The sequence below is a fragment of the Streptomyces lothianensis genome, from assembly GCF_047779955.1.
Lineage (GTDB): Bacteria > Actinomycetota > Actinomycetes > Streptomycetales > Streptomycetaceae > Streptomyces.
Genome location: NZ_JBLMKT010000053.1, coordinates 1 through 110,295, shown reverse-complemented (window position 1 = coordinate 110,295; position 110,295 = coordinate 1). Strand labels below are relative to the sequence as shown.

Here is a 110,295-nt window from a genome sequence, read left to right as displayed (position 1 = left end):
ACGAACCGACCCTCAAGAACACCACGAACTACTTGACGTCAGTTAGGAACTCAGCCGAACGTCGTATCCCGGCCGGGGACGGCCGAGCGGCCCACCGGACGGGCCGGTGGGCCGCTCGGCCGCCAGAGGCGGCGGCGGACCGTGAACCGCGCAGGGCGGTCACGTACCGTCGGCCGCGCAGGGGCGGCCTCGGGCGTCAGCCGCGCAGTGGTCCTTCGCAGGTGAAGTCCGATGTGCCGCCGCGCCCGTCCGACCAGATGTCCACCGCACCGAACGAGCAGTTCATGTCGGCGAGGTTGTTGTCGCCGCCCGCGGCCCGGTCGAGGATGAAGTAGTCGACGGTCTCGGACATGTCCTCGAAGACCGCGTCGGCGTCACCGGAGTCGCTGAGCCGCGCCGTGATCCGGCCGGTGCAGCTGAACCGCGGCCGGTCCGCCGAACCGGTGGCTTCGCACTCGGGCCTGAGGTATGTGCTGCTCGTGAAGGAGGCACGGATCTGCTCGGGTGTGGTGTCGCGCAGCTCGCCGAGCGGGACGTACCGGGTGTCGGGCACGAACAGCTCGTCGGCGTGCGCGATCTGTTCGTCGAGGAAGGCGTCGTACGCCGTCTGCAGCCCCGCGTCCCCGCCGAGCCGGTCGCGCCAGGCATCGAAGGCGCCGGGGTCATCGGCCCGCAGATGCCGGTACATCTCCTGGAGCAGCGCCGGGTGTTCGGTCCACAGGAACTCGAAGAACGTGCCCGCGTAGTTGTAGAAGCGGAAGCCGTCGCCGGCGTACGTCGCGTGCAGCAGCTCGTCCACGGTCATCCGGGGGCCGCCGTTCGCGGTGTCCGCGATGATGCCCCGTACCAGCGACTTGCGGACCTTGATGCCCTCGTCGCGGGTGGCGCCGTCGAAGAACTCCGCGGTCCCCTCGTCCATCGCCGTGGTGCGGTCGCCCTCGTACCACGGCCCCTCGCCGAAGAAGCCCGGGACCGCCCAGCGGCCGTTGAGGTAGTGCGTGTACTCGTGCCGGAACAGCTCCTCCAGCGTGAGGCTGGAATCCTGCGGGACGCGGCGCTGGTACGTGTAGAAGGTGGCGCCCTTCTCGATGTACATGCCGCCGTTGTTCGTGCCCAGACCGGTCAGGAGCGGCTGGAAGTTCTCGTAGTCGGCCCGGGACTTGTACAGGACGACGTGGAGCGTGCTGTTGGGATCGCCCGCGAGGGGCTCTTCCGTGCCGAGGACCCGGTGGAACTGTGCCTTGACCTGCTGGCTGGCGTAGTAGAGCTGGTCGACGGTGTCGTGGTCGAGGCCGGTGCGCACCGTGATGCCGTCCGTGCCGTCCCGGCCGTAGGTGTAGGTCTGCGGGAAGAGGCCCTTCTCGATGTCGTCGCGGCAGACCTGGTGCGGGGCGCAGGCGTTGAATTCGATCAGCCAGGTGGCGGCCTTCGCCCAGGGGGCGCTGTAGGCGCCGAAGTTGCGCGCGGTCACGTCGAGGAGCGCGCCCAGGGAGGTGACGGTCTCGTGCCGCAGTCCGCCGATCTGGCCGAAGCGGCCGTACTCGTTGACGGCGTCGCGCACCGTCCAGGCGTTGGCGGTGTCCTTGAGGTGGGTGTACCCGGCGAACGCCTCGAAGGCGGCGCGGTACGAGGGGTCGGCCTCGACGGCGGAGCGGAAGGCGCGGTCCTGGTTGCCCGGGTAGACGCCGAGATAGTTCAGCGACAGCGCGGCGAGCGCGGCCCCGCCCCAGGAGGTGTCCGTGGCGGTCGCGGGATGGTCCGCGTCCATGGTCGACAGCACCCGCTTGACGAGGGGGAGCTGGTACTGGCGCAGGCCCTGGGCGCTCGCTGCGAGGAGAGCCTCGCGGAGGGTGTCGGCGTTGCTGTCGGTCGCGTCGAAGGTGCGCGCCGCCGAGGCGAACGCGTCGACGGCCTGCCGCATCGCCGCCAGAGAGTCCGGGTCCTCCAGGTCGACCTCGTCGTGCGAGAAGCCGTGGTAGGAGATCGCGTGGAGGTACGTGAACATCTCCCGCAGCCGGGTGCCGTTGTGCCCGTCGTGGCCGGGGGAGAGCGCGGTGATGCGGCGGGAGACGGCCTGGATGTGCGCGGCCGACATGACCGGTGCGAGGCGCTCGTCCCAGGTCCAGATCAGCGAGCGCAGACAGTCGTCGGCGGTGACCTCCGGGTCGGCGAGGAATGCGGTGAGCCCGTCCGGGGACAGGCCGGTGACGCCGTCGAGGGTGCAGGGGACGGCGGCACCTTCGGCCGTGCCGTACACGGTGGCGGCGGCCTTCGGTGTGGTCTTCCCGGTGGTGCTCGCGTCGGCCTTCCCGCCGGCGTCCGCCTCCGGGGTGCGTGCCCCCGGGACGCGGCCGCCGGTGCTGCTGTCCGGGCCGGGTATCCGCTGGGCGGACGGGGCGGGCGCCTCGGCCAGGCGCTCGGCTCTGTCGTACGGGGAGGGAGCGGCACCTGGCGCACCGGGGGATGCGGCGAGGGGCGCGGCGAGAGGCGTGGTCGTGGCGGGCGCGGAGGTGGTGGCGGCGACGGCTGTATGGCCCGTCCCGGCCGCGGTGATGCAGAGGGCGGCCGCGGTGGCGGTGGTGAGCAGGGATCTGCGCAGAGTTGTCAGGGTTCCTGACGAGAACACAAAGGGCTCCTGTGGGTGGGGGGTTGAGAAGTTGTGCGTCGGGCCGGGGTGGTGCCGGAGGCTCGGCGCACGGGCACGCGGCGCCGTTGAGAGGGCGCGTACATGCCATGTGATGCGTAACGTAGTAATGTGATATTGCACTGACAACCCCTCGGCACGGACTTCGTCCCGGAAATCTCCGGCCCGGCGCGGGACTTCAGGCCGGCGGCCGGGCGGCGCGCACCGGGTGCCGGCGCCAGCGTGCGTACGCGGGGCTGTCGGCGCGGGCGTTCAGATGGCCGTCGCGCACCCGGCGCAGGATCGATTCGCCGTGCGGGGCGAGCGGCCCGTCGCGGTGCCAGGCCAGCATGTGGCGGTAGTGCAACGGGCTCCCCGTGAGGGGGCGTACGGCGACACCGGGCACCTCGACGAAGGTGGCCTGGCAGAGGGTCACGGCCAGGCCCGCGCGCACGATCTCGAGCAGTTGCCGCCCCTCGGCCTCGTAGGGCATGCGGGGCGTGCGGCCGGCCAGCGCGGGAATCGACGACCAGTACTCCCGGGTGCGGTCACCGTCCGGCCGCGGCGCGGCCCAGTCCTCCTCGGCGAGCCGGGGCAGGCTCACCTCCTTCTGGGCGGCCAGCGGATGTCCGGCGGGCAGCAGCGCGAAGACGGGCTCCGTGACGATCGGATGCAGTACGACGCCGTCGCGCGGCGCCGGTTCCTGGCCGGGGTGGTCGCCGAGGACCGCCGCCTCCAGGCGGCCGGCGTGCACGTCGTCGAGGAGGGGCCCGGGGGCGTACTGGCAACGGGTGGTCACGTCCGTATCGGGCAGCGACTCCTTCACTGCCAGCAGGAGATGACCGATCATCGGCGCGCCCGTCGACCCGATGCGCACGCGGCCGGGTGGGGCGCCGCGGCGCGCGGCGCGGGCGGTGTCGGCCAGGAGCTGGTCGACGCCGGGCAGGATGGCGCGGGCGCGGGCGAGCACCAGGTCGCCCAGCGGGGTCGGCGCGGCACCCGCCCGCCGTCGCTCGAACAGGGTGCCGCCCAGGGTCGTTTCGATCCGCCGGAGCTGGGCGCTCAGACCCGGCTGGGTCATGCGCAGTGCGGCGGCGGCGCGGGTGAGACTGCCGGCCTCGGCGACGGCGCACACCACCCGCAGATGTCGTATCTCCAGATCCATGCGCGGATGTTATGGACGGGCGGGAGGTTCCTGGCAGGGCGCGGCACCCTCCAGTCTTATGTGAAATGTCACACATCATTCATGGAGGGTGAACGCCCATGAGAATCCCGAGAATCCCCCGCGTTGCCCGGGGCGGCTGTCTGGCGGTGCTTGTCGCCGCGCTCGCCGGCCTGCTGCCGGTCCCCGGCGCAGCCGTGCCGCCCGCGCAGGCAGCCGCCGTGTCCAAGCAGATGGACCCGCCCGGCGCCTGCGCGCTCGCGGGCACCACCGGATGGACGGACGAGGGGCACGGCACCGACAGCTCCCTCTTCCGGGAATCCACCGGTACCACCAGGGTCGGCATGATCTTCGTGGACTTCCCGGACGCACCGGCCACCGGCACCCCGGCCGAGCACGCGGCGCAGATCACCCCCGGCGCGGACTGGATGTGGCAGGCCTCGTACGGCAAGGCGTGGCTCGCCATTAGCCCGCACGAGCGCTGGGTGCGGATGCCCCGCAGGTCCACGGACTACGGCTTCGAGCGCGGCCTGACACACGAAACCCACGAGGCGTACATCAAGGACGCCGTGGCCGCCGCGGATCCGTACGTGGACTTCTCCGGGTACGACATGGTGTACGTCGTGGCCACGAAGAACGCGCAGGCCATCCCCTTCACGCCCACGTACATCCATGAGCCCGGCACGGACGGGGTCGTCGCCGACGGCAACCGCCTCAGATGGGGCGTCACCTTCGGGCAGGACATGTGGCACTGGGGACCCAAGCTGGTGGGCCACGAGACCGCGCACGCCTTCGGGCTCCCGGACCTGTACGCCTTCGAGCCGGGCGAGGACGCCCACCGCCACGTGGGCGGCTGGGACGTCATGGGCCTGATCTCCGGGGCCGGGCCGCAGTACCTCGCCTGGCACTCGTGGAAGCTCGGCTGGACGGACGACTCCCAGGTCGTCTGCCGGTCCTCGGCGGGCCGCGACATGGTCCGGCTCACCGCCGTCGAGTACGGCAGCGGCACCAAGATGGCCGTGATCCGGACCGGGCCGACCACCGCGTACGTGGTCGAGTCCCGGCGCTCGGCCCTGGCGGACGCGGGCGCCTGCGCGACCGGGGCGCTCGTCTACCGGGTCGACTCGTCCGTCTGGACGGGACAGGGCCCGGTCCGGGTCATGGACGCCAACCCCGGCGTCACCCCGCCGAGCGGGTGCCGCCCGCTGGACGACGCGCCGTACGGAGCCGGGGAGACGTTCACGGACGCGGCCGCGGGCGTGCGCATCGAAGTACTGCGCGCGGACACCTATGGAGACACGGTGCGGGTCACGAAGTGGTGAGGTGAGCGGGAGGAGAGCCGCCCGCTCCGCGGGCCCGGTTCCCCGGCGGACACCGCGGTGCCCCGGGGCCGGTCACCGGCCCCGGGGCACCGCCCTGTCGCCCGCTCAGTCTGCCCCGGGGAAGTGGCAGGCGACGTGGCGCGAGTCGCCGGGCGCCGGAGGTGCCAGCCGCGGGGCCTCGGTGCGGCAGACGGCCTGGGCCCTGGGGCAGCGCGGATGGAAGGTGCAGCCGGACGGGGGTGCGGCCGGGCTCGGCGGGTCGCCGAGCAGGGTGATCCGTTCCCGGGCCCGCTCGGCGGCCGGGTCGGGCAGCGGAACGGCGGACAGCAGCGCCTGGGTGTAGGGGTGGGCGGGATCCGCGTACACCTGCTGCTTCGGGCCGGTCTCGACGATGCGCCCCAGATACATCACGGCGACCCGGTCGCAGACGCGCTTCACCACGGACAGGTCGTGGGCGATGAAGAGATACGCGAGTCCCAGCTCGTGCCGCAGGCGTTCCATCAGGTTGACGACCTGTGCCTGGACGGAGACGTCGAGCGCGGAGACCGGTTCGTCCGCCACGACCAGGCGCGGGTTCGTGGCCAGCGAGCGGGCGATGCCGATGCGCTGGGCCTGGCCGCCGGAGAATTCGTGCGGATAGCGGTCGAGGTGCTCGGGGATGAGACCGACCAGCTCCATCAGCTCGGCGGCCCGGCGCCGGGCGTCGGCGGCCGGGGTGCCCTGCACCAGCAGGGGGTCGGAGATGATGCGGGACACCGTCTGGCGCGGATTCAGCGAGGAATGCGGGTCCTGGAACACCATCTGGAGCTTGCGCCGCACCGGCCGCAGCTCCCGCCGCCCGAGATGGCTGATGTCCTGGCCGTCGAACGTGACCGACCCGCTCGTCGGTTCGAGGAGCCGGACGATCATGCGGCCGGTGGTGGACTTGCCGCAGCCCGACTCCCCGACCAGACCGAGGGTCTCGCCCGCCGCGATGTCGAAACTCACCCCGTCCACCGCCCGCACCGGGGCGTTGCGCCGGCCCCGCCGCCCGGGGAAGGTCCGGGTCAGATCACGGACGGACAGCAGCGGGCTCCCGGCGCCGGCGGCGTCCTCGTGCGGGACGCCGGTGGCCGAGGGCGCGGAGGTGCCGGTCGTCGTCATGGTGTGACCTTTCGGGTTGTGCCGGAGACCTCGGCCTCGGGAGCTCCGGGCCCGCCAGGCCCGCCGGGCCCGCCAGGCCCGGCCGCCCGCCCCAGCGGCAGATGGCAGGCCACCGCGTGCCCGCCGGAGGCGGTCAGCCGGGGCCTGAGCTGTACGCAGCGCTCCCGGACCTCCTCGGCGGCGGCCGCCGCACGCGCGCAGCGGGGCTCGAACGCACAGCCCGGGGCGGGTGCCAGCAGGGAGGGCGGGCTGCCGGGGATCGCGCGCAGCGGGGCGTCGTCGGTGTCGTCGAGCCGGGGGAGCGAGTCCAGCAGTCCGCGGGTGTAGGGATGGGCGGGGGCGGCGAACACCGCCTCCACCGGGGCCTGTTCGGCCGCCCGCCCGCCGTACATGACGAGCACCTCGTGGGCGACCCGGGCGACCACGCCGAGATCGTGGGTGATCAGGACGACGGCGAGGGAACGTTCCTCCTGAAGCCGGGCGATCAGTTCCAGGATCTGCGCCTGGACCGTGACGTCCAGCGCCGTGGTCGGCTCGTCCGCGATGAGCAGATCGGGCTCGCAGGCCAGCGCCATGGCGATCATGACGCGCTGCCGCATGCCGCCGGAGAACTGGTGCGGGTACTCGGAAGCCCGCCGCTCCGGCTCCGGGATGCCCACCTCCGCGAGCATCTCCACGGCGCGCCGCCGGGCCGCGGCGCGGCGCGAGCCGAAGTGCACCCGGTGGTGCTCGGCGATCTGCTCACCGACCGTGTAGTAGGGGTGGAGACTGGACAGCGGATCCTGGAACACCATCGCCATCCGGCGGCCGCGCAGCCGGCTCAGCTCCCGCTCGCCCAGCCCCACCAGCTCCCGCCCGTCCAGGACGGCCGAGCCGGTGACCTCGGCCCCGGTGTGCAGGCCCATCACGGCCATCGAGGTCACGGACTTGCCGGACCCCGATTCGCCGACGATGCCGAGGGTCCGTCCGCGGTGCACGTCGAAGGAGAGGGAGTCGACGGCGCGTACCGGGCCGTCCCGGGTGGCGAAGGTGACCGTCAGGTCCTGTACGGACAGCAGTGGTCCGGCATCGGTCTCGGGGGACATCACAGCCTCACTCGGGGGTCGACGACGGCGTACAGGAGGTCGACGACCAGGTTGGCGACGACGATGAAGGCGGCGGCGAGCAGCGTCACCCCGAGGATCACCGGCTGGTCGCCGGCGGACAGGGCACTGTAGAAGAGCCGTCCGATGCCGGGGAGGCCGAAGATGGACTCGGTGATCACCGCGCCCGCCAGCAGCCCGCCCAGGTCCATCCCGAACAGGGTGAGGACCGGCGTCATGCCGGCGCGCAGCCCGTGCTTGACGACGACCGCGCGGCGCGGCATCCCCTTGGCACGGGCGGTGCGGATGTACGGCTCCGCCATCGTCTCGATCATCGAACTGCGGCTCTGGCGCGCGTACATGGCCGCGTACAGGAAGGCGAGTGCCAGCCAGGGCAGCAGCAGATTGGACGCCCAGCCCAGCGGGTCGGAGGTGAAGGGCTCGTACTCGGGATAGGGCAGCAGCCCCGTCACCCGGACCAGCCCGTGGATGAGCATGACCGCGGTGAAGTAGACGGGCAGCGACGCGGCGCCGACGGCACCGACCATCAGGACCCGGTCGGTGAGGGTGTCCTTGCGCAGGGCCGCGGTGACCCCGGCGCTCAGCCCGAGCGCGAGCCACAGCACCGCGGCGCCGAGCGCGAGCGAGGCGGAGACCGGCAGACGGTCCATCAGCAGGTCCCAGACGGCCTCGCTGTTCTCGTACGAGTAGCCGAGGCACGGGACGTCGCAGTGCAGGGCGTACTGGCCGGTGCCCATGGTGCGGCCGGTGAAGATACCGGCGGCGAAGTCCCAGAACTGCCGGTACAGCGGCTGGTCCAGGCCCATATGGGCGCGGATCGCCTCCAGGCGGTCCGCGCTGCACGCCTTGCCGCAGGCCGCGGCGGCGGGGTCGGAGGGAAAGACGTAGAAGATGGCGAAGGTGACGGCGGCGACGGCGATCAGCACACCGATCACGGCGGCCAGCCGCCGCAGGGTGTAGAGGATCACGTGCGGCTTCCCCTCGGATCGAGGATGTCCCGCAGTGCGTCGCCGAGCAGGGTGAACGCGAGCACGGTCAGGAACAGACAGACACTCGGGATGACGAAGTACATGGGGTCCGTGTCGTAGAAGGCGACGCTCTCGGAGATCATCTGGCCCCACGAGGGGGTGGGCGGGCGTACCCCGACGCCGAGGTAGCTGAGCGCGGCCTCGGTGGCGATCATCCCGGGGACGATCAGGGTGGTGTACGCGATGACGGGCCCCGCGACGCCCGGCAGGATGTCGCGGGTGAGGATCCGCCAGGGTCCTGCGCCGCCCACGCGTGCCGCGTCCACGTACTCGCGGTGCTTGAGCGACAGGGTCTGCCCGCGGACCACCCGGGCGATGCCCGGCCAGCCGAACAGGCCGATGACGGCCGTCATCAGCAGGATCCGGTTGACGTCCCGGGCCACCGACATCATCGCGATCATGAAGATGAGGGCGGGGAAGGACATGGTCAGGTCCATCAGGCGGGAGAGCACGGCGTCGGTGCGGCCGCCGAAGTAGCCGGCCGCGATCCCGGCCGCGACACCCGCGACGACGACGATCGCGGTGGCGGCGAAGGCGATGAGCAGTGAGACCCGCGCGCCGTACAGGACCCGGGCGAACAGGTCCCGTCCGGTGACGGGTTCGACGCCGAGCCAGTGTTCGGCCGAGACGCCGCCGAGCGGTCCGATGGGCTGTCCGCCCAGGTAGGGGTCGACGGCGCTCTTGTCGAACTCCTCGGGGCCCCACCCGCTCAGCGCGGTGAGCAGCGGGGCGGCCACCGCGGTGATCACGAAGAGGGCGACCACGAAGAGGGCGATCTTCACGGCGGTACGGCGCCGGAGTTCCGCGCGGGCGAGCTGCCAGGGGCCGCGGCCGGCCGGGGCCGGGGCGGTGGTCGGGGTGGGGGTTGGTGTGGAGGCCGGTGTGGGGGCTGAGGTGGTGGTCATGGGGTTGACGTACCTTCGGCCCTTCAGCTGTCGCTCTTGGACGGGTCCTTGAGGCCGACCGTGGCGTAGTCGATCTGACCGCCGAAGGAGTTGTGGCCGAAGGCGCCGGCGATGTTGGAGCCCAGCACCAGCGGCCAGCGCTCGATGACGGCGGGCGCGACGGGGGCCTTGGCGAGGATCTCGCCGTCCAGGTCCTGCCATGCCTTGTTGGCCTGGGCGGCGTCCGTCATGGCGGCGATCTCGTCCATCCGCTTCATGGTCGGCTCGTCACGGAACAGGGAGTGGTTGCCGGAGTTGCCCTTCTCCTTGATGTAGCGGCCGTCGAAGACGAAGGGCAGGAAGGTGGAGCCGGAGGGGTAGTCGGGGCACCAGCCGGTGTAGAGCAGATCGGTGCGGTTCTCGGTGTCGCCGATGGTGTCGTAGAAGGCCGACGGGTCCACGGTCTCTATGGTGACCTTGATCCCCGCCCGGCTCAGGGACTGCTGGATCGCCTCGCCGACGCCCTTGTCGCCGTTCGAGACGGTGATGTCGGTGCTGAAGCCGTCGGCCTTTCCGGCCTCCTTGAGGAGCTGCTTGGCCTTCTCCACGTCACCGGTGGCGGGGATCTTCAGAGTGTCGGGCTGCTCGCCGCCGAACAGGGAGCCCGGCATGAGGGCCGTGGACAGGTCGTTGAGCGCCGGACCGCCCGTCGCCGTCAGGATCGCCTCGCGGTCGAGCGCGTACTGCACCGCCTTGCGGACCTTGACGTTGTCGAACGGCGCCCGGCCTGTGTGCATCTGCACCATGTCGTGGCAGTTGCTGGACTCGGCCAGCAGCCGCGCCTTCACCTCGGGCTTGGTGAGCACCTTGGGCGCGCTCTCGGGGCGCAGCTTGCCCCAGGATATGGCGGAGGCGTCGGCGCCCGAACCGGCGATGAGCCGGTCGTCGATCTGGTTCTGCTTGAGCCCCATCTTCACGACGATCCGGTCGGGGTAGGCCTTGCGCACGTCGTCGGTCTCCTGGGCCCAGTGCGTGTTGCGCACCAGGACCATGCTCTTGCCCCGGTCGTACGACTCGATCTTGTACGGGCCCGAGGAGAAGGGGCGGCTGTCGTACTGGGGACCCTTGTCCTGCGCCTTGGGGACCGGGGCGAAGGTCGGCAGCACGGTGGCGTAGGGGAACTCGGCGAAGGGCTTGCGCAGTTCGAAGACGATCGTGTGGTCGTCGGGGGTCTTGATGGAGTCGAGGTGCTTGCCCTGGGCCGGGCCCTGGTAGCCGTCGGCGCCGGCGAGGTAGCGGGCCGCGTAGTCGGGGCCGCCGGTGAGGTCGGGCGAGAAGGACCGCTCCACGTTGTACTTGATGTCCTGGGCGGTGATGGGCGAGCCGTCCTCGTACTTCAGGCCCTTCTTGAGGGTGAACGTCCAGGTCTTGGCGCCGTTGGAGGGGCGGCCGAGGTCTTCGGCGAGGTCGGGGACCAGTTCCCCGCCCTTGGCGCCGGGCTCCGCCTTGTACGTCACCAGGGTGCGGTAGAGCAGGCGGGTGCCGAAGTCCATCTCGTTCATGACCCAGTTGCGGGCGGGGTCGAGGTGCTGGAAGTCCTGGTTGGACAGGACGGTGAGGGTGCCGCCCCGTTGCGGCGTGCCGCCGAGCACCTTGCCGACGGTGTCGATCGCGGGGTTCGCGCCGTCGCGGTCCCGGCCGCCGCCGGCCTGCTTCTCGCCGGAACAGCCGGACAGGCCGAGGGTGATGGCCGCTACCAGGGCTGCGGCGAGGGTGCTGCGGGTGCGCATGTCCATCAGTGGTCACTCCGAGACAGTCGGACAGCCAGGGGCGGCCGCCATGTGACCTGTAAAATAGTAATGTGAAATGTTACTAAGCAAGGGTCTGTCACCCCCGTTATCCAGCTGTGCCTCAGTCAGGAGGATCACCCATGCAGGAGCCCGTGGCCGCCGCACCCCGGACGGTCAGTCACGACCGAGACGCCTCGCCCGAGTTGACCGACTTCATGACGCGCCACTGGGCGCCGACCCCGCCGGCCGGTGACGTCCGGCTGTCCGCCGCGGATGTCACTCCCGCCCGCCGGGCCCGTCTCTCCGCCCGCTTCCCCGGAGAGCGGATCGTGGTTCCCGCGGGGGAGCTGCGGGTCCGCACCGCCGACCTCGACCACCGCTTCCGCCCGCACAGCGACTACGCCTGGCTGACCGGCCTCACCGACGAGGAGCAGGTCGGTCATGTGCTGGTCCTGGAGCCCGACGGGCCGCACGGGCACGAGGCGGTCCTCTATCTGCGGCCCCGCTCGCCGCGCACCGGCGACGGCTTCTACCGGGACCGGCGCCACGGTGAGTTCTGGGTCGGCCGGCGCCCGGACCTCGCGGAGGCCGAGCGGATGACCGGCATCCGCTGTGCTCCGCTGAGCGATCTCGGCGCGCCCCCCGGCGGCCGGTCCGGCGACCTGTCCGACGGCGGGCGCGGTGCCCTGCCGCCGGGCCGGGTGGCCACCTCGGACCCCGAACTCGCCGCCGTCCTCGCTGAATTGCGGCTCGTGAAGGACGCCTGGGAGATCGAGCAGCTACAGCGCGCCGTGGACCACACCGTCACCGGATTCGAGGACGTGGTACGCGAACTCCCGCGCGCTCTCGCCCATCCGCGCGGCGAGCGCTGGATCGAGGGCGTGTTCGCCCTGCGCGCCCGCGCCGAGGGCAACGGGGTCGGCTGGGAGACCATCGCCGCCTGCGGCGCCCACGCCTGTTCACTCCACTGGATCCGCAACAACGGGCCGCTCGATCCACGGCAACTGCTCCTGCTTGACGCGGGTGTGGAGACCGACAGCCTCTACACCTCCGACATCACCCGCACCCTCCCGCTGTCCGGCCGCTTCTCGACCGTGCAGCGGCAGGTGTACGACCTGGTGCTCGCCGCGCAGGAGGCGGGTATCAACGCCCTCCGGCCCGGCGCGCGCTTCCGCGACTTCCACATCGCGGCGATGCAGGTGATCGCCGAAGGGCTCACGGAGTGGGGGGTGCTGAAGGACGCGTCGGGTGACCTCCACCGGCGCTACACGCTGTGCAGCAGCGGCCACATGCTCGGGCTCGATGTGCACGACTGCGGGCAGGCGCGGGCGGAGGCGTATCTCGACGGGGTGCTCGAGGAGGGCCAGGTGCTGACCGTGGAGCCCGGGCTCTATCTGCAGCCCGACGACGAGACGCTGCCGCCCGAACTGCGCGGCATCGGTGTGCGTGTCGAGGACGACCTGGTGATCACCGCCGACGGGGCGCGGCTCATGCCCGGTGCGCTGCCCCGCAGGCCCGAGGAAGTCGAGGCGTGGATGGGTGAGTTGCTGGAGGGGTGATCCGCGGGCGGGCCGTTCGGGGTGGGGACCGTGGGCGGAGGTCGTGGGTGGGGACCGTCGGTGACGGAGTCTTGGCAGCGACAGTGAAATGTGAAATATTACTGTCGTGCTCACGAGGAACTCACCGGATCTCATCATCGTCGGAGCGGGTGTGGTCGGCGCCGCCTGCGCCTACTACGCCGCCCGCGCGGGCCTGACCGTCACCGTGATCGACCGGGGCCCCGTCGCCGGAGGGACCACCGGATCAGGGGAGGGCAACCTCCTGGTCTCCGACAAGGAGCCGGGCCCGGAGCTCGAACTCGCCCTCCTCTCGACGGTGTTGTGGCGCGAGCTGGCCGGTGAACTGCCGTCGCGCATCGAGTACGAGGCGAAGGGAGGGCTGGTCGTCGCGGCCGGCGAGGCGGGCCTGGCCGCTCTGCGGGACTTCGCCGCCCGTCAGGTGCGCGCCGGAGTCACCGCCGAGCCGGTGCCCGGTGACCGGCTCGCCGAGCTGGAGCCGCATCTGGCCCCCGGCCTCGCGGGCGGCGTCCACTACCCGCAGGACGCGCAGGTCCAGCCCGCCCTGGCCGCCGCACACCTGCTGCGCGCGGCCGGGGACCGGGTGCGCCTGCGGCTCGGCGAGGAGGTGACCGCCCTGCTCACCGGGGCGGACGGCGCGGTGCGCGGCGTCCGCACGCCGGCCGGCGAGACGTACGCGCCGTACGTCGTGAACGCGGCCGGGACCTGGGGCGGCGAACTCGCCCGGCTCGCGGGCGTGTCGCTGCCCGTCCGTCCCCGGCGCGGCTTCGTCCTGGTCACCGAGCCGCTGCCGCGCGTGGTGCGGCGCAAGGTGTACGCGGCCGACTACGTCGCCGACGTCGCCAGCGACTCGGCGGCGCTGCAGACCTCCGCCGTGGTGGAGGGCACCCCGGCGGGTCCGGTCCTCATCGGCGCGAGCCGGGAGCGGGTCGGCTTCGACCGCTCGCTGTCCGTGGAGGTGCTGCGCCGCCTCGCCGTGCAGGCGGTGCGGCTCTTCCCGGTGCTCGGCACGGTGCGGGCCATGCGGACGTACGCCGGATTCCGCCCCTATCTTCCCGACCATCTGCCCGCGATCGGGCCCGACCCCCGGGTGCCGGGGCTGCTGCACGCCTGCGGGCACGAGGGGGCGGGCATCGGCCTCGCCCCGGCGACCGGCCTGGCCGTGGCGTCGGCGGTGGCGGGGGGCGAAATCCCGCTGGACATCAAGCCGTTCGCGCCGGGCCGCTTTGACGGCGGTGACGGCGGTGACGGCGGTGACGGCGGTGACGGCGGAGGGTCTCGATGACGGAGCTCCGTGCTGTGCTGTTCCCCTCCTTCCACCGCTCACCCTGCCGCTCCCTCCGTCATCCGTCCCCCGACTCTCCACGAAAGGAGCCGCGCCATGGCGCGTGACCGCAGCCCCGCCGGCCTGGTGGGCGCGGATCTCGGCAGCGCGTTCGAGATCACCTTCGACGGGCGTCCGGTCGCCGCGCTGCCCGGGCAGTCCGTGGCCGCCGCACTGTGGGCCGCGGGCATCCTCTCCTGGCGCACCACCCGCGTCGGCGGGCGTCCGCGCGGCGCGTTCTGCGGCATCGGGCACTGCTTCGACTGCCTCGCCACCGTCAACGGCGAACCCAACCGCCGGGCCTGCCTGGCGCCCGCGCGACCCGGCGACACCGTCACCACCCAGGAAGGGCACGGCCATGGTGAACTCGACACCTGAGGAGCCCAGGGAGCCTGAGGCGCCCGAGGATTTCCGGGAGGCCAACGGGTTGCAGGGGTCCGGGGCGCCCGGAGAGACCCGTGCGTACGACCTCGCGGTGGTCGGAGCGGGCCCCGCGGGGCTCGCGGGCGCCGTGACGGCCGCCGAACTCGGCCTGTCCGTGGCCCTGCTGGACACCGCCGCCCAGCCGGGCGGCCAGTTCTACCGGCATCCCGTGCCCGCCCTCGGCGCCGTACGGCCCGAAGCCCTGCACCACGACTGGTCCCCTTTCGCGGACCTGCGCCGCCGCCTCACGCGGAGCGATGTCACGCACCTGCCCGGACATCACGTGTGGACCATCGTGCCGGCGCGGGACAGTGGTACGGGTCCCTGGGACGTGCACGCGGTCACCGGGGCGGACGGGGGCGGGGAGCGCCCGGTCCGGATCCGGGCCCGCGCCGTCCTCCTCGCCACCGGCGCGCAGGAGCGCCAGCTGCCCTTCCCCGGCTGGACGCTGCCGGGTGTCGTGGGGGCCGGGGGAGCGCAGGCGATGCTCAAGTCCGGTCTCGTCCTGCCGGGGCGGCGGGTGGTGGTGGCGGGCAGCGGTCCGCTGCTGCTTGCCGTCGCCGCGTCACTGGCCGCGGCCGGGGCGCGTGTCCCGGCCGTGATCGAGGCCTCCGGCTACCTCGGCTACGCCCGCCATCCCCGAGTCCTCGCCGCCAACGCGCACAAATCGGTCGAGGCGGCACTGCACGGCGCGGCCCTGCTGCGGCACCGGGTGCGGCTGCGTGCCCGCAGTGCGGTGACCCGGGTGCACGGCACGGAGCGCGTCGAGGCCGTCACGGTCTCCCGGCTCGACCGCGACTGGCGGCCGGTCCCGGGGACCGACCGCCGCATCGCCTGTGACGCGCTCGCGGTGGGCCACGGGCTGCTTCCGCAGCTGGAGCTGGCCACGGGCCTGGGCTGCGCGACCCGGCGCACGGCGGACGGCGCGTACGCCCTCGAACTGGACCCGTACCAGGAGACGTCCGTTCCCGGTATCTGGTCCGCCGGGGAGGCCGGCGGCATCGGCGGCGTCCAACTGGCGCGCACGGAAGGCGAACTGGCGGGCACCGCGATTGCGGCCCGGCTGTCCGCCCGGCCGGTGCCCGTTGGCGGATCCGTCCGCGCACTGCGCCGCCGCCGTGACCGGATGCGCGCCTTCGCCGAGGTGATGGCCGCCGCGCATGCCCCCGGCCCCGGGTGGACCCGGTGGCTCGACGACGCGACGGACGTGTGCCGCTGCGAGGAGGTCACCGCCGGCCGGGTCCGGGAGGCGGTCGACGACTACGGTGCCCGCGACGCCCGTACCGTCAAGCTGCTCACGCGCGCGGGCATGGGCTGGTGCCAGGGCCGTGTCTGCGGCCCGGCCGTGACCTGTCTGGCCGGGCAGGCCGAGGCCGGACGGCTGCCGGCCTCGCCGGAGCGCAGACCGCTGGCGGTCCCGGTCCCGCTGGGGACGCTGGCGGCCCTCGGCGACGCGGGCACGGCTCCGGGGAACGGCACCGAATCCCCCGACCGCGCTTCGGGAGGCATCGCCGGATCCCTGGACGGCGCGGGCCCCGGCAGCTGAACCGGCTGCTGAGCCGAAAGCTGAACCGGCAGCCGCCCCTGGCGGCTGACCGGGCTCGTGTGTCGGCGCCCTTGCGGGCTCCGTACATCCCATAGTGAAATGTCACATCTCATTGAAGGGTTATCCACCATGACCACGCCGACCACCGCATCCTCCTCCGCCTCCTCTCCCTCCTCCTGGAACCCCGCCCGCCCCTGGCGCGGCATCATGGTCGCCACCGCCCTGCCCCTGCGGGACGACCTCTCCGTCGACTACGACGCCTACGCCGAGCAGGTCCGCCGGCTCATCGACAACGGCTGCGACGGTGTCGTACCCAACGGCTCCCTGGGCGAGTACCAGACCCTCACCGAAACCGAGCGCGCCCGCGTCGTCGCCACCGCCGTCGAGGCCGCGGGCGACGGGGCGCGCGTCATGCCCGGCGTCGCCGCGTACGGCAGTGCCGAGTCGCGCCGGTGGGCCGAGCACGCCGCCGAACAGGGCTGCGGCAGCGTGCTGCTGCTGCCGCCGAACGCCTTCCGGGCCGACGAGCGTGCCGTGGCCGCCCACTACGCCGAGGTCGCGAAGGCCGGCCTGCCGGTCGTCGCGTACAACAACCCCTTCGACACCAAGGTCGACCTGACGCCCGCCCTCCTCGCCCGGATCCACGCCGAGGGCGACATCGTCGCGGTGAAGGAGTTCAGCGGTGACGTCCGCCGGGCGTACGAGATCGCCGAACTCGCCCCGGAACTCGACCTGCTGATCGGTGCCGACGACGTGCTCCTCGAACTGGCCGTCGCGGGCGCGGTCGGCTGGATCGCCGGCTACCCCAACGCCTTCCCCGCCGCCTGCGCCGAGCTGTACCACGCCGCGACCGCGGGAGACCTGGGCACCGCCCTGCCGCTCTACAGGTCCCTGCACTCGCTGCTGCGCTGGGACTCCAAGACGGAGTTCGTGCAGGCCATCAAGCTGTCGATGGACATCGCGGGCCACCGCGGCGGCCCCACCCGGCCGCCGCGCATGCCGCTGTCGCCGCAGACCGAGGCCGAGGTGCGCGCCGCCACCGAGAAGGCCCTTGCCGCGGGACACCGCTGACACCGCCGACACCCCTGACACCCGCTGCTCCCGCTGACAGCGCTGACCCCGGAAGGAGTTCCATGCACACCCGTCACGTCTTCCACGCGGTCGATTCGCACACCGAGGGAATGCCCACCCGTGTGATCACCGGCGGCGTCGGGGTGATCCCCGGCGCGACCATGGCCGAGCGCAGGCTGCACGTCATCGAGCACCGCGACGAGCTGCGCACCCTCCTGATGTATGAGCCGCGCGGCCACTCCGCCATGAGCGGCGCGATCCTCCAGCCCCCGACCCGCCCCGACGCCGACTGGGGCGTGCTCTACATCGAGGTGTCCGGGCTGCTCCCCATGTGCGGGCACGGCACCATCGGGGTGGCGACGGTCCTGGTCGAGACCGGCATGGTCCCGGTGGCCGAGCCCGTTACCACCGTCCGCCTCGACACCCCGGCGGGTCTCGTCGCCGTCGACGTCCAGGTGGAGGACGGGCGGGCCAAGGCGGCCACGTTCACCAACGTGCCCGCGTTCTGCGTGGGCCTGGACCGCAAGGTCGACGTGCCCGGTCTGGGTGCGGTCACCTACGACCTGGCCTTCGGCGGCAACTTCTACGTGATCACCGAACTCGACGCGCTGGGCCTGCCGTTCGACCGCGCCCGCAAGGACGACCTGCTCGCCGCGGGCATGGCGATCATGGACGCGGTCAACGCGGCACCGGACCGGCCCGTCCATCCGGCACAGCCCGAGATCGCCGGGGTCAAGCACGTCTACCTGGCCGCCCCCGGCTCCGACGCGCACCATTCACGGCACGCCATGGCCATCCACCCCGGCTGGTTCGACCGCTCGCCGTGCGGCACCGGCACCTCCGCCCGTATGGCCCAGCTGCACGCCCGCGGCGCCCTGCCCCTTGAGCGCGACTTCGTCAACGAGTCCTTCATCGGCACCCGGTTCACCGGCCGGCTCGTGGAGGAGACCGAGGTCGCCGGGGTGCCCGCCGTGGTGCCGCGCATCACCGGACGCGCCTGGATCACCGGCACCGCCCAGTACTTCCTCGACCCCGACGACCCCTTCCCCGGAGGTTTTCTCCTGTGAGCGACGACGTGACCGACGACCAGGCCCCGGTTGTCTCCCGCAACCCGGCCGACCCCTCCGACACCGTGCTCCGGACCGCGGCGCCCGGAGCGTTCGCCGCGCTCGCCGCGGTCGAGAGCGCCCGCCGGGCCCAGCGCGACTGGCTGTACGCCGGCGCGGCCGCCCGCTCGGCCGCGCTCACCGGGGTCGCCGACGCCGTCGAGGCGGCCGCCGACGAACTGACCGCGCTCGCCGTACGCGAAGTCGGCAAACCGGTCACCGAGGCCCGCGCCGAGGTGCACCGCACCGTCGCCATCTGGCGCTACTACGCCCAGACCCCCTACGACCCCTCCGGCGCCGTCCACGAGACGGCTGCCGGTCCCGGGCTGCTGCTGACCCGCCGCCGCCCGTACGGGGTCGCGGGCCTGATCACCCCCTGGAACTTCCCCTTCGCGATCCCCAGCTGGAAGGCGGCCCCCGCGCTCGCGGCGGGCAACGCCGTCGTCCTCAAGCCCGCCCCCGAGGCCACCGCCTGCGCCCAGCGCCTGTCCGAGCTGGTGCAGCGGGCTCTGCCCGCCGGGGTGTTCACGGTGCTGCCCGGCGGCGCCACCGAGGGGGAGGCCGTCGTCTCGTCCGCCGACATCGTCTCCTTCACGGGCTCCACGGCCGTCGGCCAGGCCGTCGCGCGGGCCGCGGGCGCGCGGGGCGTCCCCGTCCAGGCCGAGATGGGCGGCCTCAACGCGGCGATCGTGCTGCCCGACGCCGACATGGAAACGGCGGCCGCGCACCTCGCGTCCGCGATCGCCGGCTACGCGGGCCAGAAGTGCACCGCGACCAGCCGCGTCATCGCGGTGGGCGCGGCGCTCGACCCGCTGCGCGAGGCCCTGGCCGAGCGGCTGCGCACCCTCACCGTGGGCGATCCCGCCGACCCCGCCACCGTCTGCGGCCCGCTCATCTCCGAGCGGGCGCGCGACCGCGTGGCCGAGGCCCGCCGGGGGCTGCCCGAGGCCGCGGTGTCCCGGGCGCCCGACGAGGGAGGCTGGTACACGGCGGCGGCCCTGGTGGAGAAGGCTCCGGACGACCACCCGCTGCTGCGCGAGGAGGTCTTCGGCCCGCTCGCCGTGCTCATGGCGGCCGACAGCACGGACCAGGCGGTGCGGATCGCCAACTCCGTACCGTACGGCCTGGTCACCTCGGTCCACACGGCGTCGCTCGACGCCGCGCTGTACGGGCTCGACGGGCTCGACACCGGCATGATCCGCGTCAACGCCCCCTCCAGCGGTGTCGACTTCCATCTGCCGTTCGGCGGCACGAAGGATTCCAGCCACGGCCCGCGCGAACAGGGCCGCGCCGCGCTGGACTTCTACACCTCGTCGCGCACGTGGACACTGACCCCGTCACACCCCCGGGCACCTGCGAAAACAACGTGACATTGTACGCTGGGGGGTCCGCCAGGCCGCGCCCCTCAGGCGCACGAAGGGATCACGCGATGGGCCACCTCAAGCAGCGCAATCTCAACACCACCCGGGAGCGGCTGCGCGACCAGGTGGCCCACGCCCTGCGCGCGGCGCTGATCTCCGGGGAACTGCGCCCCGGCGAGGTCTACTCCGCGCCCACCCTCGCCGAGGACTTCGGCATCTCCGCCACCCCGGTACGCGAGGCGATGCTCGACCTGGCCCGCGAGGGCCTGGTCGAGCCCGTCCGCAACAAGGGCTTCCGGGTCACCGAGGTCAACGAACGCGACCTCGACCAGTACACGGAGATCCGCACCTTCATCGAGGTCCCCATGGTCGGACGGGTCACCCGGGAGGCGGCCCGCGAGGACCTGGAGGCCCTGCGCCCCGTCGCCGAGGACATCGTGCGCGCCGCCCGCGAGCACGACCTCATCGGCTACCTGGAGGCCGACCGGCAGTTCCACCTCGCCCTGCTCGCCCTCGGCGGCAACGACCGGCTCGTGGAGACCGTCGGCGATCTGCGCAAGCGCTCCCGCCTGTACGGCCTGACCACCCTGGACGAACGCGACCAGCTCATCCCCTCCGCCGAGGAGCACATCGAACTCCTCGACCTGATGGTGGCCGGGGACGCCGAGGGCGCGGAGCGGTGCATGTCCCGCCACCTCGGCCATGTGCGCTCGCTGTGGGCCGAGGGCGAGGCGGAGCGCAAGTCTGCCCAGGGGGTGCTCAAGACGCGGCTGCGCACCGAGCGTTGACCGGGTGTTGACCGGGCGGGGCGGGGCCGGCCACCGTTCGGAGAGCAGGCAGGCGCCTGTTGTTCTGCGGGCCGGGCGCGGCCTGTCGTCCTGCGGGCCGGGCGTGGCCTCCAGCCCTGCGGGCCGGGCGCGGCCAGCCGCCCTGACGACTGGACGCGGCCGGTCGGTGGCGACCGAGACCAGGATCATCGCAGCGACCAGGGCGGCGACAAGGGCGGCCGCCCCGAGGACCCGGCGCGGGGCACCCGGACCGTCCGGTCCCCGTGCCCCGGAGTACCCGGAGTACCCGGAGTACCCGGACCGGACGGTCGGTCTGCCCCGGAGCCACCCGGCACCACACGGCGTCACAGGGCCGGCGGCCTCTGCGCCGCCCCCGCCCAGCCGTGCCCACCGACCGGCGGCCGCCGCCGGGCCCCCACGCACGTCCGCAAGGAGTCCGATGAACCCCGCGTACGCGATCACCGACCACCGCTTCACCGTCCCGCTGGACCACACCGACCCGGGCGGCGGCGACACCCTGGAGATCTTCGCCCGCGAAGTCGCCGACCCCGGCCGCGCGGCCGATGACCTGCCCTGGCTGCTGTACCTCCAGGGCGGCCCCGGCGGCAAGTCGCCCCGGCCGTCGGGCAGTTCGCCCGGCTGGCTGGCCCAGGCGCTGAAGACGCACCGCGTCCTCCTCCTCGACCAGCGGGGCACCGGCCGCTCCTCACCCGTCACCGCGCGCACCGCCGCCCGCTTCCGCGACCCGGCCCGGCTCGCGCGGTACCTCGGCCACTTCCGGGCGGACTCGATCGTCGCGGACGCCGAGTTCATCCGCCGCGCGCTGGGCGCGGGCCCCTGGGCGACGCTCGGCCAGAGCTACGGGGGCTTCATCACCCTTACCTATCTCTCCCAGGCCCCCGAAGGGCTCGCGGCCTGCCATGTGGCCGGCGGTCTGCCCGGTCTGACGGCCACCGCCGACGACGTCTACGCCCGGACCTGGCCCCGGGTCCGGGACCGTGTCCGCGAGTACTACGCCCGCTACCCGGACGACGCGCCCCTGCTGCGCCGTATCGCCGACCTGCTGGCGGCGCGGGACGTACGACTGCCGGACGGGGACCGGCTCACCGTCCGGCGGCTGCGCACCCTCGGCCTCGCGCTCGGGATGGGCGACGGATTCGAGCGGCTGCACTGGCTGCTGGACGAAGCGCTCGACGGCGACGGCGCATTGACCGACACGTTCCTGTACCAGGTGATGGGGCTGACGGGATTCACCGACAACCCGCTCTTCATCGTGCTCCAGGAGACTCTCTACGGGCAGGGCGGCGAGGCCACCGGCTGGGCGGCCGACCGCGCGCTCACCGCCCACCGGGAGTTCGCCGAGGACGCCGACCCGCTGCTCCTCACCGGCGAGATGATCTTTCCCTGGATGTTCGAGGACATCCGGGCCCTGCGCCCCTTCGCCGAGGCCGCCGACCTCCTCGCAGGGCGCACCGACTGGCCGCCGCTGTACGACCCGGCCCGCCTCGCGGCCAACACGGTCCCGCTCGCCGCCGCCGTCTACCGCAACGACATGTATGTGGACGCGGGCCTGTCCCTGGACACCGCCCGTGCGATCGGTGCCGGCCAAGCCTGGGTCACCGACACCTGGGAGCACGACGGCCTCCACGCCTCCGGCGGCACGGTCCTCGCCCGGCTGCTGGACCTGGCGGCGGGCCGCACCCGGGCGGAGGACACACCGGAAGCCGCCGGCGTCCCGCACGATCTGCCCTCCCCGCGCACCCCGGGCCGCACCGGTACGACTAATCGCTGATCCGGATGGCGTACCGGGGGCATGGGTAAGGCCACCCCGGGGGCGATCACCTGAGATCACGGACCGATCGCTCCCCGTACGGTCGCATGGTGTGAAAGGTCGGGCAGGATGGTACGCAGTGGACAGCAACAGCCCTTCACGCTCCCGGACTTCTACGTCCCGTACCCCGCCCGGCTCAACCCCCAGGTCGAGGCGGCCCGTTCGCACACCAAGGGGTGGGCGCGGCGGATGGGGATGCTGGAGGGGTCCGGGGTCTGGGAGGAGCGCGACCTCGACGCCCACGACTACGCCCTGCTGTGCGCGTACACCCACCCGGACTGCGAGGCGGACGAGCTGTCCCTGGTCACCGACTGGTACGTGTGGGTCTTCTTCTTCGACGACCACTTCCTGGAGCTGTTCAAGCGCACCCTGGACCGCGACGGCGCCAAGGCGTATCTGGACCGTCTGCCGGCCTTCATGCCGATGGACCTGTCCGAGGGCTTCCCGGAGCCGGCGAACCCGGTCGAGGCGGGCCTGGCCGACCTGTGGTCCCGCACGGTGCCGAGCATGTCGCACGCGTGGCGGGCCCGGTTCGCGACGGCGACCGAGAACCTCCTGAACGAGTCGCTGTGGGAGCTGTCGAACATCGACGAGGGGCGGATCGCCAACCCCGTCGAGTACATCGAGATGCGTCGCAAGGTCGGCGGCGCACCCTGGTCCGCCGGGCTCGTGGAGTACGCGGCGCAGGCCGAACTGCCCGAGGCGGTGGCCGGATCCCGGCCGCTGCGGGTGCTGCGGGACACCTTCGCCGACGCGGTGCACCTGCGCAACGACCTGTTCTCGTACCAGCGCGAGGTGGAGGACGAGGGCGAGAACAGCAACGGCGGCCTGGTGATGGAGAAGTTCCTCGGCTGTACGACGCAGGAGGCCGCCGAGGCCGTGAACGACCTGCTGACCTCGCGGCTCCAGCAGTTCGAGCACACCGCCCTCACCGAGGTCCCCGCGCTCTGCGCCGAGCACGGCCTGGACGCGGAGCGGACGGCCGCGGTGGCGGCGTACGCGAAGGGCCTGCAGGACTGGCAGTCCGGCGGTCACGAGTGGCACCTGCGCTCAAGCCGCTACATGAACGAGGGCGCGACGGAACAGGAACCCGGCGGTTGGCCCCTCCCGGGCACCGGCACCCTCCCGGGCATCGGTCTGACCCTCCCGGGTACCGGCCTGCGCCTCCCCGGTGCCGGCCTGCGCCTCACCCGGCGCGCGGAGACCGCCCGGGCGCGCCGCCACAGCCACCGGCCGCACCAGCACGCAGGCCCTTCGATCGTGCCGCCCCTGGAGCGGGACTTCCCGTACGAGCTGAGCCTGAGCCCGCACCTGGGCGGGGCCCGCACGCGGTGTGTGGACTGGGGCCGCCGGATGGGCATGCTGCAGCCGCAGCCGGGCCGGCCGCTGTCCGGCGTCTGGGACGCCGAACGGCTGCGCGGCTATGACTTCCCGCTCTGCTCGGCGGGCCTCGACCCCGATGCCACCGAGGAGGAACTGGACCTCTCCGCGCACTGGCTGACCTGGGGGACGTACGGCGACGACCTGTACCCGGCGCTCTACGGCCGCAGCCGCGACCTGGCGGGGGCGAAGGCCGATACGGAGCGGCTCAAGCTGTTCATGCCCCTGGAGGGCGAGGCGGCGCCGGAGCCGTCCAGTGCCATGGAGCGGGGCCTCGCGGACCTGTGGCGGCGCACGGCCGGGCCGATGCCGTCGAGCAGCCTGCCCGTCTTCCGCAAGGCGGTCGAGGACATGCTCGACAGCTGGCTGTGGGAGCTCGCCAACCAGGCGCAGCACCGCATCCCGGACCCGGTGGACTACCTGGAGATGCGCCGCCTCACCTTCGGCGCCGACCTGACGCTGCGCCTGTGCCGCCTGCGCCGGGGCGACCGCGTACCGTCCGAGGTGTACGCGAGCGGCCCGGTCCGCTCCCTGGAGAACGCGGCCGTGGACTACGCGACGCTGCTCAACGACGTGTTCTCGTACCAGAAGGAGATCGAGCACGAGGGCGAGGTGCACAACGGCGTCCTCGTCGTGCAGGACTTCTTCGACGTGGACTACCCGACGGCCGTGGGCATCGTCCACGACCTGATGAAGGGCCGCCTGGCCCAGTTCCGGCACGCCGTGGACCACGAACTGCCGGTGCTGTACGAGGACATGGCGCTGGACGAGGAGGTGCGCGCGATCCTCGGCCAGTACGTCCTCGAACTGCAGGACTGGATGGCCGGCATCCTCAACTGGCACCGCAAGTGCCGCCGGTACCGCGTGGAGCACCTCCGCCACGGCACCGCCGCCGCGCCGCGACGCCTCGGCGGCCCGAAGGGCCTCGGCACCTCGGCGACCCGGCTCGGGGAGCGCCTCGCCACGCGGTAGCAGCCCCCTACCTGTCCACCACGATCCCGCCGCCCCGGCCGGACGCCGGGATCAGGGTCAGGGCCCAGTTGCCCTTCGAACCGTTGAACTTGCGGTAGTTGTCCCACAGTTCCTGGGACGGCGGGCGCTCGGACAGTACGGGGTTGCCGCCTTCGTCCCCGCCGCTGCGCTCCAGCATGTTGCGGACAACGCACCACCCGGCGAAGGCGAAGGCGTCGGCCGAGGGGCGGCCGTAGCCGCTCTCGCTGGGACGGATGCCGCCGGCCTGCTCGGTCCGCCGCCCCTCCTCGCTGCGCCGGGACCCGGCGAGCCCGCTGAATCCGCGGCCGGCCACCAGCCGCAGCGCCTTCCGCCGGTCCTCGTCGTCCGTGATGGCTTCGAGCGGTACGGTGGCGCCCGCCTCGACGGCCGCGTCCCCCGCCGGAGTGCGCGGCGTCAGCTCGGCCAACCGGTCCTCCGCGCGCGCCGCGAGGAAGCTGTACGACACCGCCGACGTGATCGGTACGGCAGCGACGAAAGCGGCGAGTTCGGCAGAGGTGAACACCGCGAGCACGATCCCGGCCGTCGCCCCGAGCCCGGCCAGTACGGCCGCGATGCGATCGTTGCGCCGCTTGGCCGTCAGCGCGTGCCGCCGGGCCCGCTCCACGACGGCGTGCTCGCGGCACAGGCCGCGTTCCCTGAGGTGGCGGGCCATCCGCGCCATGTCGGCCTCGCCGTCCGTGCTGCCGCTGACCGCGGCGATGGCAAGGCGGCGGACCTCCATGGTGCGGTCGTCAGCGAGGAGACCCAGCACCCGCCGGTGGAGAACCCCGGACGCGGCGTCCTCCGCCAGCGCCACCGCGTCCGCGTCGGCCACCCGCCGCAGACCGCCCTCCGTCCCCTCGATCCGGCCGCTCAGGAAGAGATCCGTGAGCACGACCTGCGCCGCACGCTCCGGGCCGCCGGCGAGATAGCCGTGCTCCACGGGGTTCACCGGCTCGATCGCGGACTCCACCACGTTCGCCTCGGCGCCGAGCATCCGCTCCTGCTCGGTCCGGAGTTGCCGGAACGTCAGCACAAGCAGCGCACTGGGCACCAGCCCGACGAGCACCCCGACCAACGCCGCGACCAACCACATACCGATCCCCCCTTCCGCCCCGGACGCTACCCCGCAGCACTGCGGAAAACTCGCTGGAACGGATGGAACGGATGGAACGGCAGGTCAGGCGGGGCTAGCTCAGCACTCGATGACGTTCACCGCGAGCCCGCCCCGCGCCGTCTCCTTGTACTTGACCTTCATGTCCGCGCCGGTCTCCTTCATGGTCTTGATGACCTTGTCGAGGGACACCTTGTGCGAGCCGTCGCCGCGCATCGCCATCCGCGCCGCAGTGACGGCCTTGACGGCCGCCATGCCGTTGCGTTCGATGCACGGGATCTGGACGAGGCCGCCGACGGGGTCGCAGGTCAGGCCCAGGTTGTGTTCCATGCCGATCTCGGCGGCGTTCTCCACCTGCTCGGGGGAGGCGCCGAGTACTTCGGCGAGTGCCCCGGCCGCCATCGAGCAGGCCGAGCCGACCTCGCCCTGGCAGCCGACCTCGGCGCCGGAGATGGAAGCGTTCTCCTTGAAGAGCATGCCGATCGCGCCCGCCGCGAGCAGGAAGCGGACCACGCCGTCCTCGTCGGCGCCGGGGACGAAGTTCATGTAGTGGTGCAGGACGGCCGGGAGTACGCCCGCCGCGCCGTTCGTGGGGGCGGTGACGACGCGGCCGCCCGCCGCGTTCTCCTCGTTGACCGCCATCGCGTAGATCGTGGTCCACTCGCCGCGGTGCAGCATCGGATCGCCCTCGGCGCGCAGCTGGCGGGCCTGGGCGGCGGCGCGGCGCTTCACGCGCAGGCCGCCCGGAAGGATGCCCTCGCGGGACATGCCGCGCGAGACGCAGGCCTGCATGACGCGCCAGATCTCCAGGAGACCTTCGCGGATCTCCTCCTCGGTGCGCCAGGCCTTCTCGTTCTCCAGCATCAGCGCGGAGATCGACAGGCCGGTCTCGCGGGCGAGCCGCAGCATCTCGTCGCCGGTGCGGAAGGGGTACTTGAGGACCGTGTCGTCGAGCTTGATCCGGTCCTCGCCGACCGCGTCCTCGTCGACCACGAAGCCGCCGCCGACCGAGTAGTAGGTCTTCTCCAGGAGCGGGGCGCCGGAGGCGTCGTACGCGGCGAGGGTCATGCCGTTCGCGTGGTACGGCAGGGCGCGGCGGCGGTGCAGGATCAGCTGGTTCGGCTCGTCGAAGTCGATGACATGGGCATCGCCTATTTCCGCGCCCATCAGACGCAGCTTGCCACTCTGCCGGATCCGCTCGACGTCGTCGTCGGCGCTCTCCACGTCGACCGTACGGGGGGAGTGGCCCTCAAGGCCGAGCAGCACCGCCTTCGGGGTGCCGTGGCCGTGGCCGGTGGCGCCCAGCGAACCGAAGAGCTCGGCGCGTACCGAGGTGGTCTGGGCGAGCAGACCGTCCTTCTTCAGCCGGCCCACGAACATCCGGGCGGCGCGCATCGGACCGACCGTGTGCGAGGAGGAGGGGCCGATGCCGATGGAGAAGAGGTCGAAGACGGAGATGGCCACGGTGGCGGACTCCCTTGTCTGCTCGTGGGGTGTACGAGGGGTGTGGGGGTGGGGGCGCTCGGGGTGCGGGCCCCGCTCGGGGTGAGGGGGTGTGGCGCGAGGGCGCTTGGGGTGCGTTTGCGCGGATTGTGTCCGCCAGTCGAGCGTAACGCGCCGGCCGGACCGGTCCGGGGTGCCCCACCCTCCGAGGGGCCCGCTCCGTGGATCACCACAGGGCGGGCCCCTCGGGTGCCGTGGACTACAGCGACGGGTACAGCGGGTGCTTGTCCGCCAGGGCACTCACGCGCGCCTTCAGGGACTGCGCGTCGTACGACGGCTTCAGCGCCTCGGCGATGACGTCCGCCACCTCGCGGAAGTCCTCGGCCGAGAAGCCGCGGGTCGCGAGCGCCGGCGTGCCGATGCGCAGGCCCGAGGTCACCATCGGCGGCCGCGGGTCGTTCGGGACGGCGTTGCGGTTGACCGTGATGCCGACCTCGTGGAGCCGGTCCTCGGCCTGCTGGCCGTCGAGCTCGGAGTCACGCAGGTCGACGAGGACCAGGTGCACGTCCGTACCGCCGGAGAGCACGTTCACCCCGGCCGCCCGGGCGTCGTCCGAGGTCAGACGCTCGGCGAGGATGCGGGCACCCTCGATCGTGCGCTCCTGGCGCTCCTTGAACTCCGCGGAGGCCGCGACCTTGAAGGAGACCGCCTTCGCGGCGATCACGTGCTCCAGGGGGCCGCCCTGGAAGCCCGGGAAGACCGCCGAGTTCAGCTTCTTCGCGAAGGTCTTGTCACGGGAGAGGATGATGCCGCCGCGCGGACCGCCGAGGGTCTTGTGCGTGGTGGACGTCACCACGTCCGCGTACGGGACGGGGTTGGGGTGCAGCCCCGCCGCGACCAGACCGGCGAAGTGCGCCATGTCGACCCAGAGCAGCGCCTCGACCTCGTCCGCGATCCGGCGGAACTCGGCGAAGTCCAGGTGACGCGGGTACGCCGACCAGCCGGCGATGATCACCTTCGGGCGGTGCTCCTTGGCGAGCCGCTCGACCTCGGCCATGTCGACGAGGCCGGTCTCGGCCTCCACGTGGTACGGGACCACCTCGAACTGCTTGCCGGAGAAGTTCAGGCGCATGCCGTGGGTCAGGTGACCGCCGTGCGCCAGGTCGAGGCCCAGGATCGTGTCGCCGGGCTTGGCGATCGCGAAGAGCGCGGCCTGGTTGGCCGAGGCGCCGGAGTGCGGCTGCACGTTGGCGTACTCGGCGCCGAACAGCTCCTTGATCCGGTCGATCGCGATCTGCTCGGCGACGTCCACGTGCTCGCAGCCGCCGTAGTAGCGGCGGCCCGGGTAGCCCTCGGCGTACTTGTTGGTGAGGACCGAGCCCTGCGCCTCCATGACCGCGGCCGGAGCGAAGTTCTCCGAGGCGATCATCTCGAGCGTGGACTGCTGGCGCTTCAGCTCGGCGTCCACCGCGGCGGCGATGTCCGGGTCGAGCTCGTGCAGGGACTGGTTCAGCGTGGTCTGGTCGAGTGCGTCGGTCATCCGGCTCAGCCCTCGATGAGCTTGTCGTAACCGGCGGCGTCGAGCAGGCTCGCCGGCTCGTCCGTGACGCGGACCTTGAACAGCCAGCCGCCCTCGAACGGGGCCGAGTTGACCAGGGACGGGTCGTCCACGACATCCTGGTTGATCTCGGTGACCTCGCCGCCGACCGGCGAGTACAGGTCGCTGACCGACTTGGTGGACTCCAGCTCGCCGCAGGTCTCGCCGGCGGTGACGGTGTCACCGACCTCGGGCAGCTGGACGAAGACGACATCGCCGAGGGCGTTGGCGGCGTGCTCGGTGATACCGATGGTCGAGACGCCGTCCTCGGCGGGCGAGAGCCACTCGTGCTCTTCGCTGTAGCGCAGGTTGGTGGGGTTGCTCATGGCCTGAATTCTCCTGTACGCGGGAAAGTGCTGAGACGTGAGGGGTTACAGGGGGCGATTACTTCTGCCGCTTGTAGAACGGCAGCGCGACGACCTCGTACGGCTCGTGCGTGCCGCGGATGTCCACGCCCACGCCCTTCGTACCGGCCTCGGCGTGTGCCGCGTCGACGTACGCCATCGCGATCGGCTTGCCGAGCGTCGGGGACGGGGCGCCCGAGGTGACGGAGCCGATGACCTGGCCGTCCGCGACGACCGGCATCTCGGCGCGCGGGACCCGGCGGCCTTCGGCGACCAGGCCGACGAGCTTGCGCGGCGGGTTCTGCTCGGCGCGCTCGGCGGCGGCCGTCAGCGCCTCGCGGCCCACGAAGTCGCCCTCCTTCTCGAACTTCACGACCCGGCCGAGACCCGCGTCGAACGGGGTCAGCGAGGTGGACAGCTCGTGCCCGTACAGCGGCATGCCGGCTTCGAGACGGAGCGTGTCGCGGCAGGACAGGCCGCACGGGACCAGGCCGTACTCCTTGCCCGCCTCGGTCAGCGCCTGCCAGACGGTCTCGGCGTGCTCCGGCTTCAGGAAGAGCTCGAAGCCGTCCTCGCCGGTGTAGCCGGTGCGGGCGATCAGCGCGGGGACGCCGGCGACGGTGCCCGGCAGACCGGCGTAGTACTTCAGGCCGTCGAGGTCGGCGTCGGTGACGGCCTTGAGGATGGCCGGCGCGTGCGGGCCCTGCACGGCGAGGAGCGCGTAGGCGTCACCGTCGTCGCGTACGGCGGCGTCGAAGCCGGCCTGGCGCTCGGTGAGCGCGTCGAGGACGGTCTGCGCGTTGGAGGCGTTGGCGACGACCATGTACTCCTGCTCGCCGAGGCGGTAGACGATCAGGTCGTCGAGGATGCCGCCGTCGGCCTGGCAGATCATGGTGTAGCGGGCGCGGCCGACACCGACCGTGCCCATGTTGCCGACCAGCGCGTAGTCGAGCAGCTTGGCGGCCTCGGGGCCGGTGACGGTGATCTCGCCCATGTGCGAGAGGTCGAACAGGCCGGCCTTGGTGCGTACGGCGTTGTGCTCGTCGCGCTCGCTGGCGTACCGCAGCGGCATGTCCCAGCCGGCGAAGTCCGTCATCGTGGCGCCGAGCGAGCGATGCAGGGCATCGAGCGCGGTGAGGCGGGGGGCGTTGCTCATTTCAAGGGCTCCCAGGGCATGACTGGTGAGGTCGGTCCTCCCCATCTGTCATAAACCTGAGAGGTTCACCACGCCCGTCCGCGGGGGAGGGGAGAGTGGCTTGCACCTTGGGTGGAGCCGCCTGTCACGGGGCGGCCCGCTTTTCAGATCTGCCTCGTCCGCGCGGTATCGGGGCCTGAGAGATTCAAGGGAGGTACTTGCTCCTTCGGCGCCCGGACGCTTCTTGGCGTCCAGGACTCTCCCGCGCGGGTTCGAACGGCCGGTATGCAGTTGGCGCGCACATCATTGCACGTCCGCGCGGAGCCGTCGCAGTGGAACCGGGCACCCCGAGAGCCTGGCTCCGAAAGCACGTCCCCGTGAGTTACCGAGTCTTTACACTCGGGAGAGCAAAGTGCCAGGACGGCCTCCCGGCGGCGGAGCGGAACGGACACGGGCGGATCCACCCACCAGGAGGCCCGTCCCCGGTCCATCGAGGGGGAGGACGATCACTGTGCAGCACTCCGGTGCAGGCGCCTGTGCCACGAACGGCGTGGTGGTACCCGAACAGGCGGCGCCGCGACGACCGAGCCCGTCCGCCCGCGCGGCGGAGCGGGCGGTGGTCCGCGATCTGCGCGGCCGCTCCGGGCCCGAGAAGCTGGTCTTCGCCCCCGGTGATCTCGTGGTCGTCTCCGGCCTGCCCGGCAGCGGCAAGACCACGCTGATCCAGCGCACCGTCCGCGGCCCCCGGCTCGACTCCCAGGACTCCCGCGACCGGTGGGCCGCGTTCATGCCCCGCTTCCTGCCGTACGCGCTGTACCGCCCGCTCGTCCGCCTCGCCCACTACGCGCGGCTGCGGGGCACGCTGCGCTCGGGTGCCGAGGCCGTCGTGCACGACTGCGGCACCCAGGCGTGGGTACGGCGCTGGCTGGCCCGTGAGGCCCGCCGGCGCGGCGCCTCGCTGCACCTGGTGCTCCTCGACGTCGACCCGGCCACCGCGCTCGCCGGACAGCGCGAGCGCGGCCGTGGGGTCTCCCGCTACGCCTTCACCCGCCACCGCGGTGCGGTCCGCCGCCTCGTCCGCGCCGCGGAAGCGGGCCGGACTCCCGCGGGCTGTGCCTCGGTGGTACTGCTCGACCGGGAGACGGCCGGGACGCTGCGGGTGCTGGGGTTCCGGGTGGGCTGAGCCGGGGCGCGGGCGGGGCGTGTACGGGGCCGGGTCCGGAGCCGCGCGTACGGGAAGGGTCCGGAGCTGCGCGTACGGGAAGGGTCCGGAGCCCCGGGCGCGGGACGGGCCTTCCGCGCGGGCCGGGCCTTCCGTGCGGGCCGGGCGCACGCGTCCCGCGTACGGCGTTAGGGTCGAGCCCGCGGACAGCGGAACATGCCGCAGGGCGGCAGTGCGCGCCAAGCAGGAACCTGCCGCATGGCGGCAGACGAGCAGTGTGGATGGGGCAGCAGATGGACAACCCGGCGCAGGAACCGGCCGACGCGTACGCGGATCCGCGGGGCTGGCCCGCGGGCGAGCTCGAAGAGGTGCTCGGCGCCTGTCTCGACGCGGGCCCCGCGGCGGCCGGCCGCATCCTCGAAGTGCTCGGCCGCAGCTTCGTCTGGGTGCCGCTGCCCAACGGCGGGAGCCCCGAGAGCCGGAGCCTGGACCTGCCGACGCTCGAGATCCAGGGCCAGGTGTACGTCCCCGTCTTCAGCTCGCAGCAGCAGCTCGTGCAGGTCATGGGGCCGGCGATGTCGTTCACGATCGCACCGGCCGTGGAGTTCGCGCGCGGCCTCCCACCACAGGCCGGCCTGGTCGTGAACCCCGGGGGAGCGGTCGGTGTCCCGCTGCCGCCCGCTGCCGTCGCCGAGCTGTGCCGGGCGGGCCGCACCCCGCTGGACGGCCCCGCGAGCGGCGGCCGGGTCCGGCTGCACGAGCCCGACTGGCAGGAGGACCCGGTGGACTTCCTGCGCGCGGCCGCCGAGGAGTTCGAGGCCACCGGCATCGTGCTCACCGCGCGCCGCTGCCTCGCCGCGATCGAGACCGCCGACCCCGTGCTCTTCGTCGGTGTGGAGCTCTCCCAGTGGGAGGGCTCGGCCCGCAACCTCCCGATGGACGCCCTCGGCCGCGCCCTGGGCCGCATCGCACCGCCCTGGCCGGTCAATCTGGTCCTTCTCGACGTGGCCCAGGACCCGGTCGGCGACTGGATGACCTCGAAGGTCACGCCCTTCTACCGCCGCTGACAGCCGCACGGAGCGCATGGCCACCCGGCCGGCCGCCGGGCGACAGGGCCGCACCGGCCGCGGGGCGACACGGCCGCACCGGCCGCCCGGCGGCACGGCCGCACCGACCGGACACAGCCGCACCGATAACTCGCGGGGAGCGTCAAGCTCCTGTCAGGGGTGCCGCATAAGCTGGTTACATAGCCGGGCAGGTACGTTGCCGCCGACCCTACGACGGCGGTCGTACCGGTGCGGAGTATAGGAAAACGGGGCGAAGGGGCGGTCAAGAGTGAGTGCGTCGGGCACGGCTGCGGCCGATGGGGCCTCCCCGGGTCGAGCGCATTCGAGACCCTGGGGGCAGGTCGAGCAGATGCTGCGCCAGGTCGCCCCCGGGCGGTACGACGCGTACGAGGCGCTGCTCCAGGCCATCACCGACGGCCGGATCTGGATGCTGCTCTGGCACGGTCAGGCGGGCTCGCCCGACGCCCAGTACGGGAACATGGAGGTCGACGGCTTCTCGTACGCCCCCTGCGTGACCTCCGCCGAGGAGCTGGCCGCCTCCGGCTGGACCAGGGCGCACGAGGTCGTCCCCGGGCTCGACGTGGCCCACACCCTCTACCCCGACCACTACGGCCTGTGGCTCAACCCGCACGCCCCGGGCGGCGGCGTCGGCATCCCGTGGCTCGATCTGCGCCGTATCGCCACCGGTCTCGCCAAGGTCCCGGCCGGGCCGCTGCGCCTTTCCGAGCCGAGCCTCGACATCACGCAGTTCTACGCCCAGCTCAGCCAGTACGCCCACCGCACCCCCGCCGTCCGCTCCCTGCGCCGCGCCTGGGTGCAGCCCGCGCTCGGCGCCCCCTATCTGGCGATCGGCCTGGATGTATACGACACGTCCCCGGCCGCGGTCGATTCGGTGCGCGTGATGATGCAGCAGTCGATCACCGCCGTCCCGGACGGTCTGCCGGTCTCCACGGTCGCGATGTCCGACGCATACGACCCCGTCACGCTGTGGCTGCGCGCCAATTCCCGGCCGTTCTACGACCGCGAGGCCCACGCGGCCGGCGGCTACGGCTACCCCCCGGCGGGCTGAGGTTTGGGCCGATCACACGGCCCCCACCTCGGATGATCACCAGATCCGCACGAAAACGGCGCCGAATCGCCCCCATCGAAGGGCGATCGCACCGGTAGGGGCGCCATGTCCCGTACGTGCCCGATTTGTTGGGACCCTGGGTCTCATCTAGGTATCACCGCTATGCGGACCATTCACCGTGATGAGCGGTGACTGTAGTGTGCGGCCCAGTTCATGATCTCCCGGCATTCGCCGAACTCAGGGGTGGAGCAATGCGAATACTTAAATCCCGTGGCATGCGTATGGCCACGGCGGCCGTCGCGGCCACGCTGGTCGTCACCGCGTGCGGCAGTGACCGCGACAAGGGCGACGAGGGCAAGGACGGCGGCAAGGACACCTTCGTGTTCGCCGGCGCCGGTGACCCGACGTCCCTCGACCCCGCGCTCGCGAGTGACGGCGAGACGTTCCGGGTGACCCGTCAGGTCTTCGAGGCGCTGATCGAGCACGAGTCGGGTGGCTCGAAGATGGTCGGCGGCCTCGCCGAGACGTGGTCCAGCAACGACGACGGCACCGTGTGGACGTTCAACCTGCGCAAGGACGTCAAGTTCCACGACGGCGAGACGTTCAACGCCGACGCCGTGTGCGCGAACTACGACCACTGGTTCAACTGGAAGGGCTCCTACCAGTCCTCCGCGGTCTCCACGTACTGGCAGTACATCATGGGAGGCTTCGCGAAGAACGAGGACAAGGAGACCCCCAAGGCCAACTACAAGTCCTGCACCGCCAAGGACGAGAACACGGCCGTCATCGAGGTCAACGAGTCCTCCGCGCAGCTCCCCGGCGGCTTCTCCCTCCAGGCTCTGGCGATCCACTCGCCGAAGTCGATCAAGGAGTACGAGAAGCAGGCCGTCAAGGAGGCCGGCGACGCGATCACGTACCCCAAGTACAGCCAGGAGGTCGGCCTGCTGGCCGGTACCGGCCCGTACAAGTACAAGAAGTGGAACAAGGGCAACAAGGAAGTCGCCCTTGAGGCCTTCGACGGCTACTGGGGCGACAAGGCCAAGGTCAAGAACCTGGTCTTCCGCACCATCGACACCGAGCAGGGCCGCCGCCAGGCCCTCGAGGGCGGTGACATCGACGGCTACGACCTGGTCGCGCCCGCCGATGTGAAGGCGCTGGAGGAGAAGGGCTTCAACGTCCCGACCCGTGACGTCTTCAACCTCCTCTACCTGGGCTACACCCAGGAGAAGAACAAGGCGCTCGAGAAGCCCGAGGTCCGCCAGGCCATCGCGCACGCGATGAACCGCGAGAACATCGTCAACACCCAGCTGCCCGAGGGCGGCAAGGTCGCGACGCAGTTCATGCCCGACACCATCGCCGGTCACACCGACAAGGTGAAGAAGTACGAGTTCGACACGGCCAAGGCCAAGTCGCTGCTGAAGGACGCGGGCGAGTCGGGCCTCAAGCTCGACTTCTGCTACCCGACCGAGGTCACCCGGCCGTACATGCCGAACCCGCAGAACATCTTCGAGCTTCTGAAGGCCGACCTCGAGGCCGCGGGCGTCAAGGTCACCCCGAAGCCCATGAAGTGGAGCCCGGACTACCTCGACACGGTGGAGAACGGCGGCTGCGCCGTCTACCTGCTCGGCTGGACCGGTGACTTCAACGACGGCTACAACTTCATCGGCACCTGGTTCTCGAAGTACGACTCCCAGTGGGGCTTCAAGAACGACAAGATCTTCGACGCGGTGAACGCCGGGTCGAAGGTGGGCAAGGCCGAGGACCGTGTCGCCGCGTACGAGGCCGCCAACGTCGCGATCATGGACTTCCTGCCGGGCGTCCCGATCTCGTCCTCCCCGCCGGCGATCGCCTTCGGCAAGGACGTCGTCCCGCCGAACGTCTCCCCGCTGACGCAGGAGAACTTCTCCGAGGTCTCCTTCAAGTAAGCACACAAGCACGCAGGGTTCTGCCCGGTCACTGCAACCCGGTGACCGGGCGGACCCGTATCCAGCACGTCTCAAGCAAGTAGAAAGGGCACGCGGGGTGTTGCGACTAGTCGTACGCAGACTGCTTCAGCTCATACCCACCCTGTTCGGCCTGTCGATTCTTCTCTTCATCTGGCTGAATCGACTGCCCGGCGGACCCGCCTCAGCGATCCTGGGCGAGCGGGCGACCGAAGCCGATGTGGCGCGTATCAACCGGGCACTGGGGCTCGACCAGCCCGTCATCGTCCAGTACGGCCGCTTCCTCAAGCGCATGGTCGAACTCGACCTCGGCACCTCCGTGCAGACCGGTCAGCCGGTCTGGGAGGAGTTCACGCTGCGCTTCCCGGCGACCGTGGAACTGGCCCTGTTCGCCATGCTCATCGCCGTCGTGGTCGGTGTACCGCTCGGCTATCTCGCGGCGCGCAAGCGCGGCGGCTGGCTGGACATGGGCAGTGTTTCCGGCTCCCTGGTCGGCATCTGCATCCCGGTCTTCTTCCTGGCCATGATCCTGCGCCAGGTCTTCGGCGTGGAGCTCGGTCTCTTCCCGACGTACGGGCGCCAGTCCACCGGGATCAACGCGACGGACGTCACCGGATTCGCCGTCCTGGACGGCGTACTGACCGGTGAGTTCGACGCCTCCGTCGACGCCCTGCACCACCTCGTGCTGCCCGCGATCACCCTGGCCTCGATCCCGCTCGCGGTGATCGTCCGGATGACCCGTGCGAGCGTCCTCGAAGTGCTCGGCGAGGACTACGTCCGCACCGCCAACTCCAAGGGCCTGGAGCGCAGGGTCGTCCGCGGACGCCACGTCCTGCGCAACGCACTGCTGCCGGTGGTCACCTCCGTCGGTCTGCTGACCGGCTCCCTGCTCTCCGGAGCGGTGCTCACCGAGGGCGAGTTCTCCTTCGGCGGCATCGGCTCCTTCATCCGCACCGCCATCGACGGACGCGACTATCCCGTGCTCGTCGGTTTCATCATGCTCATCGCGATCGTGTACGTCCTGATCAACCTGCTGGTCGACCTCGCGTACAGCATCATCGACCCGAGAGTGCGGGTGCACTGACATGACCACCAGCACCAAAGCAGCCAAGATCGACCGGCTCGCCGAGCTCACCGCGCAGAACGAGACCACCAGCGGCGGCAGCCTGTGGCGTGAGGCGTACGGGCGGCTCAAGCGCAACAAGATGGCGATCGCCGGAGCCATCGTCATCGCCGTCTTCGTCATCGTGGCGATCATCGGCCCCTGGGTGGCCCCGTACAGCGCGAAGGCGCTGACCTGGAAGGACGAAGTCTTCGTCAACCAGGGCAAGTTCGTCGGCCCTCGAGGGGAGAACTGGTTCGGCCTCGACCACCTGGGCCGCGACACCTTCTCGCGGTTCCTCGTCGGCGCCCGCCAGACCCTGCTCGTCGGCGTCGTCTCGATGCTGATCGGCCTGATCGTCGGCGCCCTCATCGGCCTCGCCTCCGGTGCGGCCGCGACGCTCGGCGGGCGGACCGGCCAGCTCGTCGACACGGTCGTCATGCGTGTCATCGACATGATGCTGGCACTGCCCTCGCTGCTGCTCGCCGTGTCGATCGCCGCCGTCATGGGCCAGTCCCTGACGACCGTGATGGTCGCCGTGGGTGTCGTGCAGATCCCCATCTTCGCGCGTCTGCTGCGCGGTTCGATGCTGGCGCAGGGCGGCAAGGACTATGTGCTGGCGGCCCAGTCACTGGGTATCCGCAAGCGGCGCATCGTCCTCACCAACATCCTGCCGAACTCGCTCAGCCCGGTGATCGTGCAGGCGACCCTCTCGCTCGCCACCGCGATCATCGAGGCCGCGGGCCTGTCGTACCTCGGCCTCGGCAACCCCGACCCGGCCGTCCCCGAGTGGGGTGTGATGCTCTCGCAGGCATCGCAGTACTTCGCCCACGCCCCCATGATGGCCGTCTACCCGGCCGTCGGCATCATCATCACGGCCCTCGGCTTCACGCTCCTCGGCGAGGCCATGCGCGAAGCGCTCGACCCGAAGTTGCGAGGCTGATCCGCCATGGCACTGCTTTCCGTTGACGAACTCACCGTCACCTTCGGCGGCCGCGGCCGCGAGTCCAAGGCGGTCGACGGCGTCTCCTTCGACGTCGACCAGGGCCAGGTCGTGGGCCTCGTGGGCGAATCGGGCTGCGGCAAGTCCGTGACCTCGCTCGCCCTGATGGGCCTGCTGCCGGACAAGGGCGTCAAGCTCGGCGGTCGCGCCGACTTCGACGGTACGAACCTCCTCACCATGAGCCGGAGCGAACTGCGGGACATGCGCGGCAGCCAGCTCGCGATGATCTTCCAGGACCCGCTGTCCTCGCTGAACCCGGTCATCCCCATCGGGGTCCAGGTCACCGAGATCCTGCAGCGGCACCGCGGCCTCAAGGGCGAAGCCGCCCGCAAGGAAGCGGCCCATCTGCTCGACCGCGTGGGCATCCCGGACCCGGCCCGCAGGCTCAAGGAGTACCCGCACCAGCTCTCCGGCGGAATGCGCCAGCGCGCGATGATCGCCATGGCCGTGGCCTGCGCGCCGCGCCTGCTGATCGCGGACGAGCCGACCACCGCACTCGACGTCACCATCCAGGCGCAGATCCTGGAACTCCTCAAGGAGCTGGTGGACGAGGAGGGCACGGCGCTGTTGATGATCACCCACGACCTGGGTGTCGTCGCCGGCCTGTGCGACCAGGTCAACGTGCTCTACGCGGGCAAGGCGGTGGAGTCCGCGGACCGTCACGAGCTGTTCGCCCACCCCATGCACCCGTACGCGCACGGCCTGCTCGAATCGATCCCGCGGCTCGACGCGCCGCGCGGCGAGCCGCTCAAGCCGATCCGCGGCTCCATCAACGACCGCATCGCCTGGGCCGACGGCTGCGCCTTCGCGCCCCGCTGCGACCACTACACGATGGAGTGCCTGACCGGCACTCCCGCCCTGACCGTGCCCGCCGCGGAGGGCCACCAGGTCCGCTGCGTCAACCCCGTCCGGGAAGCGGTCGAGACCGTGACCCCGGACGGTGACAACGCCGGCGCGGCGGCACAGGGGAGGACCACGGCATGAGCCTGCTCGAACTGAACGACGTCAAGGTCCACTTCCCCATCAAGAAGGGCCTGTTCTTCGACCGCACGGTCGGACACGTGTACGCGGTCGACGGCATCTCCCTGAAGGTCGAGGCCGGCCAGACCTACGGTCTCGTCGGTGAGTCGGGCTGCGGCAAGACCACGCTCGGCCGTGCCGTGCTCCGCCTCGTCGACATCACCAGCGGCGAGGTCGTCCTGGACGGGACCGATCTGGCGAAGCTCTCCGAGAAGGAGATGCGACAGAAGCGGCAGCGGCTCCAGATGGTCTTCCAGGACCCGCTCGGCAGCCTCAACCCGCGCCAGAACATCGAGTCGATCCTCTCCGAGGGCATGGCCGCGCACGGGATCGGCGCCGACCAGGAGGAGCGCCGGGAGAAGATCCGCGCGATCCTCACCAAGGTGGGTCTGCCGGCCAACGCGCTCTCGCGCTACCCGCACGAATTCTCCGGCGGCCAGCGCCAGCGCATCGGCATCGCCCGCGCGCTGGTCCTCGAACCCGATGTGATCATCTGCGACGAGCCGGTCTCCGCGCTCGACGTGTCCATCCAGGCGCAGGTCGTCAACCTGCTCGACGAGCTGCAGGAGGAACTGGGCCTGACGTACGTCGTCATCGCCCACGACCTCGCGGTGGTACGGCACATCTCCGATGTGATCGGCGTGATGTACCTGGGCTCGCTGGTCGAGGAGGCGCCGAGCGACGCGCTGTACGCGGAGCCGAAGCACCCGTACACCAAGGCGCTGATGTCGGCGGTGCCGATCCCGGACCCGACGGTCGAGGAGACCCGCGAGCGGATTCTGCTGCACGGCGATCTGCCCTCGCCCGCCAAGCCGCCGCCCGGCTGCCGCTTCCACACCCGGTGCCCCTGGGCGCAGCCCAGGTGCAAGGAGGAGCGGCCCGGGCTGCGGGAGGTCGGCAGCGGCCACCGCGTGGCCTGCCACTTCGCGGAGGACATCGAGTCCGGCGTCCTCCAGATCGGCACCTCGGCCCCCGCCACCGTCCCCGGTGCGCGCAAGGAGTCCGCGGGCGACGACGGCGGCTCGGCACCGGCGAAGGCCACCGAGGCCGAGGACGGCAAGGCTACGGACGGCAAGGCCGAGCCCGAGAAGAGCGAGCTCAAGAAGACCGAGCCCGAGAAGACCGAGCCCGAGAAGACCGAGCCCGAGAAGACCGAGCCCGAGAAGGCCGAAGCCGAGACGAAGCCGGAGAACCCGGCGGACACGAAGGCGGAAGCCGAGAAGGCGGACGGCGAAGGGAAGTCGGCGCAGGCCGAGGTGAAGCCGGAGAAGTCCGGCGACGCCGAGGTGAAGCCGGACAAGTCGGCTGACACCGAGGCGGAGGTCGAGACCGAGGCCGAGGAGGCGGACGCCGAGAAGGCCGGCGTCGGGGCGGAGCCCGAGAAGGAGCCCGCTCCGGCCACGGAGAAGTAGCACCGCAGCACCCCGCCGGCCCGCCCGGCACCCGCGAAGCCCCCGGGACGTCCTCCGGGGGCTTCGCCCTGTTCGGGCAGCCTTGCCCAGGAACGGGCCGGGGCGCGGAGCACGGCCAGGGACACGTCAGAATGAACCGTGCTGCAAGACCTCTTCACCCCCTCCGTCCAACACGGGCTCGACATCGCCGGCGTCTTCGTCTTCGCGATCTCCGGCGCGCTCCTCGCCGTACGCAAGAACTTCGACGTCTTCGGCATGGCCGTTCTCGCCGAGGTCACCGGCCTCGGCGGCGGTATCTTCCGTGACGTGATCATCGGCGCCGTACCGCCCGCCGCCTTCACCGACCTCGGCACCTTCCTCACCCCGCTCTTCGCCACGGCCCTCGTCTTCTTCCTGCACCCCGAGGTGGAGCGGATCCAGGGCGCGGTGAACACCTTCGACGCGGCGGGCCTCGGCCTCTTCTGCGTCACCGGCACCACGAAGGCATACGAGTACGGGCTCGGCCTCACCTCCTCGGCGGCCCTCGGCCTGGCCAGCGCGGTCGGCGGCGGTGTGCTGCGCGACGTCCTCGCCAACGAGATCCCCTCCCTGCTGCGCTGGGACCGCGATCTGTACGCCGTGCCGGCGATGGTGGGCGCAGGCATCGTCGTGCTCTGCATCCGCTACGACGCCCTGAACGGCTTCACCAGCGCGGCCGCGGTGATCACCGCCTTCGTGCTGCGGCTGCTCGCGATGCGCTACCACTGGCGCGCGCCCAGGGCGTGGAACCGGAGGTCACGGGTGAGCGAGGAGGACGGGTCGTAGCGGAAGCAGGGGCGTAGGGGAAGTAGCAGGGGCGTAGGGGAAGTAGAGGAGTGGGGAAGTAGAGGAGTGGGGCCAGGCGGCCGGAGCGGGGCCCGGGGAGCCCCGGATCACAAAGCTACCGCTTAGTATTCATCTGTTGTACCGTGCATCTCATGACTCAGGGAGCGACTGCACAGGCCACCATCGGGGACAGCGAGTTCGACCGCGACACCGCGGTGACCCTGCGCGAGCCCGGGGTCTACGAGGCGGAACTCTCCGCCGGCTGGACCATCATCAACGCCGTCAACGGCGGCTATCTGCTCGCCGTCATAGGCCGCGCCCTCGGCCAGGCGCTCCCGCACCCCGACCCCTTCACGGTCTCCGCGCACTACCTCACGGCCTCCCAGCCCGGCCCGGCCGTCGTCCGCACCGAGACCGTCCGCACCGGCCGCACCCTCTCCACCGGCCAGGCCTCCCTCCTGCAGTACGACGAGGAGGGCCGCGAGGTGGAACGCATCCGCGTCCTCGCCTCCTACGGAGACCTCGACTCCCTCCCGGACGACGTCCGCACCTCCGCCGCCCAGCCCGTCATCCCGCCGGTGGACCAGTGCTTCGGCCCGCAGGACGCGCCCACGCCCATCAAGGGCAGCACCGCCATCACCGACCGCCTCTGGCTGAAGCTCGACCCGGCCACGCTCGGCTGGGCACTCGGCGCGCCCTCCGGCAAGGGCGAGATGCGCTCCTGGTTCGGCCTCGCCGACGGCCGCGACGCGGACCCGCTCTCCCTGCTGCTCGCGGTGGACGCCCTGCCGCCCACCGCCTTCGAACTCGGCATCCAGGGCTGGGTCCCCACGGTCGAACTGACCGTCCACATCCGCTGCCGTCCCGCCCCCGGCCCGCTGCGTGTGGCCATCACCACCCGCAACCTCGCCGGCGGATTCCTGGAGGAGGACGCGGAGATCTGGGACTCGAACGACCGCCTGGTCGCCCAGTCCCGCCAGCTCGCGCGTACACCGATGGGGCGCTGAGACAGGGCCTGGGGGCGCGCGGACGGAGGGCCACGCGCCGCCTCGTAGAATCGGCAGCACCATGGCTTACCTCGACCACGCCGCCACGACCCCGATGCTGCCGGAAGCGATCGAGGCGATGACCGCGCAACTCGCCACCGTCGGCAACGCCTCCGCACTGCACGCCCCCGGGCGGCAGGCCCGCCGCACCGTCGAGGAGGCCCGGGAGACGCTCGCGGCGGCGCTGGGCGCGCGGCCCAGCGAGGTCGTTCTCACCTCCGGCGGCACCGAGGCCGACAACCTCGCCGTCAAGGGGCTGTACTGGGCTCGCCGCGATGCCGATCCGGCCCGCACCCGCGTCCTGTGCAGCCCGGTCGAGCATCATGCCGTGCTCGACGCCGTGCACTGGCTCTCCGAGCACGAGGGCGCCGACGTCGAGTACCTGCCGGTCGACTCCTACGGCCGGGTGCACCCCGAGGCGCTGCGCGCGGCCGTCGAGCGCAATCCCGACGATGTCGCCCTCGCCACCGTGATGTGGGCGAACAACGAGATCGGCACGGTCCTGCCCGTACGCGAACTCGCCGATGTCGCCGCCGAGTTCGGTATCCCGCTGCACTCCGATGCCGTGCAGGCCTTCGGTCAGCTGGACGTCGGCTTCGGGGCATCCGGGCTTGCCGCCATGACCGTGAGCAGCCACAAGATCGGCGGGCCGTACGGGATCGGCGCGCTGCTGCTCGGCCGCGACCAGAGCCCCGTGCCCGTGCTGCACGGCGGCGGCCAGGAGCGGCAGGTCCGCTCCGGCACCCTCGACGTGCCCGCCGCGGCCGCCTTCGCGGTGGCCGCGCACAGTGCCGTCGAGCGGCGCGAGCAGTTCGCCTCGGAGATCGGCGGGCTGCGAGACGCGCTGATCGAGGCCGTACGGGATGCCGTCCCGGACGCGATCCTCGGCGGCGACCCGGCCGACCGCCTCCCCGCCAACGCCCACTTCACCTTCCCCGGCTGCGAGGGCGACTCCCTGCTGCTGCTTCTCGACGCCCAGGGCATCGCCTGCTCCACCGGCTCCGCCTGCACAGCGGGCATCGCCCAGCCCAGCCACGTCCTCCTCGCCACCGGCACGGATCCGGACCTGGCCCGGGGCACGCTGCGCTTCTCCCTGGGCCACACGTCGACCCAGGCCGATGTGGATGCCGTTGCGAAGGCGATCGGCCCCGCGGTGGAACGCGCCCGCGCAGCCGGCCTCAGCTGATCCCCCCAGCTGCGGGCAGTCGGGCGCAGCCAAGTCCCCCCAGCTGCGGGCAGTCGTGCCGCAGGGCGGCACGGGTGGGCGCAGCGGCACCCCCGCGGCGCGGCACTTGGAACCGCACCCCAGCGGCCACGCATCCAGCCGCCCCGCGGCGGGCGGCCGGCGCCCCCAGGGCGCACGGCCACCCCCCGCCCCGTTACGTAGTCGTCGCCCCCTTCGGCCGAGCAGCCGCCCGCCGGACCAACTCCATGTACCGCCCCCAGTCCCAGTGCGGCCCAGGATCCGTATGCGTGGCCCCCGGCACCTCGTTGTGCCCCACGATGTGTTCCCGGTCGACGGGTATCCCGTACCGCCCGCAGATGTCCGCGGTCAGTCGGGCCGAGGACTCGTACATCACCTTCGTGAAGGACGAGGCCCGGTCCACGAACCCTTCGTGCTCGATGCCCACACTTCGCTCGTTGTACGAGCGGTTCCCGGCGTGGTACGCCACATCCAGCTCCCGCGCCATCTGCGTGATCTCACCGTCCTCGGCCCGGATCACATAGTGCGCGGCCGCCGCGTGCGCCGGATCCCGGAAGACCTTGATCGCCGAGGCATAGCTCCCCTGCGTGACATGCACCACGATCCGGTCGATCCGGTAGTCCGCGGGCCGGTCCGCGGTCCGCAGGTTCGCCGCCGAGGCCGCCACCCAGCGCGCCCCCGGCTGGTCCACCTCCCCTTCGGTGCGCGGCTTGTCCACGCCCGGGATCCGCCACCACATCCGCCCCAGGTCCTCGTGGAACGCGAGCGCGGTGACCCCGGCGGCGACGGCCGCCCCCGTGGCGATGAGCAGCCCCCGCCGCGGAACCCCCTCACCGCCCTTGTTTGTGCCGCCCTTGCCCGTGTTCTGGCCCTGGCCCACGGCCACCCCCCTCTGCCGATCCGGCCGATTCGATCTCCGTACAGACAAACGGGTGGAGGGCGCCCATTGGTTCCGGCTTACTCTGGAGGGGTTATGACTGAGACTCCTCGCCAGCAGCCCCAGCGCCTCCGCGTCCTCGCCGCCATGTCCGGCGGTGTGGACTCCGCCGTCGCCGCCGCCCGCGCCGCCGAAGCGGGCCACGATGTGACGGGTGTCCATCTGGCGCTCTCGGCGAATCCGCAGTCCTTCCGCACCGGTGCCCGCGGCTGCTGCACCATCGAGGACTCCCGCGACGCGCGCCGCGCGGCCGATGTGATCGGCATCCCCTTCTACGTATGGGATCTCGCCGAGCGCTTCCGCGAGGACGTCGTCGAGGACTTCATCGCCGAGTACGAGGCGGGCCGCACCCCGAACCCGTGCCTGCGCTGCAACGAGAAGATCAAGTTCGCCGCCCTGCTCGACAAGGCACTCGCCCTCGGCTTCGACGCCGTGGCCACCGGCCACTACGCGCAGGTGATCACCAAGGAGGACGGCACACGCGAGCTGCACCGCGCCTCCGACATGGCCAAGGACCAGTCGTACGTGCTCGGCGTCCTCGACGACCGGCAGCTGGCGCACGCGCTTTTCCCGCTCGGCGACACCGTCACCACCAAGGACGAGATCCGCGCCGAGGCGGAGCGCCGCGGGCTCGCGGTCGCCAAGAAGCCCGACAGCCACGACATCTGCTTCATCGCCGACGGCGACACCCAGGGCTTCCTCGCCGACCGCCTCGGCAAGTCGGAGGGCGACATCGTCGACGAGTCGGGCGCGAAGCTCGGCACGCACGAGGGCGCGTACGGCTACACGATCGGCCAGCGCAAGGGCCTCAGGATCGGCACCCCGGCCCCGGACGGGAAGCCGCGCTACGTGCTCGACATCTCGCCCGTGAACAACACCGTGACGGTCGGTCCCGTCGATGCCCTCGACGTCACCGCGCTGACCGCGATCAAGCCCCGCTGGTGCGGCACCGCCCCTGTCGGCGAGGGCCGCTACACCGCCCAGCTGCGCGCCCACGGCGACGAGACCCCGGTGACCGCCGAGCTCGTGGACGGCGAGCTGCGGGTCGCCTTCGACGCGCCGGTGCGCGGTGTGGCCCCCGGCCAGGCGGTCGTCCTCTACGACGGCACCCGTGTGGTGGGCTCCGCCACGATCGCGGCGACCACACGGGCCACGGCGGCGGCCTGACCCTTATACGCGCCTCACGTCCATACGCGCCTCCCGTCCATACGCGCCTCCCGTTCAGCTACGCATTGGCGTAGAACCCGGCGAGCACCGGAGCCAGCACATCCGGGTCCACCATGTGGGTCTGCCCTTCGAGGGTGAGATGGCGGCCCGCGCGCGCCGAACGGGCCACGAGCTCGGCCGACTCGGCCATCCAGGCGAAACTCGACGCACCGTTGACCACGAGCAGCGGTACGTCGATCCGCGATATCCGGTCGACGGGCACCAGGCTGTCACCGAGCACCTCGTAGTCGTACGCGATCGTCGGTGCGAGCGCCTCCCACTCATGCCACAGAGGTGAACGCCTGAGCCCCTCGATGACCTCCGGGGGTGCCCCGGTGCCGGAGATGAACTGTTCGACCGCGCCGGCGCGGCGGTCCTCGGCGAGCAGTTCCCGCAGCCGCTCCGCCTGCTCCCGGCGCATTCCGACGCCGATCTCGTCGAGGGTCAACGGCGGTTCGTAGCCCGAGACATGGGTCACCGGAAGGCCGCTCGCAGCCGCCTCGAAGGCGAGCGCGGCCCCCGAGGAATTGCCGTGCAGCGCGGCCCGCCCGCCCACCGAATCGATCACCGCGGCGAGGTCCTCGACCTCCCTGGCCACCGCGTACGGCAGGGTGTCACCGCTGTGACCCCGGCCTCTGCGGTCGTAGGTGACCGCCGTGCAGCCGAGGGCCGCGAGCCGCCGGGCCAGCGGCCCGTCCTCGGTGGTACCGGTGCACAGGGCTCCGCACACGAGGATGACGACCGGGCCGCCCGCACCGGTCCGCTCGTACGCGATGGGGGTTCCGTCGCGCGACAGAACTTTTCCAAGGGTGTCCATGACGGTGCAGACCCCGGACGTCACCGGAACTCATCGCCGTATGAGGAAAAAACTTCAGAGAATTTCAAGCACCTACCCTGAGCTGCTACTTCACAGCTCTTCGGTTGCGTAGAAGCAGAAGTGGTCCTTGATGTCGGCGACTTCGGGCTTCGGATCCGGGTACGCCCACACGGCATCCGTGCCGCCCGGCAGCGACCAGTAGGAGGCGGTGCCCTTGAACGGGCAGTACGTATGCGTCTCGGAAGGCGTCAGAAGTTCCGTACGCACATCCTCGGGCGGCAGGTAGTAACGCACCGGGCAGCCGGTCTCGCGCAGCACCAGCGGGCGCGCGCTCTCCGCGACGACCTGACCGTCGTGCACCGCGCGCACCCGCTGCGTGCCCTGCTCGACGGTGATGGTGTGTCCCTGGCTCATGGCTCGGTCCTCCTCGTGATCGGGCACCGCGGACGGGCCCGCCGGTGCGGCCACCGACACCCCGTACAGCGCGGTTGACGCCTGGGCTCTTCCCGACGGAAACCATGCCAGAATCACGCACCGCGACCATCGGTCCACCCATCATGCACTCGGTGTCATGGAGGCGTTCATGGAACCCGGCAGGCTGTCCAGAAACCGCGGATCCGTGCTGCACAAGGCCCGTTACGCGCTGCGCCACCCGGGCCGGGTGCCGGCACACGTACGGCGCTCGGCGCGCGATGCCCTGCTGCGGCTCAGATACCGCGGCGACCACATCGGCTACTACCGCGCCGTGATGGCATCCGATGCCGCACGCAGCGCCGAGGCCGCGGTCGGCGGCGGACCCTCCGTCAGCCGGTGGAACCGGCTGGGCCGGATGCAGTTCGACTACCTGGTGGAGCACGGCCTGCGCGCCGAGCACCGGATGCTGGAGATCGGCTGCGGGAACCTGCGGGCCGGACGCCTCTTCATCGACCACCTGCGGCCCGGCCACTACTACGGCATCGACATCTCGCCCGACATCCTGCTCGCCGCCGAGGACACGCTCGTCCGCCACGAACTGCAGGCGAAGCTGCCGTACCTCACCCTCGCGGACGATCTGACCTTCGACTTCCTGCCCGATGCGCACTTCGACATCGTGCACGCGCACAGCGTCTTCTCGCACTCGCCGCTGCCCGTCATCGAGGAGTGCTTCGCGCACATCGGCCGCGTCCTGAAGCCCGAGGGCTTCTTCGACTTCACCTTCGACCGCACCCGGGGCAAGGAACACCAGGTCCTGCACGAGGACTTCTACTACCGGACCGAGACCCTCACCGCGCTCGCCGCCCGGTACGGGCTCGACGCGCGGTTCATGGCGGACTGGGAGGAGAGGCCGCACGGGCAGTCGAAGATCCGCGTGCGGCACGCGCGCAAGGAGCGGGCGGCCGCCCAGGGGGCCGGGACGGACTCCTCAAGATAGGCGAGCGCACCGGCCGGCTCCTCGGCGAAGAACACCAGTTCGCCCAGCGGGACCGGCAGGAAGCCCTCGTCCTCCATCCGCTGGAACTGCTGCCGCAGGCCGTCGTAGAAACCCGCGGTGTTGAGCAGCACGACGGGCTTCGTGGTCCGGCCGTGCTTCTTCAGTTCCAGGATCTCGGTGGCCTCGTCGAGCGTGCCCGTACCGCCGACCATGACGACCACGGCATCCGCCTTCCCCAGAAGCTGCGCCTTCCTCCCCCAAGCTCTTAAGGAGCAGGGGGTACCCCCTTGGCGAGATCGCGCGTGGTGATCATCTCGTCCGGGGCGCTCACCTGACGCGCCTTCGACGCGAGGAAGTCGACCGAGACGCCGAGCAGCCGGCCGCCGTTCTCCTGCACCCCGTCCGCGACGACCTTCATCAGACCGACATCGCTGCCGCCCCACACCAGGGTGTGCCCGCTCTTGCCGAGGAGTTCGGCGAACTGCCGGGCGGGGCCGGTGTAGCGCGCGTCGAGGCCGGCGGCGGAGAGGAAGACGCAGATGTTCATGCGGCAACCGTGCGTCGGGGGCCTCGCGTTGCGTGGGCCGGTCACGGATCCTCGGGGGCCGCGCGGGGCGAACACGGGCCGGCGGGCGGCGTCCGGGCCGAGCGGGCGACCACGGGCCGGGCGGTCGCCGGGCCGCGCGGGGCGTGTGCGGTGGGGCGGGCAACTGCTGGCACGATGAGGGCATGTCTCTTCATGTGATCACCGGAGCGGGCTCGGGCATCGGCGCCGCCGTCACCGCGCGCCTGCACGAGCGCGGCGACGACCTCGTGCTGCTCGCCCGCAACGCGGGCCGGGCGAAGGAGCTCGCCGGGCGGTTCCCGGGCGCGCGGACCCTCGTAGGCGACCTCGCCGAGCCCGACCGGCTGTCCTGGGCGTTCTCGCACCAGTCGCTGCCGGACCGGGTGGACTCGCTGCTGCACTGCGCGGGCGTCGTGGACCTCGGCCCGGTCGGTGAACTGACCCCGAAGATCTGGCGGGCCCAGCTCGAGGTCAACCTGATCGCCCCGGCCGAACTGACCCGCCACTTCCTGCCCCAACTCCGCCTCACCCAGGGCCAAGTGCTCTTCGTCAACTCAGGCGCGGGCCTCAACGCACACGCGGACTGGTCGGCGTACGCGGCCTCCAAGCACGGTCTGAAGGCCCTCGCGGACTCCCTGCGCCACGAGGAGAAGCCGAACGGCGTCCGTGTCACCACGGTCTACCCGGGCCGCACCGCCAGCCCGATGCAGGCCAAGGTCCACCAGCAGGAGGGCAAGGACTACGACCCGGCGCGCTGGATGGACCCTGAGTCGGTGGCGACGACGATCCTGACGGCTCTGGACCTGCCCCGGGACGCGGAGATCACGGACCTCTCCGTACGGCCGGGACGGTAACGGCAGAGACGGCAGCCGCAGTAGAAACGGCAGAGACGCCAGAAACGCCAGAAACGCCAGAAACGGCAGAGGCGGCAGTAGCGGCCGCAAGGCCCGCCCCCGGGGGGGGGTGCTCCGCGCCACCCGCCCCGCTCACCACTTACCCTTCCGTGGTGAACGATTCGCGCACCCCCTGGGGCCCCGCCACCGGCGTCGGCTCGATGCCCGGCGGCGACGCCCGGGAAGCCGCCAAGACCGTGGCCGGGACCTTCGAGGACTTCCCGTTCCTGCCCGAACTGCCCGCCCGCGGCCCGGGCGCCGACATGATCGGCCGCACCCTCGGCCTCCTCGTGGAGCTGTACGCCCGCGTGGAACCCAGCGGCTGGCGCCTCGGCGACCGTCCCGGGCGCGACACCCGGCGCGCCCGGTCCTGGCTCGGCGAGGACCTCGACGCGATCGAGGAGTTCACCCAGGGCTACGAGGGCCCGCTCAAGGTCCAGGCCGTGGGCCCGTGGACGCTCGCCGCCGCCACCGAGCTGCGCAACGGCGAGTCCGCGCTGTCCGATCCGGGCGCCTGCCGCGATCTCGCGGGATCCCTGAAGGAGGGGCTCGCCCAGCACCTCGCCGAGGTCCGCCGCCGGATTCCCGGAGCCGAGCTCGTGCTGCAGCTCGACGAGCCCTCGCTGAGCGCCGTCCTGCGCGGGCAGATCAGGACGGCGAGCGGCTACCGCACCCACCGCGCCGTGGACCGCCAGCTCGTCGAGTCCACGCTGCGCGCCCAGATCGAGGCGCACGACGGTCCTTCGGTCGTCCACACCTGCGCCCCGGACGTACCGTTCGCGCTGCTGCGCCGCGCGGGGGCCGCCGGTGTCTCCTTCGACGCCGCTCTGCTCACAGACCGTGACGAAGAAGCGGTCGGTGAGGGTGTGGAGGCCGGTCTGAAGCTGTTCGCCGGAGTCGTGCCGTCCACCGACACCGCATTGTCAGACCCGGCAAGTAACGTCATGGGTGTCAGGACGCTGTGGCGAAGGCTGGGCCTGAATCCGGGGCTGCTCGCGGATTCGGTCGTGGTCACGCCGTCGTGCGGACTCGCGGGCGCCTCGCCCGCGTATGCCCGCAAGGCGCTCGCCCACTGCGTCGCGGCGGCTCGCTCGCTCGCGGACAACCCTGAGTGACGGGGCTCGGGGCGCGGGTGTCCGCGTCCGACGCGGGACGACAGGCCGACGGGGCACACGGGGTATACGGAGGACACAGGATGCTGGGCTCGGAGCAGGCAGGCGGCACGTCATCGGTGCCTGCCGAGGCGCGTGAGCGCCATGCGCAGATCGCGGAACAGGTCGAGGAGCACCGGTTCCGTTACTACGTGCGGGACCAACCGGTCATCAGCGACGGTGACTTCGACAAGCTCCTGCGCTCCCTCGAAGCGCTGGAGGAGGAGTACCCGGAGCTGAGGACGCCGGACTCGCCGACCCAGAAGGTCGCCGGCGCCTATCAGACGGACTTCGCCTCGGTCGAGCACCGCGAGCGCATGCTCTCCCTCGACAACGCCTTCGACGAGGAGGAGCTCGCCGCCTGGGCGAACCGTGTGGCGGCCGATGTCGGCACCACCGACTACCACTTCCTGTGCGAGCTGAAGATCGACGGCCTCGCCGTCAACCTCACGTACGAGAAGGGTCGCCTGACCCGCGCCGCCACCCGCGGCGACGGGCGAACGGGCGAGGACATCACGCCCAATGTGCGCACGATCGGCGACATCCCGCACCGCCTGAAGGGCGATCGCATCCCGGACCTCGTGGAGATCCGGGGCGAGGTCTTCTTCCCGATGGAGGAGTTCGAGGGGCTCAACGCGCGGCGGGTGGCCGACGGCCAGGAGCCGTACGCCAATCCCCGCAACTCCGCCTCGGGTTCGCTGCGCCAGAAGGACCCGAAGGTCACGGCCACCCTCCCGCTGCACATGGTGGTGCATGGCATCGGTGCCCGTGAGGGTCTGGAGATCTCCCGGCTCTCCGAGGCCTATGAGCTGCTGGGCGAATGGGGCCTGCCCACCGCGCGGCACAACAGGGTGGTCAAGGGCCTCGACGGCGTGCGGGAGTTCATCGCGTACTTCGGGGAGAACCGGCACTCGGTCGAGCACGAGATCGACGGCGTGGTCGTCAAGCTCGACGAGATCCCGCTGCAGGGGCGGCTCGGCTCGACGGCCCGCGCGCCGCGCTGGGCCATCGCCTGGAAGTACCCGCCGGAGGAGGTCAACACCAAGCTGGTCGACATCCTCGTGGGCGTCGGGCGCACCGGCCGGGTGACGCCGTACGCGCAGGTGGAGCCGGTGCAGGTGGCCGGTTCCGAGGTCGAGTTCGCCACCCTGCACAACCAGGAGGTCGTCAAGGCCAAGGGGGTGCTGATCGGTGACACCGTGGTGCTGCGCAAGGCCGGCGATGTGATCCCCGAGATCCTCGGCCCGGTCGTCGATCTGCGCGACGGCAGCGAGCGCGCCTTCGTGATGCCCGCCGAATGCCCCGAGTGCGGCACGGCGCTGCGGCCGATGAAGGAAGGCGACATCGACCTGCGCTGCCCCAACGCGCGCACCTGCCCGGCGCAGCTGCGCGAGCGGGTGACCTATCTCGCGGGCCGCGAATGCCTGGACATCGAGCACTTCGGGGGAGTGGCCGCGGCGGCGCTGACCGGTCCGCTGGAGCCCGCGACCCCGCCGCTGGTGGACGAGGGCGATCTGTTCGATCTCACGATCGAGGACCTGCTCCCCATCAAGGCGTATGTCCTCGACAAGGACAGCGGGCTGCCCAAGCGGGATCCGAAGACTGGCGAGGACAAGGTCGTCACGGTCTTCGCCAACCAGAAGGGCGAGCCGAAGAAGAACGCGGTCGCGCTCCTGGAGAACATCGCCAAGGCCAAGGACAGCCCGCTGGCCCGGATCATCAACGGTCTTTCGATCCGTCACGTCGGCCCGGTCGCCGCCCAGGCGCTGGCCCGCGAGTTCCGCTCCCTGGAGCGCATCGAGCAGGCGAGCGAGGAGGAGCTGGCGAACACCGACGGGGTCGGCCCCACCATCGCGGCCGCGCTCAAGGAGTGGTTCGCGGAGGACTGGCACCGCGAGATCCTGCGCAAGTGGCGCGCGGCGGGCGTCCGGATGGAGGAGGAAGGCGGCGAGGACGAGGGGCCGCGTCCGCTGGAGGGCCTCACCGTCGTCGTCACGGGCACGCTGCAGCACCACACCAGGGATGGCGCAAAAGAGGCGCTGCAGAGCCGCGGAGCGAAGGTGACCGGCTCGGTTTCGAAGAAGACATCCTTTGTCGTGGTCGGTGACAATCCTGGTTCGAAATATGACAAGGCCATGCAGGTGAAGGTGCCTGTTCTGGACGAGGAAGGCTTCGCTGTCCTGCTCGAACAGGGGCCGGAGGCCGCCAGGGACGTTGCCGTTCCGGTACCCGAGTAGCGGTTGAAGGCCACCCGTTCGGCGCATACCAGATGCATACGGGTGGCCGGGTGGCATTCGGGCAACCGTGCTCGACAGCTGCCCTTTGCAGCCTTCTGCGGCCTACTGTTGGGATGGTGCGCTGCCGTGTCGTGGGCACCGCCGGCTGTGAGAGGGACGGGAATGAAACCGACCGAGAGCGCCGAACAGGTCTCCCGGCTGCCCTGGGCATGGGCGCTGCCCGCGCTGCCCACTGTGGTGATCACTCTCGCCTCGGTCCTGCTCGGCGCGGGCGTGTACAGCGCGCTGAGCGGGCATCATGCCCTGTTCCCCGGTTCCACCGTCGGCTGGTCCCTCGCCGTCCTCGTCGGGGTGATCGTCGGCCATCTGGTCGCGCTCGGCCGTGAGCGCTGGTGGGGCGGCACCGGATCGGGCGCCGCCCTCACGCTCGCCGTCCTGCTGCTCTACGGCTGGGTGCCGGCCGGGATGGTCAGCCTCACCGTGATCGTCCTGGTGGGCGCCGCCCGCCGCAGCCGATGGCGGCAGGGGTTGCTGCACGGCGCGGTGGACGTGCTCGGGATCGGCGCGGGAGCACTGATCATGGCCGCTTTCGGCCAGGCGCCGACCGTGGAGAAACCCTGGACGCCCGAGACCTGGGACCTGTGGGCGGTGCCCGAGTTCGTGCTGGTGGCGGGCGCCTACCTCGTCGTCACCCGGCTGCTGCTCTGGTATTCGCATGCTCCGCATGCGGCCGGACTGCCCACCGTCGCCCGTACCGCCCTGGTCCGCCAGGGCCTCGTCGGCGTCGCACTGCTCGGCATCGCGCCCCTGATCTGCGTCGTCGCCATGGCCCGGCCCATCCTGCTGCCGCTCTTCGCGATCCCGCTGGTGGCCCTCGACTCCACGCTGTGGATCGCGCGGGCGCGGGCCGAGGAGCAGCTGCGCGATCCGCTGACCGGACTGCCCAACCGGCAGTGGCTGCTTCAGCGGGCCTGGGCCGCGCTTGACGAGGCCGAACGGACCGGTGCGCGCTCCGCGCTGATCCTGATCGACCTCGACCGTTTCCGTTCGGTCAATGACACGCTCGGACACCTCGCAGGCGACCGGCTGCTGCTGCAGATCGCCGACCGGCTCCGCCGCGCCCTGCCCAGGGGCGCCGAGGCCGCGCGCCTGGGCGGCGACGAGTTCGCCGTGCTGCTGCCCACCTGCGACTCCACCACCACCGCGAAGCGCATCGGCCGCCTCCTCGTCGCCGAACTCAGCTCGCCGCTCGATCTCGACGGGCTCACCCTCGTCCTCGAAGCGAGCGCGGGCCTCGCCGTCCACCCCGACCACGCGGTCGACGCGGAAGGACTGCTGCGGCGGGCGGACGTGGCGATGTACCAGGCCAAGGTGGACCGCACCGGCGTCGAGGTCTACGAATCGAAGCGGGACTCCAACACCCCCGACCGCCTCGGCCTGCTCGGCGATCTGCGCCGAGCACTCGACGCGGGCGAGGTCGAACTGCACTACCAGCCCAAGGTCCGCTTCGACGGGCAGGTCGCCGGGCTCGAAGCGCTCGTACGGTGGGTGCATCCCGAGCGCGGCAGGGTCCCACCGGACGAGTTCATCGCGATCGCCGAGTCGTCCGGGCTGATGCCGCACCTCACGGAGTACGTGCTCGACACGGCCCTCGCCCAGGTCGCGCGCTGGCGTGCGCAGGGCGTGGAGGTGCCGGTCGCGGTGAACGTCTCGCCGCGCGATGTGCACACCCCCGGCTTCGCGGGATCCGTTGCCGCACGGCTCGCGCGCCACGGGGTGCCCGCTGGTGCGCTGCAGCTGGAGATCACCGAGCACGTCCTCCTGGAGGACCCGCAGCGGGCGGCCGACACGCTCGCCGGACTCACCGGCCACGGCGTGAAGATGTCCCTCGACGACTTCGGCACCGGCTACTCCTCACTGGTCCACCTGCGCCGGCTCCCCGTCAGCGAACTCAAGATCGACCGCTCGTTCGTCGCCAAGCTCGCGGTGGACGCGGAGGACGCGGAGATCGTCCGCTGCACGGTCGACCTCGCGCATTCGCTGCACCTCGTGGTGGTCGCGGAGGGCGTGGAGGACGACGAGACCTGGGAGCGCCTGAGGGACCTGGGCTGCGACGCGGTCCAGGGCTGGCTCGTCGCGGCGGCGATGCCGGCCGACGAGACGACGGCGTGGCTCCTGGCGCGGGGGGCGAAGGGGTGGCAGCGGCCCGCCGAGCTGGAGGCCGGCGCGCCTTAGGCGTATTTCCCCTGTGAGGTTGGGGAGGCGGCTGCTGCCCCGTGAAACCGGGCACGCGCCTCCAGGCTCACCAGCACGCGCGTCCGAGCTCAACGGCACGCGCCTCCCGGTTCACACGCGCCTCCCGGTTCACACGCGCCTCCAGGTCCAGCCGTCAGGTGGACCACGGGGAGCGCACGCGCGGGTCGGGGACGTATGCGCAGTAGGTCCCCGTGCGGATTGTGCGGTCAAGGTGGTCGCCGAGCGGTGGAGAGGCGTCGCGGAGGTGGCGTATGGCCTTCCGCACGGCCTGGGTGACGGCCGACCGGGCCCGTTCGGAGGCCGCGCCGGCGCGCCGGTCGCGCCCGCCGAGCCCGACGGCCCTGGCGAGTTCGCCGATCAGGAAATCGCGCTCGAACTCGGTCTGTTCCTGCCGGGCGATGTCGTTGTCGGCACGGGCCTCCTCGATGTCGTCCTCGATCTCGGCGAGCCGTCGGCGGTACATCCGCTTGGCACGGTCGTCCAGGAGGGGACCGGCGTCGCCGGCGCGGGAGATACGTTCCACGGCGCCGGGGGCGTCGCTTTCGGCGGCGACGAGGTCCAGGACATGGAACTCCCGGTCCGGCGCGGCCAGCAGCCGGGCGAGGTGGTGCATCCCCTTGCTGTCACGGACGGTCACGCGTCGGCCTTCGAAGACGATCCGCCAGGAGTCGCCCTCCCGGACGAACGTGTCCGGTTGGGCCTCCGCCGTCCGCGCCTCGTCGGCCGCGCGCGGGCGGGCGATCCGTTCGAGCTCGGTGCGCGCCGCCTCCCGTTCGAGGGCCTCGGCCCATGGAAGGCCCAGGGCGCGCCGGGCGTCCGCGAGGCGAAGCCGGCATTCGGCCGCCTCGAAGGGAGCACCGATCTCGCTCCAGGCACGTACCGCGTCGCTGAGCACCGCCGACGCACCGGCCGCATCGCCCTCGGCGAGCGAGGCCTCGCCCCGCGCCCGCAGTGCCGACGCGGCAAGCGCGCTGCTGCCGAAGCGGACGGCCACCTCATCGAGCTCGCGGGCGGCGACCCGCGCCGTCTTCGGGTCGCCGCGGGCGATGGCGATTCTGACCTGAGCGTCCAGGAGCGGAGCCCGCCGCAGCTCGGTGGTGGGAGGCAGTTCCTTCGACGGCACCGGCAGCGGGCGCAGCAGTGCCTCCCGGATCGAGGCGGCCGCCGCATCGGTATCGCCCTTGGCGAGCCGGACGAGTGAAAGTTCGGGTTCGGGATCCCATCCGAGGCGATGGGCGGCGAGCAGCGCCTCTTCGGCGCCGGCCAGGTCGCCGCGCCGCAGCCTGATCCGTCCCAGTTCCGTCAGCGGCCAGCCCAGCTCGCGCCGCACGTAGGGACGCAGCTCGTCGCAGGCCAGCAGCACCTGCTGCTCGGCGTTCGCGCAGTGGCCCCGCAGGCGCAGGATCTCGGCCCGGTGCACCCGGCACCGGCCGTGCAGGCTGCCGATCGCGTTCGTGTGCGCCCACTGATCCATCGCCTCGGTCCACTGCTCGGCCAGGTCGTACTGGGCCAGGCCCTGTAGTGCGCACACCACCTCGCAGTAGACGACTCCGGTCGACAGCGGGGCGAGGCCACCGGACATCGCGGCCGCGCCGGCGTCATCGAGGAGGGCCAGACCCCGCTCGACCTCGCCGTCGAGAATCACCAGCCGGGCCTGCGCGGTACGCCCGATCGCCGCCGCGGCCGGATCGGTGTGCGAGCCGGTCCCGACCGCCCGGTCGGCCCAGCGCCGGGCCGCGTCCAGGTCACCGCTGAGCAGACGCTCAAATGCGCGCACCGCCGCGAACCACGCGTGCGCGGCGGTGGCCTGGGCAGGGTCGAGGAGGCGTTCCGCGCGACGAAGCCACCCCCGTACCGGTCCCATCAGCGCGGTGTCGAACAGCAGGTGCATGGCGACCTGTACGGCGGCTCCGGCCGCGCCGTTGTCCTCGCCGAGCCCGGACAGCTCGCCGTGGAGCAGCTCCCAGGTCTCGATCGCGACGTCGAGATGCCCCGCGGCATACGCGACGCCGGCGAAGTCGGCGAGCTCCGCCGGGCCGAGCTCGCCCGCCTCCCGGGCGGCCAGGCAGTCGGCGTAGGCGTCCGCCCACGCGCCATCGGCCGCGGCCTGCCGCGCTCGCTCGAGCGCGGACCCGTCGCGGGAGGAAGGAGTCCCCGAGGAAGGAGTCCCCGAGGGAGGAGTCCCAGCAGGAGGAGTCACGGAAATTTCCTTCGGTCCGGATGAAGCGCTTACGGCGGTCACTGCTTACGGCGGTAACTGTCTCGCTTACGCCTCCATGGTGAGTCACGACCGCACGGGAGGACACCATGGACACCTTGGAAGCCAAGGACACCTCGGACACCTTGGACACCATCACGGTGAACGACATCCGACTGGAATACGAGATCCGCGGAACCGGCGAGCCGGTCCTGCTGATCAGCCCGGTTCTCGCCGACGGGTTCGTGCCGCTCGTCGCCGAACCGGCACTCGCCGGGCGCTTCCGGACGGTCCGCTACCACAAGAGGGGCTGGAGCGGCAGCACCCACACCCCCGGGCCGGTCGGCGTCGCCGACCACGTCGCCGACGCCATCGGACTGCTCGACCGCCTCGGCATCGACCGCGTCCACGTGGCCGGGCACTCGAGTGGCGCCGCTGTCGCGGCCCAGCTGGCCCAGGACCACCCCGACCGCGTCGTCACGGTCGCGCTGCTGGAGCTCTCCCTGCTGTCGGTGCCCGCGGGCGAGGCGTTCCTCGCACAGGCGGGAGAGGCGTTCGGGGCGTACGCCGACGGGGAGGCCGAACGTGCCCTCGGGCTGTTCCTGTCCACCGTCAGCGGAATGGACTGGGAGCGCTGCCGGACCCTGCTGGAGGATCGCGTGCCGGGCAGCGTCGCGCAGGCGGTCAAGGACGCCGACACGTTCTTCGGGGTGGAGCTCCCGGCCCTGGCCGAGTGGCGGTTCGGCCCCGACGACGCCGCGGCGATCCGTCAACCGGTGCTGTCCGTGCGGGGAAGCGACACCCGGCCCCTGTGGGTGGACGTCGCCGAGTTCCTCAGCTCGACCGTGCCGGACGTCGAGGAGTGCGTCATCGACGGAGTGGGGCATCTGCTGCACATCGAGCGGCCCCGGCCGGTGGCCGAAGCCCTGGCCCGGTTCCTGGCCCGGCATCCGATCTCGAGGCCGTAGTGGAGGCGGGTGCTCTCGCGGCCGTAGTGGAGGCGGCTGCCCGGACCGAGTGCTGCCCCGGCCGGCAGCACTCGGCCCCGCCGCGTTCGAGGTGATCCGGGCCGGCCCGGACGGGCGCCCGGGGCCGAGCCCCGAATCCGTTTCACGGGCACGGGCCCGCGCCCCATAGGATTGGGCCCAAACAAGAACCACGCACCCCGTGAGGATCCGCATGCCTGGCATCACGCGCGAGGAGGTCGCCCACCTCGCCCGGCTGGCGCGTCTGGAGCTGAAGCCCGAAGAGCTCGAGCACTTCGCAGGCCAGCTCGACGACATCATCGGCGCGGTCGCCCGCGTCAGCGAGGTCGCCGACCAAGACGTACCGCCGACCTCCCACCCGCTGCCGCTGACGAACGTCATGCGTGCGGACGAGGTCCGTCCCTCGCTCACCCCCGAGCAGGCGCTCTCGGGCGCCCCGGCCCAGGAGCAGCAGCGTTTCAAGGTGCCGCAGATCCTGGGGGAGGACTAAGAAGCCATGACGGACCACAGCAACATCATCAAGCTGACCGCCGCCGAGATCGCGCAGAAGATCCAGGACGGCGAGCTCACCGCGGTGCAGGTCACCGAGGCCCACCTGGCCCGTATCGAAGCGGTCGACGAGAAGGTGCACGCCTTCCTGCACGTCGACCGCGAGGGCGCGCTCAAGCAGGCCGCCGCGGTCGACGCCAAGCGCGCCGCGGGCGAGGAGCTGGGCCCGCTGGCCGGCGTCCCGCTCGCGCTGAAGGACATCTTCACCACCGAGGGCATCCCGACCACGGTCGGCTCGAAGATCCTCGAGGGCTGGATCCCGCCGTACGACGCCACACTCACCAAGCGTCTCAAGGACGCCGACGTGGTCATCCTCGGCAAGACCAACATGGACGAGTTCGCCATGGGGTCCTCCACCGAGAACAGCGCGTACGGGCCCACCGGCAACCCCTGGGACCTCACCCGTATCCCGGGCGGCTCCGGCGGCGGTTCCTCTGCCGCGCTCGCCGCGTACGAGGCCCCGCTCGCCATCGGCACGGACACCGGCGGTTCCATCCGCCAGCCCGCCGCCGTCACCGGCACGGTCGGCGTGAAGCCCACCTACGGCGGCGTCTCGCGCTACGGCATGGTGGCCTTCAGCTCCAGCCTCGACCAGGGCGGGCCCTGCGCCCGTACGGTCCTGGACGCCGCACTGCTGCACGAGGTGATCGCCGGGCACGACCCGCTCGACTCCACCTCCATCGACGCCCCGGTCCCGCCGGTCGTCGAGGCCGCCCGCAACGGCAGCGTGCAGGGCATGCGCGTCGGTGTCGTCAAGCAGTTCCGCGGCGAGGGCTACCAGGCCGGAGTCGTGCAGCGCTTCGACGAGTCGGTCGAGCAGCTCAAGGAGCTGGGCGCCGAGATCGTCGAGCTGGACTGCCCGAGCTTCGACCTGGCGCTCTCCGCGTACTACCTGATCGCGCCCTCCGAGTGCTCCTCGAACCTCGCCCGCTTCGACGCCATGCGCTACGGCCTGCGCGTCGGCGACGACGGCACGAAGTCCGCCGAGGACGTCACCGCCCTCACCCGTGAGGCCGGTTTCGGTGACGAGGTCAAGCGCCGCATCATCCTCGGCACGTACGCCCTGAGCTCCGGCTACTACGACGCGTACTACGGCTCCGCGCAGAAGGTCCGCACGCTCATCACCCGTGAGTTCGAGGCCGCCTTCGAGCAGGTCGACGTCATCGTCTCGCCGACGACCCCGACCACCGCCTTCCCGATCGGCGAGCGCGCCGACGACCCGATGGCGATGTACCTCGCGGACCTGTGCACCATCCCGACCAACCTGGCCGGCAACGCCGCCATGTCGCTCCCGTGCGGCCTGGCACCCGAGGACGGTCTGCCGGTCGGCCTGCAGATCATCGCCCCGGCCATGAAGGACGACCGCCTGTACAAGGTGGGCGCGGCGGTCGAAGCTGCATTCGTTCAGAAGTGGGGACACCCGCTCCTTGAGGAGGCTCCGTCGCTATGAGCGCCATGTCCAAGGCCAAGGGATTCAAGAAGTCCAAGACCGGTACGTACCTGTCGATCGGCACCACCGCCTTCGGCGCGGTCAGCGTCCTGAAGCAGGCGAAGAAGGCGCGTTCCGAGAACGACACGCTCCGCCTGATCGACGCCGCGGTCTCCGCCGCCGCGATCGTCACCGGTGTGGCGCTGCTGCTGCGCGAGCTGAAGCGCCTCGGCGACGACGACGTCCTGCTGGGCTGAGAGGGAAAGTTACATCGTGACCACCGAACTTCTGCCGTACGAGGACGCTCTCGCTTCGTACGACCCGGTCATGGGCCTCGAGGTCCATGTCGAACTCGGCACCAGGACCAAGATGTTCTGCGGCTGCTCCACGGAGCTGCACCAGGACGCCAACTCGCAGACCTGCCCGACCTGTCTCGGCCTGCCCGGCGCCCTGCCGGTCGTCAACGAGACCGGCGTCGAGTCGGCCGTCAAGATCGGCCTCGCGCTGCACTGCGAGATCGCCGAATGGTGCCGCTTCGCCCGGAAGAACTACTTCTATCCGGACATGCCGAAGAACTTCCAGACCTCCCAGTACGACGAGCCGATCGCCTTCGACGGCTACCTCGACGTACAGCTGGAGGACGGCGAGGTCTTCCGCGTGGAGATCGAGCGCGCCCACATGGAGGAGGACACCGGCAAGTCCACGCACGTGGGCGGCGCCACCGGCCGCATCCACGGCGCCTCGCACTCGCTGCTCGACTACAACCGCGCCGGCATCCCGCTGATCGAGATCGTCACCAAGCCGATCGAGGGCGCGGGCGAGCGGGCCCCCGAGGTCGCCAAGGCCTACGTGGCCGAGCTGCGTGAGCTGATCAAGGCGCTCGGCGTCTCCGAGGCCCGGATGGACAAGGGCCAGATGCGCTGTGACGTGAACCTGTCCCTGCGTCCCCACGGGACGAAGGAGTTCGGCACGCGCAGCGAGACGAAGAACGTCAACTCGCTGCGCAGCGTCGAGCGCGCCGCCCGCTTCGAGATCCAGCGGCACGCGGCCGTGCTCAAGGACGGCGGCGCGATCGTCCAGGAGACCCGCCACTTCCACGAGGACGACGGCTCCACGACCTCAGGCCGGATCAAGGACAACGCCGAGGACTACCGGTACTTCCCGGAGCCCGACCTGGTGCCCGTGGCCCCGTCCCGCGAGTGGGTCGAGGCGCTGCGTGCCACGCTGCCCGAGATGCCGCGCGTACGCCGCAACCGGCTGCGCGAGGAATGGGGCATCTCCGAGCACGACATGCAGTCCATCCTCAACGCGGGCGCGGTCGACGCGATCGTCGCCACGATCGAGGCGGGCGCCCCGTCCGACCAGGCCCGCAAGTGGTGGATGGGCGAGCTGGCCCGTAACGCCAACGAGTCGCAGCGGGCCATCGACGAGCTGCCGATCACCCCGGCGCAGGTCGCCCGGGTCTGCGAGCTCGTTGCCGCCGGTGACCTCAACGACAAGCTGGCCCGCCAGGTCATCGACGGTGTCCTGAAGGGCGAGGGCACGCCGGACGAGGTCGTCGAGAAGCGCGGTCTGAAGGTCGTCTCGGACGAGGGCGCGCTGTCCGCTGCCGTGGACGAGGCCATCGCGGCCAACGACGGGATCGTCGCCAAGATCAAGTCCGGCAAGCTCGCGGCCGCCGGTGCACTGGTCGGCGCGGTCATGAAGGCGACCCGGGGCCAGGCCGACGCGGCGCGCGTCAAGGAGCTGATCCTGGAGAAGCTGGGCGTCGAGGGCTGAGCCCGCTTCGCCGAGGGGTGGCGCCCGGACCACGGTCCGGGCGCCACCCCATTCGCATCTGCGCGCCGGGTGCACGGCCTGCGCGCCGGGTGCCGACCTGCGCGCCCGGTGGGCGGCCTGCGTGCTCCTGGGCCGGACGGACCTGGACCGGATGCGGCCTCCGTCCACGTGGAACAGCGTGATGGAGGCCTCGTCGCACCCCTTGTGAGGATGGCCACGAAAGGGACAATCGATCACCAATCGCTGCGAGAGTGAGCGCGTGGCGAGCCTGCAGGCATCCGGGGCCCGACACCCAGGGCACGAGTTCCTCCAGAGCTGTTCCCGGACCACAGAACCTCGAACGACCAGGGAGCAGCCAGGTGGCGTCACTCGCACGGTGGTGCATCACGCACCGACTGGCCGCCGTACTCCTCTGGCTGGCCGCCCTGCTCGGCACCGGCACCGCGGCCCTCGCGGCCGGCAGCGCGTACTCCAACGACTACAGCGTTCCCGGCACCGAGTCCGGCCGTGCGGCCGAACTGCTCGAATCGGGTTTCCCCGAGCTCGGCGGGGACCGCGAGACCGTCGTCTGGCACACCGAGGACGGCACGGTGGACGCCGCCGCCGTCCAGCAGACGATGACCCGGACCCTCGACAAGATCACCGAGCTGCCCGGGATCTCCACCGTCATCAGCCCCTACCGCCAGGCGGGTCAGGGGCAGATAAGCGAGGACCGGCACACCGCGTACGCCCAGGTCATCTTCGAGCAGCCGGCCAACGACATCGACAAGTCCCAGGCACAGGCCCTCGTCGACACCGCGAAGGCGGCCGAGGGCAACGGGATGCAGGTGGAGCTCGGCGGCACCGCGGTCGGCGCCACCGAGGCGAAGACCGGCCATGTCGCGGAGATCGTCGGCGTACTCGTCGCCGCCGTCATCCTCTTCCTCGCCTTCGGCTCGCTCGCCGCGAGCCTGATCCCCATCGCCACCGCGCTCGTCGGCGTCGGTACGGCGTACGCGGGAACCGTGCTGCTCGGGCATGCGATGACACTCGCCGACTTCGCGCCCATGCTCGGCACTCTCATCGGGCTCGGCGTCGGCATCGACTACGCGCTGTTCATCGTCACGCGCCACCGGCGCGGCCTCAAACGAGGGCTGCCCGTCGCACAGGCGGCCCGCGAGGCCGTCGCCACCACCGGGCGTGCGGTGGTCTTCGCCGGCGCCACGGTGTGCATCGCGCTGCTCGGGATGCTGATCCTGCGCCTGAACTTCCTGAACGGTGTGGCGATCGCCGCCTCACTGACCGTGGTGCTCACGGTCGCGGCCTCCGTGACCCTGCTGCCCGCGCTCCTCTCGTACATCGGGATGCGTGCCCTCAGCCGCCGCGAACGCGCCCGGCTCGTCGCCGAAGGGCCCGCACCCGAGCTGCCCACCGGGTTCGCCGCGCGCTGGTCGGCCTTCGTGGAGAAGCGGCCCAAGCTGCTCGGCGCGCTTGCGCTGCTCGTGGTCACGGTGCTCGCGCTGCCCACGTTCTCGCTCCGGCTCGGCACCTCCGACCAGGGCAACAATCCGGGCTCGACCACCACACGCCAGGCCTACGACCTGCTCGCCGAGGGCTTCGGACCGGGGGTCAACGGGCCGCTGACCATCGCCGCCGAGGTGCACGGCGCGGAGGACCGGGTCGCGCTCGACCAGCTCACCGGCGAGCTCGCCGGCACGCAGGGCGTTGCGGCCGTCACGCCGGTGACCTACGACGAGACCGGGCAGGTCGCTCACCTCACCGTCGTCCCCACCTCCTCGCCGCAGTCCGCGGACACCAGCCGCCTCGTCGACACCCTCCGCGACGACGTCCTGCCGGCCGCCGCACAGGGCACCTCCCTGGAGACCCACGTCGGCGGGATCACCGCCGGCTACGACGACTTCGCCGAGATCATCATCGGCAAGCTGCCGCTCTTCGTGGGCATCGTCGTCGGCCTCGGCTGCGTGCTCCTCCTCCTCGCGTTCCGCTCGATCGGCATCCCGCTCAAGGCCGCCGCGATGAACATCGCCGCCGTCGCCGGGGCCTTCGGGGTGGTCGTCGCGATCTTCCAGTGGGGCTGGGGAACCGGTCTGCTGGGGCTCGGCAGCGCGGGGCCCATCGAGCCCTTCCTGCCCGTGATCATGGTCTCGGTGCTCTTCGGGCTCTCCATGGACTACCAGGTCTTCCTCGTCAGCCGGATGTACGAGGAGTGGCTGGAGACCGGCGACAACCGGCGGGCGGTCCGGGTCGGTCTCGCGGAGACGAGCCGGGTGATCAACTCGGCCGCGGTGATCATGATCTCGGTCTTCCTGGCGTTCGTTCTCAGCGGCGACCGCGTGATCGCGATGTTCGGCATCGCACTCGCCGCGGCGGTGGCCCTGGACGCCTTCGTCCTGCGCACCCTCCTGGTCCCCGCCCTGATGCACCTGCTGGGCGGCGCGAACTGGTGGCTCCCGAACTGGCTGGACCGCATCCTCCCCCGCATCAGCATCGAACCCCCGGAACAGCGGGACGTACCGGTCCGGCGGGACGTACCGGTCCCGGGCGCGGCCCCCACGACCGCCACCGAATCCGGCGCTGACGTTGCCAGTGACACCGTCACTGCCACTGCCACTGCCACTGCCACTGCCCCTGCCACTGACGCCGCCACCACGCGACACGCACCGGACGCCGCCGCCGTCGTCGCGCCGACGAGCGAGCGCTGAGGCGCCGGGGGACCGCTGCCGAGGCGGCGTTAAGCAAGCTCTCAGACGGGCCGCCTAGCGTGCGCACCATGAGCACTGAGACCGAGAAGCGCGCGCCGGAAGCGGCTGCCCCCAGCCTCGTCGGGAACGAGGAGCCGGCCGAAGGCCACGCGCAGGCCGTGGACGGCGTACCGGCCGAGGCCGACGCGGGGGCCGAGGGCCCGGGCGGGGCCGACTCGGAGAGCGTCGGCGAAGAAGGCGCCGAACCGGAGGGCGTCGGCGAAGAGGGCGCCGAACCGGAGGGCGTCGGCGAAGTGGGAGTCGGCGCGGAGGGCGCCGAGCCCGGTGCCGTCCCCGCCGTCGGCCAGGGTGCCGTCGCCGTCGTATCCGCAGGGCTCGGCATCGTCGCCCTGACCGGCAGCTGGGTCGGGACGGTCGCCTCCGCCCGAGCCTCCCTGATCGGTCAGCTGGAGACCGCCACCACCGCGAGCGTCGCCGAGCAGGTGCAGGCCGTCTACGGCGATGCCTGGCAGGCCACCGCCGTCGTGGGCGGTGCCTTCGCCCTGCTTGCGCTGCTGCTCGGCGCGTTCGTGCTGGTACGCCCCGCCTTCGGGGTGCCGAACCGCGTACAGGCGCCGTGGACCAAGTCCGTCGCCTGGGCGGGCCTGGCGCTCGGTGTCCTGGGCCTGGCGCTCGCCGTGGCCAAGTACCTCGACCTGTACCTGTCGCTCCCGTCGACCACGTAAGCCGTCGTAGCTCTTACCCGAGTCCCCGAGTCCCCGAGTCCCCGAGTCCCCGAGTCCCCGAACCCCCGAGTCCCCGAGTCCCCGAACCCCCGAGTCCCCGAGTCCCCGAACCCCCGAACCCCCGAACCCCGCCTCCCCGAGACCGCCTGAGGCCCCTGGATCCTCCGTTCCCCCCGGATCCGGGGGCCTTAGGCCTGCATAAGCAGGCGGGCCGGACGGCCTAAGGCATCCGGCCCCCGCAGATGCGGAGTTCTCCCGATGCGCCGCACCCCTCCGGGAGGCGAGAGTCGAGGCATCGCAGAGAGCGAGAGGCCGGACCGACCGGCCGCCGACTCCCAGGGGAGCAGCAGATGTTCGACTACGAGATGTTCGAGTACCGCCAGGCCGACCTCACCCGCGAGGCCACCGTGCAGCACCGCACCGCCGAGGCCCGCAAGCTGCGCCGCGCCCGCCGCGATGCGGGCCAGGACCCGGAGGGGCGGGTGAGGAACGGCCGACGCAGGCCTCCCTTCGTGGCCGCCGCCTGAACTGCGGGCGGGGGAGCGCACATGGAGACGGTGACGCAGCCACCGGACGGCAGTGGCAACCGCCCCGGCGGGCGCCCGCCCGCCCACTCCCTCGGCCGGGCGGCGGACCGTCCCGCCGCCCGGCGGCCCACCCACCCCGGCAGCCGTAAGCCCGCATCACCCCAGGTGACCGGCCTCATGCCCGAGCGGGGTGCCGCGCGCTCGGACCCGCGTGCGATGCTCGGCCCTGTGGAGACCAGGTCCGTCAGTCCCGTGTTCGTCGGCCGAGCCGGTGAGCTGACCCTTTTGAACGAAGCGCTCGCCGGTGCCGAGGCCGGCGAGCCGCAGGCGCTGCTGCTCGGTGGGGAGGCCGGGGTCGGCAAGACCCGCCTCCTGGAGGAGTTCTGTGCGGCCGCCGAACGCGGCGGCGCCGTCGTCGCGGTGGGCGGCTGCGTCGAAATCGGCGCGGAGGGCCTGCCGTTCGCCCCCTTCTCCGCCGCGCTGCGCGCGCTCAGGCGCCGCCTCCCCGAGGAGTTCGCCGCCGCGGCCTTCGGCCAGGAGGAGCAACTGGCCCGGCTGCTGCCCGAGTTGTCGGACCCGTCCCGGGTGCTGCCGGGCGGCGGCACGCAGCAGGAGGACGAGGGTGTGGCCCGCCTCTTCGAGCTCACCGTCCGGCTGCTCGAACGGCTCGCCGCCGAGCGCCCCGTCGTGCTGGTGCTCGAAGACCTCCACTGGGCGGACGCCTCCACCCGCCATCTGCTCACGTATCTCTTCCGTACGCTGCGCAGCGGCCGCCTGGCCGTCCTCGCCTCGTACCGCTCCGACGACATCCACCGCCGCCACCCGCTGCGCCCGCTCCTCGCCGAGATGGACCGGCTGCGCACCCTGCGGCGGATCGAACTGCCGCGCTTCTCCCGCGCCGAGGTGCGCCGCCAGCTCGCCGGCATCCTGGCCGCCGAGCCCGAAGAGGCCTTGGTGGAGCGGGTTTTCGAGCGTTCCGACGGCAATGCCTTCTTCGTCGAGGAGCTCGCCTGCTCCGAGGACGACTGCGATCACGCCCTGCCGGAAACCCTGCGCGATCTCCTGCTCGTACGGGTCGAGGCGCTGCCCGAGGACGCCCAGCGGGTCGTCCGGGTCGTCGCCGAGGGCGGCTCCACCGTGGAGTACGAGCTGCTTGCGGCCGTCGCCGGGCTCGGCGAGGACGAGCTGATCGAGGCGCTGCGCGCGGCCGTCGGCGCCAACCTTCTGCTCGCCGCCCCGGGCGGTGACGGCTACCGCTTCCGGCACTCCCTGCTGCGCGAGGCCGTCAGCGATGATCTGCTGCCGGGCGAGCGCACCCGCCTCAACCGCCGCTATGCCGAGGCCCTGGAGGCCGATCCCACGCTGGTCCGCGACGACGAGCACGCCCCGTGCCTGGCCAGCTACTGGTACCACGCGAAGGACGCCGCCAAGGCACTCCCCGCCACACTGGCCGCCGCCGTGGTCGCCCGCCGACGCTTCGCCTTCGCCGAGCAACTGCGCCTCCTCGAACGGGCGATGGAGCTGTGGGACCAGGCCGGCGAGGAGGTGCGGGAGAAGCTGCGGCCCGTCGATTTCACGGAGGCGTATCCGCCGTGCGGCTGCGATCCGGAGACGAAGCCGCTGCGGTATCTGGACCTGATGGCGGAGGCCGCGGTCGCCGGCCGCTTCTGCGGTGAGCGCGAGCGCGCCCTGAAGATCACCAAGCGGGCCATCCGGCTGCTCGGCGAGGAGCCCGACCCGCTGCGCGAGGCCTGGTTCTGGAACCAGAAGGCCTGGCTGGTGTCCTCCCTCGGCCGCGGCGACAGCCTGCCGGAGCTCACCCGCGCCGAGGAAACCCTGCGCGGCCTCGAACCCACCGCGGTGCACGCCGAGATCCTCACCCACCGCGCCACCTGGGCCTCGCTGCACGCCCCCGGACCGGAGGCGCTGGCCGCCGCCGAACGGGCCGTGGAGTACGCGCGGATGGTCGGCGCCGAGAGCATCGAGGCAAATGCCCGGCTCACCCTCGGCGGACTGCTCGTGGAGTCCGGCGACGTGGATCAGGGCATCGCGATGATGCTGGCCGTCCGCGAACGGATCGCCGCCGGCACCCTCACCCGCGACCTGGCCCGCGTCCACATCAATCTGCCCTCCTCGCTCGAAGGCATCGGCCGCTCCACCGAGGCGATCGAGTACGGCCGCGCCGGCATCGAATTCTGCCGCCGCTACGGGCTGGCCGGGGTCGAGGGCTGGGTCTGGGCCAATCTCGCCGAGTCCCTGATCAACAGCGGGAAATGGGAGGAGGCCATCGAGGCGGTCCACGAGGTCATCGCCTCCGGCGCCGGCGAGAAGCCCCGGGTCTCGGCCGGTGAACGCCTCGCCCGGCTCGCGCTGTACCGCGGCGAGTGGGACGCCGCCACCCGGTACCTCGCGGAGGCTCGCAGCCACTACGGGCGGCACGACCCCCAGCCCCAGTACACCCTTCCTCTCGTCCGGCTCTCCCTCGGTATCGCGGCCGGTGAGGGCCGGATCGGTGACGTACGCGCCGAGTTGGCGCAGACCCTGGAACAGGGCCTCGCGCCCGGCTCCCAGCGCTATGTCTGGCCACTGCTGCTGGCCGCGGCGACCGCGGAGGCCGACGCCCGCGGGCTGCCCGCGGCGGAGCCCGGCAGGGCGGGCGCCGTCGAGGCCATCCGCCGCACGGCCCGGTCCGTGGCCACGCCCGTGCCGGTCTGGCAGGCGTACGAGCGGTGGGTACGGGCCGAACTCCTGCGTGCCGAAGGGCGCGCCGGTGCCGGGGACTGGGCCGAGGTGGCCGCGGCCTTCGACGGCGTCGAGCGCCCGTATGCGCTGGCCCGCGTGCGGTACCGGTACGCCGAGGCGCTGCTCGCCGCCGGGGCCGACGATGAGGCCCGGGCCCGGGCCGCGGAGCTGCTGCGTCCGGCGCGGGAACTGGCCGAGACCCTGTCGGCGAAGCCGCTGGCCGAGGACATATCGCTGCTGGCCCAGCGGGCCCGGCTCGCCCTCGACGACGAGCCCGCGCCGTCGGCCCCAAAGCGGGCGCATCCCCTCGACGACCTGGGACTCACCAGCCGCGAGCGGGATGTGCTCGGCCTGGTGGCCGAGGGCCAGACCAACCGGCAGATCGCCGAGGCGCTGTTCATCTCGCCGAAGACGGCGAGCGTGCACGTCTCCAACATCCTGGGCAAGCTGGGGGTGGCGAGCAGAGGCGAGGCGGCGGCGATGGCGCACCGGCTGCGGCTGTTCTAGGGGGTGTCCGGCGGAAGGACGGCCCGGCGGCGTGATCCGTCGGGCACCTCCTGGCGCGCACGGTCGCGGGCCGCCACGGGAATTCGCCGGTGCGCCTGTCCGTTGGGCAGGAAGAGCCCACCCGCGGAGGTGCAGGATGTTCAACCTGATCGATGAGCTCTTCAACCCGGGACGCAAGCACACCGACGAGGAGCGCAAGCGCCTCGCCCTCACCAAGGCCGACATCAATGACGGCGACCCGGGCAAGGGCCCGATCGACCTGACCTCGGGCAAGGTCGTCATACGCGTCCCCTCCCAGGAGGAGGAGTAAGAGCCCGGTCCGCGAACCGTGAGCCCCAGCCCGCTGCCGCACCTCCACGGATCTCGAACCCGCTGCCGCACCTCCACGGGCCCCGGACCGGCTGCCGCACCTCCACGGGCCCCGGACCGGCTGTCGCACCTCCACGGGCCCCGGACCGGCTACCGCACCTCCACGAGCAGCACCTTGTCGTCTCCCTCCTCGGGCGATCCGCGCCCGTCCGTCTCGCTGGTCACGACGTACAGCCGGTTGCCGCCCGCCGCGAGCACCGTCCGCAGGCGGCCGTGCTCGCCCTCGAAGAACGCCTGCGGCTCCGCGAGCGTCTCGGTGCCGTCGAGCGGGATCCGCCAGAGCCGCTGCCCGCGCAGCCCCGCCATCCAGACCGAGCCCTCCGCCCAGGCGATGCCACTGGGTGAGGCCTCGGACGTCGCCCACTGTGCGACGGGGTTCACATACTCCGAGCCGTCGTCCCCCGAACCCCCGTCCTCCTTGCCCTCGACCTCCGGCCAGCCGTAGTTCCTGCCGGGCCCGATCTGGTTCAGCTCGTCCCAGGTGTTCTGGCCGAACTCGGAGGCCCACAGCCGCTGCTTCTCGTCGAAGGCGAGGCCCTGCACATTGCGGTGGCCCCACGAGTACACCAGCGAGTCCGCCTCCGGGTTCCCCGGTGCGGGCTCGCCCTCCGGTGTCATCCGCAGGATCTTGCCGCCCAGCGAGGACTTGTCCTGCGAGAGCCCGGTGTCCCCGGTCTCGCCCGTCCCCGCGTACAGCATCTTGTCCGGCCCGAAGGCGATCCGGCCCCCGTTGTGGATCGAGCCCTTGGGGATGCCCCGCAGCAGGGTGTCGGGCGCGCCGAGCTGCCCGCCCGCGGGCTTCTTCTCGTCGTACTGCATCCGCGCGATGCGGTTGTCGGACGCGGTGGTGAAGTACGCGTAGACATAGCGGTCCGAGGCGTACGTGGGGGAGAGGGCCAGGCCCATCAGGCCGCCCTCCCCGCCGGGCGCGACCCCCGGCACCTCGCCGACTTCGGTCTTCTCCCCGCTCTTCACGTCGATACGGGTGATGGTGCCCTTGTCGCGCGAGGAGACGAGCAGGTCGCCCTCGGGCAGTACCGCGAGTCCCCAGGGCGAGTCGAGGCCGTCGGCGATGGTCCTGACGAGCTTCGCCGAGCCCTCGGCGGGCGGCAGGTCGGGGTTCTCGGACTTCGGGGTCCCGGACGGCGAGCCGCCCTTGCCCGGGCTGGTCACGGCGGGTGAGCTCTTCTCGGGCGCCGAGCCGTCCCCGCCCCCCGAACAGGCGGAGAGCAGCAGCACGGCGGCGGCCAACACGGCGGGTACTGCGGGGCGTTGCACAGCCGGGTCCCTTCGACGATCTCGGTCCTACAGTTCATACACCGTGCGGGCCGCCGAGGTTCCCGATTCCCGCTTCGCATCGGCAGGAGAGCCCGTCAGACCGCGCCCGACGCGGGGGCACCCACGGCGGTTCGCGCCGCCGACACGAACGCCGCGATCGCCGGATGGCTGCCGCCGCCCGCGCGGAAGGCGACCTTCGAACGGCGGAAGAGCGGCAGCCGGGTCAGGACCACGTCCTCGGGGGCGTACGCGGTGGCCATCTCCGGTACGAATCCGGCGCCCTGCCCGATGGCGGCGAGCGCCAGGACCGTACGGAAGTCGTTGACCCGATGGCGGATGCGCGGCTGGAACCCGGCCGCCTGGCAGGCGCGTACGGCCATCGCATGGCCGGTCGTGCCCTCCCGGGCCGTGATCCAGGGAGCGGTGGCCCACGGGCCGAGCAGCTCGGCCAGGGTGTCGTCGCGGGCGGCCTGTCCGGAGGCGGTGCCCGTGGCCAGGTACATCGGCTCCTTCAGCAGCGGCACCAGATCGACCGTGGTGTCCGGGGACGCGGGCACGAAGTCGTAGTCGTGGACGAGGGCGACGTCCAGCTCTCCGGAGCGCAGTCCGTCGGATACCCGCGCCGAGTCGATCTCCTGCACCATCGGTTCGAGCGCGGGATGCCGCCGGGCCAGCTCGGCGAGCGTCGCCGGCACGATCGCGGGGCCGCCGGAGGGGAACGTCCCGATCCGCAGCGGCCCGCCCAGGCCGTCGCGCGCCCCGGCCAGCTCCGACACCGCCAGTTCGAGGCGTTCGAGCACCGCGTCCGCATGGGTGACGAGGGTGCGGCCCGCGGGAGTGAGGACGACCCGTCTGCCGCTCCGTTCGAGGAGGCGCACCCCCGCCTCCCGCTCCAGTGCGCTCAACTGCTGGGAGACGGCCGATGCGGTGAAGGTGAGCGCTTCGGCCACGGCGGCGATGGTGCCGCGGCGGTCGAGTTCGCGCAGCAGGTGGAGGCGTCGGACATCAAGCATAAGAAGAGCTTAATCATAGGCGTAGAAAGAAGAACTGGATCTATCGGTTTGGCTGAGCCAGGCTGGGACGCATGAAGCCCGAAGCGATGCTCACCGGCCTGTTCGTTCCCCTCGTGACCCCGTTCACCGATGACCTGCGCCTCGCCCCGGACGCGCTCGCGCGTCTCGCCGAGGAGGCGCTGTCCGCCGGCGCCCGCGGACTCGTCGCCCTCGGCACCACCGCGGAGGCGGCCACGCTGACCGCCGAGGAGAAGCGGACGGTCGTCGGCATCTGCGCGCAGGCCTGCCGGGCACACGGCGCCCCGCTGATCGTCGGCGTCGGCACCAACGACACCTCCGCCGCCATCACGGAACTCCGCGAGCTCGCCCACCGCGGTGACGTCACCGCGGCGCTCGTCCCCGCGCCGCCCTACACCCGGCCCGGCGAGGCGGGAACGCTCGCGCACTTCACGGCGCTCGCCGAGCACGGGGGACTGCCGCTCGTCGTCTACGACATCCCGTACCGCACCGGACAGCACATCGGCACCGGAGCGCTGCAGACGCTCGGGCAGCTGCCGCAGGTCATCGGGGTCAAGTACGCGACCGGCGCGATCGACGCGGCCGCGATGGAACTGCTCGGCTCGCCGCCCCCCGCCTTCGCGGTGCTCGGCGGCGACGACGCCGTCATCTCACCGCTGCTCGCCTCGGGCGCGCACGGCGCCGTCCTGGCCTCGGCCAACCTCCGCACCGCCGACTACGCCACACTCATCTCGCTGTGGCAGCGCGGCGCCGCGGGGCCGGCCCGCGAGCTGGGAGCCGAGCTGGCCCGGCTGTCCGGCGCGCTCTTCGCCGAGCCGAACCCGACGGTGATCAAGGGCGTGCTGCACGCCCAAGGCCGCATCCCCAGCCCGGCGGTCCGGCTCCCCCTGCTGGCCGCTTCGGCCGCATCCGTACGGGCGGCGGCCGAATGCGCCGCCGTCCGGGTTCTGTTGGAATCCGCCTAGGCCGGGCGTCCCGCGAGGGAACGTTCGCCCGGGCGGAGGTTCCCTGGCGCGGCATCAGGGCCTGCTGTGGGCGCGGCGGCTGCTGATGAACGGCAGGCGGCGGCGGACCCGGACCGGTGCCCCCTGAAGCGATGTACCCGAAAGTTACGGGTCGTGGAGCCGGGGCTACGACCTGTTCCGTCGCCGGCGGAGGGACGGGACTTGGGCCCGGCTCCTCGCTCGGTTCCACGCCGCGACCGGTGCGAAGAGCCTGATCGCCTGGGGTGAGTGCTGGATCATCAACCGCCTCAACCGCCTCAACCGCCATCGCGCCGTCGTCACCTGCCACGACGAACTCGTCACCCGTCACGACGAACTCGCCACCCGCCACGACGAACTCGCCACCCGCCACGACGAACTCGCCACCCGTCACGAAGCGACAGCGCTGGTCGCGGCCGGTGACAAGTGGCTTTGACCAGCGCTTTCACAACAGGCCCTGGGCGGCCGAGGTGTCGCTGCTCGGCCGCTCACATGCATGCGGCCGAGCGGCGAATCGGCACGATTCCACGCCTCTTTGGGGCGCTGTCGCCCCCTTCGTCCCGTCGGACCCTCCCGCTGCTCGGCTCCGACAAGGGTTTTCCCCGTATCGGGTTCACTCCCCGTTTCCCTACTGTCTCCCGCACCGGTGGATCCCTTGCCGACTGCTGCATGTCAGGGGCATGTCACGCATGGGTTTCCGGCCGGTGACGGCCCCCTACGGGGATCGTCGCGCCGGCGGCGGCGCAAGGGGCAACACCCGGCCCCGGGGCCGTGGACCTCAACCCCACGAGGTGTGCGGCCCCCGCTCCGCCCGTCCGCGCTCCGCACCGACAGCTGCTCCGGCTGACCCCCGGAGCCGCCCCCCCCTGAAGGGATCCACCGTGAACGGTTCCAGGCGGAGACTCATATCCGTCGTGGCCGCCAGTGCCACCATCCTCGGCGTGACCGCCACCTCGTCCGTCGCGCTCGCCGGCCGGGCGGGCTCCTCCGACCGCCCCGTCGTCCCCGCGTCCCAGACCATGGCGCAGGACAAGTCCGGGGACGCTCCCGTCGAGAAGGTCATCGTGACCTACAAGTCGCGGGCGGCCGAGGCGAGTTCAAACTCCGCGGCGAAGACCGACGCCGCCGAGAAGTCCAGGAAGACCGGCGAGAAGCTGTCCTTCGAGCGCCGCCTCGCCGACGGAGCCGCGCTGGTCGACCTCGGCTCCGGCGCCGATGCCAAGGACGTCACGGAGGTCATGGAGGCCTTCCGCGAGGACTCGTCCGTCGCGTCCGTCGAGCCCGACATCCGCGCCTACCCCACAGCCGTGACCCCGAACGACACGGACTACGCCAAGCAGTGGGACCTCTTCGAGCCCACCGGCGGCATGAACGTGCCGGGCGCCTGGGACACCACCACGGGCAGCGGCGTCACCGTCGCCGTCATCGACACCGGCTACGCCGCGCACAGCGACCTGAGCGCCAACATCGTGTCCGGTTACGACTTCATCTCCGACTCCGCCGACGCCCGTGACGGCAACGGCCGCGACGGCGACCCGTCGGACGAGGGCGACTGGAACGCCACCGACAACGAGTGCTACTCCGGCTCGCGCGCGAGCGACTCGTCCTGGCACGGCACGCACGTGGCGGGCACCATCGCCGCGACCGCGAACAACGCCAAGGGCGTGGCCGGTGTCGCCCATGGGGCGAAGGTCCAGCACGTGCGCGTGCTCGGCAAGTGCGGGGGCTCCTCCGCGGACATCGCCGACGCCATCACCTGGGCGTCGGGCGGCAGCGTGCCGGGCGTCCCGGCCAACCCCAACCCGTCCCAGGTGATCAACCTGAGCCTCGGCGGCGCCAGCTCGACCTGCCCGACCGTGTACCGCAACGCCATCAACGGCGCCGTCTCGCGCGGTACGACGGTCGTCGTCGCGGCCGGAAACAGCAACGCCGACGTGTCCGGCTTCACGCCCGCCAACTGCGCGGGGGTCATCAACGTGGCGGCCACCAGCCGTGAGGGCAACCGGGCGTTCTACTCGAACTACGGCAGCGCCATCGACATCTCCGCCCCCGGCGGCGAGACCCGGCGCGGCACCGACACCCCGGGCACCGTCACCACCCCGGAGAACGGCATCCTCTCGACGCTGAACTCCGGTGCGACCACCCAGTCGGCGGAGAACTACGAGCCGTACCAGGGCACCTCCATGGCCGCCCCGCACATCGCGGGCCTGGCCGCGCTGCTGAAGTCGGCCGACTCCTCGCTGACCCCGGCCGCGATCGAGACCGCCATCAAGGCCAACGCCCGCCCGGTACCCGGCACCTGCTCGGGCGGCTGCGGCGCGGGCATCGCCGACGCCGCGAAGACGGTCGCCGCGGTCACCGGTGGCGAGACCGGTGGTGGCGACGGCGCCACCTTCACCAACACCGCGAACTTCACCATCGCGGACCGGGCCACCGTCTCGTCCACGATCTCGGTGACCGGTGTCTCCGGCAACGCGCCGTCCGCCCTGAAGGTCGGGGTCGACATCGTGCACACCTACCGCGGTGACCTGGTCATCGACCTGATCGCGCCGGACGGCAGCGCGTACCGGCTGAAGAACTCGAACAGCGGTGACTCGGCCGACGACGTGCACGCCACGTACACCGTCGACGCCTCGTCGGAGCTCGCGGCCGGTGACTGGAAACTTCAGGTCCGCGATGTGTACCGGGGTGACACCGGCTACATCGACGCCTGGAGCCTCACCTTCTGATCCACCGGATCGACCGCTACCAGTGCTGGTCAGGGGCGTGTCAGCGGCTACTCGCCGCGGGCACGCCCCGTCCGGCTTCCACCGCCTCCGTCTCAGCCGGTCCACATGGCGGACAAGGGGCCTGGAATCCGCTGGCCGAATTCGTATTCTCTCCTCTACTCGCGGAAGTCGGGGGCCGCGGATTCCGGAGAGGGGGGCAGGGTGAAGCCGACGCCGGAGCGCGCCACGCCTGTCGGACGCGCCGACCTCCTCGCCCGCCTGACGGGCGTGCTGCACAACCGGGGGCGCGCCCTGGTCACCGGGGCCGCCGGGATCGGCAAGACCGAGGTGGCGCGGGCCGTCGCCGCGCGCGCCGAGGCGGCGGGAGAGACCGTCGTATGCCTCGCCCCGCAGCCCGCGGACCGCCACATACCGGGCGCGGCCGCCGCCGCCCTCGTCGCCTCCGTTCCCGCCCCCGCTCTGGACGGGCTGCCTCAGCCGCAACGGACCGCGATCGCGGTGCTCTGCCGGGAGGCCGAGGACCCTCAACCCGACCTGGACCCGATCGCGCTGCGCCTGGGCCTGGCGCGCGTCCTGCGCAACCTCGTCGGCCGACGCCCGGCGCTTCTCGTCGTCGACGACGCCCAGTTCATCGACGCGGACAGCGCCGACCTGCTGCGCTTCGCCCTCCCGCTCGCCCCGCCCGCACTGCGGGTGCTCGCGGTCGAGCCCCCCGCGCCGTACGGCACGCCGTCCGCGAACGGGCACCCGCACGGCCCTGTCGTACCCGACTCCCCGGACGGGATGCGGCCCGCCGCGGGCATTCCCCTGTGGGTGCCCTCCGAGGCCGACGTCCTGTTGGTGCCGCCGCTGCAGGCCGACGAAATCGCCGAACTCCTCGTGCGCCACCGGCTGCCCTCGCGGATGGCCGGCCGTATCCACCGCGCCAGCGGCGGAAATCCACGCATCGCGCTCGCTGTCGGCCGCTCCCTCGCCGACGCCACGACGCCCGTCCATCACGCGGAGGCGCTGCCGGTGTCCGGGCGCGCCCGGGATCTGGCGCGCCGGATGCTGGCAGACGCCACCGAGTCCGTACGGGCCTCTCTGCTGCTCGCCGCACTCGCGCTGCGGCCGACGGCGGCCATGATCCGCAGGGCCGGACGCCCGGACGCCGAGGCGGATCTGGCCGCGGCGGAACGGGCCGGCCTGGTCACGCTGGCGGAGGACGGGACGGTCGCGTTCACCGCCGGTCTGCTGCCCTCGACACTCGTCCACGACACCAGCTGGACGGAGCGCAGGGACGGCCACGCCGCGCTGGCCACCGTCGCGGACGACCCGGTGGAGGCCGTACGGCATCGGGCGCTGGCCGCCCACGCCCCGGACGAAGGGCTCGCCGCCGAGGTCACCGATGCCGCGCGCACGGCACGCCGCCGCGGCGACAGCACCCTCGCCGCCGAACTGGCCCTGCTCGCCGCCGAGTCCACGCCCGGCCTGCCGCCCGGTCGGCGGCTGACCCGGCTCACGGTCGCCGCCCAGGAAGCCGCGCGGGCCGCACGCGCCGATCTGGCGCTGCGCGCCGCCGGTGACCTGCTGGCCCGCGACGCGGAGCCCGCCGACCGGGTACGCGCCCGGCTCGCCGTGCTGGACACGGCGGGGCAGGGGCTGACCGACCTCGACGACCTGTACGCCCACGCGATGGAGGACTCCGAGGGCGATCCCGGTCTGCGGGCGGCGGTACTGCTACGGCTCGCGGTCAAGTACGTACTCGCCGACGGCGACCCGGTGGGGTCGCGTGCCGCCGCCGTGGAGTCCGCCCGGCTCGCGCTCGCGGCAGGGGACCGGAACACCGCCGCACAGGCACTGACCGTGCAGGCTCGAATGGACCGGGTGCTGGGGCTGGTGGCGGAACCGCAGGAGACGCTCACCGAGGCGTGTGCCCTGGAGGCGGCGGACGGCCCGCTCGGCAGTCGTAACGCCGCGCAGATCCTGACGATCCGCCATGCCCTGTTCGACGACCGGCTCGGCGACGCCCGCGACCGGCTGCACGCGCTGCTGCCGCTGGTGGAGCGGCGGGGACCGGTCGAGGACTCCATCGAGCTGTTCCGCACGCTGGCCGAGGTCGAATCGAGGCGCGGCCACTGCGCGGCGGCGCTGTCCCACGCCGGGCGGTCGCTGGCGCTGACGCTGGAGGCGGGGCTCTCGCCGGGGCCCGCATGGTTCGCCCTGGCGGTGGCCGAGTCCGCGGGCGGCAGCTTCACCCGCGCGGCCAGCTATGCCCGGCGCAGTGCCCGGGCCTCCGAGGAGGAGGGCGACCACGTCTTCCTCTCCCGCAGCCTGTACGCCCTGGGCCGGGTGCAGTTGGCCACGGGGGATGTGGCGGGCGCGCTGGACAGCCTGCGCCGGGTACAGGAGGGGGAACGGGCACAGGGGACCGTCGATCCGTCGATGCTGCGCTGGCACGAGGAGCTGGCCGAGGCGCTGCTGGCCAATGACGCGCTGGAGGAGGCCCGGGCGCTCCTGGCGGACGTCGCTCCGGTGGCCGAACGGCTGGGGCGCACGACCGTGCTGCTCGGCTTCGACCGTGTGGACGCGCTGTGTCTGGCGGCGGCCGGCCGGACGGAGGAGGCGTCCGGGCTGCTGGCGCGGACGGCGGAGAAGTTCTCCGGCCACGGGCTGCCGCTGGAGCAGGGGCGCTGTCTGATCGCGCTGGCCCGGGTGGAGCGTCGCCGCCGACGGCGCTCGGCCGCGCAGGAGGCGCTCCAGTCGGCGGCGGTGATATTCGAGCGCGCGGGGGCAACCCCCTGGTTGGAGCTGGCCGCGGAGGGCCCGGCGGGTGCCTCGCGGACGGCCGCTGCCGACCTCACGGCTCCCGCGGAGGGCGGGGTGCTCGAGCTCCTGACGGAGGCCGAGTCGCGGCTGGCGCTGCTGGTCGGACAGGGGGCCAGCAACCAGGAGGCCGCTGCCCGGCTGTTCCTGAGCGTGAAGACGGTCGAGGCCCGACTCACCCGGATCTACCAGAAGCTGGACGTACGGTCACGCGCGCAGCTGGCGAGGACGCTGAACTCGGACACCCTCCAGTGATCTGGGTCAGGGGTTCCCAGCGATCTGGGTCAGGGATTCGCTGCCTGCTGCCGACGAATCCCTGACTTTTGCCGGTGAATCCCTGACTCAGATCACTAGTCCCAGGACCCGACCCCCGCCGGCAACTCCGCGATCTCCCGCAGATCCGCATCCGTGAGCCGTACCTCCGCCGCCCCGGCGTTCTCCGCCGCCCATGCGGGGCGCTTCGTGCCGGGGACCGGGACCACGTGCGGCCCGCGGGTGAGCAGCCAGGCGAGGGCGATCTGCGCGGGGGTGGCCCCGTGGCGGGCGGCGATACGGCGCAGGCCCGCGATGATCGGCTGGTTCGCGGCCATCATCTCGGCCGTGAACCGGGGGTGCCGCGCCCGCATGTCCTCCGGTTCGAAGCCCTCACCGGGCCGCAGCGTCCCGGTGAGGAACCCGTTCCCGAGGGGCATCGCGGCCAGGAACCCGATCCCGCGCGAAGCGCACCACGGCAGCAGCGCGTCCAGCGCCTCCGGCGACCACACGGACAGCTCGGCCTGCACGGCGCTGACCGGGAACACCTGCTGCACCCGCTCCAGCTGACGGATCGTCGCATCGTGCAGCCGCGTTCCGGGCCGCCGCCCGGCCCGAGCCCCCACGGCGCACAGCCCCAGCGCACGCACCTTCCCCGCGGCCACGAGCTCCGCCATCGCGCCCCACGTCTCCTCGACGGGCACCTCGGGATCGGCGCGGTGCAGCTGGTAGAGGTCGATCACCTCGGTGCCGAGCCGCCGCAGCGAGGCATCGCAGGCTCTTCTCACATACGAGGGACGCCCGTTGGCCACGATGTGCTGCTCGCCCACGAGCAGCCCCACCTTCGTCGAGACGAAGGCATCGGCGCGCCGCTCCTTGAGGACCCGGCCGAGCAGCAGCTCGTTCGTGAACGGCCCGTACATGTCCGCCGTGTCCAGCAGCGACACCCCCGCGTCGAGCGCGGTGTGCACGGCCCGCAGCGACTGATCGCCGGACTGCCGTGAAGCGGTGTACGCCCAGCTCATCGGCATACAGCCGAGCCCGATCGCGCCCACGTCGAGTGCTGCCGCGCCGACCGTCCTGCGCTCCACCTGCCTGTGCCTCCCCTTCGACCGCCGCGCCCCAACGTAACCCGTCACCACCCGCCCCGGCCCAGGGGCCCACTGCTCATTAGCCTCCTGAGCATGACCGCAGACGTATGGCTCCCGTTCCCCGCCGCCGAGATCGACGGACTGCCCGCAGACCTCACCTATCACTTCTGGGACGGCGCCCCCGAATTCCCCGCCGATCCCGCCGACTGCGCCTTCTACGTCGTCCCCTATATGCAGGGCGCGGAGATCGCCGTGCGCCCCATGCCGCGGATGCGCTCGGTGCGGGTCGTGCAGACTCTGTCCGCGGGCGTCGACCATGTGCAGGGCGGGCTCGGTGATCTGCCGCCGGGCGTGCGCCTGTGCAATGCCAGGGGCGTGCACGAGGCCTCCACCGCCGAGCTCACCCTCGCCCTGATCCTCGCCTCGCTGCGCGGCATCCCCGGTTTCGTACAGGGGCAGCGGGAGGAGGAGTGGCGCGCCGGCTTCTATCCCGCGCTCGCCGACAAGTCCGTCCTCATCGTCGGATACGGCTCGATCGGCGCCGCGATCGAGGACCGGCTCACACCCTTCGAGTGTGCGCGGGTGGCGCGCGTCGCGCGCTCCGCCCGCACCACGGAGCGCGGCCCCGTGCATCCGCTCGCCGAACTGCCCCGGCTGCTTGCCGAGGCCGATGTCGTGGTCCTCTCCACGCCGCTGACCGAACAGACCCGGCACCTGGTGGACGCGGGGTTCCTGGCCCGGATGAAGGACGGCGCACTGCTCGTGAATGTGGCACGCGGCGCCGTGGTCGATACCAAGGCCCTGCTCACGGAGCTGGATTCGGGCCGCATCCGCGCGGCGGTCGATGTCACCGACCCCGAGCCGCTGCCCGCGGGGCACCCGCTGTGGCATGCGCCGAATCTGCTGATCAGCCCTCATGTGGGCGGCTCCACCTCGGCGTTCGAACCGCGTGCGAAGCGGCTGATCGCGCGCCAGCTCACCGCCTTCGCCGCAGGTGAGCCGCAGGCCAACGTCGTCCTCACGACCCCGTAGCCCGACACCGGCGCCCCAGGAGAACCGAACACCCCACACGGCACCGCAAGTTCGGCCACACTGCCAGCAGTCGTACGGAGAGCCCCCAACTCCGTACGCTCTGCGACATTTCCGTCGCCGCGCGGCCCGGGAAGACTCCGGTCGTCACGGAGAGTAGAGGAACTATGTCCCTGAGTGACGAGACTGGTGTATCGTCCCGAAAGGGGCTGCGCCGTGCACAGTTCGGCGCCGGGAAGGATCCAGGTGCGCCGGGGATGCACACAGAGCACCGAACTGCGAGGGGGGCGACGGGCGATGTACGGCCGATGGGCGAATACTCCGAGTCGACGGGACCGCCGACCGCGGCTCCCGCCTGCGCCGAGCGGCCACAGACCGATGAGTCGGCGGCTGGTGGCGAGCGCGCTGCCGAGGCGCCTACGGCCGAGGGTGGGCGCGCGCCCGGCTGTGAGTGCATGCCCGGTGGTGAGCGAACGTCCGGCGTTGAGCGAACGTCCGGCTGTGAGTGCGCGGCCGACTGCGGGCGTACGGCCGACTGCGGGCGTACGGCCGAGTGCGGGCGTACGACCGAGTGCGGGCGTACGGCCGAAGCGAGAGGGGCCGTCTGCGGGCGCGCGGAAGGCGTCGGCAGCTTCCCCGTCGCGGCCGACGCGCCCGCTCCGGGCGGAGCGGTGAGCACCCCGGGGGCGCTCTCGGCCCGCCGCGCCGCAGCCGCGGACGGCAGGACCGGGCTCGCGTCCCAGCTCGTGCTCGCGGGCGTCTGCGCCGCCTATGCGCTCGGCTCCGCCTTCGGCTGGGGCTCGCGCCAATTCGCCCTGATCATGGGAGATTTCGGCCTCAGCCTGGCCGCGGCCGCCGCGGCGGTCTCCTGCTTCCTCTACGCCCGCAACCGAGGCAGCCGGTTTCGACCCGCCTGGCTCCTGTTCGCCCTCTCCTCGGCGATGGCGGCCCTCGGCAACGCGGTCTGGGGCTGGTACGAGGCCGTGCTCGGCATGGCGGTACCGAGCCCCAGCATCGCCGACCTGTTCTTCCTCTGCTTCGCGCCGCCCGCCATCGTCGGCCTGCTCGTGCTCGCCAAGCGCCCGGTCTCCAAGGCCGGCTGGGTCTGCCTCGGCCTCGACGCCTGGCTGATCGGCGGCTCCCTGCTCACCCTGTCGTGGAGTCTGGCCCTCGCGCACACCTCGCAGCTCTCGGGCGGCAGCGTGCCGCACGCGGCGCTCGACCTCGCGTATCCGCTGCTCGACATCGTGCTCGTGAGCATGGTGCTCGCCCTGCACTTCCGGCGCTCCTCGGCCAACCGCTCGGCCATCAACACCGCGATCGCCGCCCTCGCGCTCACCGTGCTGTGCGACGCCCTGTTCACCTCGCCGCTGCTGCAGGCCACCTACCGCTCCGGGCAGCTGCTCGACGCCGGCTGGTTCGCCGGCTCGCTGCTCCTCGCGTACGCGCCCTGGGTGCCGAACCGCGGCGGACCCGTCGTCGAGCACCCCCGTGTGGTGCGGCGGGTGGCGCGCGGCCGTGACGGGATCAGCGGCTCGCTCTCCGCGCTCACGCCCTATCTGGCCGCCGCGGTCTGCACCCTGGGGATCCTGTACAACACGCTCAACGGGCGCAGCATCGACCGCGTCGTGCTCTTCACGGCCTGCACGGTCGTGCTCGCCCTGGTGGTCCGCCAGGCGATCATGCTCGTCGACAACATCACCCTCACCCGGGAGCTGGCGCAGAAGGAGAACCACTTCCGCTCCCTGGTCCAGGGCTCCAGCGATGTGATCATGATCGCCGCGCCCAGCGGCATACTGCACTACGTCAGCCCGGCCGCCTCCGGCGTCTGGGGCCGCAGCGCCGACGAACTCGTCGGCTCCGAGCTCGCGAGCCTCATCCACCCCGAGGACCTCGGCCGCGTCACCCACGAGATCCGCCGTTTTCTGACCGCGGGGCCGCTCCAGGAGCCCACCACCCGGATCGAATGCCGCTTCAGATCCGGCACCGGGGACTGGCTCAACGTCGAGTCCACCGTCAACCGCCACCAGGGCGGCGGCCTGCTCTTCAACAGCCGCGATGTCACCGAACGGGTCCGGCTGCAGGCCCAGCTGCAGCACAACGCGGAACACGACCCGCTCACCGACCTGCCCAACCGCGCCCTGTTCACCAAACGCGTCGGCCAGGCCCTCAACGGCCGCCGCGCCGGTGACAAGGGCACGGCGGTGCTCTTCATCGACCTCGACGGCTTCAAGGCCGTCAACGACCGGCTCGGCCACCAGGCGGGCGACGACCTCCTGGTCCAGGCCGCCCGCCGGCTCGCCGAATCCGTACGCCAGGGGGATACCGCAGCCCGCCTCGGCGGCGACGAGTTCGCGGCCCTCATCCTCGGCGACGGCTCCGGCGACAGCGCCGACCGCGAGCGCCATCTCCAGGAGCTTGCCGACCGCCTCCGCCTCAGGCTCTCGCAGCCCTACGAGGTGGACGGCAGCAGCGTCCGCGTCGCCGCGTCCATCGGCGTCGCCTTCGCCGAACCGGGCATCTCCGCGGGCGATCTGCTGCGCAACGCCGACCTCGCGATGTACCGGGCCAAGGCAGCCGGCAAGGGCCGCGTGGTGCTCTTCGCGCCCCAGATGAAGGCCGAGGTCGTACGGAAGGCGGAGCTCGCCACCCGGCTGCGCTCGGCGCTGCACGAAGGCGAGTTCGCGCTGCTCCACCAGCCCGTCGTACGGCTCGACACCGGCCGGATCGCGGCGGTCGCCGCACAGGCCCGCTGGCGCAGCGCGCAGGGCATCCTGTTCACCCCGGCCGAGTTCCTGCGGGTCTGTGAGGACCAGGACCGCACCGCCGAGCTCGGCCGCTGGATGCTCGAAGAGGCCGTCGAGCAGGCCGCCGAGCGCGGCGCGCGGGGCCATGCGGTCCCCGTGTCCGTACGGATCAGCGCCTCGCGCATCCTCGACCGCTCGGCCCCGCTCGGCACCGTGGAGGCGCTCCTGACCCGGCACGCACTGCCCTCCGGGGCGCTGATCGTCGAGCTGGCCGAGCACGATCCGAGGATCCCGCTCGACGAGCTCGAACGCCGGCTCACCGCCCTGCACCGGCTCGGCGTCCGTATCGCCCTCGACGGTTTCGGGAACGGCTACGCGGCCATCACCGCGCTGCGCAGGCTCCCCGTGGACGTACTGAAGCTCGACCGCTCCCTGATCGAGGGGGTGGTGGAATCGGCCCGGCTGCACAAGATCACCAGCGGCCTCCTGAAGATCGCGGGCGATCTCGGGCTGCAGTCCGTGGCGGAGGGCGTGGACCTGCCGGAGCAGGTGGTGGCGCTGCGTGCGATGGGCTGCACGCACGCACAGGGCATGGCCTTCTCCGGGCCGCTCGACGAGTACCGGCTGCGGCGCGCGCTGACCACGGGCCACTACGAGCTGCCGCGCGGCCCGGTCGAGCCCGTGTTCGCAGGAGGAACGGCCGTCCGCTCACATAATGAGACGGCTGTCCCACCCACTTGACAGTCCCCGGGCCCTGGAGGGAGGGTCAATGCCATGCGCACCCGAATTCTCGTACTTGGAAAGCGCGTCGGCTGAAGCCGGGCCACTAGGGCAGAACCTAGTCAGCTCAGTGAACGCATCCGACGCGCTCCCCTCGCTTGCCTCCGGGCACGAGGGGTTTTTTGTTGCACCAGTGCTCTCATAAGCACCCAAAAGCACTGCCCCCGAGATTGAAACCCCAGCAAAACCACCCTCAGCTTCGAGAAGAGACGCCGATGACCGAGCAGGCCACCGGGGCCCATCCGCAGCCGCGGCCCCGATCCTCTGGACAGCAGACGACCGCCCCCGTCGAGCACCTCACGGGCGCGCAGTCCCTCATTCGTTCGCTCGAGGAAGTCGGGGCCGAGACGGTATTCGGTATCCCGGGCGGCGCGATCATGCCGGCGTACGACCCGCTGATGGACTCCACCAAGGTCCGGCACATCCTGGTCCGCCACGAGCAGGGCGCGGGCCACGCGGCGACGGGCTACGCGCAGTCCACCGGCAAGGTCGGAGTCTGCATGGCGACCTCGGGCCCGGGCGCCACCAACCTGGTGACCCCGATCGCCGACGCGCACATGGACTCCGTCCCGCTGGTCGCCATCACCGGCCAGGTCTCCTCCAAGGCCATCGGCACCGACGCCTTCCAGGAAGCCGACATCGTGGGCATCACGATGCCGATCACGAAGCACAACTTCCTGGTCACCAAGGCCGAGGACATCCCGCGCACCATCGCCGAGGCCTTCCACATCGCCTCGACCGGCCGCCCCGGCCCGGTCCTGGTCGACATCGCCAAGGACGCGCTCCAGGCGAAGACCGCCTTCAGCTGGCCGCCACAGACCGACCTGCCCGGCTACCGCCCGGTGACCAAGCCGCATGCCAAGCAGATCCGCGAGGCCGCGAAGCTGATCACCCAGGCCAAGCGCCCGGTCCTCTACGTCGGCGGCGGCGTGCTCAAGGCGCAGGCCACCGCGGAGCTGAAGGTCCTCGCCGAACTCACCCAGGCACCCGTCACCACCACCCTGATGGCGCTGGGCGCATTCCCCGACAGCCACCCGCTGCACGTGGGAATGCCGGGCATGCACGGTGCGGTCACCGCCGTCACCGCGCTGCAGAAGGCCGACCTGATCGTCGCCCTCGGAGCCCGCTTCGACGACCGTGTCACCGGCAGGCTCGACTCCTTCGCCCCGTACGCGAAGGTCGTGCACGCCGATATCGACCCCGCCGAGATCGGCAAGAACCGCACCGCCGACGTGCCGATCGTGGGCGATGCCCGCGAGGTCATCGCCGATCTGGTCCAGGCGATCCAGGCCGAGCACAACGAGGGCAACGCCGGCGACTACAGCGCCTGGTGGCAGGACCTGAGCCGCTGGCGCGAGACCTACCCGCTCAGCTACGACCAGCCCGAGGACGGCTCGCTCGCTCCGCAGCAGGTCATCGAGCGGATCGGCGAGCTGGCCCCGCAGGGCACGATCTTCGCGGCGGGCGTCGGCCAGCACCAGATGTGGGCCGCGCACTTCATCGACTACGAGCAGCCCGCGACCTGGCTCAACTCCGGCGGCGCCGGAACCATGGGCTACGCGGTCCCGGCCGCCATGGGCGCCAAGGCCGGCCGCCCCGACCGTACGGTCTGGGCGATCGACGGCGACGGCTGCTTCCAGATGACCAACCAGGAACTGGTCACCTGCGCACTGAACAACATCCCGATCAAGGTCGCCATCATCAACAACGGCGCCCTCGGCATGGTCCGCCAGTGGCAGAACCTGTTCTACGACGGCCGCTACTCCAACACCGTCCTGCACGGCGACAAGACCAACCACTCCACCGGCTCGCAGGTCGGAGCCAGCGACACCGAGCGGCGCGGCACCCGCGTCCCGGACTTCGTGAAGCTGTCCGAGGCCATGGGCTGTGTGGCGCTGCGCTGTGAGGATCCGGCCGAGCTCGACTCCGTCATCGCCAAGGCCAACGAGATCAACGACCGCCCGGTCGTGGTCGACTTCATCGTCCACGAGGACGCACAGGTCTGGCCGATGGTGGCCGCCGGCACCTCCAATGACGAGGTCATGGCCGCGCGCGACGTCCGCCCGGACTTCGGCGACGGCGAAGACGACTGAGAACGAGAGACGGAAAAGGAAGACAGACGCCATGTCCAAGCACACGCTCTCCGTTCTCGTCGAGAACACGCCCGGCATCCTGGCCCGGATCGCCGCCCTGTTCTCGCGGCGCGGCTTCAACATCGACTCGCTCGCGGTCGGTGTCACCGAGCACCCCGACATCTCCCGCATCACCATCGTGGTGAACGTCGAGGACCTGCCGCTCGAACAGGTCACCAAGCAGCTCAACAAGCTCGTCAACGTACTGAAGATCGTCGAGCTCGAGCCCGGTCAGGCCGTTGCACGTGAACTCGTTCTGGTGAAGGTGCGCGCCGACAACGAGACGCGCTCGCAGATCGTCGAGATCGTGCAGTTGTTCCGCGCCAAGACCGTGGACGTCTCGCCCGAGGCGGTCACCATCGAGGCCACCGGATCCAGTGACAAGCTGGAGGCGATGCTCAAGATGCTGGAACCCTTCGGCATCAAGGAACTCGTCCAGTCCGGCACGATCGCCATCGGCCGCGGCTCGCGCTCCATCACGGACCGCTCGCTGCGCGCCCTCGACCGCTCCGCCTAGGGCTGTCGTCAAATTCCCGTCGTCGCCCCGCCGGGCAGGCGGGAATTTGACGACAGGCCCTAGGGCCCACCCCGAGCCGCCGGCGGCCCCACTCCCACCCGGGGTGCGCCGGCCGCCCGGCCCGACCCGGCAGGGCGGCGGATCCCACTCCCACCCGGGATCCGCCGCCGCCCGTCCGGCCGGGCAGGGCCGTAGGTCCCCTCCCACCCGGGGGCCTACGGCCCGCACCCAGGCACCACCGCACCACCCGCACCACCCGCACCCAGGCACCACCGCACCAAGCGGGCCCGCACCAGTACCGAGCGGCCCGCACCGCCCGTATCCCGAGACCGCAACTCCCCATAAGCCCCGCCCCACGTACTGTGAGGGCAGCACGCGAAGACCGCGTTTTCTGCAAGGAGAGATCCCAAGTGGCCGAGCTGTTCTACGACTCCGACGCCGACCTGTCCATCATCCAGGGCCGCAAGGTCGCGGTCATCGGATACGGCAGCCAGGGCCACGCCCACGCGCTGTCGCTGCGCGACTCGGGCGTCGACGTCCGCGTCGGTCTGCACGAGGGCTCCAAGTCCAAGGCGAAGGCCGAGGAGGAGGGCCTGCGCGTGGTCACGCCCGCCGAGGCCGCCGCCGAGGCCGACGTGATCATGGTCCTGGTCCCGGACCCGATCCAGGCCAAGGTCTACGAAGAGTCGATCAAGGACAACCTCAAGGCCGGCGACGCGCTGTTCTTCGGCCACGGCCTGAACATCCGCTTCGGCTTCATCAAGCCCCCGGCCGACGTCGACGTCTGCATGGTCGCCCCGAAGGGCCCGGGCCACCTCGTGCGCCGCCAGTTCGAGGAGGGCCGCGGCGTTCCGTGCATCGCCGCCGTCGAGCAGGACGCCACCGGCAACGCCTTCGCGCTCGCCCTCTCGTACGCGAAGGGCATCGGCGGCACCCGCGCCGGCGTCATCAAGACCACCTTCACCGAGGAGACCGAGACCGACCTGTTCGGTGAGCAGGCCGTGCTCTGCGGTGGCGCCTCCGCGCTGGTCAAGGCGGGCTTCGAGACCCTTGTTGAGGCCGGTTACCAGCCCGAGATCGCCTACTTCGAGTGCCTGCACGAGCTGAAGCTCATCGTCGACCTCATGTACGAGGGCGGCCTGGAGAAGATGCGCTGGTCGATCTCCGAGACCGCCGAGTGGGGCGACTACGTCACCGGCCCGCGGATCATCACCGACGCCACCAAGGCCGAGATGAAGAAGGTCCTCGGCGAGATCCAGGACGGCACCTTCGCCAACAACTGGATGAAGGAGTACGAGGCGGGCCTGCCCAAGTACAACGAGTACAAGAAGCAGGACGAGAGCCACCTCCTGGAGACCACCGGCAAGGAGCTGCGCAAGCTCATGAGCTGGGTCGACAGCGAGAAGTAGGCAGTAGGGCGTGAGGGGCCGGACCATAGGGGTCCGGCCCCTTCGTACAAGAACTGGACACGCTGTACAGCCACGTCCGAGTGATCCTTCCGCTCCGGCGGAAAACAGGGCCTTCGGCCCCACTACACTGCGAACTACATACGCGTCAGGCCCACAGCGTCGTGCGTCTTCCACGCGGCAAGCCACTCCACCGCGGACGTCCTCGGGACGGCCGTCCGCACCGGAACATGTGAGGACTCACGTGAGCACTGCTGCCACCGGCAAACCTGTCGTACTCATCGCCGAAGAGCTGTCGCCCGCGACCGTCGACGCCCTGGGCCCGGACTTCGAGATCCGGCACTGCAGCGGAGCGGACCGCGCCGAGCTGCTGCCCGCCATTGCCGACGTGGACGCGATCCTGGTCCGCTCGGCCACCAAGGTCGACGCCGAGGCCGTCGCCGCCGCGAAGAAGCTGAAGGTCGTCGCCCGCGCCGGTGTCGGCCTCGACAACGTCGACGTCTCCGCCGCCACCAAGGCCGGCGTCATGGTCGTCAACGCGCCGACCTCCAACATCGTCACCGCCGCCGAGCTCGCCTGCGGCCTGCTCATCGCCACCGCGCGCAACATCCCGCAGGCCAACACCGCTCTGAAGAACGGCGAGTGGAAGCGCTCCAAGTACACCGGTGTCGAGCTCAGTGAGAAGACCCTCGGTGTCGTCGGCCTCGGCCGCATCGGTGTCCTGGTCGCGCAGCGCATGTCGGCCTTCGGGATGAAGGTCGTCGCCTACGACCCGTATGTGCAGCCCGCGCGCGCCGCCCAGATGGGCGTCAAGCTGCTCTCGCTCGACGAGCTCCTCGAGACCGCCGACTTCATCACCGTGCACCTGCCCAAGACGCCCGAGACCCTCGGTCTCATCGGCGACGAGGCCCTGCACAAGGTCAAGCCGCACGTCCGCATCGTCAACGCCGCGCGCGGCGGCATCGTGGACGAGGACGCGCTGTACGCGGCGCTCAAGGAGGGCCGCGTCGCCGGCGCCGGGCTCGACGTGTACGCGAAGGAGCCCTGCACGGACTCCCCGCTCTTCGAGCTCGACCAGGTCGTCTGCACCCCGCATCTGGGCGCGTCCACGGACGAGGCGCAGGAGAAGGCCGGTATCGCCGTCGCCAGGTCGGTACGCCTCGCGCTCGCCGGTGAGCTGGTCCCCGACGCGGTGAACGTGCAGGGCGGTGTCATCGCCGAGGACGTACGTCCGGGTCTGCCGCTCGCCGAGAAGCTGGGCCGGATCTTCACCGCCCTCGCCGGCGAGGTGGCCGTACGGCTCGACGTCGAGGTCTGCGGCGAGATCACGCAGCACGACGTCAAGGTGCTCGAACTCTCCGCCCTGAAGGGCGTCTTCGAGGACGTCGTCGACGAGACCGTCTCGTATGTGAACGCCCCGCTGTTCGCGCAGGAGCGCGGCGTCGAGGTGCGGCTGACCACCTCCAGCGAATCGCCCGACCACCGCAACCTCGTCACCGTGCGCGGCACGCTCTCGGGCGGTGAGGAGGTCGCGGTCTCCGGCACGCTCGCCGGGCCCAAGCACCACCAGAAGATCGTCGGCATCGGTGAGCACGAGATCGAGCTGTCCCTCGCCGACCACATGGTCGTACTGCGGTACGCGGACCGCCCGGGTGTGGTCGGCACCGTCGGCCGCGTCCTCGGTGAGGCCGGGCTCAACATCGCCGGGATGCAGGTCTCGCGCGCCGAGGAGGGCGGCGAGGCGCTCGCCGTCCTGACCGTGGACGACACCGTGCCCGCCGGTGTGCTCACCGAGCTCGCCGCGGAGATCGGGGCGACCTCGGCCCGCTCGGTCAACCTCGCGGACTAGTTCCTGCGTCGCCGGGCCCGGGCCACCGCTTCACCGCGATGACCCGGGCCCTTCGCGTACCCCTGTGCGCGTGGCGCCGTCAGCCCGTACGGGCTACGGCCCGTACGGGCTACGGCGCTCAGAACGTCAGCTTCCAGCCGTTGATCTTGCCGACGTCCCAGCGCGCGACGTCCTGGACCCGCAGCTTCCAGTCGCCGTCGGCCGCCTCGGAGGAGGCGTCCACGGTGTACGTGGCCACCACGTCGTCCGCCGAATCGCCGCCCGAGGAGTTCTTCAGGCGGTACGCGGTGCCGTCCGGCGCGAGCAGATCGATCACCAGGTCACCGCGCCAGGTGTGCGTGATGTCCACACCGACCTTCAGCGCGGCGGGCGCGTTGCCCGTACGTCCGCTGACGGTGATGGTCGAGGTGACGGCGGGCCCGTTGTCCGGGATGGCGACGTCGGCCGGGTTCTCGTAGACATCACCCGGCGGCTGCGTGGGCTCGGTGCCCAGCGTCCAGACCGCGTACGCGGCCGCGTCGCTGTTGCGGTCGAGGGCCGTGTCGCTGATGTTCGCCGTCGTGTCGCAGGAGGAGTGGTAGCAGCGGTCGAAGGCCTGCCCCGCCGTGCCGCCCCACTTCTGCGCCTGGGCGCTGGTCTTGCGGTTGCTCGCGCCGGTGAACAGACCGCCCACGGGGATGCCGGCGTTCTTGAACGAGGCGTGGTCGGAGCGGCCGTCGCCCTCGGTCTCGATCTCGGTCGGCACGCCGATGCCCGCGAAGTAGTCCTTGAAGGTCTGCTCGATGACCGGGTCGTCGTCGTAGACGAAGTAGCCGGGGTTGGGCGAGCCGATCATGTCGAAGTTCAGATAGCCGCTGATCTTCGATCGTTCCGCCGACGGCAGGTTGCCGACGTAGTACTGGGAGCCGCGCAGCCCCAGCTCCTCGGCTCCCCACCAGGCGAACCGCAGATGCTTGGTGGGCTCCAGCTGCGCCCGGGAGACGGCGAGCGCGGTCTCCAGAACGGCCGCGGAACCCGAGCCGTTGTCGTTGATGCCGGGCCCGGAGGAGACGCTGTCGAGGTGGGCGCCGGACATCACGACGGCGTCCGGGTCGCCGCCCGGCCAGTCGGCGATCAGGTTGTACCCGGTGGAGAAGTTCGCCGTGAACTGCTGCACGGTCGTGGTGAATCCGGCCGCGTCGAGCTTGGCCTTCACATAGTCGAGGGAGGCCTTGTAGCCGGGTCGGCCGTGGGCGCGGTTGCCGCCGTTGGCGGCGGCTATGGAACTCAGCTCGTTCAGATGCGCCTTGACGTTGGAGAGCGGGATGTCGGGTGCGGCGAGCGCGCCGGGCGCGGGGGCCGCCGAGGTCTGTGCCTCGGGGGCCGCCATGGCCTGGGGTGCTACGGAGGCGAGCAGCCCGCCGAGTGCGAGAGCGGTACCGGCCACCAGGCGTCTGGTGCGCGGGGCTCTGCCGGAGACGGAGAGTTTCATGTGGGGGCTCCGATTCGGATTCCGTGCAGGACAGGACGGAACGTACGAGACGCCCCACGGCCGGTGGGGCTGCGGGGCGCTGGAGCTGTGCATGATGCGTGTCCGCATCCTGGGGGCGGAACTGATGAGACGTCAAGAGCGAGAATCGGACGGGAAGTACCGGAATCCGTGCACGTTCCCAGCCGTGCGCGCGGGCGATGTCTGGAGCCCTGGTGGCGAACACTCGTCATGTACGGCTGTCTTGTACGGGTGTCTAGAGTCCGGATAGCCTGCTCGGATGGGACACCGCGAAGATCTGCTCGAAGGCGCCAAGCGCTGTCTGCTGGCCAAGGGGTTCGCGCGCACCACGGCACGTGACATCGTCAAGGAGTCCGGGACGAACCTGGCCTCGATCGGCTACCACTATGGCTCGAAGGACGTGCTGCTCGGCGAGGCGTACGTAACCCTGGTCGGCGAGGCGTCCGTGCGCGGGGAGGCGGAGTTCTCCTCGCCCCCCGGTTCGCTGGAGCGCTTCGAGGAGATCTGGGGCGGCGTCATCGCGACGGTGAGCGAGCCCGACTCGGTCTGGCGCCTCGGCATCGAGATCATCGCGATGGGCGACAGGCTGCCCGCGGTACGGGACTACCTGGCGCGGCAGCAGGCCGAGGGCGGGCGCGGGTTCGTCGCGCTGCTCATGGGCACCGAGGAATCCGCCGTGCCCGACGACGAGGCCGCGACCCTCGGCAAGTTCCTCACCACGCTGATGACCGGTCTCATCGCCCAGTACGCCTTCTCTCCCGAGACCGCCCCGAGCGCACGGGAGCTGACGGAGGGGCTGCGGCGGGTACTCGAATCCTCCCGCGTCACTCGTAGTACATGAACCAGTGGGTGCCGAAATAGCGGGCCATCGTGTACGGGTGGTGCGGATCGACGAGGATGCGGCAGACGAACTCGCCGGCCGGGCAGCCGAAGAGGAGGTCCTCGCCGTCGAAGGACCTGACCACGACAGGCCAAAGGTCGGGGTCGTCACCGTCGGACCGCCAGCAGTACAGATCCTCGTGCTCCGTGCCCGCCCAGATGAGCAGCCCCTCGTCCCTGAGGTCCGTCCACGGCTCCTGGTTCAGGCCCAGGTAGCCGTCGAACGCGCCCTCGCCGAACGTCTCGACCATGCGCTTGTAGTCGCTCGGCAGGGCAGTGCCCAGGCGCGACTCGACCTCCGCCCAGTCCAGGTCCGGCCGACGGGCGGGCTGTGTCCAGCCGGTGATCCGTATGAGCCGTTGCATCCAGTCGACGTCCTCGTCGGGGGCGATCGCCAAGAGTGCGGGCACCTCCCTGCGAGCGACCACGAGTACCGGCCGCTCTGCCCCCTCGGCCTCCCGCGCCGTACCGGTGCCGATCCACTGATCCCCGTACGCCCACGCGCGTATCGTCACCGCCCGGTCTTCGAAGGGGACGAGCAGAGCCGCACCCTTGGACTCGTCGACCGTCGGATCGGTGAAGCCGTCCAGGACGAGGGTGCGCGGGGCACCGAATCTGTCGGCCAGCAGGTCGGTCAGGTCCTGCGGATCCAGGTCGGCAGGCAGGTACAGGTGGCCGTCCTCCGGGCCGAGTCGGATCAGCAGGTCGCTGACGGTCGATTGCGTGAGGTCCATGGCGGACAGTGAAGCGCACCCCACTGACAACGGACCTGCTGATGAGCCGCCTTCTGCCGACGAAGTCGCGGATGCCTAACCGCCGTGCAGACGCGCGGTCTTGAGTGCCATGTGCAGCAGCAGTCGGTCCTCGCCTTCGTCCAGGTCGAGGTCCGTGAGCTGTTCGATGCGGGAGAGGCGGTAGTAGAGGGTCTGGCGGTGGATGCCGAGGGCCGCGGCCGTGCGGCCGGCCTGGCCCGCGTGGTCGAGGAAGACCTCGGCGGTGTGGGCGAGTTCGGGGTGGCGCAGCAGCGCGGTGGCCGCCGGGTCGTGGGCGGCGGCCGCCGGGAGTGCGGTCAGCAGGCGGTACGGGCCGAGCGCCGACCATTCGGCGATGGGCGCCGTGTCGTGCGTACGGGATGAGGCCGCGCCCTCGGCGCGTTGCCGTGCCGCGGCCGTACGGGCGGCGGCGAGCGCCTCGTGCCAGGCCTCGGGCAGCTCGGCGAGCCCGCGCCGCGCACCCCCGACACCCGCCGCCGCACCCGCAGGCGCGGAGGTGAGCAGCCGGGTCGCGAGGGCGCGGGCGGGGGAGAGGGCATCGGCGGCGCGCACCCGGACCAGCGCGGCGAAAGCCGGAGTGTCCTCCGTGTCCGCCGCGGGCGGCACGGTGCAGGCGGCCACGGTGCCCGGGACCCGGGCGGGACCGCTGCCCTCGGCGGGCCAGGGGCTGACGCAGACGACCGCGAGCAGATCGTCCGCGCCCGGGCCGAGCGCGGCGCGCAGGGCCGCCACCGCCATGTCGCGCTGCCAGCCTCGGCCGCTGGTCAGGACGGCCCGCAGCTCGCGGGCCACGTCCTCGCCCGCGCTCGCCTCGTCGGCGAGCAGCACGCCGATGCGTTCCGTCACCTCCATGGCGGCGGTGAGCTGCTCCGGGCTCGGGCCCGGGTCGGTGTCCAGGAGCCAGACGTAGCCGTGGACGAAGCCGCCGTGGCGTACGGGGAGGCAGATCCGCGCGGTGCGCACGCCCGCGTCGGGGGAGGCGGGGATACGGACGGGCCGGGTGGCGCGGGTGATGCCGTAGCCCTCGAACCAGGTGCGGACGGCGGCGGTGGACTTCCTCGTCAGGATCGACCGGGTGCGGACCGGGTCCATGTCGGCCTCGTCGTCGCTGTCGTGCGCGCCGAAGGCGATGAGGCGGAAGTCCCGGTCCTCCAGGGTCGCGGGTGCCCCGAGGAGGGCCGAGATCTCGTCCACTAGGTCCTGGTAGTCGCCCTTCACGGGGTCATTCTAGGTGGACCTCATACAGATGTACGAGATTCCCCGCACCGATGCGTGACACCTGTAGATGGACCCGATTCGGCGCGATCCTTAGGTTTCACGGTGGTTCTCCGTGCCGTTCCCGGATCGTTGACGTTTTCTGGTGCGGCGCCCCTGACCCCACGAAAAAATGGAGGTGCCCCCGTGCTGGGTCCCGTGATCCTCGCCGCGTCGCGCAGCGACAAGATGCGCCGTTTTGTCTCCGCCGCGCCGGGCACCAAGCAGGTCGTCGCCCGCTTCATCGCCGGCGAGGGCCTCGACCAGGTCATCCCGATCGTCGAGGAGACCGCCGCGAAGGGCCTCGAGGTCACCCTCGACGTGGTCGGTGAGGACATCACCACACCCGAGCAGTCCTACGCCGCACGGGACGCCTACCTCGTGCTCATCGAGCGCCTGAAGGAGCTGGGCCTGGGCACCAAGGCCGAGATGTCCGTGAAGCTCTCCATGTTCGGCCAGGCGCTGGAGGGCGGCCACGAGCTCGCCCTCGCCAACATCCGCCCCGTCGTAGAGGCCGCCGCCGCCATCGGCACCACGGTTACGCTGGACGCGGAGGACCACACCACCCTCGACTCGATGTTTGCCATCCACGAAGAGCTGCGGAAGGACTTCCCGCAGACGGGCTGCGTCATCCAGGCCTACCTCTTCCGCACCGAGGACGACGCCCGCCGCCTCGCCGAGGCCGGCTCCCGCGTCCGTATCGTCAAGGGCGCCTACAAGGAGCCCGCCGAGGTCGCGTACCAGGACAAGGCCGAGATCGACAAGGCGTACGTCCGCATCCTGAAGATCCTGATGGACGGCGACGGGTACCCGATGATCGGCTCCCACGACCCGCGCCTCATCGCCATCACCCAGGAGCTCGCCCGCCGCGCGGGCCGCAAGCCCGCCGACTACGAGTTCCAGATGCTGTACGGCATCCGCAGCGAGGAGCAGCTGCGCCTCGCGGCCGAAGGCCACCGGATGCGGGTCTACACCGCGTACGGAACCGACTGGTACGGCTACTTCATGCGCCGTCTCGCGGAGAAGCCCGCCAACCTGCTCTTCTTCGCCCGCTCGATCCTCACGAAGGGCTGAGCACCCGCTCGAAAGCGTTCGACCGCTCGACCGCTCGACCGACCGAAACGCTGGAAACCGGACGAAACCGCTCCAGACCGCTCGCAACGACACCCCTCACAAAGGAGTTCAGGTACTCATGGACGCTGTAACCCAGGTCCCCACTCCCGTCAACGAGCCGGTGCACGGCTACGCCCCCGGCTCCCCCGAGCGCGCCCGCCTGGAGGTCAAGCTCAAGGAGCTGGCGGAGAACCCCATCGATCTGCCGATGACCATCGGCGGCGAGAAGCGGATGGGCGGCGGCGAGCCGTTCCAGGTCGTGCAGCCGCACAACCACGGCTCCGTCCTCGGTACGTTCCGCAACGCCACGCAGCAGGACGCCCAGGACGCGGTCGACGCCGCCCTGGCCGCCGCCCCGGCGTGGCGTGCGATGTCCTTCGACGACCGCGCCGCGATCATCCTGCGCGCCGCCGAGCTGCTCTCCGGCCCCTGGCGCGAGACGCTGGCCGCCTCCACAATGCTCGGCCAGTCGAAGACCGCCCAGCAGGCCGAGATCGACACCCCCTGCGAGCTCATCGACTTCTGGCGCTTCAACGTCGCCTACGCCCGCAAGATCCTGGCCGAGCAGCCGCCGGCCAACTCGCCGGGCGTCTGGAACCGTCTGGACCACCGCCCGCTCGAAGGCTTCGTCTACGCGATCACGCCGTTCAACTTCACGGCCATCGCCGGCAACCTGCCGACCGCCCCGGCCCTCATGGGCAACGTGGTCGTCTGGAAGCCGTCCCCGACGCAGACCCACGCCGCCGTCCTGCTGATGCAGCTCCTGGAGGAGGCCGGTCTCCCCAAGGGCGTCATCAACCTGGTGACCGGTGACGGCCTCGCCGTCTCCGACGTCGCGCTCGAGCACCCGATGCTCGCGGGCATCCACTTCACCGGCTCGACCAAGACCTTCCAGCACCTATGGAAGACGGTCGGCAACAACATCGAGAAGTACCGCTCGTACCCGCGCATCGTCGGCGAGACCGGCGGCAAGGACTTCGTCGTCGCGCACCCGAGCGCCGACCCGGCGACCCTGAAGACCGCGCTGACCCGGGGCTCCTTCGAGTTCCAGGGCCAGAAGTGCTCGGCCTCCTCGCGTGCCTACGTCCCGGTCTCCATCTGGAACAACGGCTTCAAGGAGGAGTTCGCGGCCGAGGTCGACTCCATCGCCATGGGCGATGTCACCAACCTCGACAACTTCATCGGCGCCGTCATCGACGAGCGCGCCTTCGCGAAGAACAAGGCCGCGATCGACCGCGCCGCCGCCGACCCGAGCTGCACGATCGTCGCGGGCGGCACCTACGACGACTCGGTCGGCTACTTCGTCCGCCCGACCGTCATCGAGTGCACCGACCCGGCCAACGAGGTCTTCACCACCGAGTACTTCGGCCCGATCCTCGCCGTCCACGTCTACGAGGACGAGGCCTACGACGAGATGCTGGCGCAGATGGAGTCCGTCTCGGCCTACGCCCTGACCGGCTCGATCATCGCCGGTGACCGTGCCGCCGCGGCCGACGCGATGGAGAAGCTCCGCTACGCCGCGGGCAACTTCTACATCAACGACAAGTCGACCGGCGCCGTCGTCGGCCAGCAGCCCTTCGGCGGCGGCCGTGCCTCCGGCACCAACGACAAGGCGGGTGCCCCGCAGAACCTGATGCGGTGGACGCTGACGCGGGCCATCAAGGAGACCCTGGTCTCCCCGACGGACTACCGCTACCCGCACATGGGCTGACCCGAGCCCCGGCCGTACGGCCCGGCCGTGTCCGCTCGCCCGGACACGGCCACACGGCCACCCCTGGGGGCCGACACCCCGCCCCCTCCCCAGATTCCGCCCCCGTCCGGACCCCACATCCGGACGGGGGCGGTTCTTCGTGCCCACGGCGTGGATGGCATCGTGATCGTCATGACCACGACGAGCGCGGAGCGGGATCTGCACTGGGACGGCTGCCACAACGTGCGCGACCTCGGCGGGCTCGGACGCGTCCGGCGCGGCGCGCTCGTACGGGCCGACGGCCTCGACAAGCTGACCGGGAACGGCTGGGCGGCCGCGTACGCCCACGGGATACGCACCGTCGTGGACCTCCGGGAGCCGGACGAGTACGGGACGGATGCCGCGCCCCGGCCGGAGGGGATCACCACGGTGCGCGTCGAACTCGACGGAATGGAGGAGGACCGCGAGTTCTGGGGGCGGTGGACCGAGGACTGGCGCTGGGGCACGCCGCGGTTCTACGGCCCGTTCATGCAGCGCTTCCCGCACCGGATCGCGGCGGCCGTGGCGGCCGTCGCGCAGGCCGCGCCCGGCGGGGTCGCCTTCCACTGCGCGGCCGGGCGGGACCGCACCGGCAACATCGCCCTCGTCCTCCTCACGCTGCTCGGCGCCACATCCCAGGAGATCGCCGCGGACTACGTGCGCAGCCGGGCGAACATGGCCGCGCTCGAAGCCGCCACGGGCCGGTCCTCGCACCAGGACACCATCGACGCGGCCTACGCCGAGCACGGCTGGGACGCCTACGCGGACATGGTCGAGGCCGCGGAGGCCCTGGCCGCCGAAGTATCCGCCCTGACCGCCCTGACCGCCCGGCTCGACCCCGCCGACCTCACCGCCCTCCGCTCCCGCACGGCCTGAGCGGGCAGAGCAGGCAGGCGGCCCGGGCGGTCGGGCACCTCCTCAGCGGTCAGGGCGGGCAGGCGGTCCGGCAGTCGCGGCCGGACGGGCGAGGGCCGGCCGGCGCACGACCGGTGACCCTCGTCCCTCCAGCGGGCATCATCACCCCGTGATCACGATTCATCTGCGGTACGAGATCGACCCGGACCGGATCGCCGACTTCGAGGAATACGGCCGCCGCTGGGTCGACCTCGTCAGCCGCTTCGGCGGCTCACACCATGGCTACTTCCTGCCCGGGGAAGACGACAGCGACATCGCCTACGCCCTGTTCTCCTTCCCCACCCTCGCCGCGTACGAGCGCTATCGCACCGACTCCATGGCCGATCCGGAGTGCCAGGAGGCCTTCGAGCTGGCCCGCAGGACCAACTGCATCCGGAGGTACGAGCGACGCTTCCTGCGGCCCCTGGGGTGACGGCCGGGGGATTCTTTGCCTGCCGTCTCAGATACTAGGAAGTCCGAGTAACTGTGGAGACAGACCGGCTGAGCTGCCCTAGCTTGGTAGAAGCCGAACGCATCGCTCGATCAAGCGAACGGCGGTTGTGAGCCACGCCCTCGCGCAGGCAACCCCTGCGGGCCCTGGCTCCCCGCCACTCTGGCGTCTCGAGGACTTCCAACCCTCAACCCTGCAGCAACCCCTCCTCCGTACTCCACTCATGCCCCCAGGAGTCAGCATGTCCGAGACGACCACCGCCACCCGTCGCGTCCGCCACGTCACGCGGAACGACTCCGAGCGCAAGAACGCCGCAGCGGCCCTCCAGCGAGCCCTGGACCGTCGCGACAACGGCGGCACCCCCTCCCACTGACCTCCTCGCCCCCGGGTGTGGCACCGCTTCACCCGGGGGCGTGCCCGGTCGGTCCGAATGTTGGACACCCCGTGTCAACAGTTGGAACAACGACTACGGTGCGAACCATGTCTCGACGCATCAATCTCGCAACCATCCCCGGCGACGGAATCGGCCCCGAGGTCGTGGCCCAGGGCCTCAAGACCCTCCGTGCCGTGCTCCCGCAGGACGTGAAGCTCGAGACGCAGGAGTACGACTTCGGCGCCAAGCGGTACCACGCCACGGGCGAGACCCTCACGGACGCCGACATCGAGCAGCTGAAGGCGCACGACGCCATCCTGCTCGGCGCGATCGGCGACCCGAGCGTGCCGAGCGGCGTCCTGGAGCGCGGGTTCCTGCTCAAGCTGCGCTTCGCGTTCGACCACCACGTCAACCTCCGCCCCAGCAGGCTGCTCCCCGGCGTGGGCACCCCCCTCGTCGGCCGCCCGGAGATCGACTTCGTCGTGGTCCGCGAGGGCACCGAGGGCCCGTACACGGGCAACGGCGGCACCATCCGCAAGGGCACCGAGCACGAGGTCGCCACCGAGGTCTCGGTCAACACCGCCTTCGGCGTGGAGCGTGTGGTGCGCGATGCCTTCGCGCGCGCCCAGGCCCGCCCCCGCAAGAAGCTCACGCTCGTGCACAAGAACAACGTGCTCGCGTACGCCGGCCACCTGTGGACCAATGTCTTCAACCAGGTGGCCGAGGAGTTCCCCGAGGTCACCACCGATTACATCCACGTGGACGCCGCGACCATCTACCTGGTCACCGACCCGGGCCGCTTCGACGTGATCGTCACCGACAACCTCTTCGGCGACATCATCACCGACCTGGCCGCGGCCGTCTCCGGCGGCATCGGCGTCGCCGCCTCCGGAAACATCAACCCGAGCGGTGACTTCCCCTCGATGTTCGAGCCCGTGCACGGCTCGGCCCCCGACATCGCGGGCCAGGGCAAGGCCGACCCGACCGCCACGGTCCTGTCCGTGGCCCTCCTCCTGCGCCACCTGGGCTACGAGGCGGAGGCGGCCCGCATCGAGGAGGCCGTCGCCGCCGACCTGGGCGAGCGCGGGGAGACGCCCCGCAGCACCGAGGAGATCGGCGACGCGCTGGCGGTACGCGTCACCGCCTGACGCCCCGCGGACACCGCTCTCCAGGAGGCCGCCGGGCAGGCCGCACAGGCACCCGGCGGCTTCTCGTATCCTCCGCCGGGTGTCACCATCGACCCCATGGGCCGCCGCACGCTGCCGCATCCTGCCGTACGCCGCGCAGCGCGCCGCCTCCCACCCGTTTCGTCCGGGGCCGCACGCGAGCGATAATCGAACGTGGGGCCGCGGCATTCGGGGGAGGAAGCTCTCAGCCGTCCGGGAGATCGCGTGAGGTCGCCAGTGGTGACCGAAGATCGCGTGGATCGAACGGATGCGAGCGCGGTCCGTCACACACGAAACCGGTGAAGGACATCCATATGACGACGCCCACGATCGAGCTCAAGCCCTCCTCGCACCCGCTCTCCGCCGCGGAACGCGAGCAGATCCTGGCCAACCCCGGGTTCGGCCGCCACTTCACCGACCACATGGTGACCATCAAGTGGACCGAAGGCCGCGGCTGGCACGACGGACAGCTCGTGGAGTATGGACCCCTCTCGATCGACCCGGCGAACATGACCCTGCACTACGCGCAGGAGATCTTCGAGGGCCTCAAGGCCTACCGCCAGGCCGACGGCTCCGTCGCCACCTTCCGCCCCGAGAAGAACGCCGAGCGCTTCCGGGCCTCCGCCCGCCGCCTCGCGATGCCGGAGCTGCCGGTCGAGACCTTCATCGAGGCCTGTGACGCGCTGGTCCAGCAGGACAAGGACTGGGTCCCCGCGCACGGCGGCGAGGAGTCCCTGTACCTGCGCCCCTTCATGTTCGCCTCCGAGGTCGGCCTCGGTGTGCGGCCCGCCAACGAGTACCTGTTCATGGTCATCGCCTCGCCCGCCGGCGCGTACTTCCCGGGCGGCGTGCAGCCCGTCTCGATCTGGCTCTCCGAGGACCGCGTCCGCGCCGTCCCCGGCGGCATGGGCGCCGCGAAGACCGGCGGCAACTACGCGGCCTCCCTGCTCGCCCAGGCCGAAGCGGCCTCCAAGGGCTGCGACCAGGTCTGCTACCTCGACGCGGTCGAGCACAAGTGGGTCGAGGAACTCGGCGGCATGAACCTGTACTTCGTGTACGGCGACAGGATCGTCACCCCCGAGCTGACCGGCTCGATCCTCGAGGGCGTCACCCGTGACTCCCTCCTCCAGGTCGCCCGCGACCTCGGCTACGAGGCGAAGGAAGGCCGTATCTCCCTCGACCAGTGGCAGCGCGACGCGCAGAACGGCTCGCTCACCGAGGTCTTCGCCTGCGGCACGGCCGCGGTCATCACCCCCGTCGGCACGGTGAAGTGCAATGCGGGCGAGTGGACCCAGGCGGGCGGCGAGCCCGGCGAGGTCACGATGCGGCTCCGCGAGGCGCTGCTCGACATCCAGCGCGGCAAGGCGGAGGACAAGCACGGCTGGATGCACACGCTGGGCTGATCCCTCTCCGTACGCGCGCCAGGGCCGGACTCCCCTCCACCAGGGGAGTCCGGCCCTTTTTTTGACTCCTGATCCATAGGGAAGCGGGCGCAGAAGGAGAGGGAGAGAGGTCGCTTGCGCCCTTCCTTCCGATCCGGGATGGTCTCGGTTTAGAGTGACACTCTAAAAACCACCGAGGGAAGTGCACCGCCATGCGACTCACCCCCACCGAACGCGACCGCCTGCTGCTCTTCGGCGCCGCCGAGCTGGCCCGCGCCCGCCGGGCCCGTGGCCTCAGGCTCAACGTCCCGGAGGCCACCGCGCTGATCGCCGACACCGTCTGCGAGGCGGCCCGCGACGGGCTGCGGCTCGCGGAGGCGATCGAGCGCGCCCGTGGCGTCCTCGGCCCCGAGGACGTGCTGCCGGGCGTCGCGGACGTGGTGACCGAGGTGCATGTGGAGGCCGTCTTCGACGACGGCTCCCGGCTCGCCGTCGTCTCCGGTCCGCTGGCCGACGGCTCGCTGACCGGCGGCTCGCTGGGCGAGGGCGCGCCGGGAGCGGTCCTGCCCGGCCCGGAGCACGAGGAGCCCGGAGCGGCGGTACGTATCGCCGTACGCAACACCGCGACCGTCCCCGTCAGCGTCACCTCGCACTTCCACTTCTTCGAGGCCAACCCACGCCTCGACTTCGACCGCTCGGCGGCGTACGGGATGCGGCTCGCGATCCCGGCCGGTTCCTCCGTACGGTTCGGGCCCGGCGAAGCGGCCGAGGTCGGGCTCGTACCGATCGGCGGCGAGCGGATCGCCATCGGCTTCGCAGGGCTCGTCGACGGACCGCTGGACGCACCCGGCGCCCGCGAACAGGCGCTGAGCCGCGCCGCGGCCTGCGGCTACCTCGGCGCCCAATCCCACACCGACGGAGCCCGACCTCACACCGACGGCGCGCAATCCCGCACCGACGGCGCCCGATCCCACACCGACAAGGAGGCCCGGCGATGAGCCGCCCCGGAGGCCACCCCGCCGAAGCCCGTCGGCTGACCCCGCAGGAGTACGCGGCCACGCACGGCCCCCGCGCGGGCGACCGTGTGGTCCTCGGCGACTCGGGCCTGGTGGTCCGCGTCGAGGCCGACTCGCAGGCCTACGGCGAGGAGTTCCTCGCGGGCTTCGGGAAGACGGCCCGCGACGGGCTGCACCTCAAGGCCGCCGCCGTGCGCGAGACCTGCGATGTGGTGATCAGCAATGTCCTGGTCATCGATGCCGTGCAGGGCATCCGCAAGACCTCGATCGGCATCCGCGAGGGCCGCATCCACGCGATCGGCCGGGCCGGGAACCCGGACACCCTCGACGGCGTGGACGTGGTGGTCGGCACGGGCACCACGATCGTCTCCGGCGAGGGTCTGATCGCCACCGCCGGAGCCGTGGACACCCATGTCCACCTGCTCTCGCCGCGCATCATGGAGGCCTCCCTCGCCTCCGGTGTCACCACGGTCATCGGCCAGGAGTTCGGCCCGGTGTGGGGCGTCGGCGTCAACTCGCCGTGGGCGCTGAAGCACGCCTTCAACGCCTTCGACGCCTGGCCCGTGAACATCGGCTTCCTGGCCCGCGGCTCCTCCTCCCACGAGGCCCCGCTCGTGGAGGCCCTTGCCGAGGGCGGTGCCTGCGGCTTCAAGGTGCACGAGGACATGGGCGCGCACACCCGCGCCCTGGACACGGCCCTGCGGGTGGCCGACGAACACGACGTGCAGGTCGCCCTGCACAGCGACGGCCTGAACGAATGCCTCTCGGTCGAGGACACCCTGAGCGTCCTCGACGGCCGTACGATCCACGCCTTCCACATCGAGGGCTGCGGCGGCGGCCACGTCCCCAACGTCCTGAAGATGGCGGGCGTGCCCAACGTCATCGGTTCCTCCACCAACCCCACGCTGCCCTTCGGCCGGGACGCGGTCGCCGAGCACTACGGGATGATCGTCTCCGTACACGACCTCAAGACCGATCTGCCGGGCGATGCCGCCATGGCCCGCGACCGGATCCGCGCCGGAACCATGGGCGCCGAGGACGTCCTGCACGACCTGGGCGCCATCGGCATCACCTCCTCCGACGCGCAGGGCATGGGGCGCGCGGGCGAGACGGTCCGCCGTACGTTCGCGATGGCGGGCAAGATGAAGGCCGAACTCGGCCCGCTGGACGGCGACGGAGCGCACGACGACAACGCGCGCGTGCTGCGCTACCTCGCCAAGCTCACCATCAACCCGGCGCTCGCCCACGGCCTCGCCCACGAGATCGGCTCGATCGAGACCGGCAAGCTCGCCGACATCGTGCTCTGGCAGCCCGCGTACTTCGGCGCGAAGCCGCAGCTGGTCCTCAAGGCGGGCTTCCCGGCCTTCGGGGTCACGGGTGATCCGAACGCCGCCACCGACACCTGCGAACCCCTGGTCCTCGGACCGCAGTTCGGCGCGCACGGCGCGACGGCCGCCGAACTCTCGGTGGCCTTCGTCTCCCAGGCGGCCGCCGCGCTCGACGGCGACCGGCTGCCCACCCGCCGACGCCGCGTCGGCATCCGCGGCACACGCGGCATCGGCCCGGGGGACCTGCACCTGAACTCCCGGATCGGCGCGGTCGACGTGGACGCCCGAAGCGGCCTCGTCACGCTCGACGGGCGGCCGATGCGCTCGGACCCGGCCGAATCCGTGTCCCTGAACCGCCTCTACTTCCTCTGAACCGCGCCCGGCCTTACCCCCTGCCCCACCCCACCCCCACCCCCATACTCACCCCCCACCCCACCCCATCGAGGATCACGTCATGACCTTCCGTATGCCCGCCGAATGGGCGCCGCACGAGCGCACCTGGATGGCCTGGCCGGGCCCCAACATCACCTTCTCCGGCGAGCAGGAACTCGCCGAGTCGCGGGAGGCCTGGGCGACGGTCGCCCGCGCCGTGCGCCGCTTCGAACCGGTCACCGTCGTGCACGGCCCCGGCCAGGCGGAATCGGCGCGCGCACTGCTCGGCCCGGACATCGACCTGGTGGAGCGCGAGCTCGACGACGCCTGGATGCGGGACATCGGGCCCACCTTCGTGCTCGGGCCCGAGGGCGAACTGGCAGCAGTGGACTGGGTGTTCAACGGCTGGGGCGCCCAGGACTGGGCGCGCTGGGAACACGACGCCAAGATCGCCTCGTACGTGGCCGATCTCGCCGGAGTCCCCGTGCACGGCTCGCCGCTCGTGAACGAGGGCGGCGGCATCCACGTCGACGGCCAGGGCACCGTACTGCTCACCGAGACCGTGCAGCTGGGCCCCGAGCGCAATCCGGGCTGGACCCGCGAGCAGGTCGAGGCGGAGATCCACGCGAAGCTCGGCACCACCAAGGCCATCTGGCTCAAGCGCGGCCTGAGCGCCGACTATCCTCCGCACGGCTACGGCACCCTCGGCCATGTCGACATCGTCGCGGCCTTCGCCGCACCCGGTGTGATCGTGGCGCACACCCAGCCCGATCCGAGCCATCCCGATCACGACATCTGCCGCGAGAACGTCGAGTTTCTGCGCACCCGGACCGATGCCAGGGGCCGCCGGATCGAGGTCGTCGAGGTCCCGGCGCCGACGAAGGTGCGCGGCGAGGACGGCGGCTGGGCCGACTACTCGTACATCAACCACTACCTCTGCAACGGCGGCGTCGTCCTCTGCGCCTTCGACGACCCGCGCGACGAGCAGGCGGCCGGAATCTTCCGCCGCCTGTTCCCGGACCGTACGGTCACGCTGGTCGACGCCCGTACGATCTTCGCGGGCGGGGGCGGCATCCACTGCATCACCCAGCAGCAGCCGCGCACCCGCTGAGCCGTACGCACCGAGTCGTACGCACGGCGCGCACGCACCCAGCCGTACGCACGGCGCGCACGCACCGAGTCGTACGCGCCGACGAACAAAAGCGCCGACGACGGACGCCGGAGCCTGGAGGATCAGCCCGAGATGAGCACCACCCCGCGCCTGCGCAAGCATGCCCCGCCCCGCGAGGACGTGCTTGCCGCGGCCATGCGGATGGTCGCCGAAGGCGGGCTCGACCGGCTCACCATGGCGGCGCTCGGCCGGGCCGTCGGCATGAGTAGCGGACACCTCCTCTACTACTTCAGGACCAAGGACGAACTGCTCCTGCAGACCCTGGAGTGGAGCGAGGGCCGCCTGGGCGAGCAGCGCGGCAGGCTGCTCACCGAGGAGGCCTCCGTACGCGAGCGCCTGGACGCGTACGTCGACCTGTACGTGCCGTCCGGGTCCGGTGATCCGCACTGGGCGCTGTGGATGGAGGTCTGGAACCGCTCCCCGTACGCCGATGCCGCCGTCGGGGCCGGGCGCCGACAGGTCGCCATCGAGGGCGCCTGGCACCGCGATCTGGTCGCCCTGCTCGCCCAGGGCGTCTCCCGCGGGGAGTTCGTGTCCCACGACCCCGAGCGGTTCGCCGTGCGGCTGCGCGCGCTGCTCGACGGTTTCTCGGTCCACGTGGCCGTCGGGCTGCCGGGCACGGACCGCGGGCAGGTCCTCGCCCACGTACGGGAGTTCCTGGACGAGGCGCTCGCGCGCTGAGGTGGCGCGGCTCACCGACCGCATCCTGAGACGGAGTACGGACACGGTCACGGCCTGTGCAAGACTGCGTCCGTGCTCTCGTTCGCCATGATTATGGGCAGCAGGCGCGCCGGTCCGCAGTGACCGCCCCGTACCGACCGACGTACGGGCGGACACCGTCGTCCTCGACCCGCGCGCAGACCTCTCGCACCCGCGAGGGGTTTTTTCGTTTTCCGGCCCACCCGCAGCCGGCGGCGGAGCGTCAGGGATCATAGGAGGACGGCGGAACCGGTCATTCCGGTCAGACCGATATCCGAAACCAGGAGCCAGCAGCATGACCCGAGCCACGGACCACGCGCACGATACGGATGGGCCCGCCGCTTCCGAGGATCCCCGCGACGCGTTCCACGTCTTCGACACCACCCTGCGCGACGGCGCGCAGCGCGAGGGCATCAACCTCACCGTCGCGGACAAGCTGACCATCGCGCGGCACCTGGACGACTTCGGCGTCGGCTTCATCGAGGGCGGCTGGCCGGGCGCCAACCCCCGCGACACGGAGTTCTTCGCGCGAGCCGCCGAGGAGATCAACTTCCGGCACGCACAGTTGGTGGCCTTCGGTGCCACCCGCCGCGCCGGTGTGAAGGTCGAGGACGATCCGCAGGTCAGGGCGCTGCTCGCGTCCGGCGCCCCGGTGATCACCCTGGTCGCCAAGTCCCATGACCGCCATGTCGAACTGGCCCTGCGCACCACCCTCGACGAGAACCTCGCGATGATCGCCGAGACCGTGGCGTACCTGCGCGAGCAGGGCCGCCGGGTCTTCGTCGACTGCGAGCACTTCTTCGACGGCTATCGCGCCAACCCTGCCTACGCGAAGTCCGTGGTCCACGCGGCGCACGAGGCGGGCGCGGAGGTCGTCATCCTCTGCGACACCAACGGCGGCATGCTGCCCGCGCAGGTGCAGGCCGTTCTCGCCACGGTGCTCGCCGACACCGGAGCGCGGCTGGGCATCCACGCCCAGGACGACACCGGCTGTGCGGTGGCCAACACCCTCGCCGCCGTGGACGCGGGCGCCACGCACGTGCAGTGCACGGCGAACGGCTACGGCGAGCGGGTCGGCAACGCCAACCTCTTCCCGGTCGTCGCCGCCCTGGAGCTCAAGTACGGCAAGCGTGTGCTCCCCGAGGACTCCCTCAAGGAGATGACCCGGATCTCGCACGCCATCGCCGAGGTCGTCAACCTGACCCCGTCCACCCACCAGCCCTACGTGGGCGTCTCGGCCTTCGCTCACAAGGCGGGCCTGCACGCCTCCGCGATCAAGGTCGATCCGGACCTGTATCAGCACATCGACCCCGAGCTGGTCGGCAACACCATGCGGATGCTGGTCTCCGACATGGCCGGACGCGCCTCCGTCGAGCTCAAGGGCAAGGAACTGGGCGTCGACCTCGGCGGCGACCGGGAACTGGTCGGCCGCGTGGTCGAGCGGGTCAAGGAACGCGAGCTGAAGGGCTACACGTACGAGGCGGCCGACGCCTCCTTCGAACTGCTGCTGCGCGAGGAGGCCGAGGGCCGCGCCCGCCGCTACTTCCGCGTCGAATCCTGGCGCGCCATCGTCGAGGACCTGCCCGACGGCACCCACGCCAACGAGGCCACGGTGAAACTGTGGGCCAAAGGTGAGCGGATCGTCACCACGGGTGAGGGGAACGGCCCGGTCAACGCCCTCGACAACGCCCTGCGCCGTGGCCTCGAACGCATCTACCCGCAACTCGCCAAGCTGGAGCTCGTCGACTACAAGGTCCGCATCCTGGAAGGTGCCCACGGCACCGAGTCCACCACCCGCGTCCTGATCTCCACGGCGGACGGCCAGGGCGAATGGGCCACGGTCGGCGTCGCGGACAACGTGATCGCGGCCTCCTGGCAGGCCCTGGAGGACGCGTACACCTACGGGCTGCTGCGCGCGGGAGTCGAGCCCACGGAGTAGCCGGCGCGCTCAGGGGGCCGCTCCCGGAAATACGGGCCGCCGGGCCCCCTCATCCGCCCGCCCGCTGCGTTAGCTTCGAAGTATGAGAAAGCTTACGAAGCGGACCAACGGAGCAAGGCGGATTTCGATCGCCCTGTCCGGGCTGCTGCTTGCCCTGGGGGCCGCCTTCGCGGCGGCGCCCGGGGCGTACGCCGCTTCGGACATCCCCACCGTGGCGGAGGGGTTGGAGAAGGGCCCGGTGTACGTGGATCTGGCGGCGACGGGCCTGCTGCCGGGCTCCGAGGCGGATGCGCTGACGGAGCAGATCAAGGACTCGGGCAAGCCGGTCTTCCTCGCCGTGTTGCCCGCGGACTTCCCGACCTCACCGGACGACTTCACCGCGCTGCGAGCGGCCGTGGGCGAGCCGGGCGTGTACGGGGTGCTGCGCGGCGACACCTTCGCCGTACGGGCGGACTCGTCGGTGCTCTCCCAGGAGGCGGCGCAGAACCTGCAGACCCTTGGCAACGCCGCCGGCCTCGACGCGTATGTGGACGCGGCGACCCGTGACGCGCGCGGGAGTGCACCCTCCTCGTGGGGCCTCGCCGACGAGGGTGCCGCGACCGGCGCCCTGGTGACCCTCGGCGCGGTCGCCGCGGCGGGCGGCGCGGGCGCGTACGTCTTGGTCAAGCGCAGGAAGCGCAAGCGGGCCGAGGAGAACCGGGCCGCCCTCGACCAGCTGCGCGTGGTCGTGGACGAGGACATCACGGCCTTCGGCGAGGAACTCGAGCGCCTCGACTTCCACCCGGGTGAACAGGGCGCCACCGATGTGATGCGCCAGGACTACGAGCGGGCCCTCGACTCCTACGAGCAGGCCAAGTCGATCATGGCCTCGGCGCAGCGCCCCGAGGACGTGAAGGGCGTGACGGAGGCCTTGGAGGACGGCCGTTTCTCCCTCGCCGTGCTCGCCGCGCGGCGCGAGGGGCGCGAGCTGCCCGAACGCCGGCTTCCCTGCTTCTTCGACCCGCGTCACGGCCCCTCGGTGGCGGACGCCTCCTGGGCGCCGCCCGGCGGGCCGGTGCGTGCCGTGCCGGTGTGCGCGGCCGACAAGGCCCGGATCGACGACGGCGAGGACCCGGCGGTCCGCACCGTCGACACCGACCAGGGCCCCCGCCCGTACTACGAGGCGGGCCCCGCCTACGGCCCCTGGGCGGGCGGCTACTTCGGCGGCGGCATTCTCCCGGGCCTCCTCATGGGCACGATGCTCGGCTCCATGATGTCCAGCCCGGCCTACGCCTACTCGGACCCGTCGACGGGCGGCTGGGACGCGGGCGGAGGCACGGGCGGAGACTCCGGCTCCGGCTCCGATTTCGGCTCCGGCGATTTCGGCGGCGGTTTCGGAGACGGCGGCGGAGGCTTCGGCGACTTCGGCGGGGGCTTCTGACCCGGCCCCGCCCGGGACGGGGCCCCTCGGGCCCCGGGTGGTTCACGCGCTGCGGATCGCCGAGATGTCGAAGACGAGTTTGATCTTGTCGGAGACGAGGACGCCGCCCGTCTCCAGCTTCGCGTTCCAGGTCAGCCCCCACTCGGAGCGCAGCAGCTCGGCCTTGCCCTCGAAGCCGACCCGCTCGTTGCCGAAGGGGTCCTTCGCCGCACCGTTGAACTCCAGGTCGATGGTGATCGGCTTGGTGACGTCCTTGATCGTCAGGTCACCGGTGATCCGGTAGTCGTCCCCGCCGAGCGCCTGGGCCGAGGTGGAGCGGAACGACATCGCCGGGAACTTCTCCACGTCGAAGAAGTCGGCGCTCCTGAGGTGGTTGTCCCGGTCGCCCTGCCCCGTCTCGATGCTCTCCATCTTCACGTCGAGGGTGGCCGTCGACTGCGTCGGGTCGCTGCCGTCGAGGTGGAGGGTGCCTTCGAAGTCGTGGAACGAGCCCTTGACGTTCGTGACCATCGCGTGGCGCGCGGTGAAGCCGAGCGTGGTGTGCGCAGGGTCGAGCGTGTAGTCACCGGTGAGTGAGGCCAGCTCCGGGTTGACGGGGGCGGGGGTGCCGGCTGCGGCGGACTCGTTCTTGCGGCCGAAGATGCCCATGTCGTGCTCTCCTTGGGGACGCGCCGCGGGCGGTCTTTCCGCGGCGGGGGTGTGGGTCCGGTCGGAGGGGCCGGATCCGTTGACGGGTCCCACGGTAGACCCATTTGGTTTAAGCTTCAACAGTCGCGAGCGGCTCCCGCGGCGTGTTGCGGCGAGGTGGTCCGCATGGCGTAACGTGCCCGCGTGTCACCGCTCCGTAGACCCATTGTGAGACCTCCACAACGAGAGCACCCCTTGAGCAGTCGGTTCGCCTGCACCGCACCGGGCTTCTGTCCGGGGGTACCAGGAAAACGGGCCGGAGACTGTGCGAAGTCGACGGACCGTTTCCCGGCCGGTGCTTCGTAAGGTCGCTACATGACCGTTTTGGATGAGGCTGCTCTTGCCGGCGGCGAGCCCACCGACGCCCGCGGGCGTGTGGCCGAACTGCACGCGATCCGTGCCAAGGCCGTCGCAGGACCGAGCGAGAAGGCCACCGAGGCCCAGCACGCCAAGGGCAAGCTGACCGCACGGGAGCGCATCGAACTGCTCCTGGACGCAGGCTCCTTCAAGGAGGTCGAGCAGCTGCGCCGGCACCGGGCGACCGGTTTCGGCCTGGAGAGCAAAAAGCCCCACACCGACGGTGTCATCACCGGCTGGGGCACGGTCGAGGGCCGCACGGTCTTCGT

85 protein-coding genes, 1 pseudogene and 1 riboswitch are annotated in these 110,295 nt (G+C 71.6%); of the genes and pseudogenes, 62 read left to right on the top strand and 24 right to left on the bottom strand.

Going from position 1 to position 110,295, the window contains the following annotated elements; translation table 11 throughout:
• Positions 1-196 precede the first annotated feature (196 nt).
• Positions 197-2,626, bottom strand: coding sequence for a collagenase (locus tag ACLF6P_RS18855; protein WP_415951660.1), 2,430 nt, complete (start codon positions 2,624-2,626; stop codon positions 197-199).
• Between the two features lie 196 nt (positions 2,627-2,822).
• Complete coding sequence (locus ACLF6P_RS18850) at positions 2,823-3,788, bottom strand: LysR family transcriptional regulator (protein WP_415951659.1); 966 nt, start codon at positions 3,786-3,788, stop codon at positions 2,823-2,825.
• A 98-nt stretch (positions 3,789-3,886) separates the two neighbouring features.
• Here ACLF6P_RS18850 and ACLF6P_RS18845 point away from each other — a divergent pair, with 98 nt between their 5' ends.
• Positions 3,887-5,107, top strand: coding sequence for a M6 family metalloprotease domain-containing protein (locus ACLF6P_RS18845; RefSeq protein WP_415951658.1), 1,221 nt, complete (start codon positions 3,887-3,889; stop codon positions 5,105-5,107).
• Between the two features lie 105 nt (positions 5,108-5,212).
• On the opposite strand, the gene ACLF6P_RS18840 is transcribed toward ACLF6P_RS18845, so the two are convergent.
• From ACLF6P_RS18840 to ACLF6P_RS18820, 5 genes are read right to left on the bottom strand one after another with little or no spacing between them, the layout of a single operon-like run.
• Positions 5,213-6,250, bottom strand: coding sequence for an ABC transporter ATP-binding protein (locus tag ACLF6P_RS18840; RefSeq protein ID WP_415951657.1), 1,038 nt, complete (start codon positions 6,248-6,250; stop codon positions 5,213-5,215).
• Complete coding sequence (locus tag ACLF6P_RS18835; protein ID WP_415951656.1) at positions 6,247-7,335, bottom strand: ABC transporter ATP-binding protein; 1,089 nt, start codon at positions 7,333-7,335, stop codon at positions 6,247-6,249. The genes ACLF6P_RS18840 and ACLF6P_RS18835 overlap by 4 nt, the downstream gene beginning before the upstream one ends.
• Complete coding sequence (locus ACLF6P_RS18830; RefSeq protein ID WP_415951655.1) at positions 7,335-8,321, bottom strand: ABC transporter permease; 987 nt, start codon at positions 8,319-8,321, stop codon at positions 7,335-7,337. Before ACLF6P_RS18830 ends, ACLF6P_RS18835 begins: the two co-directional genes overlap by 1 nt.
• Positions 8,318-9,286 (bottom strand): ABC transporter permease, encoded by a 969-nt coding sequence (locus ACLF6P_RS18825; RefSeq protein ID WP_415951654.1) that lies wholly within the window; start codon positions 9,284-9,286, stop codon positions 8,318-8,320. Before ACLF6P_RS18825 ends, ACLF6P_RS18830 begins: the two co-directional genes overlap by 4 nt.
• Before the next feature lie 23 nt (positions 9,287-9,309).
• Complete coding sequence (locus ACLF6P_RS18820; protein ID WP_415951653.1) at positions 9,310-11,061, bottom strand: ABC transporter substrate-binding protein; 1,752 nt, start codon at positions 11,059-11,061, stop codon at positions 9,310-9,312.
• Positions 11,062-11,195: 134 nt separating this feature from the next.
• Between ACLF6P_RS18820 and ACLF6P_RS18815 the strand changes: the two genes are divergently transcribed.
• The 10 genes from ACLF6P_RS18815 to ACLF6P_RS18770 all read left to right on the top strand — a co-directional run bounded on the left by ACLF6P_RS18815 (position 11,196) and on the right by ACLF6P_RS18770 (position 24,434).
• Positions 11,196-12,614, top strand: a complete 1,419-nt coding sequence (locus ACLF6P_RS18815; RefSeq protein WP_415951652.1) for an aminopeptidase P family protein — start codon at positions 11,196-11,198, stop codon at positions 12,612-12,614.
• A 106-nt stretch (positions 12,615-12,720) separates the two neighbouring features.
• Positions 12,721-13,917 (top strand): NAD(P)/FAD-dependent oxidoreductase, encoded by a 1,197-nt coding sequence (locus ACLF6P_RS18810; RefSeq protein ID WP_415951651.1) that lies wholly within the window; start codon positions 12,721-12,723, stop codon positions 13,915-13,917.
• Between the two features lie 96 nt (positions 13,918-14,013).
• On the top strand, positions 14,014-14,334 hold the full coding sequence (locus tag ACLF6P_RS18805) for a (2Fe-2S)-binding protein (protein ID WP_415951650.1): 321 nt from the start codon (positions 14,014-14,016) through the stop codon (positions 14,332-14,334).
• Positions 14,315-15,925 carry an FAD-dependent oxidoreductase gene (locus ACLF6P_RS18800; RefSeq protein ID WP_415951649.1) on the top strand — a complete coding sequence of 537 codons (1,611 nt, stop codon included), beginning with the start codon at positions 14,315-14,317 and terminating at the stop codon, positions 15,923-15,925. The genes ACLF6P_RS18805 and ACLF6P_RS18800 overlap by 20 nt, the downstream gene beginning before the upstream one ends.
• A gap of 129 nt (positions 15,926-16,054) precedes the next feature.
• Positions 16,055-16,996 (top strand): dihydrodipicolinate synthase family protein, encoded by a 942-nt coding sequence (locus tag ACLF6P_RS18795; RefSeq protein WP_415951648.1) that lies wholly within the window; start codon positions 16,055-16,057, stop codon positions 16,994-16,996.
• A gap of 62 nt (positions 16,997-17,058) precedes the next feature.
• Positions 17,059-18,063, top strand: a complete 1,005-nt coding sequence (locus ACLF6P_RS18790) for a proline racemase family protein (protein WP_415951647.1) — start codon at positions 17,059-17,061, stop codon at positions 18,061-18,063.
• Positions 18,060-19,472, top strand: a complete 1,413-nt coding sequence (locus ACLF6P_RS18785) for an aldehyde dehydrogenase family protein (protein WP_415951645.1) — start codon at positions 18,060-18,062, stop codon at positions 19,470-19,472. The genes ACLF6P_RS18790 and ACLF6P_RS18785 overlap by 4 nt, the downstream gene beginning before the upstream one ends.
• A 59-nt stretch (positions 19,473-19,531) precedes the next feature.
• A complete protein-coding gene (locus ACLF6P_RS18780) occupies positions 19,532-20,251 on the top strand; it encodes a GntR family transcriptional regulator (protein ID WP_415951644.1) in 720 nt (239 codons plus the stop codon).
• 439 nt (positions 20,252-20,690) lie between these two features.
• Positions 20,691-22,043 (top strand): alpha/beta fold hydrolase, encoded by a 1,353-nt coding sequence (locus ACLF6P_RS18775; protein WP_415951643.1) that lies wholly within the window; start codon positions 20,691-20,693, stop codon positions 22,041-22,043.
• Between the two features lie 108 nt (positions 22,044-22,151).
• Complete coding sequence (locus tag ACLF6P_RS18770; RefSeq protein ID WP_415951642.1) at positions 22,152-24,434, top strand: terpene synthase family protein; 2,283 nt, start codon at positions 22,152-22,154, stop codon at positions 24,432-24,434.
• A gap of 7 nt (positions 24,435-24,441) precedes the next feature.
• Here the strand turns inward: ACLF6P_RS18770 and ACLF6P_RS18765 are convergent, their stop codons facing one another.
• From ACLF6P_RS18765 to gcvT, 5 genes are all read right to left on the bottom strand, one after another.
• Positions 24,442-25,551, bottom strand: a complete 1,110-nt coding sequence (locus ACLF6P_RS18765; protein ID WP_415951641.1) for a DUF2207 domain-containing protein — start codon at positions 25,549-25,551, stop codon at positions 24,442-24,444.
• A 99-nt stretch (positions 25,552-25,650) separates the two neighbouring features.
• Positions 25,651-27,033, bottom strand: coding sequence for an L-serine ammonia-lyase (locus ACLF6P_RS18760; RefSeq protein WP_415951640.1), 1,383 nt, complete (start codon positions 27,031-27,033; stop codon positions 25,651-25,653).
• Between the two features lie 238 nt (positions 27,034-27,271).
• The gene (gene glyA / locus ACLF6P_RS18755; RefSeq protein ID WP_415951639.1) at positions 27,272-28,552 is read right to left on the bottom strand and encodes a serine hydroxymethyltransferase; all 1,281 of its coding nucleotides are present in this window, start codon (positions 28,550-28,552) and stop codon (positions 27,272-27,274) included.
• Between the two features lie 5 nt (positions 28,553-28,557).
• On the bottom strand, positions 28,558-28,935 hold the full coding sequence (gene gcvH, locus ACLF6P_RS18750; protein ID WP_415951638.1) for a glycine cleavage system protein GcvH: 378 nt from the start codon (positions 28,933-28,935) through the stop codon (positions 28,558-28,560).
• Positions 28,936-28,993: 58 nt separating this feature from the next.
• Complete coding sequence (gene gcvT / locus ACLF6P_RS18745; RefSeq protein WP_415951636.1) at positions 28,994-30,109, bottom strand: glycine cleavage system aminomethyltransferase GcvT; 1,116 nt, start codon at positions 30,107-30,109, stop codon at positions 28,994-28,996.
• A 153-nt stretch (positions 30,110-30,262) separates the two neighbouring features.
• A riboswitch (glycine riboswitch) is annotated at positions 30,263-30,363 on the bottom strand.
• Between the two features lie 230 nt (positions 30,364-30,593).
• On the opposite strand from gcvT, the gene ACLF6P_RS18740 reads away from it, so the two are divergent.
• The 11 genes from ACLF6P_RS18740 to ACLF6P_RS18690 all read left to right on the top strand — a co-directional run bounded on the left by ACLF6P_RS18740 (position 30,594) and on the right by ACLF6P_RS18690 (position 42,902).
• The gene (locus ACLF6P_RS18740; RefSeq protein WP_415951667.1) at positions 30,594-31,271 is read left to right on the top strand and encodes an AAA family ATPase; all 678 of its coding nucleotides are present in this window, start codon (positions 30,594-30,596) and stop codon (positions 31,269-31,271) included.
• A gap of 272 nt (positions 31,272-31,543) precedes the next feature.
• Entirely contained in the window at positions 31,544-32,317 is a 774-nt protein-coding gene (locus tag ACLF6P_RS18735; protein WP_415951666.1) for an enhanced serine sensitivity protein SseB, read from the top strand.
• A 268-nt stretch (positions 32,318-32,585) separates the two neighbouring features.
• Positions 32,586-33,386 (top strand): enhanced serine sensitivity protein SseB C-terminal domain-containing protein, encoded by an 801-nt coding sequence (locus ACLF6P_RS18730; protein ID WP_415951635.1) that lies wholly within the window; start codon positions 32,586-32,588, stop codon positions 33,384-33,386.
• 251 nt (positions 33,387-33,637) lie between these two features.
• Positions 33,638-35,311: an ABC transporter substrate-binding protein gene (locus ACLF6P_RS18725; RefSeq protein ID WP_415951633.1), complete on the top strand. Its 1,674-nt coding sequence runs from the start codon at positions 33,638-33,640 to the stop codon at positions 35,309-35,311.
• 97 nt (positions 35,312-35,408) lie between these two features.
• Positions 35,409-36,413, top strand: a complete 1,005-nt coding sequence (locus ACLF6P_RS18720) for an ABC transporter permease (RefSeq protein WP_415951631.1) — start codon at positions 35,409-35,411, stop codon at positions 36,411-36,413.
• Position 36,414: 1 nt separating this feature from the next.
• Entirely contained in the window at positions 36,415-37,374 is a 960-nt protein-coding gene (locus tag ACLF6P_RS18715) for an ABC transporter permease (RefSeq protein WP_415951630.1), read from the top strand.
• Between the two features lie 6 nt (positions 37,375-37,380).
• The gene (locus ACLF6P_RS18710; RefSeq protein WP_415951628.1) at positions 37,381-38,418 is read left to right on the top strand and encodes an ABC transporter ATP-binding protein; all 1,038 of its coding nucleotides are present in this window, start codon (positions 37,381-37,383) and stop codon (positions 38,416-38,418) included.
• Positions 38,415-39,866: an ABC transporter ATP-binding protein gene (locus ACLF6P_RS18705; RefSeq protein ID WP_415951627.1), complete on the top strand. Its 1,452-nt coding sequence runs from the start codon at positions 38,415-38,417 to the stop codon at positions 39,864-39,866. The genes ACLF6P_RS18710 and ACLF6P_RS18705 overlap by 4 nt, the downstream gene beginning before the upstream one ends.
• 138 nt (positions 39,867-40,004) lie before the next feature.
• On the top strand, positions 40,005-40,670 hold the full coding sequence (locus ACLF6P_RS18700) for a trimeric intracellular cation channel family protein (protein WP_415951625.1): 666 nt from the start codon (positions 40,005-40,007) through the stop codon (positions 40,668-40,670).
• A 152-nt stretch (positions 40,671-40,822) separates the two neighbouring features.
• Entirely contained in the window at positions 40,823-41,677 is an 855-nt protein-coding gene (locus ACLF6P_RS18695) for a thioesterase family protein (RefSeq protein ID WP_415951624.1), read from the top strand.
• A gap of 61 nt (positions 41,678-41,738) precedes the next feature.
• Positions 41,739-42,902, top strand: coding sequence for a cysteine desulfurase family protein (locus ACLF6P_RS18690; protein WP_415951622.1), 1,164 nt, complete (start codon positions 41,739-41,741; stop codon positions 42,900-42,902).
• A gap of 193 nt (positions 42,903-43,095) precedes the next feature.
• Here ACLF6P_RS18690 and ACLF6P_RS18685 read toward each other — a convergent pair whose 3' ends face one another.
• On the bottom strand, positions 43,096-43,800 hold the full coding sequence (locus tag ACLF6P_RS18685) for an N-acetylmuramoyl-L-alanine amidase (RefSeq protein ID WP_415951621.1): 705 nt from the start codon (positions 43,798-43,800) through the stop codon (positions 43,096-43,098).
• Between the two features lie 93 nt (positions 43,801-43,893).
• Between ACLF6P_RS18685 and mnmA the strand changes: the two genes are divergently transcribed.
• Positions 43,894-45,024 carry a tRNA 2-thiouridine(34) synthase MnmA gene (gene mnmA, locus ACLF6P_RS18680; protein ID WP_415951619.1) on the top strand — a complete coding sequence of 377 codons (1,131 nt, stop codon included), beginning with the start codon at positions 43,894-43,896 and terminating at the stop codon, positions 45,022-45,024.
• A gap of 58 nt (positions 45,025-45,082) precedes the next feature.
• On the opposite strand, the gene ACLF6P_RS18675 is transcribed toward mnmA, so the two are convergent.
• A complete protein-coding gene (locus ACLF6P_RS18675) occupies positions 45,083-45,904 on the bottom strand; it encodes an alpha/beta fold hydrolase (protein ID WP_415951618.1) in 822 nt (273 codons plus the stop codon).
• 66 nt (positions 45,905-45,970) lie between these two features.
• Positions 45,971-46,294 (bottom strand): DUF427 domain-containing protein, encoded by a 324-nt coding sequence (locus tag ACLF6P_RS18670; RefSeq protein ID WP_415951617.1) that lies wholly within the window; start codon positions 46,292-46,294, stop codon positions 45,971-45,973.
• A gap of 169 nt (positions 46,295-46,463) precedes the next feature.
• Between ACLF6P_RS18670 and ACLF6P_RS18665 the strand changes: the two genes are divergently transcribed.
• Positions 46,464-47,291, top strand: a complete 828-nt coding sequence (locus ACLF6P_RS18665) for a class I SAM-dependent methyltransferase (protein WP_415951616.1) — start codon at positions 46,464-46,466, stop codon at positions 47,289-47,291.
• Here the strand turns inward: ACLF6P_RS18665 and ACLF6P_RS18660 are convergent.
• Positions 47,276-47,838 (bottom strand): annotated as a pseudogene (locus ACLF6P_RS18660) (LOG family protein); the annotation flags it as partial. The gene ACLF6P_RS18665 and the pseudogene ACLF6P_RS18660 sit on opposite strands and share 16 nt — an antisense overlap.
• 182 nt (positions 47,839-48,020) lie before the next feature.
• Between ACLF6P_RS18660 and ACLF6P_RS18655 the strand changes: the two are divergent.
• From ACLF6P_RS18655 to ACLF6P_RS18640, 4 genes are all read left to right on the top strand, one after another.
• On the top strand, positions 48,021-48,710 hold the full coding sequence (locus tag ACLF6P_RS18655; protein WP_415951614.1) for an SDR family oxidoreductase: 690 nt from the start codon (positions 48,021-48,023) through the stop codon (positions 48,708-48,710).
• Positions 48,711-48,910: 200 nt separating this feature from the next.
• Positions 48,911-49,864: a methionine synthase gene (locus tag ACLF6P_RS18650; RefSeq protein WP_415951664.1), complete on the top strand. Its 954-nt coding sequence runs from the start codon at positions 48,911-48,913 to the stop codon at positions 49,862-49,864.
• Positions 49,865-49,944: 80 nt separating this feature from the next.
• Entirely contained in the window at positions 49,945-52,137 is a 2,193-nt protein-coding gene (ligA, locus tag ACLF6P_RS18645) for an NAD-dependent DNA ligase LigA (protein ID WP_415951613.1), read from the top strand.
• Positions 52,138-52,179: 42 nt separating this feature from the next.
• The gene (locus ACLF6P_RS18640; protein WP_415951612.1) at positions 52,180-54,372 is read left to right on the top strand and encodes a putative bifunctional diguanylate cyclase/phosphodiesterase; all 2,193 of its coding nucleotides are present in this window, start codon (positions 52,180-52,182) and stop codon (positions 54,370-54,372) included.
• 154 nt (positions 54,373-54,526) lie between these two features.
• Here ACLF6P_RS18640 and ACLF6P_RS18635 read toward each other — a convergent pair whose 3' ends face one another.
• Positions 54,527-56,593 carry an ATP-binding protein gene (locus ACLF6P_RS18635; RefSeq protein WP_415951610.1) on the bottom strand — a complete coding sequence of 689 codons (2,067 nt, stop codon included), beginning with the start codon at positions 56,591-56,593 and terminating at the stop codon, positions 54,527-54,529.
• A gap of 107 nt (positions 56,594-56,700) precedes the next feature.
• Between ACLF6P_RS18635 and ACLF6P_RS18630 the strand changes: the two genes are divergently transcribed.
• The 10 genes from ACLF6P_RS18630 (at position 56,701) to ACLF6P_RS18585 (ending at position 68,846) form a co-directional block, all read left to right on the top strand.
• Positions 56,701-57,558: an alpha/beta fold hydrolase gene (locus ACLF6P_RS18630; protein ID WP_415951608.1), complete on the top strand. Its 858-nt coding sequence runs from the start codon at positions 56,701-56,703 to the stop codon at positions 57,556-57,558.
• 211 nt (positions 57,559-57,769) lie between these two features.
• Complete coding sequence (gatC, locus tag ACLF6P_RS18625) at positions 57,770-58,066, top strand: Asp-tRNA(Asn)/Glu-tRNA(Gln) amidotransferase subunit GatC (protein ID WP_007384860.1); 297 nt, start codon at positions 57,770-57,772, stop codon at positions 58,064-58,066.
• 6 nt (positions 58,067-58,072) lie between these two features.
• Positions 58,073-59,575, top strand: a complete 1,503-nt coding sequence (gene gatA / locus ACLF6P_RS18620) for an Asp-tRNA(Asn)/Glu-tRNA(Gln) amidotransferase subunit GatA (protein ID WP_415951607.1) — start codon at positions 58,073-58,075, stop codon at positions 59,573-59,575.
• Positions 59,572-59,811 (top strand): hypothetical protein, encoded by a 240-nt coding sequence (locus ACLF6P_RS18615; protein WP_415951606.1) that lies wholly within the window; start codon positions 59,572-59,574, stop codon positions 59,809-59,811. The genes gatA and ACLF6P_RS18615 overlap by 4 nt, the downstream gene beginning before the upstream one ends.
• 13 nt (positions 59,812-59,824) lie before the next feature.
• Entirely contained in the window at positions 59,825-61,333 is a 1,509-nt protein-coding gene (gatB, locus tag ACLF6P_RS18610; protein WP_415951663.1) for an Asp-tRNA(Asn)/Glu-tRNA(Gln) amidotransferase subunit GatB, read from the top strand.
• Positions 61,334-61,692: 359 nt separating this feature from the next.
• On the top strand, positions 61,693-64,035 hold the full coding sequence (locus tag ACLF6P_RS18605) for an MMPL family transporter (protein WP_415951605.1): 2,343 nt from the start codon (positions 61,693-61,695) through the stop codon (positions 64,033-64,035).
• A gap of 68 nt (positions 64,036-64,103) precedes the next feature.
• Positions 64,104-64,760, top strand: coding sequence for a hypothetical protein (locus ACLF6P_RS18600; protein ID WP_415951604.1), 657 nt, complete (start codon positions 64,104-64,106; stop codon positions 64,758-64,760).
• A 350-nt stretch (positions 64,761-65,110) separates the two neighbouring features.
• On the top strand, positions 65,111-65,287 hold the full coding sequence (locus ACLF6P_RS18595) for a hypothetical protein (protein WP_415951603.1): 177 nt from the start codon (positions 65,111-65,113) through the stop codon (positions 65,285-65,287).
• A gap of 216 nt (positions 65,288-65,503) precedes the next feature.
• A complete protein-coding gene (locus ACLF6P_RS18590; protein ID WP_415951661.1) occupies positions 65,504-68,536 on the top strand; it encodes a helix-turn-helix transcriptional regulator in 3,033 nt (1,010 codons plus the stop codon).
• A gap of 136 nt (positions 68,537-68,672) precedes the next feature.
• Positions 68,673-68,846, top strand: a complete 174-nt coding sequence (locus ACLF6P_RS18585) for a DUF6191 domain-containing protein (RefSeq protein ID WP_415951602.1) — start codon at positions 68,673-68,675, stop codon at positions 68,844-68,846.
• 149 nt (positions 68,847-68,995) lie between these two features.
• Here ACLF6P_RS18585 and ACLF6P_RS18580 read toward each other — a convergent pair whose 3' ends face one another.
• Positions 68,996-70,183, bottom strand: a complete 1,188-nt coding sequence (locus tag ACLF6P_RS18580) for a PQQ-dependent sugar dehydrogenase (RefSeq protein ID WP_415951601.1) — start codon at positions 70,181-70,183, stop codon at positions 68,996-68,998.
• A 95-nt stretch (positions 70,184-70,278) separates the two neighbouring features.
• Positions 70,279-71,196: a LysR family transcriptional regulator gene (locus tag ACLF6P_RS18575; RefSeq protein ID WP_415951600.1), complete on the bottom strand. Its 918-nt coding sequence runs from the start codon at positions 71,194-71,196 to the stop codon at positions 70,279-70,281.
• A gap of 71 nt (positions 71,197-71,267) precedes the next feature.
• Between ACLF6P_RS18575 and ACLF6P_RS18570 the strand changes: the two genes are divergently transcribed.
• The 3 genes from ACLF6P_RS18570 to ACLF6P_RS18560 all read left to right on the top strand — a co-directional run bounded on the left by ACLF6P_RS18570 (position 71,268) and on the right by ACLF6P_RS18560 (position 77,986).
• A complete protein-coding gene (locus ACLF6P_RS18570; RefSeq protein WP_415951599.1) occupies positions 71,268-72,179 on the top strand; it encodes a dihydrodipicolinate synthase family protein in 912 nt (303 codons plus the stop codon).
• Positions 72,180-73,111: 932 nt separating this feature from the next.
• Positions 73,112-74,926, top strand: coding sequence for a S8 family peptidase (locus ACLF6P_RS18565; protein WP_415951598.1), 1,815 nt, complete (start codon positions 73,112-73,114; stop codon positions 74,924-74,926).
• Positions 74,927-75,127: 201 nt separating this feature from the next.
• Complete coding sequence (locus tag ACLF6P_RS18560) at positions 75,128-77,986, top strand: helix-turn-helix transcriptional regulator (RefSeq protein WP_415951597.1); 2,859 nt, start codon at positions 75,128-75,130, stop codon at positions 77,984-77,986.
• 95 nt (positions 77,987-78,081) lie between these two features.
• On the opposite strand, the gene ACLF6P_RS18555 is transcribed toward ACLF6P_RS18560, so the two are convergent.
• Positions 78,082-79,074: an aldo/keto reductase gene (locus ACLF6P_RS18555; RefSeq protein WP_415951596.1), complete on the bottom strand. Its 993-nt coding sequence runs from the start codon at positions 79,072-79,074 to the stop codon at positions 78,082-78,084.
• Between the two features lie 93 nt (positions 79,075-79,167).
• Here ACLF6P_RS18555 and ACLF6P_RS18550 point away from each other — a divergent pair, with 93 nt between their 5' ends.
• From ACLF6P_RS18550 to serA, 6 genes are all read left to right on the top strand, one after another.
• Complete coding sequence (locus ACLF6P_RS18550) at positions 79,168-80,106, top strand: 2-hydroxyacid dehydrogenase (RefSeq protein WP_415951595.1); 939 nt, start codon at positions 79,168-79,170, stop codon at positions 80,104-80,106.
• 668 nt (positions 80,107-80,774) lie between these two features.
• Entirely contained in the window at positions 80,775-83,591 is a 2,817-nt protein-coding gene (locus ACLF6P_RS18545; protein WP_415951594.1) for a putative bifunctional diguanylate cyclase/phosphodiesterase, read from the top strand.
• A gap of 254 nt (positions 83,592-83,845) precedes the next feature.
• Entirely contained in the window at positions 83,846-85,723 is a 1,878-nt protein-coding gene (locus ACLF6P_RS18540; RefSeq protein ID WP_415951593.1) for an acetolactate synthase large subunit, read from the top strand.
• Positions 85,724-85,754: 31 nt separating this feature from the next.
• Positions 85,755-86,279 carry an acetolactate synthase small subunit gene (gene ilvN / locus ACLF6P_RS18535; RefSeq protein ID WP_093608008.1) on the top strand — a complete coding sequence of 175 codons (525 nt, stop codon included), beginning with the start codon at positions 85,755-85,757 and terminating at the stop codon, positions 86,277-86,279.
• Positions 86,280-86,689: 410 nt separating this feature from the next.
• Positions 86,690-87,688, top strand: a complete 999-nt coding sequence (gene ilvC, locus ACLF6P_RS18530; protein WP_415951592.1) for a ketol-acid reductoisomerase — start codon at positions 86,690-86,692, stop codon at positions 87,686-87,688.
• 241 nt (positions 87,689-87,929) lie between these two features.
• Positions 87,930-89,534: a phosphoglycerate dehydrogenase gene (gene serA / locus ACLF6P_RS18525; protein WP_415951591.1), complete on the top strand. Its 1,605-nt coding sequence runs from the start codon at positions 87,930-87,932 to the stop codon at positions 89,532-89,534.
• Positions 89,535-89,652: 118 nt separating this feature from the next.
• Here serA and ACLF6P_RS18520 read toward each other — a convergent pair whose 3' ends face one another.
• Positions 89,653-91,005, bottom strand: coding sequence for a M28 family metallopeptidase (locus ACLF6P_RS18520; protein WP_415951589.1), 1,353 nt, complete (start codon positions 91,003-91,005; stop codon positions 89,653-89,655).
• A 277-nt stretch (positions 91,006-91,282) separates the two neighbouring features.
• Between ACLF6P_RS18520 and ACLF6P_RS18515 the strand changes: the two genes are divergently transcribed.
• Complete coding sequence (locus ACLF6P_RS18515) at positions 91,283-91,864, top strand: TetR/AcrR family transcriptional regulator (protein WP_415951588.1); 582 nt, start codon at positions 91,283-91,285, stop codon at positions 91,862-91,864.
• Here the strand turns inward: ACLF6P_RS18515 and ACLF6P_RS18510 are convergent.
• Both ACLF6P_RS18510 and ACLF6P_RS18505 read right to left on the bottom strand, forming a co-directional pair.
• Positions 91,848-92,636, bottom strand: a complete 789-nt coding sequence (locus tag ACLF6P_RS18510; protein WP_415951586.1) for an SMI1/KNR4 family protein — start codon at positions 92,634-92,636, stop codon at positions 91,848-91,850. The genes ACLF6P_RS18515 and ACLF6P_RS18510 overlap by 17 nt on opposite strands.
• A 75-nt stretch (positions 92,637-92,711) precedes the next feature.
• Positions 92,712-93,893: a PucR family transcriptional regulator gene (locus ACLF6P_RS18505; protein WP_415951585.1), complete on the bottom strand. Its 1,182-nt coding sequence runs from the start codon at positions 93,891-93,893 to the stop codon at positions 92,712-92,714.
• Between the two features lie 183 nt (positions 93,894-94,076).
• Between ACLF6P_RS18505 and ACLF6P_RS18500 the strand changes: the two genes are divergently transcribed.
• The 13 genes from ACLF6P_RS18500 (at position 94,077) to ACLF6P_RS18440 (ending at position 108,982) form a co-directional block, all read left to right on the top strand.
• On the top strand, positions 94,077-95,003 hold the full coding sequence (locus ACLF6P_RS18500) for a proline dehydrogenase family protein (protein ID WP_415951584.1): 927 nt from the start codon (positions 94,077-94,079) through the stop codon (positions 95,001-95,003).
• A 118-nt stretch (positions 95,004-95,121) separates the two neighbouring features.
• Positions 95,122-96,753, top strand: a complete 1,632-nt coding sequence (gene pruA / locus ACLF6P_RS18495; RefSeq protein WP_415951582.1) for an L-glutamate gamma-semialdehyde dehydrogenase — start codon at positions 95,122-95,124, stop codon at positions 96,751-96,753.
• 171 nt (positions 96,754-96,924) lie between these two features.
• Entirely contained in the window at positions 96,925-97,647 is a 723-nt protein-coding gene (locus tag ACLF6P_RS18490) for a tyrosine-protein phosphatase (RefSeq protein ID WP_415951581.1), read from the top strand.
• A gap of 148 nt (positions 97,648-97,795) precedes the next feature.
• Positions 97,796-98,098, top strand: coding sequence for an NIPSNAP family protein (locus tag ACLF6P_RS18485; RefSeq protein ID WP_415951580.1), 303 nt, complete (start codon positions 97,796-97,798; stop codon positions 98,096-98,098).
• Positions 98,099-98,357: 259 nt separating this feature from the next.
• A complete protein-coding gene (locus tag ACLF6P_RS18480; protein WP_415951579.1) occupies positions 98,358-98,489 on the top strand; it encodes a hypothetical protein in 132 nt (43 codons plus the stop codon).
• Positions 98,490-98,596: 107 nt separating this feature from the next.
• Positions 98,597-99,637 carry a 3-isopropylmalate dehydrogenase gene (locus ACLF6P_RS18475; protein WP_415951578.1) on the top strand — a complete coding sequence of 347 codons (1,041 nt, stop codon included), beginning with the start codon at positions 98,597-98,599 and terminating at the stop codon, positions 99,635-99,637.
• Between the two features lie 332 nt (positions 99,638-99,969).
• Positions 99,970-101,058 (top strand): branched-chain amino acid aminotransferase, encoded by a 1,089-nt coding sequence (locus ACLF6P_RS18470; RefSeq protein ID WP_415951577.1) that lies wholly within the window; start codon positions 99,970-99,972, stop codon positions 101,056-101,058.
• Between the two features lie 191 nt (positions 101,059-101,249).
• Positions 101,250-102,035 carry an urease subunit gamma gene (ureA, locus tag ACLF6P_RS18465; RefSeq protein ID WP_415951576.1) on the top strand — a complete coding sequence of 262 codons (786 nt, stop codon included), beginning with the start codon at positions 101,250-101,252 and terminating at the stop codon, positions 102,033-102,035.
• Positions 102,032-103,753, top strand: a complete 1,722-nt coding sequence (locus ACLF6P_RS18460) for an urease subunit alpha (RefSeq protein ID WP_415951575.1) — start codon at positions 102,032-102,034, stop codon at positions 103,751-103,753. Before ureA ends, ACLF6P_RS18460 begins: the two co-directional genes overlap by 4 nt.
• Before the next feature lie 82 nt (positions 103,754-103,835).
• On the top strand, positions 103,836-104,864 hold the full coding sequence (locus ACLF6P_RS18455; protein WP_415951574.1) for an agmatine deiminase family protein: 1,029 nt from the start codon (positions 103,836-103,838) through the stop codon (positions 104,862-104,864).
• Positions 104,865-104,996: 132 nt separating this feature from the next.
• Positions 104,997-105,605, top strand: coding sequence for a TetR/AcrR family transcriptional regulator (locus tag ACLF6P_RS18450; RefSeq protein WP_415951572.1), 609 nt, complete (start codon positions 104,997-104,999; stop codon positions 105,603-105,605).
• 313 nt (positions 105,606-105,918) lie between these two features.
• Complete coding sequence (cimA, locus tag ACLF6P_RS18445; protein WP_415951570.1) at positions 105,919-107,562, top strand: citramalate synthase; 1,644 nt, start codon at positions 105,919-105,921, stop codon at positions 107,560-107,562.
• Between the two features lie 82 nt (positions 107,563-107,644).
• On the top strand, positions 107,645-108,982 hold the full coding sequence (locus ACLF6P_RS18440) for a hypothetical protein (protein WP_415951569.1): 1,338 nt from the start codon (positions 107,645-107,647) through the stop codon (positions 108,980-108,982).
• A 42-nt stretch (positions 108,983-109,024) separates the two neighbouring features.
• Here the strand turns inward: ACLF6P_RS18440 and ACLF6P_RS18435 are convergent, their stop codons facing one another.
• Complete coding sequence (locus ACLF6P_RS18435) at positions 109,025-109,630, bottom strand: YceI family protein (RefSeq protein WP_415951567.1); 606 nt, start codon at positions 109,628-109,630, stop codon at positions 109,025-109,027.
• Positions 109,631-109,984: 354 nt separating this feature from the next.
• Between ACLF6P_RS18435 and ACLF6P_RS18430 the strand changes: the two genes are divergently transcribed.
• The coding region (locus ACLF6P_RS18430; protein WP_415951565.1) for a carboxyl transferase domain-containing protein at positions 109,985-110,295 on the top strand (311 nt) is incomplete at its 3' end.

Excerpts from the sequence above, each read along its gene's own strand:
- ACLF6P_RS18670 (WP_415951617.1), bottom strand. The coding sequence starts at position 46,294 with ATGAGCCAGGGACACACCATCACCGTCGAGCAGGGCACGCAGCGGGTG.
- gatC (WP_007384860.1), top strand. The coding sequence starts at position 57,770 with ATGCCTGGCATCACGCGCGAGGAGGTCGCCCACCTCGCCCGGCTGGCG.
- ACLF6P_RS18655 (WP_415951614.1), top strand. The coding sequence starts at position 48,021 with ATGTCTCTTCATGTGATCACCGGAGCGGGCTCGGGCATCGGCGCCGCC.
- ACLF6P_RS18475 (WP_415951578.1), top strand. The coding sequence starts at position 98,597 with ATGTCTCGACGCATCAATCTCGCAACCATCCCCGGCGACGGAATCGGC.
- ACLF6P_RS18805 (WP_415951650.1), top strand. The coding sequence starts at position 14,014 with ATGGCGCGTGACCGCAGCCCCGCCGGCCTGGTGGGCGCGGATCTCGGC.
- ACLF6P_RS18690 (WP_415951622.1), top strand. The coding sequence starts at position 41,739 with ATGGCTTACCTCGACCACGCCGCCACGACCCCGATGCTGCCGGAAGCG.
- ACLF6P_RS18540 (WP_415951593.1), top strand. The coding sequence starts at position 83,846 with ATGACCGAGCAGGCCACCGGGGCCCATCCGCAGCCGCGGCCCCGATCC.
- ACLF6P_RS18820 (WP_415951653.1), bottom strand. The coding sequence starts at position 11,061 with ATGGACATGCGCACCCGCAGCACCCTCGCCGCAGCCCTGGTAGCGGCC.
- ACLF6P_RS18440 (WP_415951569.1), top strand. The coding sequence starts at position 107,645 with ATGAGAAAGCTTACGAAGCGGACCAACGGAGCAAGGCGGATTTCGATC.
- cimA (WP_415951570.1), top strand. The coding sequence starts at position 105,919 with ATGACCCGAGCCACGGACCACGCGCACGATACGGATGGGCCCGCCGCT.
- gcvH (WP_415951638.1), bottom strand. The coding sequence starts at position 28,935 with ATGAGCAACCCCACCAACCTGCGCTACAGCGAAGAGCACGAGTGGCTC.
- ACLF6P_RS18725 (WP_415951633.1), top strand. The coding sequence starts at position 33,638 with ATGCGAATACTTAAATCCCGTGGCATGCGTATGGCCACGGCGGCCGTC.
- ACLF6P_RS18480 (WP_415951579.1), top strand. The coding sequence starts at position 98,358 with ATGTCCGAGACGACCACCGCCACCCGTCGCGTCCGCCACGTCACGCGG.
- ACLF6P_RS18845 (WP_415951658.1), top strand. The coding sequence starts at position 3,887 with ATGAGAATCCCGAGAATCCCCCGCGTTGCCCGGGGCGGCTGTCTGGCG.
- mnmA (WP_415951619.1), top strand. The coding sequence starts at position 43,894 with ATGACTGAGACTCCTCGCCAGCAGCCCCAGCGCCTCCGCGTCCTCGCC.
- ACLF6P_RS18450 (WP_415951572.1), top strand. The coding sequence starts at position 104,997 with ATGAGCACCACCCCGCGCCTGCGCAAGCATGCCCCGCCCCGCGAGGAC.
- ACLF6P_RS18840 (WP_415951657.1), bottom strand. The coding sequence starts at position 6,250 with ATGACGACGACCGGCACCTCCGCGCCCTCGGCCACCGGCGTCCCGCAC.
- ACLF6P_RS18825 (WP_415951654.1), bottom strand. The coding sequence starts at position 9,286 with ATGACCACCACCTCAGCCCCCACACCGGCCTCCACACCAACCCCCACC.
- ACLF6P_RS18460 (WP_415951575.1), top strand. The coding sequence starts at position 102,032 with ATGAGCCGCCCCGGAGGCCACCCCGCCGAAGCCCGTCGGCTGACCCCG.
- ACLF6P_RS18790 (WP_415951647.1), top strand. The coding sequence starts at position 17,059 with ATGCACACCCGTCACGTCTTCCACGCGGTCGATTCGCACACCGAGGGA.
- ACLF6P_RS18570 (WP_415951599.1), top strand. The coding sequence starts at position 71,268 with ATGAAGCCCGAAGCGATGCTCACCGGCCTGTTCGTTCCCCTCGTGACC.
- ACLF6P_RS18550 (WP_415951595.1), top strand. The coding sequence starts at position 79,168 with ATGACCGCAGACGTATGGCTCCCGTTCCCCGCCGCCGAGATCGACGGA.
- gatA (WP_415951607.1), top strand. The coding sequence starts at position 58,073 with ATGACGGACCACAGCAACATCATCAAGCTGACCGCCGCCGAGATCGCG.
- ACLF6P_RS18520 (WP_415951589.1), bottom strand. The coding sequence starts at position 91,005 with ATGAAACTCTCCGTCTCCGGCAGAGCCCCGCGCACCAGACGCCTGGTG.
- ACLF6P_RS18590 (WP_415951661.1), top strand. The coding sequence starts at position 65,504 with ATGCTCGGCCCTGTGGAGACCAGGTCCGTCAGTCCCGTGTTCGTCGGC.
- ACLF6P_RS18780 (WP_415951644.1), top strand. The coding sequence starts at position 19,532 with ATGGGCCACCTCAAGCAGCGCAATCTCAACACCACCCGGGAGCGGCTG.
- ACLF6P_RS18850 (WP_415951659.1), bottom strand. The coding sequence starts at position 3,788 with ATGGATCTGGAGATACGACATCTGCGGGTGGTGTGCGCCGTCGCCGAG.
- ACLF6P_RS18705 (WP_415951627.1), top strand. The coding sequence starts at position 38,415 with ATGAGCCTGCTCGAACTGAACGACGTCAAGGTCCACTTCCCCATCAAG.
- ACLF6P_RS18615 (WP_415951606.1), top strand. The coding sequence starts at position 59,572 with ATGAGCGCCATGTCCAAGGCCAAGGGATTCAAGAAGTCCAAGACCGGT.
- ACLF6P_RS18800 (WP_415951649.1), top strand. The coding sequence starts at position 14,315 with ATGGTGAACTCGACACCTGAGGAGCCCAGGGAGCCTGAGGCGCCCGAG.
- ACLF6P_RS18435 (WP_415951567.1), bottom strand. The coding sequence starts at position 109,630 with ATGGGCATCTTCGGCCGCAAGAACGAGTCCGCCGCAGCCGGCACCCCC.
- ACLF6P_RS18835 (WP_415951656.1), bottom strand. The coding sequence starts at position 7,335 with ATGTCCCCCGAGACCGATGCCGGACCACTGCTGTCCGTACAGGACCTG.
- ACLF6P_RS18515 (WP_415951588.1), top strand. The coding sequence starts at position 91,283 with ATGGGACACCGCGAAGATCTGCTCGAAGGCGCCAAGCGCTGTCTGCTG.
- ACLF6P_RS18455 (WP_415951574.1), top strand. The coding sequence starts at position 103,836 with ATGACCTTCCGTATGCCCGCCGAATGGGCGCCGCACGAGCGCACCTGG.
- ACLF6P_RS18815 (WP_415951652.1), top strand. The coding sequence starts at position 11,196 with ATGCAGGAGCCCGTGGCCGCCGCACCCCGGACGGTCAGTCACGACCGA.
- ACLF6P_RS18710 (WP_415951628.1), top strand. The coding sequence starts at position 37,381 with ATGGCACTGCTTTCCGTTGACGAACTCACCGTCACCTTCGGCGGCCGC.
- ligA (WP_415951613.1), top strand. The coding sequence starts at position 49,945 with ATGCTGGGCTCGGAGCAGGCAGGCGGCACGTCATCGGTGCCTGCCGAG.
- ACLF6P_RS18695 (WP_415951624.1), top strand. The coding sequence starts at position 40,823 with ATGACTCAGGGAGCGACTGCACAGGCCACCATCGGGGACAGCGAGTTC.
- ACLF6P_RS18715 (WP_415951630.1), top strand. The coding sequence starts at position 36,415 with ATGACCACCAGCACCAAAGCAGCCAAGATCGACCGGCTCGCCGAGCTC.
- ACLF6P_RS18575 (WP_415951600.1), bottom strand. The coding sequence starts at position 71,196 with ATGCTTGATGTCCGACGCCTCCACCTGCTGCGCGAACTCGACCGCCGC.
- gcvT (WP_415951636.1), bottom strand. The coding sequence starts at position 30,109 with ATGAGCAACGCCCCCCGCCTCACCGCGCTCGATGCCCTGCATCGCTCG.
- ACLF6P_RS18665 (WP_415951616.1), top strand. The coding sequence starts at position 46,464 with ATGGAACCCGGCAGGCTGTCCAGAAACCGCGGATCCGTGCTGCACAAG.
- ACLF6P_RS18510 (WP_415951586.1), bottom strand. The coding sequence starts at position 92,636 with ATGGACCTCACGCAATCGACCGTCAGCGACCTGCTGATCCGACTCGGC.
- ACLF6P_RS18735 (WP_415951666.1), top strand. The coding sequence starts at position 31,544 with ATGGACAACCCGGCGCAGGAACCGGCCGACGCGTACGCGGATCCGCGG.
- ilvN (WP_093608008.1), top strand. The coding sequence starts at position 85,755 with ATGTCCAAGCACACGCTCTCCGTTCTCGTCGAGAACACGCCCGGCATC.
- glyA (WP_415951639.1), bottom strand. The coding sequence starts at position 28,552 with ATGACCGACGCACTCGACCAGACCACGCTGAACCAGTCCCTGCACGAG.
- ureA (WP_415951576.1), top strand. The coding sequence starts at position 101,250 with ATGCGACTCACCCCCACCGAACGCGACCGCCTGCTGCTCTTCGGCGCC.
- ACLF6P_RS18770 (WP_415951642.1), top strand. The coding sequence starts at position 22,152 with ATGGTACGCAGTGGACAGCAACAGCCCTTCACGCTCCCGGACTTCTAC.
- ACLF6P_RS18470 (WP_415951577.1), top strand. The coding sequence starts at position 99,970 with ATGACGACGCCCACGATCGAGCTCAAGCCCTCCTCGCACCCGCTCTCC.
- ACLF6P_RS18650 (WP_415951664.1), top strand. The coding sequence starts at position 48,911 with ATGCCCGGCGGCGACGCCCGGGAAGCCGCCAAGACCGTGGCCGGGACC.
- ACLF6P_RS18775 (WP_415951643.1), top strand. The coding sequence starts at position 20,691 with ATGAACCCCGCGTACGCGATCACCGACCACCGCTTCACCGTCCCGCTG.
- ACLF6P_RS18490 (WP_415951581.1), top strand. The coding sequence starts at position 96,925 with ATGACCACGACGAGCGCGGAGCGGGATCTGCACTGGGACGGCTGCCAC.
- ACLF6P_RS18795 (WP_415951648.1), top strand. The coding sequence starts at position 16,055 with ATGACCACGCCGACCACCGCATCCTCCTCCGCCTCCTCTCCCTCCTCC.
- ACLF6P_RS18595 (WP_415951603.1), top strand. The coding sequence starts at position 65,111 with ATGTTCGACTACGAGATGTTCGAGTACCGCCAGGCCGACCTCACCCGC.
- ACLF6P_RS18585 (WP_415951602.1), top strand. The coding sequence starts at position 68,673 with ATGTTCAACCTGATCGATGAGCTCTTCAACCCGGGACGCAAGCACACC.
- ACLF6P_RS18765 (WP_415951641.1), bottom strand. The coding sequence starts at position 25,551 with ATGTGGTTGGTCGCGGCGTTGGTCGGGGTGCTCGTCGGGCTGGTGCCC.
- ACLF6P_RS18630 (WP_415951608.1), top strand. The coding sequence starts at position 56,701 with ATGGACACCTTGGAAGCCAAGGACACCTCGGACACCTTGGACACCATC.
- ACLF6P_RS18600 (WP_415951604.1), top strand. The coding sequence starts at position 64,104 with ATGAGCACTGAGACCGAGAAGCGCGCGCCGGAAGCGGCTGCCCCCAGC.
- pruA (WP_415951582.1), top strand. The coding sequence starts at position 95,122 with ATGGACGCTGTAACCCAGGTCCCCACTCCCGTCAACGAGCCGGTGCAC.